Below are 114,370 nucleotides of genomic sequence, written 5' to 3' on the forward strand. Positions count from 1 at the left end.
CACCGGCTCGACGCCGTCCGGCGGCCGGGGTATCGCGGTCAGTTCCGCGACGTGACGCGGGTCTCCGACGGCGACGCCGCCGAGGCTCTGGATCCGCTCGGCCAGCGCGTCCACGATGGCCAGTTGGGCTTCCGCGTGCTTGTCCAGCATGAGGTGGAGCGAGTAGAAGGTCGCCCCTCGCATGAGCCAGTGGTGCTTCTTGTAGAGGGAGTAGAGGATCTGCGTGTCGGCGAGGACGCGGTTCAGCCGCTGGCACGCGTACATGCGGGTGTCGTGGCCGAGGCCGATCGGCAGCTGCTTGAGCGTGCCGAACGCCTGGGTCTCGGCGCCCTTCTGGTGCAGCAGCGGCTGACCGCCGCCGTGCGGGGTCGTGAGGGTGTCCATCGAGTGCTCCTGTTCGGGAGAGAGGGTGGGAAGGGTCCGGCCGCCCGGTCAGGGGTACGCGGGCGACCGGACCGGTCTGCGCGGCTCGCGCTCAGCGCTCGGCGATCGCCGGGGCGGCGGGCCGGTGCAGGAGGAGCCGGGTGAGGAGCCCGCTGCCGAGACCGGCCGCGAGCGCGAGGGCCGCCCACCACAGCGGGTACGGCGTGAGACCGAGGACCGCGTCGAGGGACCAGGCGCCCGGTCCGGTGGCGGCGAGGGCGGCGGCGGTGCCGATGAGGACGAGCGGGTACTCGTATCCGTCGTTCTGCACCCAGAGCCCGTGGCGCCATTTCACGGTGAGCGCGACCGTCATGACCCCGATGGCGCCGGTCGCGGCGAGCGGGGTCAGGAGGCCGGCGGCGAGCAGGAGGCCCGATCCGATCTGGCCACCGCCCGCCGCCAGGGCGGTGAGGGCGCCGCCGCGGAATCCGTCGGCGCGGAACTCCTCCGTGCCGCCCTCAAGGCCCCTGCCGCCCAGGTGCGAGCTGATCTTCTGCACACCGTGGCCGGCGACGAGCAGGCCCACCAGCAGACGCAGGATCAGAATGCCGGTGTCCACAGGGGTCAGCCCGCCGCGTGCGCGCCGATGACGCTCTGCGCGTACACGACGCCCAGGCCGTACGCGCCCGCGTGGGCCTTGACGATCTCCATGACCGCGCCGTACGTCTCCTGGCGGGCCCAGTCGCGCTGCAGCTCCAGGAGGACCTGGACCCAGGTCACCGGGACGGCGCCGGCGGCGATCATCCGCTGGAGCGCGTGCTCGTGGGCGGCCGGGCTGACGCCGCCGGAGGCGTCGGAGACCACGTACACCTCGTAACCCTGCTCGAGCGCCGAGAGCGCGGGCAGCACCAGGCAGACCTCGGTCCACAGCCCCGACAGGATGATCTTCTTGCGCCCGGTGGCCTTGACCGCCGCCACGAGCGCCTCGTCCTCCCAGGCGTTCATGGTCGTACGGTCGATGACCTCGTGCTTGGGGAACACCTCGGCGAGCTGGGGCAGCAGGGGCCCGGAGAACGACTCGGCGGCGACCGTGGTCAGGACCGCCGGCACGTCGAAGGCCTGCGCCGCCTTGGCGAGGCCCACGGTGCTGTTGATGATCGCGGCGCGATCGCCGCTGCCCGTGCCGAAGAACATCTGCGGCTGGTGGTCCACGAAGAGCATGACCGAGTTGTCGGGCGTGAGCAGATCCTTGCTGGGGGCGGCCTGCACCTTGGTGATGTCGAACATGAGGGGTCCTCTCGAAGCGATCGGTAGCGTGCCCGCCACCTCCGCGGCTCGGCACTTCTTCAAGCTACGAGCGACCCGACCGACCGCGTTGACCTCCTGCGCCCAGGGGTTGGCACGACAGCGCACAACCGCTGGATCGCGGGTGACCGGCCCGAGCGGCCGGGGCTGATTCCCGGCGCACTCACTCCTTCCGGTAACGGCGGCCGCCTCACCGTCACGGCACTCCCCCCAGCACGGTTACGTAGAAGCACTCATCAAGCCAGGCCCGCGACCGACGGGCCGCACGAGACAGGTGACGGACATGCGCACTGAGGCCGCCAAGCGGGTCGAGCTGGTCTTCTCCCTCTTCGACGCCAACAGCAACGGAGTCATCGACTCCGACGACTTCGACCTCATGACGGGACGCGTTCTGGAGGTGGCGGTCGCATCGGACGCCGGCGCCAAGGAGGCCATCCGGACCGCGTTCCGCCGCTGGTGGACGACGCTGGCCACCGAGCTGGACGCCAACGGTGACGGCGTGATCAGCGTCGACGAGTTCCGCCCCTTCGTGCTCGACCCCAAGCGTTTCGGCCCCACGGTGACCGAGTTCGCCGAGGCTCTCTCCGCACTCGGCGACCCGGACGGGGACGGCCTGATCGAGCGCCCGCTCTTCGTGTCGCTGATGACGGCGATCGGCTTCGAGGAGGCGAACATCCACGCGCTCTTCGACGCCTTCGCCCCGGACGCCGAGGATCGCATCACCGTGGCCACGTGGGCCGCCGGCATCGAGGACTACTACGCGCCGGACCTGGCCGGGATTCCCGGCGACCGGCTGGTGGGCGTCCCGGCCGTGTGACACGGCCGGGTCGCGAGCGCCCCGGGGCGGCGTCGGCCGCCCCGGGGCACCGTCGGTCCGAAGGACGTCATGGCCCGGGCTTGTGGGCGAAGACCCACCGGTTCCCCTCCAAGGCGTCGTTCGGCTCGGGGAGGGGGCCGCGTCCGTGTCGGCGGGTGAAGTCGAAGGGCGTGCGCATCGACGTGGACCAGCCCTTGGCCGTCAGGTGAGCCGCCGAGTCGGGGCGCGGTCCCAGGTCGAAGAGGTCGAGCAGGTCGATGCCGATCTGTTCCCGCGTGGCCGTGTAGATCGCGCTGTCGCGGTACGCCAGCAGGTCCTTCTCCAGCTTGGCCTCGAAGGCCAGGGAGCCGCCCCCGGTGGTCAGCCGGTCCACCGCGTCGATGAGGTACGTCTCGGCGCGACTCGGCAGATAGAAGAGCAGCCCCTCGGCCAGCCAGACGCTCGGGACGGCCGGGTCGAAGCCGGTGGAGATCAGCGCGGTGACCCAGTCCGCGCGCAGGTCGACCGGTACGGGGACGCGCTTCGCCCTCGGCGCGGCCGACAGGTCCGTGAGCACCTGGTGCTTGAAGGCCAGCACACCCGCCCTGTCGATCTCGTAGACCACGCAGTCGGACGGAAGGTCCAGCCGGAAGGCACGCGTGTCCAGCCCCGCGCCCAGCAGGACCACTTGACGGGCACCGTCGAGGACCGACCCGAGGACGAAGTCGTCGAGGACCCGCGTCCGCAGCCCGAAGTAGCGGGCGAACCTGCCCCACAACGGGTTGTCGTCCCCCTCCGGGACCTGTCCGATGCGTACCGGCCAGTGCGCGCACGCCGGGGCCGCGCGTACGAAGTGTTCGGCGTGGACGTCCTGGGCCAGGCTGTCGTGGCGGTGGGTCTCGATCGCCCGGGCCGCGGCGACCAGGAGGGCGGTCAGCCCCACCCCTCCGTCCACGCCGTCCGCGTCGCCCTGCCGGGTCGACGTGGCGGTCGTGTCTCCTCCGGTGGCGGAAGGGGAGGGCTCCCTGGTGGTGAAGGTTTCGCTCATCGGTCTCTTCTTTCCGGCAGCAGGACGGGTTTGACCACGCGGCCGGCGTCGCAGTCGCGTTCGGCCTCGTTGATGTCGGCCAGCGGGTAGGTGCGGATCAGCTGGTCGAAGGGGAAGCGGCCGGCCTGCCACAGGCCGGTCAGCCGGGGTATCAGCAGTCCGGGTACGGCGTCGCCTTCGCAGATGTGGCGGATGCCTCGGCCTCGGTCGAGCGTGCCGGGTGCGAGCGGTAGCGGGGTGTGGAGGCGTGCCACGAGGCCGAGGGTGCCGGTGGGGCGCAGTGCGTGGAGCGCGTCGTTGATGAGCGGGGCCGAGGCCGTGGTGTCCAGGGCGTACTGGGCTCCGCCGTCGGTCAGTCGGCGGATCCGCTCGGGCAGTCCGTGCGATCCGGCGGACAGCGGGGTCGCGCCGAACCGTTCGGCCAGGTCCAGCCGCTCGGGATGCCGGTCGACGGCCACGGTCCGCACGCCGGCGGCGGTGGCCGCCATCACGGCGGCGAGGCCCACCGCTCCCGCGCCGAGGACCGCGAGGGTGTCGCCGGGTCCTGCGGCGAAGGTGTTCAGTACGGCTCCCGCACCGGTGAGGAAGCCGCAGCCGAGGGGCCCGAGCAGTTCGAGCGGCAGGGCGGGGTCGACCCGGACGGCGTTGCGGGCCGGGACGAGCGCGTACGCGGCGAAGGAGGACTGGCCGAACCAGCGGGGAGCCAGCGCCTTTCCGGCCGCGTCGGTGAGGCGCGGTGGTTCCTCCTCGCGCCCGCCGAAGAGGTTGAGGGAGGCGAAGGAGTCGCAGTAGGCGGGGGCGGTGGCTCGGCAGTTCCGGCAGTGTCCGCAGGAGTCGAAGCTCAGCACGACGTGGTCTCCGACGCCGAGCGCGATGCCGGGGCCGCCGCCCGTCGCCACCACGACCCCGGATCCCTCGTGGCCGAGGACCGCGGGCAGCGGGCTGCGGCCGGCCGATCGCCGTACCGCGAGGTCGGTACGGCACATCCCGGCTCCCGCGATCTCGACGAGGATCTCGCTGGGGCCGGGCTCCGTACACAGGGCCACTTCCTCCACCGTGAACGGGTCCTCGTACGAGCGCAGTACGGCCGCCCGAAACCTCCTCGTCACGTTTCCTCCTCCCGCGGTCGGTGTACGACGAACGGCCTGAGGTTGCCGTAGAGGCCCCACGGTCCGCCCGCGACACCGACGCCGCTGTCCTTGACGCCCGCGAAGGGCTGGGCGAGGGAGAGTTCGGCGTGGTGGTTGATCCACGCCGTGCCGCATTCGAGCCGGTCGGCCACGGCCCCGGCCCGGTCGAGATCGGTGCCCCATACGGATCCGCCCAGTCCGAAGCCGCTGGCGTTGGCCGCGTCGACAGCCTCGTCGAGGTCCCGGTACGGCAGGACCGGCAGCACCGGTCCGAACTGTTCCTCGGTCACCACCGGGCTGTCGGGCGGGACGTCGGTGAGGATCGTGGGAGCGAAGAAGTAGCCCGCTCCGTCGAGTCGGTGGCCGCCGGCCGCGGCCCGGGCGCCGGCCGCCAGGGCCTGCCGCGTGACCCGCTCGACCCGGGCCAGCTGGGGTGCGTTGTTGACCGGACCGATCCGGGTGTCCGGGTCGAGTCCGGATCCGACCGCGACGGCCTTCGCACGCTGGGCGAGGGCTTCGACGACCTCGGTGTGGAGCCGGGCGGGGGCGTAGACGCGTTTGACCGCCATGCAGACCTGCCCGCAGTTGCGGAACGCGGCCCAGAACAGCCGGTCCGCGATCCGGTCCACGTCGATGTCGTCCAGGAGGACGGCGGCGTCGTTGCCACCGAGTTCCAGGGTGACCCGGGCGAGCGAGGCCGACGCGGCCGCGGCGACGGCCCGACCGGTGGGCACCGAGCCGGTGAAGGTGACGTGACGGATGCCGGGGTGGGCGGCGAGACGGGCACCGAGGGGTTCGCGACCGGTGACGACGCTCAGGACGTCCTCGGGCAGGACGGAGGCGAGGACGGAGCCGAGCAGACGGGTGGCGAGCGGGGTGTGCGGGGACGGTTTGAGGACCACGGTGTTGCCGGCCGCGAGCGCGGGCGCGAACTTCGCCGCCGCGAGCTGCAGCGGGAAGTTCCACGGCACGATCGCGGCGACGGGACCGACGGGCCGCCAGCGGACCTCGCTGTGCACGGGTCTTCCGTCGTCGATCCGGCGGGTCCGGGGGGCCAGGTCGGCGAAGTAGCGCAGCCGGGCCGCCGTACGGACGATCTCGGCGCACGACTCGGCCAGGGGCTTGCCCTGTTCCCGGGTGAGGAGTCGGGCGAGGTCGTCGCCGGCTGCTTCCACCGCGTCGGCAGCGGCGCGCAGGGCGGTGGTGCGGACCGCGGGGTCGGTGCGCCAGACGTGCCAGGCCCGCCGGGCCCGGGCGACCACGTCGTCCAACTCGTCCGGCCGCTGGTCGGGGGCCTCGTCGAAGGCCTTCCCGGTGGCCGGGTCGAGGACGGCGAGGCGTGCGGCACGACGCCCAGGTCCGCGGCCGGCTTCTGGTGTCGGCATCCCGGTGGTCAGTTCACGGCCGGGGTGCCGACAGCGTGCGCTCGGGCCTGCCGGTCCATCTCCGCCCGGAAGGCGGCGACCAGGTGCGGCTGGATCCTCCCGGCATTGCGGTCCCCGCCCGCGCAGACCGCTCCCCGCACGCCCACGATGTCCGTGCCGATGCGGGTCAGCGGACCGAGATCTCCCTGCTTGACGCTGCCCGCGAGGGCGGCGAGGAGACCGGAGGCGTGGGCGCGCCGGACGAACTCGGCGCAGGCGTCGGGCGGGACGTGGTCGAAGAGCCGTGTGCCGTCCTTGATCGCGGTGTCGAGCATGGCCGCGTCGGCACCGGCGCGGGCGGCGATGTCGGGCAGGGCGAGCGGGTTGACGCAGCCGATGCGGTGGGCGTCGGCGTAGCCGGAGGCGACCACGAGCGCTTCGGGGCGGTGGTCCTTCACCGCGCGGACGACCGCCCTCATGACCTCGATGCCCTGCTCGGGAGTCGTACATCCGTACAGGCCGACCTTGATGTACGTGGCGCCGGAGACGACCGCGCCGAGCGCGGCTTGCGCCACCGTGCCGGGCTTGTACGGCACGTCCCCCACGGTGGCGGACACCGGTTTGTCCGCCGGCACCGCGTCGCGGATCTCCCTGATGACCCAGGGGAAGTTGGCGCCCAGCGAGCCCTCGTCGGGCTTCTTGACATCGACGATGTCGAGGTGTTCCGCGGCCTTCGCACAGTCGAGGGCTTCCTCGACACCGTCCGGGGAGATGAGAAGCAACACCGTGAGCTCCTTCCGCCCGCATGTCCACCTGGCCGAGGACAGGGGTGCGGATCAGCTGGTTCATGTGCGGTGCGCTCATCCTTTCCGTCGCCCCAGGGGCACCGGTAGGGCGCGCGGGGCTCCCCGGAGGCTCGTGACGGCACGCGCATCACGGGATGTGCACCGGGCGCGCACCGGCGTCCGCCGCATCCTGCCAAGCGCCCCCGATGCGCACTTGCGTACTCCGGCCCCTCCGTCCGCCTCCTGTCCGGTCACCGGGCACGTGGCGTCTTCCACCAGGCCCGGCATCCGTGGCCGGAGCCGGATGGCATGCACGAGGAGGGCAGCGGCCGCTCGGCAAATTACACCGTCACAATCCTTTTTCCCGCCGCCCGACACAGGCGGCATGGCGCATGATCAACAGCCGGGGGTCCATGTCACCCTGCTCGAGCACGAAGTGGCTTGGAGCCGGAGGTACACCGCCCATGGCGGCGAACAACAACCCCACCGTCACAGGACGACGACTGGGAACGGAGCTGCGTCGACTCCGTAAGGACAGCGGCCTGACCGGCACACAGGTGGCGGCGCGACTGCTGATCTCCCAGGCCAAGGTCAGCCACATGGAGACGGGCCGTCGTCCTGTCAGCCCCCGCGACGTGCGCGACCTCTGCAGGCTCTACGGCGTCGCCGACCGGCATGTCGTCGACAGGCTGACAGCGCTCGCCAAGGAATCGAGCCGGCAGGGCTGGTGGCGTGCCTACGGCGACATCCCCCACAGCGTCTACCTCGACCTGGAGGCGGCCGCCTCGTCCATTCGCCTGTACGCGCCCCTGGTGATCCCCGGCCTGCTGCAGACCCCCGCCTATGCCGCCTCGGTCATCGAGGAAACGATCCCTCTCCTCACGGTCGACCAGGCCGCCGCGCAGCTGAGGGTGCGGCTTCGCCGTCAGTACCGGATCTACGACCCTGCCCGCCGGTTGCACCTGCGGGTCGTCCTGGACGAATCAGTCCTGCGACGTGTCATCGGCAGCCGGGAGATCATGCGCGAGCAACTGGAGCACCTGCACGCGCTCAGCACCGAGCCGCACGTCGTCGTGCGGGTCCTCCCTCACAGCGCGGGCGCTCACCCAGGCCTGTCGGGACAGTTCTCCGTCCTGGAGTTCCCCGACAGCCGCGAGGCGGTGGTGTACCTGAAGAGGTTCACCAGCGGCCTCTGCCTGGACAAGCCGTCCGACGTGCGGCAGTACGGCGTGACGCACGCCCACCTGCGCGCCCGGGCCCTCACCCCGGAGCACAGCCGGGACGTCATCGCCGACGCCATCAAGGTCTTCGCGTCATGAACACCTGAGGCGGCGCCCCAGTCGGCCCGCATCCGTCGGAAGCGGTGCGCCACGCCCACTCTGCGGGATTCCTGATTTGACCCGGTCGGCCGTACATCCGTGTCCACATCGAGTTCGGCCCCATGGACAGTTGTACGGAACCAGCTCGCGCGAGTCGAACGATCCCCACTCATCCGGTGATGTTCGGACTCAACGAGGGTAAAAGGCTGCATATTTTCATCACGCCGCGCGATGTTGAATGTGTTTATATCAATCCCCCCCTCCCCGCCAATACCCGGCATTGGTGCGTGGATTTTCCTGCGTAATATGCGGCGACAGCTAGAAGGCATCCCGGGCGATCGGTAGGGCCCGGTACGCCATGGCCCCCCCACAGAAATTGGCCTCTTGATGAAGCTGCACATCCCTCGAAGGACTCAGCGCCGCCTTCTGTCCGGCGGATTCGCCTCGACTCTCGCCGCAACGGTTGCCGGCGTCATGGTCGCCGTGACGTCGACACAGGCACTGGCCATCGCAACGCCCGTGCCTCTGGGCACGACAGCCAGCTATTCCGTTCTGGCGGGTCAGGGAGTCACCAACACCGGCAACTCGGTGCTCGACCACGACCTCGGGACGCACCCGAACGGGTCCATCACCGGATTCCCGCCCGGCCTCGTGAGCGGCGCGGTACACCCCGCGGACGACCAGGCCCGCCAGGCCAAGATCGATCTGATCGTGGCGTACAACCAAGCGGCCGGCCAATTGACGGGCCAGGCACCGGACTTCCCGCTCGCCGCAGGAATCGGCGGGGGGCAGGAACTGCTTCCTGGCGTCCACAGGGCCACGTCCGGTGTCGGGCTCACCGGCGATCTGATCCTGAACGCGGGCGGAAACCCCAACGCGGTCTGGGTGTTCCAGATCCCTGAAGCCCTGACGACGGCCACCAACAGCCGCATCCTGCTCACGAACGGCGCCTCGCCGTGCAACGTGTACTGGCAGATCGGAAGCTCGGCGACGCTCGGCACCACCTCCACCTTCGTCGGCACCATCATGGCTCTGACCTCGATCTTCGTGAACCAGGGAGCAAGCGTCGAGGGCCGGGCCCTGGCCCGTAACGGCGAGGTGACGCTCAACAACAACCGGATCTTCCTCGGCGGGTGCGCCACCGGTGGAACGACGACCGGCACGACGACCGGGACGACCACCGGAACGACCACCGGGGCGACCGCGGGAACGACGACGGGCACCACGACCGGGGCGACGACGGGCACGACACTGGGTCTGATCGGCGGCAGTCTGATCGGCGGGCCGAGCGTCGGCCTCGTGAGCGGCGGCACCTCGGGGAACATCTCCGGCAACACCTCCGGGAACACCTCGGGCAACACCGCCGGGAACACCACGGGCGGGAACACCTCGGGCATCACCGCCGGGAACACGACCGGCGGGGCCGTCACCGGCGGGCACGGCGGCAAGCCGGACCACGGCGGACCGCACCACGGCGGACCGGAGCAGGGCGGGCCTGAGCACGGCGGACCGGACCACGGCGGACCGGGTCACGGGGACCACGAGGGACCGGGCAAGCCGGGCCACGGCCACGACGGCCACGACGGCCACGACGGCCACGACGAGCAGCCGTACGGACACTTCGGCTACGGCAACAAGCCCGCGGGCCACGAGGGCTAGGCAGCGGCCAGCACGAAGCCTGTTCATCAGATGACGGCGCGCGGCGGAATCCTCACCGAATCCGCCGTGCGCCGTGCGCCGTGCGCCGTCGGTGAGATTCGCGGCGGCCTCAGGCGCGATCAACACAAATGAGAAAGCCAGGGTGGGCAGTGTCGAGCGGAATTGAATCAGCGACCGTGAGGGAACATCAGCAGTCCGATTCCGATCCGGTCTCCCCGCCACGTCATGACCGAGGCGGCGCGCCGGACAGTTCGCCCACGGGTGTCCGCGCCCTGAGGGCGGGGCTGTACACCGCCGTAACCCTGTGCCTGATGACAACCCTGGTCCATGTCGTCATGGTGTTCCTGCACGTGGCTCCCCCGAACCCCGTGTCGAAGCGGTACAGCACGCAGGTCAATGGTTGGGTCTATCCCCTCTTCGAACAGAATTGGCGGCTCTTCGCCCCGGACCCCGATTCCTTCAACCGGCAAGTCCTGGCGAGAACCGCGCACACCGACTCCAACGGATCGGTACAGGTGAGCCCCTGGTTCGACCTCACCGCCGTGGACAATTCCGCCGTCGAGCACCATGCGTTTCCGAGCCACACGGCACAGAACCTCGTGCGTCGCGCATGGAGCTCCTACGTCGAAACACATGGAGGAAGCGACACGGCACGCTCGGACCGGGCCGTGATGCTGCAGAAGTACCTGAGCAACATCGCCGCGGACCGCGTCGCCGCCCACAACGACGGCGGCACCTTCGATTTCATTCAGCTCCGGGTGATCACGCTGCCCATCGCCCCGCCCGGCACAGCCGGGAACCGCCCGCCGGTGCCCAGCGAGAACCGGCTCCTGCCCTGGTGGAAGGTGACCCCTCGTGGGAACTGAGCAGACTCCCCCATTCCCCCCGACAGCCACCGCACCACACCGCCCCGTGGACCGGGAGACCTCCCTGGTCGTCACCGTCCACCGACGGCTTCTCGGCCGGGTCGGCGCTCTGTGGACACTTCTCACCGTCCGGCCGCTGTCTCTGTACGCCGCCTCGGTGCTGCGCATCGGCTACGGACTGCTCTACCTGGTCTTTCTGCTCCGCGAGTTCCCGCACCGCGCGGAGATCTGGGGCCCCGACTCGCCCTGGACACGCTCACTGGCAGCACAGCTCTTCGATCAGACGGGCTGGAACAGCATCCTGATGCTGTCCGACAGCCGTGCCTACTTCGAGCTCTGCTACCTACTGGCTCTCGTCACGGCCGCGCTGTTCACGCTGGGTTGGCGGACCCGCGTCATGTCCGTCCTCTTCGCCGTCGTGGTGATCTCGTTCCACGCAAGAGCGATCTTCATGACGGACGGGGGCGACAACCTGGTCCTGCTGATGGCGCTGTATCTCGTTCTCACCGCATGCGGTCGGCGCTGGTCCCTGGACGCACGCCGAGACCGGCTCAGGACGGCTCGCGCGGCCCCCGCGCCGCAACCGGTGAAGAGTCTGTACGCGCAGCAACTCCACGAGGCGCGCATCACCTTGACCACGGTGGTGCACAACTGCGGCATCCTGGTCATCGCCACACAGGTGTGCTTCCTCTACGGATCGGCCGGCCTGTACAAGGTCCAGGGTTCCACCTGGGGCGGCGGCACCGCTCTCCACTACGCGCTGAACCTCGAACTGTTCCAGCCCTGGCCCGCGCTCTCCCACCTCGTGGACGGGTTCCCGATGGTGATCACGATCGTCGGCTACGTGACGGTCCTCGTGCAGGTCGCCTTCCCGTTCGTGCTCTTCGGCAGGCTCAAGTATCCCGTTCTGACCGTACTGCTCGGCATGCACCTGGGCATCGCCGTACTCATGGGGCTGCCCCTCTTCTCCGGCGCGATGATCATCGCGGACGCCGTGTTCCTCCCCGACCGCTTCTACGCCTTCCTGCCCCTTCTGTGGCGGCATGCGGCACAGCAGCTCGGACTGCGGCCCGACACGCGTCAGGCGGCAGGATCGGGATCCGTACCCGCACAGGGAAAACCAGGGGTACCCGCCGCGGAGCCTCGGGCCGTTCGGGGCGGGTAGACCCTGATGTCGTCTGCCGTGTCGCGAGCAGGATGGGCGGTGTGAGTTCGTAGCGACGGCCGTGGGTCAGTGACCGTGCGGCCCTGCCCCGGGCCGCTGTCCGGGACGATAGTGCCGGTTCGACGCCGGCGAGCGCACACCCCGTCAGCACCCTGTCCACCCCTTCCAGGAGAGCCGGCCGGTGCTCGTAGTCGTCGCCGTCGCGCGCCTAGGATCAACGGGACGAGGGACGGCGGACGAGACACAGGAGAAGCGGCGGACATGGCGGACGAGCGCGTGTACCTGGTGACCGGGGGTGGAACGGGGATCGGGGCGGCGACCGCACAGTCGCTGGCCCGGGCCGGCCACAAGGTGGCGGTGTCCGGGCGCCGCCCCGAGCCGCTGCGGCTGGTCGCCGAGGAGACCGGTGCCCTGCCCGTACCGTCGGACATCGGTGACCCCGCCGCGGTGGCCTCTCTCGTCGAGACGGTGGTCGGCACGTACGGGCGGCTGGACGGTCTGGTGCTCAACGCCGGCATCGGGCGGGGCGGCGGGGTGGGCGAGGTGACCCTCGAGGACTGGGACGAGGTCATGCGGACCAACCTCACCGGTCCGTTCCTGCTGCTGCGCGCCGCGCTCCCGCATCTGCTCGACGCGCGCGGCGCGGTGGTCGCCGTGGCCTCGGTGTCCGCCCTGCGCAACGGCGTCGGGAACACCGCCTACGCCACCTCCAAAGCAGCGCTGCTCCAGCTGTGCCGCTCACTCGCGGTCGACTACGGGGGCGCGGGACTGCGTGCCAACACGGTGTGCCCCAGCTGGGTGCGCACCGACATGGCCGACCGCCGGATGAGCCGGTTCGCCGACGAGGCGGGCCTGGACGGGAACGGTCTGGAAGCGGCGTACGAGGAGGTCACCCGGGTCCTGCCCGCCGGGCGGCCCGGGGAGCCGGAGGAAGTCGCGGAGGCCATCGCCTGGCTGCTGTCGCCCGCCGCCTCGTTCGTGAACGGTGCGACGCTCACCGTCGACGGCGGCGCGACCGCACTCGACCCCGGCACCCTCGGCTTCGAGTTCCGTATGGAGCCGAGAGCCCCGCGGGCCTGACCGACAGCCACGAACCGAACGACCGCCCGCGCCGACGTGGACCTGGAGAGGGTACGCGTTGACGCGCACTTCACGGCGGCTCGGCGGTCGACCCAGGCCCGGCGATCCGGCGATCCGGCGGCAGCGAGGAGCACAGCGACCTGTGCTCCGTACGTCACTCACATTGGCGACGCCGCATTCCTAACCGGCGCTGCGCTTGCCGGGCGGTTCTTGTGGGTCCACACCCGTCGTGGCGGACGCACCCTTCGTTCCGCTGGGCCGCTGGGAGCGGCCACGGGCGCCCAGATCGCGCATCCCCTTCTCCCCGGAGCCCTCACTCTGCTCCTCACCTCGTTCGCCATGGCTCTTGACCGGCTTGCCATGGGGGTTTCCGCCTTCTTCCTTGGACACCGTGCGTCCGGGGCCCTTGGACGGGGCGTACGTGTCCGGGTGGAAGGATCGATGAGCGCTCGGGTTGTCCTGCTGGCGGGTTTCGTCCACATCGGGGGACCAACCGTGCTGCTTGGTGCCCTCGTGGGGACTCTGTCCCTTGCCGTGCTTCGGCTGAGACGGCTTCGGCTGCTTCGTCATGGCTTGGCCTGCTGTCTGACTGGGGAAGGGTCGCGCCCGTGTACCCGCGCGTCTGCCGATGTCCTTCTCATCGTCCCACCGTCCGCTGATCCGGTCGCGCCGACCGGACGAAGAGCCGGGTCGGACGGCGGCCGTGAGACCGGCCCGGTTCAATGCCCGCTGATGGTGCTGAGGGGTTCGACATTCGACGTCCGGACATTCGCAGGTGTGTGCGGAGGAGACCGGGGCACACGGTGTTCCGGAGGTAATAAACATGGTTCCCCTGATTCTCGTCCTTCTGCTGATCCTGCTTCTCTTCGGTGCCGGATTCGCACTGAAGATTCTCTGGTGGATCGCGATCGCCCTGCTCGTCGTCTGGCTGATCGGGTTCGTCGCCCGTCCCAAGTCCGGTAGTGGCCGGTGGTATCGGTGGTAGGGATCCGTTCGACGGATCCGCGCCGGGACCCCATCCGGATGAGGCGAATGGGATCCTGAAAGCCGGGTAGGCGGAATTTCGGCGAGACGTGAAGTGCGCCGCGCACGACGTACGGAAAAGTAAAGACGGCGGGAATCTCCTCGCCGTCCTCCCTTTACCGGAGGAGTTGTTTTCGCGTGACTGAGCATGTGTGGAGTTTCAAGTCGACCTCGGGTCACCTGGCCGGTGCCGATCTCACCGGTTACAAGGTGGAGGCGACCGACGGGAGCGTAGGCAAGGTCGACAAGCACTCCGACGAGGTCGGTGACGCCTACCTGGTCGTGGACACCGGCGTGTGGATCTTCGGCAAGGAGGTCCTCCTCCCGGCGAGCACGGTGACCCGGGTCGATCCGGAGGACAAGAAGATCTACGTCGACCTGACCAAGGAACAGATCAAGGACGCCCCCGAGTTCCACCGCGAGAAGCACCTCGGCGACTCGGGGTACCGCGAGGAGCTGGGCACGTACTACGGCTTCCCGCCGTTCGGCGGCCGCCCGCTCTGATCAGCGGACATGGCGTCAGGGGTGTGGCCCGGACTCGACGAGTCCGGGCCACACCCCTGTCATGAGGCGGATCGGACCCGGCCGCCGGCCCGCACCCGCCCGGCGGTCGCGCGGCGCCCGTCGGCCCCGGTCCCTCAGACGCGTTGGGCCCGGTGGAAGAGGGCGTGCAGTCCATGCCGGCGCAGCGCCGCGCGGGCGGCGTTCGCGCCCGGCGCGCCGTGGACACCGCCGCCCGGGTGGGCGGCCGCGGAGGCCAGGTAGAGGCCCTTGACGGGGGTCTCGGGACGGCCCGTGCCGGGTGTCGGGCGGAAGATCGCCTGCTGGTGCAGGGCGGTGGTTCCGTTGTTGATGGCGCCGTTGTGCAGATTCTCGTCCAGGGCCTGGAGCGTGGCCGGGGCCAGGATGCGGCGGGCACGGACCAGCGTCCGGAAGCCGGGTGCGTAGCGTTCCACCTGGGCTTCGATGCGATCGGCCATGGCCTCCTGCTCGCCGGCGTCCCACCGGCCGGTGATGCCGTCGGGGCCCGCGTCGGCGGTGACGCGCTGGGGGACGTGGGTGTAGGCCCATGCCGATTCCGTACCGGCGGGTGAGCGACGCGGGTCGGCGGTCGTCATCTGCCCGAACAGGGCGAACGGCTCGTCGGGGACGTGCCCCACGGCGAGCTGCGCGGCGAACCGGGTCAGGCCGTCCACGCCGTCGGCCAGGTGGACCGTGCCCGCGCCGACCGCTCCCCGTGCCGACCACGGCACCGGACCGCTCAGCGCCCAGTCGACCTTGAAGGTCGCGAAGTCCCACTGGAAGCGCTCCAGATCCCGTACGAGGTGGGGCGGGAGGTGTTCCTCGCCCACGAGGTCGCGGTACAGGGACGGAGCCGAAGTGTCGGCCAGTACGGCACGGTGCGCGTCGACCGTCTCACCGCCCGCAGTCCTGACCCCGACGGCCGTGCCCCCACGCACCACGACCGACGCGACGCGCTCACCGCAGCGCAGGACGCCACCGCGGCGACGGAGGCGGCTCACCAGCGCGGCGGTCAGCGCGCTGGAACCCCCGGCGGGGACGGGGAAGCCGTGGCTCTGGCCCAGCATCGACATCAGCCAGCCGAATCCGCCGCTTCCCGCCGCCTCCGGAGCAAGGTCGGCGTGCAGGGCGTTCCCGGTCAGCAGGAGCCGCCCGCCTTCCCCCGCGAACTCCTCCTCGCCCAAGCGCCGCACGGGCAGGGTCAGGCTCCGCGCCAGTCGGAGCCCGCCCGCGGCGCGGAGTTTCGCGGCCAGGCCGAGCCCGGCGCGGACCGGCGGGAAGGGCGTGAACAGGGCCTGCACGAGGTCCGGCCCGATCCGGCGCCATGTCCGGTACATGCGCTCCCAGGCGTCGCCGTCGGCGGCCGCGAACTCCGCCAGCCCGGCGGAGGTGTCCTGCACCCGGCGTTCGAGGACCGCGCACCGGCCGTCCAGGAGGGGGTGCGCCAGTACGCGCGGGGCGTGGCTCCAGCGCAGGCCCTCGGCGGCCAGGTCGAGGCGGGCGATGACCGGGGAGGCAGCCGCGAGCGGGTAGAAGGCGCTGAAGACGTCGGAGATGTAGTCCGGGTGCACCCCGCGGTCGCTGCGCACGGCCCCTCCGGGCTCCTCCTGCGCCTCCAGGACTTCCACCGTCCACCCCGCGTCGACCAGCAGGTTCGCCGCCACCAGGCCGTTCGGCCCCGCGCCGATCACCACCGCGTCAGGCATGCCGGCTCCCCGTGCGGTCCTGCTCCACGACCCTGGCGAGGCGGGCCAGCATTCCACGGTGCCGCAGCTGGAGGGCTGCTTCGCTGACGGAGTTGTGCAGGGTCCCGCCCAGGCCTCGCAGCGGGTGCTCGTCGCAGACGACCAGGGTCTCCTCTCCCCACGGCCTGAGCTGGAGGAAGATCCTCGCCGTGCCGAGGGCCTTGAACGCCGCCTCCAGCTCCAGCTCCCGGCCGGGGACGGTGTGGCGGACCGTGGTGGTTCCGTCGGTCGACCAGGGGCCGAGGCGGACGGTGTAGCGCAGCCGGGAGCCGACCTCCGGCCAGGAAAGGTCGAGGGGCGTGGACTCGGACGGGCCCACCACCCATGCGCCGTAGCGGGTCGGGTCGGCGAGAACGGCCCACACGGCATGCGGGGGACGGTGGATCAGCTGATGACGGACGGCCATGGCGATGCTCCTCCTACCGGGGCGCTGGGGACGTGGCGAACCCGCTCGGCGGGGCCCTGGTGGGGCGAACCGGTCGGTCCCACGGTTCCTGGGGCACAGCGACCTCCCTCGACGGGTGGTGTCACGGTCATGGTGCGCGTGCCCCGATCGCGCCGCATCTCACGCGTCTCGAGCGCGCGCTTCCCTCCGGGGCCCGCGTACGTTCGCATCCGGCGCTCCTCGGGCCCACAGTCGCTCGTGACACCGAGGCCCGGAGTCCCCACGGGGACTGGGCGCGGCTCTGTCCCGCGCATCGGACGACCGAGGCCCGCGGCTCGCCCGGCCGGGCCTGGAGGGACCGCTTCCGGCCCGGCCACGGTCGGGCCGGTCATCGCACAAGGTGTCGTGCGCCTTCGAGCGAGCGCCGCGTCCGCGTGTTCGGGATGACGTGCGCCACAGCGAGCGTGGAAGGCGGGTCGGACGCTTCCGTACGCAGTGACCTCTCTGGTAGACGTGACGGCATACGTGTTCGATTCATCCCGAAGGCTCCCGCCATGAACCACGGCCCCGGCCCCCGCTCCGCCCTGATCGACTTCAGTATCGACCTCACCGTCGACGAGGCACGTCGGCGTGCCGAAGTCGTGGCAGCCCTGGGGCCCGACTGGGATCCCGTGGCCGTTCTTCGTGGGGAGGAGGCGGCGCACGCCCTGCTGTACTCGGGCCTTGACGAGGAGCAGCAGCGGGTGCACGCGATGCTGGTCGCGGCCGGCGTGCTGCCCGGAGAGGTGCCGGGCCGTGCGTCTTCCGCTTGATCCCCACGCCGACCCGGCTCGGCGGGCCTGGGTCGCGTGCCCCGGTTGTGACGACGCCCGCGACTGCGGGACCTGCCGTGAGCGCCGGAACTGCCGGAGCCACTGGCGCTATCTGATCGGGAACAACGGGCCCCGGGTCCACCTGCAGTGTCCGCACTGCACTCACATGTGGACCCTCGACACCTCCCGTGAGCGTCACGGCCGCCGGGCCTGAGCTCAGCAGATCCGCGGCAGCTGCTCTCCGAGCGGCATGTCCACGACGCGGGTGCCGCCGAGTCCGGTACGAGCCACCACCATGCCCGGATGGGTCTCGACCGCCTCGCCGATCACCGCCGCCTCGGCACCCGAGGGGTGGGCGCGCATCGCGGCCAGTACCGCGTCCGCGTGCTCTCGCGGGACGAAGGCCACGAGCTTGCCCTCGTTCGCCACGTACATGGGGTCGAGTCCGAGCACCGCGCAGGCGTTCCCGACCGCGTCGGGGACCGGAACGGCACGCTCCTGGATGACGACGCCCGTGCCCGACGCCGCCGCGATCTCGTTCAGCGAGGCGGCCAGGCCCCCTCGTGTGGGGTCGCGCAGCACGTGCAGGTCCCGTGTGACGGCGAGCATCGCCTCCACGAGGCCGCCGAGCGGTGCGCAGTCGCTGGTGATCTCGACGCCGAATTCGAGGCCTTCCCGCACGCTCATGATCGCCACGCCGTGCATGCCGATCGGACCGCTCACGATCACCACGTCCCCGGGCACCACCCGTTGCGGCCGCAGGTCGACTCCCTCGGGGATGAGACCCACCCCCGAGGTGTTGATGTAGACGCCGTCGCCGTGGCCGGCCTCCACGACCTTGGTGTCGCCGGTGACGACCTGGACGCCTGCCACGCGTGCCGCCGCGCCGAGGGCCTGGGCGACGCGGGCGACCACCTGGGTCTCGACGCCTTCCTCCAGGATGAACCCGCAGGAGAGGTAGCTCGCCCGGGCGCCGCTCATGGCGAGGTCGTTCACGGTGCCGTTGACGGCCAGGTCGCCGATGCTGCCGCCGGGGAAGAACAGGGGGCGCACCACGAAGGAGTCGGTGGAGAACGCCAGGCGGGCGCCGCCGATGCGGATCTCGGCCGCGTCGGCGGTGTGGGCGAGGGCCGGTCCGCCGTAGGCCGGCGCGAAGACGTGCTCGATCAGCTCGGCGGACAGCGCGCCGCCGCCGCCGTGGCCCATGACGATGCGTGTCTGGTCGCGCAGTGGCGCCGGGCAGGTCCAGGAGAGCATGTCGGGTGCGGGCTGCGCGGCGTCGACGGCGTCGACCGCCGGGGTGGTGCTGACGGTGTCAGGCAAGGGTGCTGCCCTCCAGAGGAGCGGTGACCGGGGACGGGGTTCCGGAGGACACGCGGGCCGCCGCGGGAGGCCGCTGTCCCGGGGTTCCGCCGTCGAGCCGCCGGTAGAGGTAGTAGGCGGCGCAGGCGCCCTCGCTGGACACCATCGTGGCGCCGAGCGGGGAGCGGGGTGTGCAGGTGGTGCCGAACGCCTCGCACTCGTTCGGTTTCAGCAGGCCCTGGAGGACTTCGCCGCTGCGGCACTCGGCGGGCTCGCGGGTGTCGATGCCCTCGACGGAGAAGCGGTACTCGGCATCGTGGTCACGGTAGCGTTCGGACAGGCGCCAGCCGCTGTCCCGGATGACGCCGATGCCGCGCCAGGCCCGGTCGGTGATCTCGAAGACATCGCTCAACATCGCCTGCGCCGCTGGATTGCCCTCGGCCGTCACGGCGCGCTGATAGGCGTTCTCGACCGTGTGCTCACCTCGCTCCAGCTGGAGCACGGTCCTGCGTACGCCTTCCAGGATGTCCAGCGGCTCGAATCCGGTGACCACGATCGGCACCTGGTGGCGTTGTGCGAGCTCGGGGTACTCGGCCGTGCCCATCACGCTGCAGACGTGGCCGGCCGCGAGGAAACCCTGGACGCGGCAGTCCGGGGACCTCATGATCGCGTCGATCGCCGGGGGGACGCGGACATGGGACACGAGCAGACTGAAGTTGCGGATGTTCCGCTTGCGCGCCTGATGGACCGTCATCGCGTTGGGCGGGGCCGTGGTCTCGAAGCCGATGCCGAAGAAGACCACCTCCCGGTCCGGGTTCTGCTCGGCGATCCGCAGTGCGTCCAGCGGGGAGTAGACCACCCTGACGTCGCCGCCCTGCCCGCGGACCTGGAACAGGTCCCGCCCCGTGCCGGGGACGCGGAGCATGTCGCCGAACGAGCAGAAGATCACCCCTGGCCGAGAAGCGATCTCCAGTGCTTTGTCGATCATCTCGAGCGGAGTGACGCAGACCGGACAGCCCGGGCCGTGGATCAGCTCGATCTCGGAGGGCAGAAGCTGGTCGATGCCGTGCCTGATGATGCTGTGGGTCTGGCCGCCGCACACCTCCATCAGGGCCCAGGGGCGGGTCACCGTCGCCCGGATCTCGTCGAGCAGCCGACGTGCCAGGTCAGGGTTCTGGAACTCGTCGATGTACTTCACGGCCGCACCTCTCCGTGGACGTCGTCCTGCGTCTGCCACTCGCTCACCGCGGCCTCGGCGGCCTCCCACGGGTCTCCGAACTCCTCCTGGAGCAGGCCGAGGGTCTCGAACAGCTCCAGCGTCCGCTTGGCCGACTCCTCGTCGAGCTTCTGGAGTGCGAAGCCGACGTGCACGATGGCGTACTCGCCGGGTTTCAGGTCCGGCAGGTACTCCAGGCACACCTCCTTGACCACTCCGCCGAAGTCGACCGTGGCCATACGTGTGCCGTCCCGGTCCTCGACGTCCAGCACTCTTCCGGGTACCGCAAGGCACATGGGTGTCTCCTCAATGCCGCGCTCGTCGCGGCGTGGCGGGGGCCGACCGGTCCGTCGTCCGGGCGGCCACGACGAGTTGGCCCAGGGCCAGACCGCCGTCGTTCGGCGGGATCAGTCGGTGGCGCAGCACGCTGAAGCCGTCTTCCCGCAGCCCCTCGGCGCAGGCCGAGGAGAGCACCGTGTTGGCGAACACTCCCCCGGTCAGGGCCACGGTCTCCACGCCGGTCCGGCCGCGGGCGGCGGCGCAGACCGTGCGCACCAGTCGGGCGACGGCATGGTGGAACCGCGCCGCGACGACGGCTGCCGGGGCCCCGTCCAGCACGTCGGCTACCACTGCCGTCAGCAGGGGTGCGGGGTCTGCGCTGAGCGGGGCGCCGGACCGCGGCGGACCGAGCCGGAAGACATAGCGCTCGTCCTCCGCCACGCCGGGTGCGCGCAGGGCCGCGGCCTCCAGCTCGATCGCGGCCTGCGCCTCGTATCCCGCGTGATGGCAGATCCCCACGAGGGAGGAGACGGCGTCGAAGAGGCGCCCCATGCTCGACGTGGGAACGCAGTTCAGCTCACGCTCCAACTGCCTTTCCAGAACGGGCAGTTCTTCGGGCGCACAGGCGCGCGCGCAGGGCAGAGCGCGGTCGACGGGAAGGCCCGCCGCCCGCAGATGGGACAGCGCCATGCGGTAGGGCCGTCGTACGGCCGCGTCGCCGCCCGGCAGGGGTACGTAGGCGAGGTGCGCGAACCGCTCGAACCCGGCGTAGTCCGCGAGCAGGAACTCACCGCCCCACACGGCGCCGTCGAGCCCGTGGCCGGTGCCGTCGAAGGCGACGCCGATCACGGGAGCCGCTCCGTCGAGGCCGTTCTCGGCCATCGCCGCCGCGACGTGCGCGTGGTGGTGCTGTACGAGGACGACGGGCCGTCCCGAGGCGTGTTCGCGGGCCCAGCGGGTGGACCGGTAGGCGGGGTGGCGGTCGGTGGCGATCAGTCCGGGGCGCACCCCCGTGACGGACTCCAGCTGCCGTTCGGCGGAGGCGAGGGCGAGCTGGGTGGCGAGGTCGTCCATGTCGCCGATGTGGGCGGAGAGCCAGGCCTGGCGTCCGTCGCCGAGGCAGAAGGTGTTCTTCAGGTCCCCTCCGACGGCGAGGGCGGGGGCGACCTCCACGGGCAGCGCGACCGGCAGCGGCGCGTAGCCCCGGGAGCGGCGCAGCGTCAGCTGCTCGCCGTCGCAGACGCGGACGACGGAGTCGTCGCAGGGGACGTGGATCGGCCGGTCGTGCAGGAGCCAGGCGTCCGCCAGACCGGCGAGTCTGGTCAGCGCCTCCTCGTCGTCCGTGACGATGGGCTCGCCCGCGAGATTGCCGCTGGTCATCACGAGGAGCCGGGGCCCTTTCCCGTCCGCCCTGCCGAGGCCGAGGAGGAGATGGTGCACCGGGGTGTACGGGAGCATGAAGCCGAGGTCCGGGCTGCCCGGCGCCACCGCCCGCGCCGGCGCGGCCCCCGGGAGCGGGCGGGCGTCGTCGCGGCGGCGCAGCAGGACGACAGGCCGGGCGCCGCCGGTGAGGAGTTCTCGTTCGAGCGCGCCGAGGTGCACGAGGGGCTCGATGTCGGCGAGGTCCGCGGCCATCATCGCGAAGGGTTTGTCACCGCGCGCCTTGCGGCGGCGCAGTTCGGCCACCGCGTCGGGGTTCGTCGCGTCGCAGGCCAGGTGGTAGCCGCCGAGGCCTTTGACGGCGAGGATCGCGCCGGAGGCGAGCATCGCGCGTGCGGCGGTGACCGGGTCGGCGCCGGGATCGCGGCCGGGGCCGGGGCCGACCCCGGCGGAGCGGGGGGCCGGATCGGAGCCGAGGGGCGTGGGGCGGCCGGGTGCCGTGACCAGCCGCAGCCGGGGGCCGCAGTGGGGGCAGGCGACGGGCTGCGCGTGGAAGCGCCGGTCCGCGGGGTCCCGGTACTCCCGGGCACAGTCCGGACACATGGGGAAGCCGGCCATGGTGGTGTGGACCCGGTCGTAGGGCAACCCCGTGACGATGGTGAACCGCGGGCCGCAGTTGGTGCAGGTGATGAAGGGGTGCAGATACCGCCGGTCGGCCGGGTCCGCGAGTTCCGCGAGGCAGTCGTCGCAGGTGGCGGTGTCCGGCGGGACGAGGGTGCGGACGGCGTCACCCTGCCTGGAGGGCACGATCGTGAATCCGTGGCCGCCGCTCGCGGTCACCTCGGCCGCCTCGACCGACTCCACCCGGGCCAGGGGCGGGGCGTCGGGCGCGAGGCGGGCGCAGAAGGACGCGACGTCCGCGGGGTCTCCCTCGACCTCCGCGACGACTCCGTCCGCCGTGTTGGTGACGTGGCCGGACAGGCGCAGTCCGGTGGCGAGGGCGTAGACGAAGGGCCGGAAGCCCACGCCCTGCACGACGCCGCGGACGACCACGCGGCTGCGCCGCGGGGCCATGGCGGGGGCGGGTCCGGGCCGCGCCGTGGTCACGCGCCGGCCTGGGCCATCACCGGGGTGTGGACACGGTCGCCCTCGGCCGTCGCGAGGGCCCGGTCGAGCAGCGTGCCCGCGCCTCGGCCGTCACGTACCGAGCTGAGAACGACCTCGACACCGGGGTTGACCTGCTGCACGTTGGCGCGGAAGGCCGTCTCGTCGAACTGCGCGGCCTCGGCCATGTCGGTCTTGGTGACGATCACCAGCTGGGCGAGACCGAACGCGGTGGGGTACTTGAGCGGCTTGTCCTCCCCCTCGGTGACCGAGGCGAGCACGACGCGGAGGGACTCCCCCAGGTCGTAGCCGGCGGGGCAGACGAGGTTGCCGACGTTCTCGACGAACAGCAGCCGGGTGGACTCCGGCAGCCAGTCGTGCAGGTACCGGGCGACCATGTCGGCCTCCAGATGGCAGAGGCCGTCGGTGAGCACCTGCTTGACGGGGACGCCCGAGCGGGCCAGGCGGCGGGCGTCGTTCTCGGTGGCGAGGTCGGCGGTGAGCGCGGCGGCGCTGACGCCCCGTTCGCCGGCGAGGCGCAGTTCGCGCTCGAGCAGGGCGGTCTTGCCGCTGCCGGGGCTGGAGAGCAGGTTGATCACGGTGGTGCCGCGGGCGTTCAGCTCGGTGCGCAGGATGTGTGCCGCGGCCTCGTTCTTGGCGAGGACTGCGCGCTGGAGATCGACGGCTCGGCACATGCTCAGCTCTCCTCGGTGATCGGTTGGCGATGTTCCTCGCGCGGCGCCTCCGGGTCGGCCCAGCGGACCTGCCGGATCTGGAGTTCGCGGCCGGAGACGAGTCCGTCGGCCGCGGCGCCGCAGCCGGGGCAGAGCAGCCGGGGCGGCATGCCGACCGCCCAGTCCTCGGCGCACGCCGCGCAGCGCGCGGTGCCCGGGACGGTACGGGTGATCAGCTCGGCGCCCTCGACGACGGTGCCGGCGCAGGCGAGTTCGAAGCAGAAGGCGAGGGCGTCGGCGACGACGCCGGCCAGTTCGCCCACGTCCAGCTCGATGCTGCGGACACCGACGGCCCCGCGGTCCTTCGCCGCGGTCTCCACCTGGTCGACGACGGCGACCGCGAGGGACATCTCGTGCATCGGTCTCCGTCCTGGGCGCCGGGGGTGGGGCTCGGGCGTCATTAGAGAACGGGGGGCGCCGGGCCGACGCCCGGCGCGCCGGGACCGGAGGGCTGTGTCGTCCGTTCGGTGCAGCCACCGCCGAGCGGGCGGGGGTCACATCCTGCTGATGCGCAGGTAGCGCCGGACGTCGGGGAGGACCCCGACGACGACGGCCGCGACGGCCAGGGCGGCGAGGGCGGCGGCTGCGGCGCCGAGGACGTTCCTGTGCATGGTGCTCTCCGTTTCGGTCTTCATACGACGGCTTCCTGGCGGACCAGTTCGGTCACCATGCGCACGGCCTCGGGAACGGCCGCGGCGACCTGCGGGCTCAGCCCGATGCCCTCGTCGAGGCAGGCCGGTTCGCAGCCGACGACGAGGATCCGCCGGGGCGGCGCGGCTCCGGTTCCCGCGCACAGGGTGTCGAGCAGGGCGAGGACGGCGTCGGGTGTCATCCGGTGGCCGTCGAGCGGCGCGGGCCCGGTACCGCCGGCTCGGTCGCCGGCCGCCGAGGCGTCGATCAGATAGAGCGTCCCCGGTGCACCGCCGCGGGCCGTGACGTCGACGAGGACGAGGGTGTCCCAGCCGTCGAGGAGTTCGTAAGCCAGGTGGACTCCCCGGACGCCGACGTCGGCCAGCTCGACGGAGGCGGGGAGTTCCTCGAGGGCGAGCCTCCGCAGGGTCTCCACGCCGAAGCCGTCGTCGCCGAGGAAGATGTTGCCCACCCCGGCCACGAGGGTGCGGGTCGTACCGGGCACTCCGGCCTCGGGCGCCGGGCCGTTCACATGTCCTCCAGGGCTTCGACCTCGTCGGGCTGGAAGTAGAGGAACCGGCCCTGCTCGCGGCGGATGTCGGCGCCCGGGTCGTCCTCCACGGTGACCGCGACATGGACTCCTCCGTCGACGTCGTGGAGGACCGCCTCGACCAGAGCGCTGCGCCCGTCGAGGAACAGGTCCTGGGCGTCCGTGCGGCGGAGCCGCGGGCGCAGGACGACCCTGCTGCCCGCGCGGACGGCGCGCCCGTCGACGAGGACGTGGTCGCTGCCCGGATCGACGCCGGTGTCGCCGCCCGGGTCCCACCAGGGCGTCTCCGGTTCGAGGATGTCTCCGCCCGGCTTCGGGGTCCCGGCGACGCTCTGGAGGCTTCGGACCGCTCCGTGCAGACGTTCGAGGACTTCGGGCGGCATGGTGTCCGCCAGTTCGATCACCGCCGCCGCGCGGGCGTCGGTGCCCCTGGCCTCACGCTTCTCCTCGTCGGTCAGGGCCGCCGTGCGCAGGGCGAGGATCTCGTCGATCTCGGTCGCGTCGTAGAGGGCGCCGGGGCTCTCGGGCGCGATGGCGGGGTGATCGTCCAGGATGATCGGCGAGGAGAGCATCAGGTCGTCGCGGCCGGGTTCGCCGGCCAGGACGGGCCAGGTGTGCAGGTTGCGGCAGGCCGCGACGGCGCCCCTGGCCCACTCCGGTGGGTCGGTCATCGACAGGAACGCACCGCCGTCGAGGCGGAGCAGGGTGTGGGTGGCGACGAGGGAGTACGGCAGTGCCGCATGGCGGTCGGTGTCCGGCTCGGCGGTCCAGGAGCTGGTGTTCTCCACCGTGAGCGAGACGCGCTCGACTCGGTACGGGCCGTCGAGTTCGGCCGCCGAGATCCGTACGGCGCCGCTGATCTCCTCGCGGCGGCGGACGAGTCGGCCGAGGACGCGTCCGTCGGCGTCGGTGACCTCCTCGGTCTCCTCGGCGGCGGGGCGGGTGAAGGGCAGAGCGATGCCGTCGCCCCGGAGTTCGGCGACGGGGACGACGAGGGTGACGCGCTCCTCGACGCCCTCGTCCCAGGCCACCAGTACCCGGTCGGGCAGGCGGAGTTCGCCGGTCGGAGCGAAGGTCCCGTCCCTGCGGAGTTCCTCGACGGTACGCCGCTGGGCGCGCAGGAACCGGACCTCGACGGCGAGTTCGGCGCCGGCCCTGGGCTCCATGAGGCACTCGGTGAGCTGGAAGTCGTGCTCCTCGGCGGCGGCGCTCCAGGACGGCGGGACCAGGACTCCGAACTGCCAGCGGAGCCGGTTCTTCGCGGCGGACGCACGGTACGGGTAGAGGACGTACCCCTCGAAGAGGACGGCGTCGGCGACGTGCCGGGCCACGGCGAACCGGGCCTCGGTGGCGGGGGTGAAGGCGACGGTGGTCATGTTGTCCTCTCCCCCGCCGCTTCGAGCAGGGACTGGACGGTGGCCTCCCACGACGGGAGGGCCCGGCGCAAGCGGTAGGCGAGCAGGGCGTCCATCGCGTCGCCCGGGAGCCGGATCCAGCCGCAGCCGGGGAAGTGCTGGTCGATCATCTCCCGCCACACCTTCACGGGCATGCGGTGGGAGACCTCCTTGTCCCAGGGAACGGGCTCGACGTGGAAGCCGCCGGCGCCGGTGAACGCGGTGCCGGAGAAGAGCAGGAGCAGCGGGACGTCACCGTCGGAGAGGGCCCGGAAGTACCTGGACGCGGCGATGTCGGTGTCGTAGGTGCACGGCACGACGAGGTCGGTCTCGACCTCGCCGGTGAAGCCGGGCACCATGACGGAGGCCTGGGCGAACTGCACCGGGTTGAGGCTGCTGCCCCACCGGGAGCGCTCGCCGAAGAGATCGCCCAGCGCTGCGGCCTCGTGGTCGTCGTAGCCGCGCCGTGCGGGTTCGATGCGGATCTGGCAGCGCAGCGCCATGGCGTGGACCCGGGTGCCGCCGGTGGCGGTGATCCGCAGCCGGAACACGAGTGTGGGTCCGGCCGCGTGGGGATCGGCACGGACGTCGGTGCAGCTGAAGGAGAACTCGGTCACGGCCGGCTCCCCTGCGGCTCGCGTGCCAGGCCGCGTACGTGCGTGAAGAGGGCGTCGAGGGCGGCCCGCGCCTCCGCACCCCCGTCGAACCCCTGCCAATGCAGTCGCATGCGGCCCACCAGTTCGTAGCAGAGGTCGATCGGTACGAGGAAGCACTCGGTGCGGCCCTCGTGGCGGCGGAGCAACAGGGCCTCCACATCGGGTTCGAGGTGAGCGGCCAGCCGGGTGGCGTCGAGGACGGACCGCCAGGCGTCCTCCTCCAGCTCGCTCTCGGTGGCGCCGGCGGGGCTCGGGTAGAGCGCCACCGGGCGGTCGAGGGCGGAGTTGCGGAAGAAGAACGCGACGGAGACCGGGATCCGCAGCGACTCCCACGCCTGGTCGTCGATCCGGTGCCCCTGGTCGCTGAGGAAGCGGCCGGGCACCGTCCGGAAGCGGCCCGGGGAGGCGGCGGAGCGGTCCATCAGCTGCGCGCACGGGCCGCATGCGCAGACCAGGGCCCGCTTGTCCGTGTCGACGAGGTGTGGGTGACGCGCCTCGGCCGCCAGTGCCGCCCCACACAGTTCACACCGTTCCTCGCGGGGTGGGCGCGGGGTGGTGAACCGGCGCAGGCCCGTGGGCCGCGAGGGCCGCACGACGCCGTTCGGCGGCCCGTTCACCGGGCCGCCGACGAGCGGCCGTCCGCGCCCGCGAGGGACGGACGGGTGCCGATCTGGAGCAGCGCCGGTTCGCGCGGAGCGCCGGTCTCCAGCTCCACCCCGGTGACCTCGGGGGCGAAGCAGGCGAGGGTGTCCACGGCCGCCTGGCGGAGGGACTCCTGGGTACCGGAGCAGCCGCAGCCGGTCGAGCCGGCGACCCGAAGCCGCAGCACGCCCGTCGCCGTGTCGAACCCGGCGTTCTCCACGGGCTGGGGCAGGGCGGACAAGGCGCGGTCGATGCGGGTCGGCGCGTCGTCCGGGTGCAGTCCGTGCAGATTCAGCAGGCTCGCGACGAGTTCGTCCGCGAGCAGCGGGTCCAGCGGGTCGGCGGGCGGACGGGCCGCGGGACTCCCGAGGAGCTCGACCACCCGGGCGATGCCGCTGCCGTAGAACTCCATGAGGACGCGTACGACTTCCTCCGCGGCCGCGCAGGCCTCGGCGTCGCCGTTGTCGGCCAGCCGGTCCAGGACCTCCTCGACGCGTCGGCCCGCCTGTTCGGCGGTGGTCGTGCTCATCCGGCCAGACCGCTCAGGCCGGTGGGCACGTGCATCTGCTTCACGGTCCTGCCGTTGCCCGTGTACATGTGGACGCCACACGGCAGGCAGGGGTCGAAGCTGCGCACGGCGCGCATGATGTCGATGCCCTTGAAGTTCTCGGGCGTGTTCTCCTCGAAGATCGGGGTGTTCTGCACCGCGTCCTCGTACGGGCCGGGGGTCCCGAACGTGTCCCGTGTGGAGGCGTTCCACGGCGTCGGCGGATAGGGGTGGTAGTTGGCGATCTTGCCGTCCCTGATGACCATGTGGTGCGAGAGGACGCCTCGTACGGCCTCGGTGAAGCCGACGCCGATGGACTCGTCCGGCACTTCGAACTTCTCCCACGTCTGCGTGCGTCCGGCGCGGACCTCCTCCAGGCCCTTCTCGGCGCAGTGCAGGGCGACGGCGGCCGCGTACGCCTGGAAGTAGGTCCGGGCGCGGTTGCGTTCCAGGGCGTTGCTCCACTTCGGGATCCGCCACTCGAACGTGGTCTCCGGCTTGGTCATCGTCCGGGGGAGGTTGATGACGACGCTGTGCCCGGTGGCCTTGATGTAGCCGATGTCGACGAGGCCCGAGAGCGCGGTGGACCACAGGCGCGCGAGCGGGCCGCCCCCGGTGTCGAGTGCCAGGTGGTCCTTGCCGTCGAACCAGCGCGGGGACATGACCCAGCTGTACTTGTCGTCGAAGTTCCGCTTCTGCGGGGCCGGGATGGTGTGCTGGTTCCACGGGTGGCGCGGGTCGACCGGGTTGCCCAGCGGATCGTGGGTGACGAACTGTTCCTGCCCCTCCCAGTCCTCGTAGTACGAGCTGCCGAGCAGGATGCGGATGCCGAGGTTGATCTCGGTGAGGTCGTTGGTCACCAGCTTGCCGTCGACGACGACACCGGGGGTGACGAACATCCGCCGGCCCCAGTCGCTCATGTTGGCGTAGGTGAAGTCGCAGTGCTCGGGGTCGTTGAGAGCGCCCCAGCAGCCGAGCAGCACACGGCGGCGCCCGACCTCCTCGTAGCCGGGCAGTGCCTCGTAGAAGAAGTCGAAGAGGTCGTCGTGGAGCGGGACGACCCGCTTCATGAACTCCACGTACCGCATGAGGCGGCTCATGTAGTCGGTGAACAGCTGCACGGACGCGACCGTGCCGACACCGCCGGGGTAGAGGGTGGAGGGGTGGACGTGCCGCCCCTCCATGAGACAGAACATCTCCCGGGTGTAGCGGCTGACCTGGAGCGCCTCGCGGTAGAACTCCCCTTCGAGGGGGTTGAGGGAGCGCATGATGTCCGCGATCGTGCGGTAGCCGTGCTCGGCGGCGTGCGGCGCCTCGGTGCGCTCGGCCAGCTCCAGGACGCCGGGGTTGGTCTCGCGGACCATCTTCTCGCAGTAGTCGACCCCGACCAGGTTCTCCTGGAAGATGTTGTGGTCGAACATGTACTCCGCGGACTCGCCGAGGTTGATGATCCACTCACCGAGATGCGGGGGCTTCACGCCGTACGCCATGTTCTGCGCGTACACGGAGCAGGTCGCGTGGTTGTCACCGCAGATGCCGCAGATGCGGCTGGTGATGAAGTGCGCGTCGCGGGGGTCCTTGCCCCGCATGAAGACGCTGTAGCCGCGGAAGACGGAGGACGTGCTGTAGCACTCCGCGACGCGCTTCTGCTTGAAATCGATCTTCGTGTGGATGCCGAGGCTGCCCACGATCCGGGTGATGGGATCCCAGGCCATCTCCACAAGGCCGGAGCCGTCACCCGTCGTCTTCGCCGGAGATGCCATGGTCGCTGCGGTGCCCTTCGTCAACTCTTCGACTTCGCGAACAGTGGGGTGGATGGGGGGTCGTGCGGGGGTGGTGCGGGGGCGTCGCGTCACCAGGGCGGCCGGTAGCCGGTGGTGATGCGCTCGCCGGTGTGCCGCCACTTCGGCTCCTTGTCCACGGTCCTGGCCGTGATGGTCCGCAGGCGGCGGATGACGGAGCCGTACACGCCGCTGGCGGTGCTGGAGACCTTGCCGCCGGGAGGTTCGTCCATGAACGGCATGAACTTGTCCGGGAACCCGGGCATGGTGCACGCGATGCAGATGCCGCCGACGTTCGGACAGCCGCCGATGCCGTTCATCCAGCCGCGCTTGGGGACGTTGCACTTGACGACCGGACCCCAGCAGCCGAGCTTGACCAGGCACTTGGGTGAGTCGTACGTCGAGGCGAACTGGCCCTGCTCGTAGTAGCCGGCCCGGTCGCAGCCCTCGTGCACGGTCGCCCCGAACAGCCAGGTCGGACGGAGCTTGTCGTCCAGCGGGATCATGGGCGCGGAGCCGACCGCCTGATAGAGCAGGTAGGTCAGCGTCTCCGCGAAGTTGTCCGGCTGGATGGGGCAGCCGGGCACGCACACGATGGGAATGCCGGCATGCGACTTCCAGTCCCAGCCGAGGTAGTCCGGGAGACCCATCGCGCCGGTCGGGTTCCCCGCCATGGCGTGGATGCCGCCGTACGTGGCACAGGTGCCGATCGCGACCACGGCGAGGGCCTTGGGTGCCAGCCGGTCGATCCACTCGCTGGTCGTGATGGGCTGACCGGTCTCCGGGTTGTCGCCGAAGCCGCTCCAGTAGCCCTCCTGCTTGATGGCCTCGTTCGGGATGGATCCCTCGACGACCAGCACGAACGGGTCGATCTCGCCCCGCTCCCCCTTGAAGAACCACTCGATGAACGTGTCGGCGCCGCCCACCGGACCGCACTCGAAGTCGATCAGCGGCCAGTGGACCGCGATCCTGGGCAGCCCGGGCAGCCCCGCGAGGGCGATCTCCTCGATGCTGGGCTGCATGGCGGCGGTCAGGGCCACCGAGTCGCCGTCGCAGCTCAGACCCGCGTTGATCCAGAGGATGTGGATCGGCTTCTCTTCGCTGCCGGGTTCGGCACCCTGGTCCTCGACCGGGGCCGGCTTTGCTGCGCTCATGCGTCGCCTCCTGAGGAGGGATGGGGCGAAGGCCTCATGTCAGGCCTAGGTCTTGCTCAACAGTCGGCCGATCCGCCCGGGCCCGCACCCGGACCGTCCCGGAGCTCCGCTCGGGGACCTCCTTCCGGACGAAGGCCCGGCGCCGTGCGTGGTAGCTCGCGGCGGGGTCGTCGAAGATCGACCGCATCCGGGAGAGCTCCTGCTCACGACAGGCCGCAAGGGGGACGACGGACTCCAGGCGCTCGTGCTCCGCCTTCTTCGCCGCGATCCGCGACTGAAGCCCGCTACGGGATGCCACACGGAGGGCCGATCGGGTGATCTCGGCCGTGAACTCCCCGGGTCCGCAGTCGACGACCCGGTCGACCAGGCCCATGTCCAGCGATGCCGCGGCGGACACCGGTCGCGCCTCTTCGGTGAGGCGTGCGGCCAGGGCCTCGCCCACCCTTCCGGGCAGGGTGCGGGTCCAGTACTCCGATCCGTACAGACCCATGCGCCGGTAGTGCGGATTGAGCACCGACCCCGAACGGCACCAGACCTCGTCGGCGGCGAGGGCGAGCATCACCCCGCCGGCGGCGGCGTTGCCCCCGATCGCGCTCACGACCAGTCGGTCGGTCGTGGTGAGAACCGCCTCGACCAGGTCGTTCATGGCATTGATGTTGGCCCAGGACTCTGCGGCAGGGTCGGCGGAGGCCTCGATGACGTTCAGGTGGATGCCGTTGGAGAAGAAGTCGCGCTGCCCGCCGAGTACCAGGACGGAGGTGGGACGCCCGCGTGCGGTCTCGTACGCGTCCAGCAGGCGGCGACACTGGTCGGTACTCATCGCCCCGCCGGGGAACGCGAAGGACAGGACGCCGACCGGTCCCTGCTCGCGGTACCGGATGTCGGACCAGGTCCTCCGGCCCGGCGCCGGGTCGGCGGGCGCCGGCAGTTCGGGGAGCTCCGGCAGCCGGCCGGCGAGGGCCAGGGTGGCGGGGAGCTTGCAGGCCCGCGGCATGCCGCGGCCGGTGCGGGCGCGGAGCTCGGGGATCCACACCGCGCCGTCCACGGTGGCGCGGCAGACCGCGCCCGCCCGGGTGGCGAGCAGGGCACCGGGCCGCCCGTGCAGACCGTCCTCCGGGTGGCCGCCGTGCAGGAACCACTCGGCGCCGAGCAGCCGGTCCGGCACACCGGGCTGCGAGTCGGCGGCCCGCAGGATGCGCAGCACGGTCTCGGTGGTGTCCTCGTCCCACGAGATCCGCCGCTCCTCCTGGCGGACCGCGGGACGGGCGCGGACCTCGCCGGTCTGGGGTCGCGGTGTCGCGCCGGCGGCGACCCTCTCGACGGCGAGCAGTACGGCGGCCACGGCGGCGTCGGACAGCTCGTTGCGGTACAGATCGCTCTTGCCGACCTCCGGGACGCGGAAGGCGGCGGTCGCCCAGACGTCGCCCGCGTCCATCTCCTCGTCGGCCTGGAGGACGGTGACGCCCCACTCCTCGACCCCGTCGTGGATGGCGTGGTCGAGCGAGGACGGGCCACGGTCGCCCACGGGCCCCGGGTGCACGATCAGGCAGCGGTGCGCCGTCCACACGTCACGGGGGACGACAGCCTTCAGCAGGGGGGCCACGACCAGGTCGGGTGCGTGGCGCGCCACGGCCTCGCGGACGGCGGCCCCGTCGGGGGTGACCTCCACGGGAACGGTGTGTCCGCGGTCGCCCAGCTCGACCAGGACGCGCTGGGTGAGGCTGTTGAAGCTGCTGGCGACGAGCAGGATGCGCATGGACGGACCCTCCGGGGTTGCAGTGGATGGAACGGCCCCGGAAGGGCCGTCCACCGACCGCCTGCGATCCTCGGACACCGCGGGCCGGGGAGGAGGGCGACGGGGCTCTCACCTCACCCGTTAGAGGTGTGTGTCCGACCGATTGGCGGCCCGTCCCGGCGGAGCGACACCCGGGTGACGCGCCACGCGGCTCGGCGAAGAGCGGAGCTCCTCCCGGCGGCACGAGGGCGATGTCCGGTGCGCCATGCGGGTGGCTTCGCTGGGGTCACCGGTCCGCTGCGAGCGAGGCCGCTTCCGCCGAGCGGGCGTACTCGGTGGGGGTCTGGCCGTAGCGCTTCTTGAAGGCTCGGGTGAAGTGACTGCCGTCCGCGAACTGCCAGTGTGCGGCGAGTTCCGAAATACTCAGGCGCCCTGACGGCGAGGCAAGGGCGAGCCGGGCCTCATGCAGTCGCCGGTGGCGGATGTAGGTGGTCACCTGCTCCCCCACCGCGGCGAATGCCCGGTGCAGCGTCCGGACGGAGACGTTGAGTTCACGCGCGAGCATCGCCGGAGAAAGTTCGGGATCAGCGAGCCGACGCTGCGCGAGGTCCTTGGCCGCCTGGGTGAGCGCGGGAGCCAGCCGGGGTTCCACGTCGTCGAACCGGCCCTTGGCCACCGCCTTGGTCAGCTCGATCAGGGTCCCTTGGGCGGCTGCCACACCGGCCGGGCCGAGGTCGGCCACGGTGTTGTGAATCATGTCTGCGAGGGTCGTCAGCAAGCGCATCTCGGCCGAGTCCGCCGGCCCGGTGACGACCCGGTTCCCGAGCAGGGGTTTGAGCTCGTCGGGGGGCAGGACGAGGAACTTCGCCGTGAGGTGCGCCGTCGTCTCGAAGGCCGTCAGGCGCCCGAGGTGCCGGACGAGGAACTGCCCTGCCGACACGGTCTGGTCGCCGTGACCGGGCGGGCCGCCCAGAGTCCACGCGCCGCGCCGCACGACGTACATGGCGACCAGATCCTGATCGCCGCCCGGGACGTCCGCGGTCCGGGTTGCCGACGCGGCGTGAAGATCGGCGATCGCCGCGCCGTGCACCTTGGCCACGTTGCCCTTGACCCGGAAGTCACCCATCGTGTCCGGGCTGAAGGCCGGCAGTTGGAAGACATCGTCGCCGACCTGTGTCTCCCACCCGCGCCGGAAGGCGTCGAGTCCCCCCGGTGCGGAGCCCGGGGTGGTCGAGTCCACCGCGAACACCCCGCGCGCGCCGTCGACCTCGGCTCCCGTACCGTGCATCCCTCGCCGACCCCCTCGTACTCGCTGCTTCACACGCCGTCCTGTGGTGATCGTGGTCCGCAGGACGCCCCCATGACTCATGTGGACGCCGTGCCAATCTTCCTATGGACGGCTCGCGTTGCAGCGGTCGAGAGGCGGAGCTGGTACTTCTGGCTCGGCGAGCGGAGCTGATCGCCCGAGTGCGCGCCGCGGAGCTCGGTTCGCCCCGGGCGGCCGCGATCGTGTCCCACCGGGCCCCATCCGTGCCGGTACCGGCTCCGGTCACCCGCAGCCTGCGCGGCTCGGCCGTCAGCGGGCGATCGAGATCGCGAAGGGGGTGAATCCGGTGGACCGGATCACGTGCGGGACGAAAAGTATCGCGGCCTCCGTGGCACGGGCGGTCCGGATCCCGCCGAGATCGGTGATCCATTCCTTGTGCCAGCCGAGGTCGACGAGCAGTTCACTGACGGTCCGCTTGGCCTGCGGGTCCTCGCCGGAGAGGAAGGCGGTCGGCGTCTGGGTGAGCGTGGCGGGCGCGGTCATCACGGGGAAGAGCATGGTGTTGAGGGTCTTGACGACGTGCGTTTCGGGGAGTGCTTCCTGGAGCTGTTCGGCGAGGCTTGAGCCGGGGTGGATGAGGTCGGCGGGCAGTCCGTCCGGTCCGTCGGTGGTGGCGTTGGAGACGTCGATGAGGATCGTGCCGCGCAGCTCGTCGCGCAGGGCGGCGAGACGTTCCAGGGAGCCGGCGCCCGGGGTGGCGTTGATGACGATCCGGGCCGTCCGGGCAGCGTCGGCGGCGGCCCCCGGCGCGCGGTCCGCGACGGTCACCTCGTGCCCGGCCCGGGTGAGGGCCGCGGCCAGGTTGCCGCCGACGCGGCCGTTTCCGAGTACTGCGATCGTGGTCATGGTGATGTGGTCCTTGCGTGGGTGCGGGGTGTGTGCGCGGGGTGTGTGCGCGGGGTCAGCGGGAGAGCGTGGCGACGGCCTCGGCGTGGACACCGGGCGCGGCGGCCAGGAAGCTGTCGCTCTGCGGGGTCCAGGGGCGGCCCTCGGCGTCCGAGATCTGTCCGCCGGCCTCGGTGACGAGCAGCGCGCCGGGCAGCAGGTCAGCTCGGGCGCCGGCGAACTGCCAGAAGGCGTCGATCCGGCCGGCGGCCACGTTCGTCAGGTGCAGGGTCGCGGGCACGGCGGTGCGGACGACGAGCGCGTCGAAGAGCATCGCGGTGATCGAGGAGCCGACGCGCCGCACGACCTTCTCGTCCTCGTCCGGCCGGGCCTGGCTGGTGGCCACGATGCTCAGGCCGAGGTCCGCGGTACCGGAGACGCGCAGCGGCCGGCCGTCGAGGTGGGCCCCGGCGCCGGTGAGCGCGGTGTAGGTCTCGCCGGTCAACGGCAGGTGGACCACGGTGAGTACCGGCTTGTTCTCCCGTACGAGGGTTGCGGTCACCGCCCAGTCCGGCAGCGCGTGCAGGTGGTTGACGTTGCCTTCGGCCGGGTCCACGACCCACCACTCGCCGGGCGGCAGCGCCCCGCCGTCCAGCTCGTCCTCCACCCAGCCGGCCGCCGGGCGCAAGCTCGTCAGACGAGGGCGCAGGATGTCGAGTGCCGTGCTGTCGTTGACGGCGAGCGCTTGCACCAGCTCTTCGCGGGTCTCGAAGCGGACCACATCGCCGAAGCGCTCGCGCAGCGCCGCACCGGCGGCGCGCACGGCGATCACGGTGCGGTCGAGCAGGTCGGCGTCGGAGGTGGCGGTGTCAGTGGTCTGAAGCGTTTCGGACATGGTGGTGCTCCTGTCTGAGGGGGTGATGGGGTCGTTCGGGGCCGAACCGCGCGTTCTTCTCACGCTCTCGTCTCGAAGGGCTTGCACGTCACCGCCCGCGCGGTGAGCCCTCGAAGGGCTTGCACGTCACCGCCCCACGGTGAGCCGGAGACTGGGCCGCGTGCGGCGCACGACGAGGGGATGAGGCTCTCTTCAGATCGGCCCTGTGCCTCGCTCGGGCGTCTCCGGGCCCGGCGCGCAGAAGGCGTGGAACCGGCTGATCAGCAGCGAGCGGGCTCCAGTGGAGCAGGACTGCCCGGAGGCAGGCTGCGCGCGCTGCCGGTGCTGACGGGCACCGTGGTGGCCCGGTGGCGAACGATCACCTTGATCCGGCGGGACCGGGCGCGCCCGGTCCGGCCACTGCCGATCACCCTGTCGGGGATGCCCATGTCGGTGCCGGTACCTGCGGTGGCGGCCATGCGGCTGGACTGCTCCTGCTTCACGCGCTTCTCGTCCTTGGTGTGTACCCGTCCAGGAACAGCCCTGGTTTCCCTTCTGCCGTCGAATCCTAGGAATCCCGACACCGCACGCTCTTGAACCTCCGCGACGTTCGTTCGGAACCTCAGCGCCATACGAGCGGCCGGACGGTCGGCGTCACACAGCACGGGGTCAGGCCGCTGGTACGCGCCGGGCGGCCGCCGACAGACCGCGGGCGACCGGAAAGGGGTGTCCACTATGTGGAACGGCGTCTGGGACGATTCCACCCGGTGCTAGCGTGCACCTCATGCAGCACACCGCCACCCTCGCCATGATGCGAATGATGCCCCCGCCCCCGGAGGCGCTTCGCTAGCGAAGCCGTGTGCGCGCAGGACGCGACGGACCCTCCGGAGACGGAGGGTCCGTTTTTTGTCGTCCCAGCCCGCCACCGAGCCCGTCGGATCTGCGCCTCGCACCCCACCCACCCCGTGTCCTCCCTCGACAGAAGGGCGAAGTACCGCCATGCCCCTTCCCCCGGTCGTCTCCCTCACCGACTGCGCCGACCCCAACGCGCTCGCCCGCCAGTCCACCCGGATCGCCGCCCTCTTCGGCTCCACGCCGACCGTCCTGCCGCTCGGCGGGCCGGACCCGGAGGGCGCCGCCGCCCTCACCCTGCTCGACCTCCTCCGCTCCACGGACCTGATCGGCGGCCCGAGCCGACCGGTCGTGGTCCTCGTCAACATCGCGCCGAGGGACGGGCACTGGCCCAACGGTGTGCCCTTCTGTTCCTTCCGTCACGGGAACCATCTGGTCGTCAGCACGCTGAACCAGCGGGTCCTCGCCCCGCTCGCGACCTACCTGGGTCTGACGGAGGTCCAGGTCACCGATGTCCGCGAGGCGCTGGAAGCCGCCGCCGCCGACTGGGCCGAGCTGACGCCGGCCGAGATCGAGGAGATGGTGCGCACCCAGTTCCGGAGCCTCTGGTACGCGCCCCTGCTGGCCCGCTGGCTGGTGGACGGCCACCCCGTTCCCGCGCGGCCGACGGCGGTGCGCCCGTCCGTCGCCGATGACGTGCGGATCGCCGTCGTCGACAACTTCGGCAACTGCAAGCTGGACCGCCCGGCCGCCGAACTGCCCGGCTACGGAACCGCCGAGAGCCTTCTCGTACGCAACCGGCTCGACGGCCGCGACATCCGGGTGCGCTGTTACGACCGACTCCCCGACGTTCCCCTCGGCGAGCCCGGAATCACCGTCGGAAGTTCCGGGGTCGGATTCGCCGAACTCGTGGTCCGCGGCGGTTCCGCGGCGGAGGCATTCGGACTGCGCCAAGGCGACCGGGTATTCCATCTCACCAGCTGACATGTTATCAACGCGTTACCCAGGCAACGGTGTTCCCGATTGACGCCGGTCTCCGTGAACCGGAATGCTGAAAAGCATGTCCGGAACTCTCCTGCTGGTACGCCGCCGCCACGTGGACAACGTGCGCTGTGCAGCCGATCTGTGTCGCTGAGCACACCGCACCGGCCCTCTTTCCCGTACCTTTCCCGGACTTCTCCCTAAGGACCTCCGATGTCCCGTACCCGCATATCCCTGACGGCCTCCGCCGCCGCCCTCGTCGCGCTGGCTGCGGCCGGCTGCGCGCCGCAGCCGCAGAACACCCCCGGAGCGGCCGGCTCCAAGGACGCCGCCGTGTGCACGACGGACAGCCCGAGCCTCCACAAGCGCGGCCGGCTCACGGTCGCGACCGACTCCCCGGCCTATGAACCGTGGTTCGACAGCAACACCCCGTCGAACGGAAAGGGCTTCGAAAGCGCCGTGGCCTATGCGGTGGCCGAAAAGCTGGGTTTCGAACGCGACCAGGTGAAATGGGTCGTCGAGCCTTTCGCCCATTCGTACGCCCCCGGACCCAAGGCCTTCGACTTCGACATCAACCAGATCTCCATCACGCCGCAGCGCGCGAAGGCCGTCGATTTCTCCACCAGTTACTACACGGCGAATCAGGCCATCCTGGCGCTCGACGGATCCGCGCTCGCGAAGGCCACGTCCCTGAGCGCCTTCAAGGACGCCAGGATCGGCGTGCAGGTCGCGACCACCAGCTACCAGGCCGTGCTCGACCAGATCAAGCCCTCGAAGCAGCCGAGCGTCTTCAGCACCACCAAGGACGAGGTCACCGCGCTGCGGAACGGTCAGATCGACGCGATCGTCACCGACCTGCCCACCGTCTTCTACCTGGCCGGGGCGGAGCTGGACAACGGCGAGATCGTCGGCCAGTTCGGCTACGCCGGCGGCACCCCCGAGAAGTTCGGTCTGCTGCTGCCGAAGAACAGCGGGTACACCTCCTGCGTCAACCGGGCACTCGACAAGCTCAGGGCCGACGGCACGCTCGCCAGGCTCACCACGCAGTGGCTCTCCGCCTCGGCGAACGTCCCCGAGCTGAAGCGATAACGGGCCGGCTGTGGACATCAGCAAGACGGCCGCACCGGACCGGGCGGCCACCTCTCCGGGCACGCCCGACACCGGCTACCGGCCCAGCGACCACGAACGGGAGCGTCAGCGGTACCGCCGCTCCCGCAAGCGCCGCCACACCTGGGTCTCCGCCCTCTGCACCCTGCTCGGCCTGGTGGCGGTGGGCGCGGCCGCGGTGGCCTCACCGGGCTGGGAGCGCGTCGACAGTCTGTTCCTGGACGGCGCCGAGCTCCGCTCCGCCTTCCCCGACCTCCTCCGGGGCTTCTGGCTCAACATCCAGATGTTCCTCGTCGCCGAGGTGCTGATCCTCGTCCTGGGGCTGCTGATCGCCCTGGTACGGGTGACCCGCGCACCGGGTCTCCAGCCGCTGCGGCTCGCCGCCACGGTCTACGTGGACGTCTTCCGCGGCGTACCGACCCTGCTGCTGGTCTTCCTCGTCGGCTTCGGACTGCCGGCGCTGCAACTGCAGGGCACGCCCTCCGAGCCCTGGCTCCTCGGCGTGATCGCCCTCACCCTCTCCTACACCGCGTACGTCGCCGAGGTGTTCCGCGCGGGGCTGAACTCGGTCCACCCGGCCCAGCGGAACGCCGCCCGGGCCCTGGGCCTCAACGAGCGGCAGACCCTGCGGCACGTCGTCCTGCCGCAGGCCGTGCGCAACGTGCTGCCGCCCCTGCTGAACGACTTCATCGCCCTGCAGAAGGACACGGCACTGGTCGCCGTCCTCGGTCCGCTCGAAGCGCTGCGGGCCGCGCAGATCAAGGCGGACTACGACTTCAACTACACCCCGTACCTGGGAGCGGCCCTCTTGTTCATCGCGGTGACCATCCCGCTGACCCGTTTCGCCGACCGGCTCCAGCGGCGGGCGGCCCAGCGCACCTGGGCGGGGGCGGTCCGATGAGCGAGCCGCTGCTGCGCATCCGCGGCCTCCGCAAGCAGTACGGGGAGCGCGTGGTGCTGCGCTCGATCGACCTGGACGTCGCCGAGCACCAGGTCGTCTGTCTGATCGGCGGCTCGGGTTCGGGCAAGTCGACCCTGCTGCGCTGTGTGGACCTGCTGGAGGTCGTCGACGACGGGACCGTCCACCTGAGCGAGACCGAGCTGACCGATCCCCGTCTCGACCCCGACGTCGCCCGCCGTCGGATCGGCATCGTCTTCCAGGCGTACAACCTCTTCCCGCATCTGAGCGTGCTGGACAACATCACGCTCGCGCCCCGCCAGGTCCACGGCGTCCCACGCAGGAAGGCCGAGGCCTCGGCCCGCGAGCTGCTCGACCGCCTCGGACTCGCGGACAAGGCGCACGAACATCCCGACCGGCTCTCCGGCGGACAGCAGCAGCGGGCGGCGATCGCCCGCGCCCTGGCCACCGAGCCGGAGGTGCTGCTCTTCGACGAGATCACCTCGGCCCTCGACCCCGAACTGGTCGGCGAGGTCCTGGACGTCGTCGCCGACCTGAAGCGGCGCGGCCTGACCATCCTGATGGCCACCCACGAGATGGACTTCGCGCGGAGGGTCGCGGACCGGGTCTGCTTCCTGGAGGGCGGCGTGATCGTGGAGCAGGGCACCGCGGAGCAGGTGCTCACCGCTCCGCGGGAGCAGGCCACGCGGCGCTTCCTCGCCCGCGCGCTCGACCGTTCCTAGCGCCGTCTCCCGAGGATCGCGGAAGCCGGTCCCTCCCCCTGCCGCGGGGAGGGACCGGCTTCCTCCGTCCGGTGGAGCGCCGGCTCCAGCCCCCGTCAGGTGTGCGGTACGACCGCGACAGGACAGGAGGCGTGGTGGATGACGGCGTGGGTGACCGATCCGATGTGGGCGCCCCTGGCTGCCCTTCGCCGGCCGAGGACCACGAGGCGGGCGTCCGACGCGGCCTCGATGAGGTGCTCGGCTGCCCGTCCGTGAGCGGACACCTCGACCACCTCCGTCTCCGGAAACCTGTCCCGGAACGGCCGAATCGCGTCGGCGAGCGCTGCCGCCCTCTCGTCCTTCGCGGCAGCCCCGGGGTGGTGGACGAACGATTCGTGCCACGTGTGCACCACTTCCAGCGGGACGCGGTGCCGCCCGGCGAAATCGAACGCGAAGTTCAGGAGCTCGTCCTTGACCTCGTTCACATCCAGGCCGAGGACCACTTTCCGGCGGCTGTCGCTCCCGGACGCAGTGGAGCCTTCCTTCTCGTATCCGGGGCGAACGAGAACCACAGGGCGCCGTGCTTCCGCGACGACCTCCTGTCCCACCGAACCGACGATGAACCCGCGGACGCTACCCAGCCCATGGGAGCCCACGACGAGCATCTCCGCTTCGGCGGCGGCGCCGAGCAGCACGCTGACGGGCGCGTCCTCCACCTCGTCAGCGGTCAGGGCGAGGTCCGGCTGCCGGGATCCTCAGAGCCGTCCACTCCCACAGTGACAGGTCGGGACACGCTGCTCTCCTCGTCTCGGGCCATCGTCGACAGGCCCTCGCCGGGCGCCGATGGGCATCCGTGTGCGAGGGCACTTGGTCGGGAAGCTACCGAGTCGGTGAAGCAATGGTGTGTACGGCGTTCGGCGACGCTGCCGAAGTACTCCGTCCGGCGGAGGCCGCCGGGACGCCCGCTCTTTCGCGGTACGGGGGACCCGCTCGTTCAGGGAACTTCCGCCCAGCCGCTTCGGACGGCGTGGGCTCCGAGCTGCATCCGGGTCCTGACTCCGGCCAGGTCCATGAGGTGACGCAGGCGCCGGTGCAGCGTACGCGGCGACAGACCGAGTTGTGTCGCCGCGGTGAGGTCCGTCAGGCCGGCCAGGAGCAGGGCGAGAATCCTTCGGTCGAGGTCGGTGGGACCCTCCGTACCGACCTCGACGGTCGGATCGGTCTCTCCGCCGTTGCCCAGTTCGAGGGGGCGGGCTGTGCGCCACACCGTCTCGAAGAGCGCGTCCAACGCGTCCAGGAGACCACTGCGGTGCAGCAGCACGGCACCGGGTTCTCCCGCCGCCGTGACCGCGAGCGGGACGAGTCCGAGGTCGGCGTCGGCCAGGACGAGTTTCATCGGCAGTTCGTCGGCGACCCTCAGGTGCACGCCCTTCCCCAGGGAATCGATCGCGTCGTCGACGATGCCGGGTTCCGCCAGTACGGCCCGGTCCAGCACGGCGCGGAAGTGCACACCCCGGCCGATGGCCACGGGTTCGGCCGTGTTCTCGTCGGGTGGCAGGGCGACGAACGGCGCGGTGATGAAGGAGCGGACCTGCGTGCGGGCCGCCTGCTGTACCTGGAGGAATCGATGCCGGATGGCGTCGACGCCTGTGACGACCTCGATCAGGTCGCTGATGCTGCTCCCGGTCATCGCCGCCCGGTGTTCCTCGGCGAAGGCCGCCAAGGCGTGCTCGGCCATGCGCAGGCCGTCCCGGCGCTGGCTGATGAGGGCGCCGAGGGCCATGGCCGGCGGCGCGGCGGTGAACCGCTCGTCCGCCGACCTGGTCGCCAGTCCCCACTCGACGAGGCGCGACAACGCCTTGTCCACGTGGGCCTGCGACAGGACGGTGAGGTCGGCGAGGAGGACCGCGGTGGAGTCCGGCCGTCCGAGCAGTGCCCGGTAGACCCGCTCGTCGTCGGGATCGAGGCCAAGAACATCCAGCATCGGCGGTCGACTCTCCTCCGCTTGTCGCAGCGGTGAGAGTATGCGCCAAGGCGGCAGACCTTGAACAGTCCCTGCTGGGAGCGGGTCCGAGGGGAGGGGCCCCGGGGAGTCGCCGCCCCGGGGCCCGACGGTGCGGTTCATCGCAGACCGTACGCCCGGATGATCTCGTTGCTGACGCCGAAGCCGCTGTCCGTCCCGGCGCTCGCGCGGAGCGAGACGAAGCCGCCGGGCTTCCTGGCCGTCCTGAACGAACCCGTCCAGGTGCCGTCGGCCCGCTTGGCCAAGGTCACCTTCTGCCAGTCGGCGCCGTCGTCGTACGAGACGTCCAGCCTCACCTTGGTGACGGTGCCCGGCACGGTGCCGAGGTCCATGGACACCGGCTTGAGCGTGATCTTCTGGGTCGTGCCGGCCTTGACGTCGCCGTGCAGGTCCGTCTCCAGCCTGTAGTCCAGGTTCAGCACCGAGAACGGCTCGAAGAAGTCCGAGTCGACGGTGTCGGACAGGAAGGTCCACTCGGTGTGGGTGCGCGTCGACAGCCGGAAGGCGTCAGCGGGCCGTTCCACGTCGAGGACCGCGCGGTAGGGGCGGTTGCCCGCCGGTACCTCCACCCACTGCATGTCCCCGCTGACGGGGTTGTCGTGGATCAGGGTGTCGCCCTGGAAGATCCGCAGATGGGACGGCGTCTCGCCCCACGGGAGGTAGCCGCCGAGACGCATGGTGTCGCTGGCCGAGGCCCACGCCTGCACGTTCCAGGTCATGTAGTTCTGCCAGCGGGAGTTGTACACGCCGAAGGACTCGCTCTGGGCGGGCCGGACCGCCGGGGCGAACCAGTCCAGTCGCGTGGTGCTGCCCTTGGCGTAGGTGTTGTCGCCCGACACCATCGACCACGGCAGCGGTCCGTCGACGCCCTGCGTGTGGAACTCCCTCCAGACCTGGCCCGGAGTCACCCATTCCGTGCGGGTGCCCGGGTGCCGCTCGAGCTCGGGCATGTTGAACGACGGGCTGAGGGTGAAGTCGGACCGGTACCCTTCCGCGAGCCGTCCGCCGGCCGCCGCGTAGTAGCGGGCGTCGATCCTGGCGAGGTCACCCTTGCTCGGCTTGTAGACCAGGGCACGGTCCGGCACCTGGCCGGGGTAGTTCCGGGTCAGGTCGTAGACGAACGGCGTGTGCTCGGTCTGCGTCACGGTCAGCTTGAGGACGCCTGTCCTGGCCATCGCCACAAGGCCCTTGCCCGCGTCGCGGTGCACGGTGGCGACGGGAATGGCCGACTCACCGACGTACTCCATCAGGCCACCGACACCGTCGTTGACCACGATCAGCGCCTTGGCGCCGGCCGCGACCGCGGCCTCGGTTCGTTCCTGCGGCGTGACCTCGTCGCTCCGCTCGACGACGACGATCCGGCCCTTGGCCGTGACCTTCTCGTACGCGTCGGCCGCTCCGTTGCCCGCGTAGACGGCCGGCAGCGTGTCCGTGCCCGTGCCCAGCGCGCTGCCCGCCTGAACCCGCGCCTCGAACGGGAGTCGGCCGCCCGACGCGCTCAGGCCGAGCTGCGGCTCGCCCTTGCGCCAGCGGGTGACCAGCATGAACTCGCCCTGCTTCATCGGCTCCGTCGGCGCGACGTAGACGTCGTCGTACGTCGGCGGCAGCACGTACGCGCTGCGGTAGTCCGTGTACGGGTCGAGGCCCGCGTAGTGGACGTTGAAGTCGACCTTGCGCTGACGGTCCTCGGTGCGCTCCGGGGCCTCGGTCTGGAGGAGACGTGCCTTGCTCGCGTCCAGCACGACGTCCGCGGAGCCGTCCTTGAGTACGGTCTCCGGGTCGACGAGCACGGCCAGACCCGAGCGGTCCGCCTTCTCGCCCGCCACGTCGAGGTACCCCGCGACGGTGTACAGGCCGGGTGCCATGCGCATGGTGGTCGAGCCGTCGACGTAGACCTGCCACGGCCAGAAGTCGCCGGCCAGGTTGATCGTGACCCAGCCGGCGCCGGGCTTGCCGTCCCGTCCGACCAGCTTGATGTTCAGGTCGTAGCGCTCCTCCTCCTTGAGCAGCGCCACGGACGTGCGGGTCACCGGCTGCCCGGTGGCGGCGTCGGTGGCTGTCACGTAGCCGACGTGCCGGCCTGCCGAGACGGCTCGCGGGTCACCGGTCACCGGGACGGCGGCGGTGCCGCCCGCGGGGACGGTGAGCGTGGTGGCTCCCAGCGTGAACGGGCCGCCGTCGTCGGACAGCGCCAGGTTCAGCGTGGCGTCGGCGGAGCCGGTGTTGGTGAAGGTCAGGTCTTCGGTGACGGCGCCGTCGCTGGTCTCGTGCGGCCAGGTGTAGTTGCCGAAGAAGAGCGATCCGGTGGCGCGGACCGTGGTGCGCACGGCGGCGGCGACGTCGAGACGGCCGGTGCCGACCTCGTACGGCGAGTACCCGCCGTCCAGGCCCTTGGCGGTGCTCATCAGGTGTTCCTTGAGCTGCGCGCCGGTCCAGTCCGGGTGCCGCTGGGCCAGGATCGCCGCCGCGCCGACCACGTGCGGGGTGGCCATCGAGGTGCCGCTGATGGTGCGGTACAGGCCCTCGCCGCCGCCGGTCATCTCCTGGGAGCGGACCGCGGTGATGTCCACGCCGGGCGCCGCGATGTCCGGCTTCATGCCGCCGGAGTAGGCCAGCGGGCCGGTACTCGAGAAGGACGCGAGTCGGTCCTGCTTGTCCGTGGCCGCCACGGTCAGCGCCGAGGCGGCCGCGCCCGGGGCGGAGATGCTCTCCGGGCCGGAGTTGCCGGCGGCTATGACGAACAGCGTGCCGTACTGCGCGGAGAGCGCGTCGACCGTCTGCGACATCGGGTCGCTGCCGTCGGTCGGGTAGGAGTCGCCGAGGCTCATGTTGACGACGTCCGCGCCGGATTCGGCGGCCCACTGCATGCCGGCCATGACCCAGGAGTCCTGGCCGTATCCCTCGGCGCCGCCGAGCACCTTGCCGACGAACAGGTCGGCGCCAGGGGCGACGCCCTTGTTGTCACCCCCGGAGGCGGCGCCCGAACCGACGATCGTGCCGGCGACATGCGAGCCGTGCCCGTTGACGTCGGTGACGGCCTCTCCCGGCACGAAGCTCGCCGTGCCGTCGATCAGGCCGGCGAAGTCGGGGTGGTTGACGTCGATGCCGGTGTCGAGCACGGCGACCTTGACGCCCTTGCCGTCGTAGCCGGCCGCCCAGGCCTCGGGCGCGCCGATCAGCGGCACGCTCTCCTTCAGACTGGCCTTCACGCGGCCGTCGAGCCACAGCTTCGCCACACCCGCGCCCAGCGACGGGCTGCCCTGCCGCGCGACGGCGTTCCAGAAGGTGCGGGTCTGCCGCTTCTCGGTGCTGAGCGCGGCGCCTCGGATTCCCTTGAGCTTCCGGGTCAGCTTGCTGCCCCGGGGGGCAGTGGGTTCGACGGCCGCGCGGGACTTCGGCTGGGTGTACGTCGCGATCAGCGGGACCGCGGCCGCCTTCGCGTCGTCGTACCCCATCTCGATCAGGTCGGTGACGTTGAACAGCCGGCGGTCCAGCGTGTCCGCACCCAGAAGCGGCGCCGCTTCGTCCGGGATGACGAAGAGGTCACCCATGATCTCCTGGAGCTTCACGCCGCCGACGGCGCTGTCGGGCCGGTCGACTTCGGCGATCTGCTTGCCGTCGGCCGTCGTGGTGACCGTGACGACGTCGCCGGTGACCAGGGTGACCTTGTGGGTCGCCGAGGGCTTGGCGGGGACGGTGGGCCTGGCCGGAGCCGCCTGCGCGTGTGCCTGCAGCGCTAGGAGCCCCGAGGCCAGCAGGGGCACCACCGTGGCCGCCGCGATCAGCTGCCGGCGTCCGCGCCGGAAGGCAGAGGGATGAGAAGGGGAGTTCATGGCATGGGTCTATCGACCGGTGCACACCGTCGTGAAGGCCTGATGGCGGCAAGTCCTCGCCATGGCAAAGGCTTGTCACCGTGAACCGCGCGATTCCGGGCGGAAAGACGTGGCAGGTCGCGGGTACCGACATGCGGCGGACGACGACGGGGGTCAGATTGGAGATATCCGACCCGCCGGACGGAGACGCCCCGGCGGGCAGACGACATGGAGGAGCTTGTCAGGCCATGGCGCGCGAGGAAGCGACAGGTGAGTCGCCGCGGCTGGTTCTCGTCGTCGGCGTGGCCGGGTCGGGCAAGTCGACGGTGGGGCGTCTTCTCGCCGAGCGGCTGGGCTGGGCGTACCGGGACGCGGACGCGTTCCATTCCGACAGCAACCGCGCCAGGATGGCCGCCGGCCATGCCCTCACGGACAGCGACCGGGAGCCGTGGCTGGAGGCGATCGGGGCGTGGATGGACCGGGCGACCGCGGCCGGTCAGCGGGCCGTCGTCGCCTGTTCGGCGCTCAAGCGTCACTACCGGGACACGCTGCTGGCAGGGCGTCCCGGCACGGTCCTCGTGTACCTGCACGGCTCGCGCGAGCTCCTGGAGTCGCGGCTCGGGGCGCGCCACGGTCACTTCTTCCCGGCGGGCCTGCTGGACAGCCAGCTCGCGGTCCTCCAGGAGCCGGAGCCCGACGAACACCCGTTGGTGGTGGAGATCGACCGGCCTCCGGAGGCCGTCGTCACGGCCGTGCTGTCGCTGATGCGCCGGGAACCCCCTGCCGGGGCACCGGGGGAAGGGCCGGGCACGGAGCGGCCCGTCCGCACCGCCGCGCGCGACGGCTCTTCCGCGTCCCCCAGCCCCACAGGAGGGTCGTGGCGGTTGGTCCGGGGCGAGCAGAGCGCGGAAGTGGTCCAGCTGGGCGGGGCCCTGCGCGCGTACGTCGTGAACGGCCGACCTGTGCTGGACGGGTTCTCCACGGGGTCCACCATCACGGGCGGGCGCGGGCAACTGCTCGTCCCCTGGCCGAACCGCGTGGGCGGCGGACGCTACCGCTTCGACGGCAGAGATCTCCAACTCCCCCTGACCGAGGTGGAGAAGGACAACGCGATCCACGGACTGCTGCGCTGGACCCTGTGGGAGCCACTCGCCCGCACCGATGACTCGCTGATGCTCGGCACCACGCTCTGTCCCCAGCCCGGATATCCGTTCCTCCTCGACGTCCGTGTCGAGTACCGGCTGAGGGCCGAAGGGCTCAGGGCCACGGTCCGGGCCACCAACAGCGGTACCGAACCCGCGCCGTACGGTGTGGGCCAGCATCCCTATCTCACGGTCGGCACCGATCTCGTCGACAGCGTCGTGCTGACGCTTCCCGCGCGGACCCTGCTGCGTACCGACGACAGGGGCCTGCCCATCGGCCAGGCGCCCGTCGACGGCACCGCGTACGACTTCCGCACTCCCCGCCCCATCGGCGACCTGCGGCTGGACACCGCGTTCACCGGGCTCGAGCGCGATCATGACGGGCGGGCGGTCGTGCGGCTGGCGCACCCCTCCGGACTGCGAGGCGTCGATCTCTGGCTGGGCGACGGCACCCGCTGGGTGCAGGTGTACACGGGCGACACCCTGGCCGAACCCGAGCGCCGGCGACGGGGAGTCGCCGTGGAGCCCATGTCCTGTCCGCCGGACGCCTTCCGGAGCGGCGCGGACCTCACCGTCCTGCAACCGGGCGCGACCCACGTGCTCCGCTGGGGCCTGAGCCCCTGGGGATACTCGTGACCCCGTCCGTGGAACCGTCGAGGACGGGCGACATGACCGCGCACGATTTCCGGGCGCTCCACGAACGGCTCCGGAACCAGGCGGCGCCTCCGGCGGTGGACGGCCGGTGCGGGACGCTCCGCCATCTGACACCTGAGCGGGTGGCGTCGGCGGCCTCCGAGGTCCGTATCGGACGCACCGTGTCGATGGCGGCTCCCATCGAGACCGTACCGGCCCCCGACGACCCTGTGCCCGCCGTGCACCGCATGACGAGCCCGGGCCCGCGCGAGCTCGGCTCCGACGGACTCCACTTCGCCACCGACCGCTTCGCCATGAACGTGCACGGTGACGCGGACAGTCATCTCGACGCCCTGTGTCATGTGGTGTTCGACGGAGAGCTCTACGGCGGGGTGCCCGCGAGCACCGTGACGGCCGAGGGTGCCCGTCGGCTCTCCGTCGACCTGCTCGGGAACGGCATCGTCGGCCGCGGTGTCCTGCTGGACATCCCGCGGCTGCGCGGCGTGCCCTGGCTGGACCCGGGCGACCATGTGACCTCGGGCGACCTGACGGCCGCCGAGGCCGCGCAGGGGGTCCGTGTCGGACCGGGCGACCTCCTGTTCGTCAGAGTGGGGCATCGTCTTCGGCGCGACGAACTCGGGCCGTGGGACTCGGCCGCGGCACGGGTGGGTCTTCACCCGACCGCCGTGGAGTTCCTGGCCGAGCGCGAGGTCTCCGTTCTGGGCGGAGACGGCAACAACGACACCGCACCCAGCGTCGTGGAGGGCGTCGCCTTCCCCGTGCACGTCCTTGCCATCCACGCCCTGGGGGTCCCTCTCATGGACTACCTGCGGTTCGAGGACCTCGTCCCGGTCTGCGCGCAGGCCGGGCGCTGGAGTTTCCTCTGCGCGGTCGCCCCCTTGCGGCTGACCGGTGCCACGGGGTCGCCCGTGAACCCCATCGCGGTGCTGTGAACAGGCCCGGCGGCGCCTGGGACCGCCGCGGTGCTGCGAGGAAGGCCCCCGCCTGCCAGGGCCCCGCTCCGGTCGCCGTCCACGAGGAGGGCGGCTACTTTCGAGGGAGGTGGGCCGGCCGGACCCCCGCCCGCGGGGTGCCAGGTGCCTGACATCAGGTCGGGGCCATGATTCCAAGGACGGTGGTCGCCGTGGGCGACGCCACTCACTTCGACGTCATCATCATCGGCACCGGCGCCGGCGGAGGCACCCTCGCCCATCGGCTCGCGCCGTCCGGCAAGCGCGTCCTCCTTGTCGAACGCGGCGGCCACCTTCCGCGTGAGCGGGACAACTGGGACTCGACGGCCGTGTTCGTCAGGGGCAAGTACCGCGCGCCGGAGTTCTGGCTGGACCGGAACGGCGACGAGTTCCCGCCCGAGGTCAACTACTACGTCGGCGGCAACACCAAGTTCTACGGGGCCGCCCTCTTCAGGCTGCGTCCGGAGGACTTCGGCGAGATCCGTCATCACGGCGGCATCTCGCCCGCCTGGCCGATCCGCTACGAGGATCTGGAGCCGTACTACACGCGGGCCGAGCACCTCTACCTCGTCCACGGTCGGCACGGCGAGGATCCCGGCGAAGGTCCGGTGAGCGCGCAGTACGCCCATCCGCCGGTGGAGCACGAGCCGCGCATCCAGCAGTTGAGCGACGATCTCGAGCGGCGCGGCCTGCACCCGTTCCACCTGCCGATCGGCGTCGATCTGAGCCAGGAGAACGGCGGGCGGGCCACCCACTCCAGCGTCTGCATCCGGTGCGACCGGGTCGACGGCTTTCCGTGTCTGGTGCGCGGGAAGTCCGACGCCGAGGTGATCTGTGTGGAACCGGCCCTGGAGCACCCGAACGTCGAGATGGTCACGCACACCCAGGTGGTCCGTCTGGAGACGGATGCCCGGGGACGCAGGGTCAGCGCGGTCGTCGGCCGGCTGCCGGACGGTTCGGAGGTCCGGTACACGGCGGACATCGTGGTCGTCTCCTGCGGGGCGGTCAACTCCGCGGCGCTGCTGCTGGCCTCGGCGAACGACCACCACCCCCGTGGCCTCGCCAACAGCTCGGACGTGGTCGGCCGCTTCTACATGCGGCACAACAACCTCGCTCTGATGGCGGTGTCGAAGGAACCCAATGACACCCGGTTCCAGAAGACCCTCGCCGTCAACGACTGGTACCTCGGCGCGGACGACTGGGACTTCCCGCTGGGCGGCATCCAGATGCTGGGCAAGTCGGACGCCGAGCAGATCCACGGCGAAGCCCCCCGATGGGCCGGTGCGGTGACACCCGACATGCCGTTCGAGGTGCTGGCGCGTCACGCCGTCGACTTCTGGCTGTGCGGTGAGGATCTTCCCCTCGCCGACAACCGGGTCACTCTCGACGGCGACGCCCGCATCCGTCTCACGCTCGACGAGAAGAACAACATCGAGGGCCTGAAGCGGTTGAGGCACAAGCTGCAGGGAATGCTGGGCCACCTCGGCATGCACGAGCATCACCTGCTGTCGCGCAGCATCTATCTGCACAAGGGCATGCCGATCGGTGCGACGGCGCACCAGGCGGGCACCGTTCGTTTCGGCACCGACCCCGCCGCCTCCGCGCTGGACGTGAACTGCAAGGCGCACGACCTCGACAACCTGTACGTCGTCGACACGAGTTTCTTCCCGAGCATCGGCGCGGTCAACCCGTCCTTGACGGCCATCGCCAATGCCCTGCGCGTCGGGGACCACCTCGCGGCCCGGCTGGGCTGAGACCGGCGCGGCCCGGCCTGGGGTGGTCCGTCCGGACGAAGATGCTGGGCTCAACGGCCCAAAGGCGATGCGGAGGAGATGCCGACCGCCTCATCGGGTGATTGCGTGAGATGCCCGGCCGCGCCGGAGCCGGGCCCGGGGCGACCGCCCAGCGAGGAGGCAGGGAATGGATTCCACTGTGGGGGCACCGCGGGATGTGATCCCGGCGCGTCTGCTGCACGGCCAGAAGGCTCTGGTCACCGGCGCCAATTCGGGCATCGGGAAGGCCACGGCCATCGGTCTGGGCCGAGCCGGTGCCGACGTGGTCGTGAACTACGTGGCGGGGCGTGAGGCCGCCGAGGAGGTGGCCGCGGAGATCGCCTCGTTCGGGGTGCGCGCCGCGGCGTACGAGGCCGACGTGTCCCAGGAGGACCAGGTCGTCGCCATGATGGACCGGATGGTCCAGGAGTTCGGCACCATCGACGTTCTCGTGGCCAACGCGGGACTGCAGCGGGACGCCCGGCTCACGGAGATGACGCTGGCTCAGTGGCAGAAGGTCATCGACGTCAATCTCACCGGTCAGTTCCTGTGCGCCCGGGAGGCGGCCAAGGAGTTCCGGCGCCGGGGCGTGGTCCCCGAGGTCTCCCGCTCCGCCGGGAAGATCATCTGCATGAGTTCGGTGCACCAGGTCATCCCGTGGTCGGGGCACGTCAACTACGCGTCCTCCAAGGGCGGGGTGCAGATGATGATGCAGACCCTGGCCCAGGAGCTGGCACCCGAGAAGATCCGGGTGAACGCGGTCGCCCCGGGGGCGATCAGGACGCCGATCAACCGCGCGGCCTGGGAGACGCCGGAAGCGCGTGAGGACCTCCTGCGGCTCATCCCGTACGACCGCATCGGCGATCCCGAGGACATCGCGAACGCCGTCGTCGCGCTCGCCTCCGACCTCATGGACTACGTGGTGGGAACCACCCTGTACGTCGACGGCGGCATGACCCTCTTCCCGGGCTTCGCCACGGGCGGATGACCGTCTCCCGGCCCGTCACGTCCACGAACAGCGAAGGCTTGCATGTCCACGTCGCTCCACCTGCTGGCGGACGCCCCTGCCCAACTCCTGCCGGCCCGGGAACTCATGGCCTTCACCCTGGCCTCTCACATCATCCTGGTACCCCTCGGCGTCGCCTTCCCCTTCATCACCCTGGTCATGCACTACCGCGGGCTGCGCCGCCAGGACGCCACGGCGCTGCTGCTGGCGCGGCGCTGGTCGGCCGTCATGGCGGTGCAGTTCGCGCTCGGCATCGTCACCGGCACGGTGCTGTCCTTCGAGTTCGGTCTGCTCTGGCCCGGCCTGATGGGACGGTGGGGTGATGTCTTCGGCATCGGATTCGGCGTCGAGGCCTGGGCCTTCTTCCTGGAGGCCGTACTCATCGCCATCTACCTCTACGGATGGCGGCGGCTGAAGCCGCGGACGCACTTCCTCCTCGGGCTGCCCCTGCCGTTCGCCGCACTGCTCGGAGCGTTCGGCATCCTGGCCGCAAACTCCTGGATGAACACGCCACAGGGCTTCTCGCTCGACTCCGGGGGCAACCCGGTCGACGTGAACGTCTGGAAGGCGATCTTCACACCGATGTTCGGCCCGCAGTACTGGCACTTCGTGGTGGCGATGATCATCACCGCGGGCTTCATGGTGGCCGGTGTCTACGCGACGGGCTGGCTGCGCGGCCGCCGGGACCACTACCACCGGCTCGGCTTCGCCGTTCCGTTCACCATCGCCGCGGTCGCCGCCCCGGTCCAGTTCGTCCTCGGCGACTCCATCGCCCGGTCGGTGTTCCACAAGCAGCCGGTGAAGTTCGCCGCCCTGGAGATCGTCTGGAAGACCGACACCAGGGTGCCGGAGTACCTCTTCGGGCGTCTGCACGAGGACGGCACCGTCTCCGGCGGCATCAAGATCCCCCTGCTCGACTCGGTACTGGCCGGGTTCAGTCCGGACACCGAGGTGGTGGGGCTGACCTCCGTCCCGGCGGACCAGCGCCCCACCGCGACGCAGGCGACCATCGCCCACTGGGCCTTCGACATCATGGTCCTGATCGGATCCGTGCTGGTGCTGCTCGCCCTCTGGTACGGCTTCGTGTGGTTGCGGCACCGCCGGCTGCCCGCCTCGGCGTGGTTCTACCGATCGGCGGCCTGTGCGGGCGTGGCCTCCGTGGTCGCCGTCGAGTGCGGCTGGATCGCCACCGAGGTCGGACGCCAGCCCTGGATCGTGTACCAGAACATGCGGGTCGCCGAGGCGGTGACGTCGACGCGCTCCACCACCCTGTGGATCATGCTCGCTGTGGTGATGGTGGTGTACCTGTTCCTCTTCGGCTCGTTCCTCGTGGTCCTGCTGAAGATGCGCACGCGATGGCGCCTCGCCGACCGGCAACAGGCCGCGGCGGGTACGGGCCTTCCGCCGGAGGACGACCTCCCCTACGGGCCGCGAGCCCCCCTTCCCGTGGGAGACGCACCTCCCGCCGGAGGCGGGGCCGGCCGGCACGGAGGTGACCGCTTGTGACGGCCGACCTCATCGCCGTGGTCCTGCTCCTGGCCGTGACCGCGTACGCCTGCGCCGGTGGCACGGACTACGGGGCCGGCTTCTGGGATCTGACCGCCGGAGGGACGGAACGCGGTCGGCGCCCCCGGTGGCTCATCGACCACGCCATGGCTCCCGTGTGGGAGGTCAACAACGTCTGGCTGATCTTCGTCCTCGTCATCATGTGGACGGGCTTCCCCGTCCTGTTCCAGACCGTGTTCTCCGCGATGTGGCTCCCGCTGGCCCTGGCCGTCGTGGGCATGGTGCTGCGGGGTGCCGGATTCGCGCTCCGCAAGGCCTCACGCCGGCTCGCGGGCAGGCGTCTCTACGGCGCCGTGTTCGCCGTGGCCTCGCTCGTCACGCCGTTCTTCCTCGGTGCCGCCGTCGGCGGGGTCGCGTCGGAACGCGTGGCTCCCGGCACCGAGGCCTCGGCCGACGTCTGGACCAGCCCCACCTCCCTCGTGTTCGGACTCGTCGCCGTCGCGACCACGGCCTTCCTCGGCGCGGTGTTCCTGACCGGGGACGCCCGCAGGTTCGACGCGCCCGACCTGGTCGGCTACTTCAGGCGGCGGGCGCTGTGCAGTCTCGCCGTGCTCACCGCGCTCGCGGTGGTCACCGGCTTCGTCACCCACGAGGACGCCCCCTATGTGTGGCGCGGACTCACCCACGGCCTGGGGTTGCTCTTCGTCGTCGTGGCCGGAGCAGCCGCCCTCGCCACGGCGGTGCTGCTCCTGCGGCCCCCGAGCACCTGGACGCGTGTCACGGCGACCGGCGTCGTCGCGTCGGCCGTCATCGCCTGGGGCATGGCCCAGCGCCCCTATCTGCTCCCCACCTCGCTGACCGTGGCCGACGCCGCGGGCTCGCCCGCCACGCTGACGTGGCTGGCGATCGTCACCCTGGTGGCCCTGGTACTCATCGTGCCGGCCGTGGTCCTCCTGTACTGGCTGGACACCCACGGCGAGCTGGAGGAGCTCACCGACGCCGAGCTGCGCGGGGAGAGGAAGCCGCTGTGACCGACGACGAGATCCTTCTCGGACTCGCCCTGACGGTGGTGCTCGCCACCGGATCGCAGATCCTGGCGAGCAAGCTGCGCGTCCCCGCCCTCATCATCCTGCTTCCCGTCGGGTTCGCCGCCGGCGCGATGACCGACGTCATCCACCCCGACAGACTGCTGGGGCCGGACTTCTCCGCGATCGTGTCGCTGTCCGTCGCGGTGATCCTCTACGACGCCGGCCTGGGACTCGACCTGCGCAAGCTGGCCCGCCACACCCGAGGGATCGTGGGCAGGCTGCTCGTGTACGGCGTGCTGCTCACGTTCCTCGTCACCGGGGCGGTGGCACCGGCGATGTTCGACATGCCCCTACGGGTGGCCGCGATGCTCGGGATGATCCTCGTCGTCTCCGGGCCCACCGTCGTCGGGCCGATCCTCGACTTCGTGCGGCCGAGCGACAAGGTGCGGCGCATCCTGATCTGGGAGGGAACGCTGACCGACCCGATCGGCGCCATCCTCGGCGCGCTCACCTTCCACGCGGTCGCCTCGTCGCACCAGATCGACATCGGCCGGGGCTACCAGCTGGGCCAGTTCCTGCTCAGCCTCGCCGTCGGGCTCGCGGGCGGGGCCGTGGGGACCGCTCTCCTGTGGTTCACGCTGCGCACCCTGCGACTCGGCGAGACCCTGGGAACACTGGCACAGCTCGCCATCGTGATCGGCGTATCGGCGGGTTGCGACATCGTGCGGGACGACACGGGACTCATCGCCGCGATCGTCGCGGGCCTCGCCGTCTCCAACATCCGCGGCTTCGACATGCCCGCCCGCCGCCCTTTCCTGGAGACCCTGGTCCAGCTGATCATCGGGCTGCTGTTCGTCTCCATCTCCTCCACCGTCACCCCGTCGTCCCTGGTGCCGGTGCTCCTTCCCGCGCTCGGTCTGGTCGCGATCCTCGTCCTGGTGGTCCGCCCGGTCGTGGCCTTCGGCGCCGCGGCACACACGGACCTCTCACGCGGCGAGCGCGCCTTCGTCGGATGGATGGACCCACGCGGCATCGTCGCGGCGGCGACGGCGTCGGCCTTCTCCGCCGGCCTGGTGGAACGGGGCGTGCCCGGGGCCGCGAAGGTCCTCCCCGTCACCTTCCTGGTGATCGTGGGGACCGTTCTGCTCTACGCCCTGACGGCGGCACCGGTGGCCAGACGGCTGGGAGTCGTCAAGGCGGAGGGCACCCGCGTCCTCCTGGTGGGCGGCGAGCCATGGGTGGTCGACCTGGGCAGGACCCTGCGGTCCGCGGGCCTCGACGTGCTGATGTGGGCGGGACTCGACGAGGAGAGAGAACACATCAAGCAGGCGGGGCTGGAGCTGGCCAAGGGCGATCTGCTGGCCACGGCCATCAATCCGGGAGCTCGGCTGGAGGGCGTGACGGCCGTCTTCCTGGCCACCGACGACGACGACTTCAACGCGCTCGCCTCGATCGTGATGCAGGACAACGTCGAGGGTCCCGTCTACCGGGTGGGGCCACCGCACGACAGCCACGGCGTGGTCGCTCCGTACACCGGCGGCGACATCCTCTTCGGCCACTCCCTGGTCCGGCACGTCCTCGCGGAGCGCTACGGACGGGGTGCCCGGTTCACGGTGCAGCCGGCCGCCGCCCCGCTGCCGCCGGAGTACGACACCCTCTTCGTGGTACGGGCCGACCAACGGCTGGAGCCCGTCACGGAAAGGCGGAAGAGCGTGCCTGAGGACGGTGACACCGTCGTCCTCCTCGGACCCGCGCCGGGCACGACGACCACTCCCCCGCCCTGAGAACTCACTCCCAGAACCCGCTCCGCGGCTCCGCGGGCTACGTACCGCCCGGCCGGTTGCCCTGGAGCATCGAGTCCAGGGTGATGGCGGCGTCGATCAAGGCCAGATGGGTGAAGGCCTGGGGGAAGTTGCCCAGCTGCCGTCCCGTCAGATCGATCTCCTCGGAGTACAGCCCCAGGTGGTTGGCGTAGGTGAGCATCTTCTCCAGCACCAGCCTGGCCTGGTCGAGGCGCCCGGCCCGGGCCAGCGCGTCGACGTACATGAACGTGCACAGCGAGAAGGTTCCCTCGGAGCCGCGCAGCCCATCGGGGGACGCCTCGGGGTTGTAGCGATAGACCAGGCTGTCGCTCACCAGCTCCCGCTCCATCGCGTCCAGGGAGGACTGCCACATCGGGTCGTCCGGGGTGATGAAGCCGACCGTCGGCATGCGCAGCAGCGCCGAGTCGAGCACGTCGTCGCCGTAGTGCTGCACGAAGGCCTGCTTCCCCGGGTCCCAGCCGCGGTCGTACACCTGCGCGTAGACCTCGTCCCGTGCGTCGACCCACCGTCCGCCGGCCGCGGGTCGGCCGTCGTCGTAGGCGATCCGCACGGCACGGTCGAAGGCCACCCAGGACATCACGCGACCGTAGGTGAAGTCCTTCCGGCCCCCGCGCGTCTCCCAGAGTCCCTCGCCGGGCTGGTCCCAGTGGTCGACCAGCCAGTCGAGCAGGGTGTGCAGGGCCTTCCAGCCACCGCGGTCGAGATGCATGCCGTGCTCGTGCGCGAAGTAGATGCTGTCGAGCGCCTCGCCGTAGATGTCCAGCTGGAGCTGGGTCGCCGCTCCGTTGCCGATGCGGACCGGGGCGGAGCCGCGGTATCCCTCCCAGTGGCCGAGGGTCTCCTCGACCAGGTCGGCCGAGCCGTCGACCCGGTACATGATGTTCAGCGGGCCCGAACCGTTCTCATGACCGGCCTCCTGCTTGACCCGGTCGTGCAGCCAGTTGATGAACGCGGACGCCTCTTCCTTGAATCCGAGGCCCAGCAGGGCGTACACGGAGAAGGACGCGTCACGGATCCAGGTGAACCGGTAGTCCCAGTTGCGCTCCCCGCCCAGTTGCTCGGGGAGCCCGGCCGTAGGTGCGGCGACCAGGGCGCCGGTCGGTGCGTAGGTCATGAGCTTGAGCGTCACGGCCGAACGCTCCACCGCCTCCCGCCAACGGCCGGAGTACGTGGACTGTCCCAGCCAGGAGCGCCAGAAGCGGACCGTCTGGTCGAAGAGGCGCTCGAACTCCTCCAGGCGGACCTCGCGCGGAGGCCCGTCGGGGGCGGATTCCATGACCAGGCCGCGCTGCTCGCCTGCCCTCAGGCTCAAGGAGAAGCGCAGGTCTTCGTCGTCCCCCGGGAGGATGCTCATCAGCCGCTCGTCCTGCGGCTCACGGACGGCGTGTACGGCCAGGTCCAGGTGCTCCGAGGTGAACAGGGCGCCGTGCTCGGAGATGTGGAGCTCGTGCGACGCGCGGCCGTAGTCGAAACGTGGCGCGATCTCCCCTTCGAACGTCATGCTGCCGCGCACGCAGCGCAGGAGGCGGACGATGCGGTGCCGGTCCGTCGCCGTGGTTCCGGTCACCGGCATGAAGTCCACGACCTCCCCGGCCCCGGCCTCCGTCATGAAGCGCGTCACCAGGACAGCCGTGTCAGGGTGGTAGAGCTGTCTGGTCGTGTACGTCTCGGCGACCGGCCGCACGGTGAAGTGGCCGCCCTTCCGCCGGTCGAGCAGCGCGCCGAAGACGCTGGGCGAATCGAACCGAGGGCAACAGAACCAGTCGATCGTCGCATCGGTCGTCACGAGCGCCGCGGTCTGCAGATCACCGATCAGGCCGTGGTCCTCGATCAGGGGATAGTGCTCCATCGCGGGCCCCTTTCAGCCCCGGCCGACCACGTGCGGGCGCGCCTGCGCGCCGGGGTGAGGTGGACCGGACGGCACCCGTTCAGCTTAGGCCGACGGTGTCGCTCCGTCCTGGCGAGAGAGTGACGCGGGGTGAAGACGCCGCCGCTGCGGCGCCGGTCCGGGTATCGCCCTAGCGTGAGGAGGTGGAGCAGATCCTCCGAAGGAACCCGCCATCACCTCGTGCCTCACGCGTACCTGATTCCTCCCGCGAAGGAGCGTGGCATGGGTGTCATGACGTCCTGGGCGGACAGGTTCAGGCTGCGACAGTACGTCAAGGCCAGCCTGTGGATCGTGCCGATGATCGGTCTCGCCCTCGGCGCCCTTCTCGCCGAGGCGGCGCTCGCCGCCGACAGCGCGGACCGGCCGCCGAGCGGCTGGCACTATTCCGCCACGACCGCGAGCGGCGTGCTCACCGCCATCGTGGGCGCGATGGTGGCGCTCCTCGGGTTCGTCGTCACGATCGGCGTGCTGGTGGTGCAGCAGGCGACGGGAACCCTCTCCCCCCGGTACATGCGCCTGTGGTACCGGGACCGGCTGCAGAAGGCGGTTCTGGCGACCTTCACGGGGACGTTCGCGTTCGCCTTCTCCCTGCTGCGGAGCGTCGAATCCGCATCGGTCCCCGATCTCGGGGTGACCCTGGCCGGCGCGGCGGTGGCCGTGAGCCTGGTACTCCTGCTCGTCTACCTCAACCGGTTCACCCACAGCCTCCGGCCGGTGGCCATCGCGGAGTTGGTCGCCCGCTTGGGAGAGACCGTCTTCACCGACGGCGCCGCGGCGATCCGGGGCGCCGCGCCCCAGGGAGACGGGGCCGTACCGTCAGACGGTTCGGTGCTGCGGATCCGTACCGTGCGCGGCGGAGCGATTCAGGCCTTCAACGTGCCCGGTCTGATCGCGGAGGCGGCCCGCCACGATTGCGTCTTCGTGGTGACCCGGCTGATCGGGGACTTCGTACCGCCCGGGACCGTGCTGGTGGAGGTCCGTGGGGGCACGTCCAGGCCCGACCCGGAGCGGGTGAACAGTCTGATCGCCCTCGGGTCCGAGCGTACGATCGAACAGGATCCCGCCTTCGCGCTGAGAGTTCTCGTCGACATCGCGATCAGGGCCCTCTCCCCCGCGGTGAACGACCCCACGACCGCGGTGCAGGTCATCAACTACATCGAGTGGTTCCTGCACACGGTCGGAAACACGCGGCTGCCCGGACATTACGTCCTGGCCGATCGCGGCGGGAACGCGCGGCTGGTGCTCCCGGGCCGGGACTGGGACAACTACCTCGAGCTCGCCGTCTGCGAGATCCGTGACTACGGCGGTTCATCCGTGCAGATCTGCCGCAGGCTCCGGGCCATGCTCGACGGCCTGCTCGACGCCCTGCCGGCATCCCAGCACGCCGCCGTGCACACACAGGTGCTCCTCCTGGGGGAGGCCGTCGAGCGCGAGTTCACCGACCCGGCCCGCCGGGCCATCGCGGCACAGCCCGACCACCAGGGCATCGGCGGGCGCCACCCCTCCGCACCCGCCGATCGGAACGCGTCCGGACCCTCCGTCGGGACCTCGCGAGGGACCTACCGCGGTCGGCTTGCGGGGTGGCGGCGACGGTCGCATAGTCCGAGGTATGGACGCGCGTGAGGCGGCGCTCCGACAGGCGTACGGCCATGCTGTCCGGTGGCTGGCGAGCCTGCCCGACCGCCGGGTTCCGGCGCGCGCCTCGGTCGACGAGATCGTGAGCGCGCTCGGTGCCGAGCTGCCTGCCGGTCCCAGCCCGCCCGCCGACGTCGTCGACCTGCTGGCCACGGCCTGTGAGCCGGGGCTCACGGCGTTCCCCAGCGGCCGCTTCTACGGGTTCGTGGTGGGCGGCACCGAGCCGGCCGCGCTGGCTGCCGACTGGCTGGTCAGCGCCTGGGACCAGAACTGTGTGATGCGCACCGTCTCGCCCGCGTACACGGCGGCGGAGGAGATCGCCGGCGCGTGGTCGCTCGATCTGCTCGGCCTGCCGAAGGACAGCTCCGTGGGCTTCACCACGGGTGCGACGATGGCGAACTTCACGTGCCTCGCCGCGGCGCGGGACACCGTGCTGCGGCGCGCCGGCTGGAACGTCGCCCGCGACGGCCTCACCGGCGGCCCGCCCGTGCGAGTCGTCGTCGGCGAGTCCCGGCACATGGCCATCGACCTGGCCCTGCGCTACCTCGGGCTCGGCCGGCCCGAGCTGGTGGTGGCCGACGATCAGGGACGTATCGAACCCGAGGCCCTGCGGACGGCGCTGACGGCCGGCGGGCAGGGCCCCACGATCGTGATCCTCCAGGCCGGCGACATCCATTCCGGCGCCTTCGACCCCTTCGCCGCGAGCATCGGTGCGGCGCGCGAGGCAGACGCCTGGGTCCACGTCGACGGCGCGTTCGGACTGTGGGCTGCCGCCTCGCCGCGCCGCGCCCACCTGACGGCGGGCTGCGCGGACGCGGACTCCTGGGCGACGGACGCCCACAAGACGCTGAACGTTCCCTACGACTGCGGGCTCGCGATCGTGCGCGACGCGTCCGCGGTCCGGTCGGCGATGGGCCAGCGTGGCGACTACCTCATCCAGCACGAGCACGGCGACCCCATCGACAAGGTGCCCGAACTCTCGCGGCGCGGCCGGGCGTTCACCGTGTGGGCCGCCCTCAGGTCCCTCGGCCGGTCAGGCGTCTCCGACCTCGTCGAGCGGCTGTGCCGGCACGCGTCCGCGTTCGCCGCCGACATCGCCGAGGTCGACGGCGCGACCGTTCTCAACGAGGTCGCGTTCACGCAGGTCTGCGCCGAGTTCGGCAGCGACGGACGTACCGACCGGGTACTCGCCCGGCTGCTCGACGACGGCACGGCGTGGATCAGCGGCTCCACCTGGCACGGCAGACGCGTCATGCGGATCTCGGTGAGCAACTGGTCGACCACCGACGACGACGTGACGCGCACGCTCGACGCGATCCGGCGCGCGGCCGCCGGGGCCTGACGACTGCGCGCGCCAGGGCGGTTGCGAGGAGTTCCCGATGTGCCCGTCGATCAGGGGCGGGCGTCCGAGGGAAGGGTGAGCATGCTCGCCGTCGCCGGGGTCGGTGAGATGCCCAACTCCTGTCTGAGCACCTGTCGGCATGTGGCGTAGGCGCGCCGGGCTTCCCCGATGTTTCCTTCGGCGAGGTGGATGCGGATCACCGAGCGGTGGGCGCTCTCACGGAGGACATCCAGGCGCAGCGTGGCGAGAGCGACCTCCAGGGCGAGTCCGAAGCGGCCCTCGGACGTCAGCCGTTCCGCCAGGGACTCCTGCAGATGCAGTTGCAGTTGGCGCAGTCGCTCCCGTTCGCCGCTGAGCCACTCCTCCTCCCAGTCCGGCAGCAGCTCGCGGGCGTCCCCGAGCATGTACCTGGCCCCCTGGCACTCACGGCGACCCGGCTCCATCCCCGCCCCGGGGCGCCCTCGCCGCACGACAGCTCCGTCGGCGGCCCGCTGCTCCTGCCCGCCGACGAGCCGTGGCCGCACTGCGAGGGACCGCACCGGTGGGGTCGGTGGAATGAGATCCTCTCGCCGGAGGACGTGCGGCAGCGGCGGAGCATCCGGGCAGCGGTGGCGAAGCGGCCGGGCGGCGATCCCCCGCTCACCCGGTACGCGCCCGAGGAGCTGGCGCGATCGAGGAGCGGATCAAGGCCGACCGGCCGTGGCCGGAAGGCCCGATCGCCATGCTGCCCGTGGCCCAGTTGTACGTCCGTGACGTCCCGTTGCTGCGTCCGCCCGGCCAGTCGGAGACCGATCTGCTCCCGACCGCCGTCCAGTTCTCCGCCTACGTGCCGGAGGGGAACTCCAGCGTCAACCGGAGGACTGGAGCGGGTGGCAGGCGGCCGGAGCGGCGGTGCCCAGCTCCGACGAGGTGGCCCCGCAGGATTTCTACGGGGACACGTTGTCACTCGCCCCCGGCTGGAAGGCCGGTGGCTGGACCCGCTGGGGCCTCACCGATCCCATGCCTCGCATCTGCTCCGTATGCGGCACCGAGGCGGACCCGCTGTTCACCTTCGCCACCACCGAATGGGACAGCGGCGGCAGCTGGATCCCGGAGGAGGACCGGGCGCACCCCCCCGCCCCGCCCCGGCACTCCTCCGGGGAACTCCACCGAGGTCGAGGTCGCCAGTGGCTACGACCCGCAACTCCACGTCTGCCCGGCATCCCAGGATCAGCCGCACATCGAACTGATCCAGTGAGCCATCGCTCAGACCTCGCCCGTCACTCGTACCGGTACTTCAGCGAGTCCGCCTCCGCCTGCTCGATGTCGGAGATCGTCAACTCCGGCATCCGCAGCTGGGCCAGTGTCACCTCGGCCGAGGTCGGCTGGGCGTCCGTCGGCAGCCACTGCTCCGGCTTCCAGGCCCCGCCGCGCAGAAGCGACTTGGGGCAGTGCGGGTAGACCTCCTCGACCCCCACCACCAGGGCACTGGCCGGCGGCTTGCCCACCGCGGTCAACTGCGAGAGCAGATCCGGGCGGGTGGAGACACAGGCCCGGCCGTTCACCCTGAGCGTCGTGGTGCGCCCCGGGATGACGAACAGCAGCCCGGCTCGGCCCGTGGCGATGACGTTCTGCAGGGTGTCCAGACGCTTGTTGCCCGTCGCGTCCGGTATCGCCACCGTCCGCGCGTCCAGGACGGCGACGAACCCGGCGGGGCCCCCACGCGGGGAGACGTCACAGTTGCCCTCGGCGTCCGCGCTGGCGACCAGGACCAACGACGAGCATCCGATCAGCCGTCGGGTCTGCTCGGTGAGTTCGGTCATCTGCTTCCGCAGGGCCGTCTCCTTGGGGAGCTCGTAGACCTCGCGCAACGCCTGCTGGTCGTGCACGGCGTCGAGGAGGAGCGAGTCGAAGGCAGTGTCGGTGAAGGGTGTGGTCATACCCCGAACCTAGTGGGCTTCTCCAGGCGTCCGTCCCGCTGTCACCATGTGCCGTATGACGCACATGATCAAGGGTGCGAACGCGCCCGTCCCCGCCGCCCCGCTGCGTGTTGCCGTGGGCCGGCAGTCGGTGCCAGGTACGCCGACCGTGTCAGCCGCGGCCCTTCTGCTCGACGCGGCCGGAGCGGTGCGCGGCGATGCCGACATCGTCTTCCACGACCGGCCCGTCCACCCCTCGGGCGCCGTTCGTCACGTCGGCACGGGAGAGGGCGCCGGACAGCTCGCCGAATGGCTGGAGTTGGACCTGCTCCGCGTCGAACCCGATGTCCAGCGGGTACTGATAGTCGGATCGTGCGCGGACGGGACCTTCGGACAGGTCCGCGGTCTCTACGCCCAGTTGAGCACGCTCGACGGAACCATCGTCGCGCGGTACGCGGTCACGGAAGCCACCGTCGAGACCGCGTTCGTGCTGGGTGAGCTGTACCGGCGCCATGGGGCATGGCGGTTCCGCGCGGTGGGGCAGGGCTACGAGGACGGGCTCACGGGCCTGACGCAGGACGTAGGGGGCGCGGGGACGGTGACGGCGGTGTCACCGCCGGCACCGGTGGTCCCCTCGCCGTCGCCGGCTGAGCCCTCCGCGTCCGGCCCGGTGCCGCTCGCCGGGGTGGGCAAGACGGGCTCCGGCGTGGTGGCTCCCGGGGCGCCGTCGCAGCCGGGGCCGGTTGTGTACGGGGCGGACCAGGCGTCGTCCGGGCCCGGCCCGTTGAGCGGTTCCGCGACGTACCCCACGTCACCCATGGCACCTGTCACGGCGCCCGCCGGGCCCGCGTACGCCACCGTGACGCCCTCCGTCGGCGCATCCTCCGGGCCCGCGACCTGGGCGGCCGGCTTCTTCGCTTTCGAGCCGCGCGTCCATCGCGGCAAGGGTACGAAGACGATCACCGTGGACCTGCCGTTTCCGCCCAACGGGGAGCCGGTGATCCTGGAGGCACGGACGGAGGAGTACAACTACATCTCCGTCAAGATTCCCGGCCGCGAGGACGATGTCTTCCTGTCCGACCTGCCCGATCACTACGGCCGAACCCTGATGGTGCCCAACCGCAAGGGCGGGCCGCTCACGCTGAAGGTGCGCAACTCCGGGGCGTGGCAGCTCACGGTCCTGCCCCTGTCGGCGGCCCTGCCGCTGGACTTCGGCACCGTCGCGGGCAGCGGCCGGGAAGTCTTCGTCCACACCGGCCCCGCGGCCGAGTTGAAGGTGCGGGCGGAGGACCCTCACAAGGGCTGGTTCCAGATGCACTACCACTGGGGTGACTCCCCCAGTGACCTGAGGCACCCTGCCAAGCGGCTCGTGTACGAGTGGAACGGTCGCCGGGTCCGGGAGAAGGTGACCCTGCCCGGCGGGCCCATCCTGGTCACCATCGACAAGAGCAGGCACCGGTGGGAACTCACCCTCGATCCGGCTGACCCGAGCGAGCCGTCCCGAGGGGCGCGAAGGGTATGGCGCCGCTAGGTCTTGGAGGTTCCGAAGTGCGGGAGCCGACCGGCCTGCCGCCGCCGCCTCGGTACTGTGGCTTCGCATGACCGAGATCGACACCGAGATCGACACCGACACCGACACCGACACCGAGATCACCGCGGATCTGGTCCGCGACCTGCTGCACGAGCAACACCCCGACCTTGCCGGGCTGACCATCCGCGAGGTGGCGGGCGGCTGGGGCAACCAGATGTGGCGCCTCGGGGACGAGTTGGCCGTTCGCATGCAGCGCATGGACCCCACCCCGGATCATCAGCTCAAGGAGCGGCGGTGGCTGCCCGTGCTGGCCCCTCGCCTGCCACTCCCGGTGCCGACCCCGGTGCGATACGGCGAACCGTCCGAGCGCTTCCCCAAGCACTGGACCGTGATGACATGGGTTCCGGGCGAGCCACTGGACCACGGGTCGATCAGCCGCGGCACCCACGCGGCTGAGACGCTGGCGGGCTTCCTCCGGGCGCTCCATGTGGAGGCGCCCGCCGGGGCTCCGACTGCTACGGACCGCGGCGCCCATCCCCGGAACTGCACGGAGGGCTTCGAGAACTACTTCCAGGCCGTTGCCCTCGACGACATCGCTGCAGACGTCCGGGCCGTCTGGGACGACGCCGTCGCGGCGCAGGCGTGGGAGGGCCCGCCGGTGTGGGTACACGGCGACCTCCATCCCGCGAATGTCGTCGTCTCGGACGGAACGCTCTCGGGCGTCGTCGACTTCGGTGACATGTTCGCCGGCGACCCGGCGTGGGACCTCGCTGCCGCGTGGGTACTGCTGCCCGCGGGCACGGCCTCCCGCTTCTTCGACATGTACGCGAACGCAGACGACGCTGCGATCCGGCGTGCCCGAGGACTGGCCGCTGTGAAGTGCCTCTTCCTGATGCTCATGGGGCAGAGCGGGGATCGGGGCCTTCCCGGCGGCAAGTCGCACTGGGGACCTGTGGGCCGGGCGGCACTCGATCGTGTTCTGAAGGGCGTGTGACGCACACTTCATCAGTCCTCGCCCGGTGGGGAACGGCCTCGCAGGTTCCCGCGAGCCCCTACGGACTCGCCCCCTGCCGAACACCGTGAGCGCGTGCACCACCAGGAGCATGTGGCCTGCCTCAGCAGCACCTCCACGTGATCGCGAGCCGCTGCCGCTGAGGCATGCCCTGACCGGCACGCCTCAGCGCTGGCGGCGACGCGGCCTGGCGCCACTCCAACCAGCGGGTGCCCGGCCGGCCGGGGGCGCAGCCAGGCTTTCGGCGTAAAATAGGCACAATGAGTCCACTCAGATACGAGCTGGTGTTCTCCGAGGACACGGGTTCGGCCCAGGACGTCGTGATCGTCGAGCGCACCTCTGCCAAGGGGCCCGGCGGCCATCCGGTCTACGCCGACCGCACCGGCATCATCCGGGCGGAGATCAGCGACCGGGACGAGGTGCGCGTCCTCGCCTCGGGCGGGCACCAGGCTCCGGCCCAGCACGTCCTGGCCCGCCGTCTCGCCGACCCCGATCCGAAGGATGCCGCCGGCCCTTCCACCTCAGCGGGCTGACCGGTACACGACCCGGCCTCGATGACGTCGAGGCCGGGTACGGACGAACGGCGCAACGCCTGTTCTCCAGGGATGCCTCTGCATCAGTACGTCATTTTGCCCTGACCGGCCGACGTGTCACCGCGCAGGAGCTGACTGAGGCGCTGGGTATCGGGACATGACCCCTTGCTGAAGGAGGCCGGGCGGCTCTCCTCGGTCGCCGGGGTGCCACCGGCGCCGTCGCACGACGCCGCTCGTGGGCGATCTGCGCGCCGTGCGGCCGTTGTCCGAGACGACTCTCGTCGTCTCGACCGCCGAGAGCGACGAGGAGTGGGGCAGGGCCGGTACCGGCTGGTCGACACGACGGGAACGCACGGTCCCCGCCACGCCCCCGGAAGGCACCTCAGCCCACAGCGGCAGGGCCGTTCGCGGACCGGGTGCGACGTCATCCTCGTCCGGTCGAACCGGCCGTCAGTGCCGCGGGAACGCCGGTGTCGTCGGAGTGGGCCCCAGCGTCGTCGTGCCAGGGGGCGACCGGTGGCCCAGGCCCGTGCGGTACGCGTCCAGCGCGGCCTCGGTACGACCGCCGCGGCGTAGAAGGTCGCCCAGCAGGCGGCACAGATCGGCGAGGTCGCCGCTCGCGCCGCTGCGCTCCAGCAGCCCCAGGGCCATGACGTAGTGCTCCTCGGCGGTCTCGCTGTCCCCGCGCTCCTCGGCGATCAGCCCGAGCAGCCTGTGCGCACCCCCCGCGTGCACCGCGCCGTGCCGGTCACCCGGTTCGAGGAACGCGGAGAGCAGATCCGACGCCTCGTCGTGCCGTCCGAGCCGCCGGAGGACATCGGCGAGTTCCACCTCCACGTGCGCGGTGAACAGCGCCGCGCGTCTGGCGTTCAGCATGTCCCGGGCGGCACGCAACTCCGTCTCGGCCGACTCCAGTTCTCCGTTCTGCGCCTGGACGTAGCCGCGCATCCAGTGGCAGTGCGCGAGATCGGTACGCAGGCTCAGCTGTTGGTAGATCGCCTGGGCCTTGGCCAGTGATGCGTCCGCGTCGGCCGTGCGCCCCTCGGCGAGGAAGGTGCGGGCCACCTGCCGGTGCATGCCCGCCACCAGCGCCGGGTCGTCGACCTGTGGAGCCAGTGCCAGGGCGAGCTCGGCGGCGTGCGCGGCGCGGGCGTGGGCGCCCATGTCCATGTACGGGCCGATCACGGCGGCGTACAGGACGACCAGCGCCTCGGGGTCGGCCAGGCCGCTCGCTCCGAGCTCGTCGATGGCGGATTCGAGGAGGTAGCAGGCGTAGCGCAGCTCCCCGGCCAGGAGGTGTGCGACGGCACGGCCCCGGATCGCGCGTACGCGGCGGGTCAGCGGCTCCTCGGCGAGGAGCCGTTCGGCGGCCTGGAAGTGGTCTCCCGCGTCGGCCAGTTCACCGGTCTCCAGGGCACAGTCGCCGAGCCCGAGCAGCGCCTCGGCCCGCTCGGGCACGAGTCCGAGGTGCTCCGCGTCGGCGAGCAGACGCCGGTAGCGTACGGCGGCCTCCTCCGCTGTCCCGGTGGCCAGCTGCCGGCGCGCCTCGACGAGAGCGAGCCGCAGCTCCGTGGCGAGGTGCGCGGGCCGGCCGGTGGCCAGTTCCTCGTACGACGTACCGAGGCGCTCGGCGAGGAAGCGCAGCGCGGTCTCCGAGGGCCGGACCTTGCCCGACTCCAGCGTCGACACATACGCGGGGGTGTACGAGGGCTCGGCCAACTGCCGCTGGGTCAGCCCGCGTTGGGCGCGCAGTCGCTGCACTCGGTGGCCGATCGTGGCCGGATCGTCCATGTGGACCCCCTGGTTCGTGAACTGCCCAGTATCCAGAAGCAGTAGGCATTGCGCACGCCCTCACCTTCCCCCTAGGTTAAGCGACTCGTTCAGCACATTTATCGATGCACTTAACTTCCCTGGCAGGGGGCTGATTTCATGCGTTCAGCACGACGAGGAGCCATGGCGGTCGGAGTGACCGTCGCCCTCACGGCCGTACTCGCCGCGGCACCCGGCAGCGCCGCCGCGGACCCGACGGCACCCGCCACGGCACGAGTCGAGGTCGAGATACCCGGGCCGGAGAACGGGACGCTCGCCGGATCCGGACACACGCATGTGCCGACGGAGGGCCGGAACCGGACGGCCTCCCGTCTGACGGCGACCGAGGTGGCCGCCGACGGCGAGGTGGCCAAGATGGTCGACAACGGCCCCGCCGCCGACCGGCTCGACATCGTCGTCGTCGGAGACGGCTACACCGTCGCCGAACTCCCCCGCTTCCACGCCGACGCCCAGCGGAAATGGGCCGAGCTGACGGCCGTCGAGCCGTACTCCACCTACCGCAACCTCTTCAACGTCTGGACCGTCGACGCCGTGTCGAACCAGTCCGGCGTCTCCGGCGACCCCGCTCCGGACACCCTCCGGGACACGGCCCTCGGCTCGTACTTCTGGTGCGACAGCATCGAGCGGCTGCTCTGCGTCGACCAGGACAAGGTCGACGGATACGTCGCGAAGGCGCCGGAGGCCGACCTGGTGCTCGTCCTCGCCAACAGCACCAAGTACGGCGGCGCGGGCTACAACGAGCCCAGCGAGACCCTCGGCTACGAGGGCATATCGACGGCCTCGGCGGGCAACGAGAAGTCCGGCCAGGTGGCGATCCACGAGACCGGTCACTCCCTGGGCAAGCTCGCCGACGAGTACTTCTACGCCGACTACCCCGGCTACGAGCGGTACCTGGGCCCCGAGCCCGCCGACTCCAACATCACCACCCTCACCGCCGACGACCTGGCCGACCGGGGCGCCAAGTGGCACCGCTGGCTCGGTGAGCAGTCTCCCGACGGCGGCACCGTCGGCGCGTACGAGGGCGGCGGTTACTACGTCACCGGGCTGCGGCGCCCCACCGAGGACTCACTGATGCGCTCCCTCGGCAAGCCCTTCAACCTGCCCGGAGTGGAGGCGATGATCGCCGGCTTCTACCGCGAGGCGCGGATCGCCTCCCCCGTCACGGCCACCGATCGCACCCTGCGCACGGGCGACACCGCCAAAGCCCTCGTACCCCGGCTGACGGGGGCGGACGGGCGTCAGCTCACCATCCGCTGGTATCTGGACGGGCGGGAGATGAAGTCGCTCGCGGGCCGCACCCAGGTACGGGTGTCCGACGTGGCCCTGCGGCTGCTCGACCTCCGGAAGCACACACTGTCCCTCACGGCCGAGGACCGTACGCCCTCGGTACGGGACCGCGGCATCGCCCGGACGATGAGGTCGACGGTCGGCTGGACGGTCCGGCTCTGACGGTCTCCGGCGGGCACGCGCCGCGGTTCGTGGCGCGGGCCCGCTCGATGATGGCGGCGTCGGCGACCACTCGGTTTCCGGCGCCGGACGGTGCGGGCGGTGTGGCGAGGAGGCGGTGTCAGGTCCGGTCGATCCGCGCGGCGGCCTCCTCCAGGTCGGCGACGGTCCCCGACATGATCGTCCGTACGTGACGGGTGATGTGCCGCACGGGCCAGTCCCACCACGCCACGGCGAGGAGCCGGGCGATGTCCGCGTCGTCGTAGCGGGTGCGGACGAGCCGGGCGGGGTTGCCGCCGACGATGCCGTAGTCGGGGACGTCGCCGGTGACCACGGCGCCGGCGGCGATGATCGCGCCGTGACCGATGCGTACGCCGGGCATGACCGTGGCACCGTGGCCGAACCACACGTCGTTGCCGACGACCGTGTCGCCGCGGCCGGGGAGGTCGGTGATCAGGTCGAAGTGCTCCGCCCAGGAGCCCCCCATGGTGGGGAACGGGAAGGTGGAAGGGCCGTCCATGCGGTGGTTGGCGCCGTTCATGATGAAGCGGGTGCCCGTCCCCAGCGCGCAGTACTTGCCGATGACGAGCCGCTCGGGGCCGTAGTGATACAGGACGTTGCGCGTCTCGAAGGCGGTCGGGTCGTCGGGGTCGTCGTAGTACGAGAAGTCACCGACGTCGATCAGCGGTGACTTCACCAGCTGTTTGAGCAGCACCACGCGCGGGTGCTCGGGCATCGGGTGGAGCACGGTGGGGTCAGCGGGAAGGGACGGCATCGTGGGGGCGGTTCCTCTCTATTCGGGGCGTGACCCGGATACGGCAGAAGCGGGCTGCGGGACGACCTCGGTCCGGTTCGGGCTGTTCGCGGACGTCTCGTTCGAGGTGGTGGCCGCGTCCGGATCGGTGGAACGTCGCGGCGCCGCGGCGCCTTCCGCGGGCTTGGACCTCGCCAGCCACAGGCCGGTGAACACGGCGGTGGCCAGCGTGACGGCGCCGGCGGCGAGGAAGGCGCCGTCGAGGCCGGTCTCGAAGGAGGCGCCGCCGGATTGCCGGGTGCGGACGACGGCTCCGAGCACCGCCACGCCGAGCACCGCGCCGATCTGCCGGGTGGTGCCGCTGATGCCTGACGCGAGGCCGCCTTCCTGCGGGCTGACTGCTTGGATGGCGGCTCCTGTCAGGGGGGACATCGTCAGGGCGAAACCGATGCCGACGAGTCCGAGCCGCCACCACACGTTCCCGTAGCCGGTGTCGGCGTGCACCAGACCGAGCGCCAACAGGCCAAGGCCGGCGAGGGCCAGACCGAGGGTAACGACGATGCGGAAGCCGTACCGGGCGGCGAGCCGGCCCGCGTAAGGGCTGACGATCACCATGGCGAGGGAGACCGGCAGGGTCTGCAGGCCGGCGCGCAGGATCGAGCTGCCCTGGACGTACACGAAGAACTGGGAGAAGAAGAACGACGAACCCATGAGCGCGAACCCCACCACGACCATGGCGGTGTTGGACACGGTGAAAAGGCGCTGCCGGAACAGCCGCAGCGGCAGCATCGGGGCAGGTCGGCGCGCTTCCACGGCGATGAAGGCGGCGAGGAGGATCGCCGCGGCGGCGAAGCTGCCCAGGATGACCGGTGAGGTCCAGCCGCGGGCACCGCCCTCGATCAGCCCGTAGGTGAGCGCCCCCACCGCCGGAACGGACAGCACCGTGCCCGGGATGTCGATCGCGGGGGCGCTCGGATTGCGGGACTCGCCGAGGTGACGCAGGCCGACCAGGAGCAGGACCACGCCGATGGGCAGATTGACCAGGAAGATGGCCGGCCAGCCGAAGGCTTCGGTCAGCGCGCCGCCGGCCACGGGGCCTGCGGCCAGACCGATTCCGCTGATCCCGGCCCACAGCCCGATCGCCTTGACTCGTTCCTGCGGCACGGGATGGGCGGCGGCGAGCAGGGCGAGCGAGGCAGGGCTCAGCGCCGCGGCCCCGACGCCCTGCAGCACCCGGCCGGCGAGCAGCCAGCCGACCGAGGGCGCGAGGCTGCACAGCAGCGACGCGGCGGTGAACACCGCCACGCCGGTCAGGTAGACCCGCTTGCGGCCGAACCGGTCGGCGAAGACGCCGCCGGACAGCAGCAGCATGGCGACCAGCAGTACGTACGCGTCGACGATCCATTGCAGACCGGTCAGTTGAGCGTGCAGCCGGTGCTGCATATCGGGCAGCGCCGCTCCGACGATCGTGTTGTCGAGCAGGACCATGAACTGGCCCAGACAGGTCACCGCAAGCAGCCAGGCTCGGCTTGATCGACTACCTGCGGTCACATGTGGTGCAGCGATGGGGTCCCCCTCGATGGATAGGCGCGCCCGGTGTCGGTCCACGTGGTGGCGGTACACCTGCGCGCTTTAAGGCAGTCAACGACTGCGTTAGGCGACTGTAAGAGGGCCCTTTCATAAACGCAAGTGTGAGCTGCGTTAAGGTGAGGGGCATGAACGAGAGTCAGCGAGCCCGGCGGCCCGGTGGGCGCAGCGCCCGCGTCGGCACGCAGGTGCACCGGGCCGTCACCGACCTGATCAGCGAGCGCGGCTACGGCAACTTCACCGTCGGCGACGTCGCAGCCCGTGCGGGCGTGGCCGACAGCAGCATCTACCGCCGGTGGGGCAGCCTGGACGCCCTGCTCACCGATGTGGCGCTCACCCGCCTCAACACGCAGTCGCCGATGCCCGACACCGGGAGCCTGGCCGGCGACCTGCGCACCTACGCGGCCAACGTGGCCCGTGAGATCACCGGACCCGACGGGCCGGCGGTGCTGCACCTGGCCGTCGCTCTGTCGAGCAACGGTCAGCAGGGCCTGCGGGCCGGTGACGACCTCCGCGCCGAACGCATCCGGCAGCTGCAGTCCATGCTCGACCGCTCCCGCGAACGCGGCGAGCCCGCACCCGACGCGCTCGACGTGCTGGACCACGTCCTGGCCCCGATGTACATCCGCGTCCTGTTCGGCATGGAGATCACACCGGGCTACGTCGACGGGCTGGTCGACCGCATGCTGTGACCCGGCAGCGAACACCACCGCGGCCGCCGGCGCGACCGCGTCCCGCGCCGGCTGTGGATCGATCGGCCTCTCCGTCGACCTGGCGTTCGATCCACGGCGGGGCGGACGGGGTACCGCTTGCCTTGCTCGGGCCGCGGACCATACTGGTCGGGCCCTGATCGCCCACCGAACGGTTCCATGGCCAAGAACAGCATTTCATCGACCACCGTCCCCGACACCGCCTGGCTCGGGCGTGGGCGTCACCTCGGGCCCGAACCCGAGCGGGACGTCCGGCGCAACCTGCTCGCTCTCAAGGCGGCGCGGGTGATCGACGACTTCCTGGACCTCGACCCCGTCGAGGCGGCGCGTTCCACCGACCTGTATCCCCGGGACGCGTCCGCCGATCCCGGCCCGTCGGCCCGCCGGCTCTTCGAGGCCCGCTGGCGCGTGGCCGACGGCGTCACGGTGCGCGCGCAGCTGACGACGTACGACCCCGAGTCCCGCCGCACGAAGGGCGAGGGTGTCACCTGGGTCCTCGCCGCCGAGGCCGAGCGGGCGTGGGAAGCGAGCTGGCCCTCACCGGCCACCGTGTTCTGGCCCGACAGCGACCAGGTCGCCTGGGACCACGAGATGGTGCCGGACGTGCGCCTGCGGTCGGCGAACCGCCTGCCGAAGGACGACGACGAGTTGCGCCGCCTGCTGCGGGCCTGCACCCGGCAGAGCTGGTTCATCCATGTCGTGGTGCACGAGGCGATGACGCCGGACGCGCTGGGACGCCGACCGGTCACGGCGTTCCTGCCGCCGAGCCTGCGGCACCGGGTGGTCGAGCACCGGGCCACGCCGGACCAGGCGCTGATCGCCGACTTCGTGATGAAGCGTGAGCTGGGTGTGGGGATACCGCGCGGCGGCGCCGTGATCCTGCCCCCCACACCGCAGGCCTTCCCGTACGACGCGGAGCTCTTCACGATCCGCGATGTCTTCCTGGACGGCACGGAACCCACCGAACTCCTGGCCAGGATCCAGGAGTTCACCTCACTGCCCCAGCCTCTGCCGGCCGACGCCGAACAGGCCCTGACACGGCTGCGCACAGGCTGGCACCTGCTCACCCCCGACGAGGAACTGGCCCACGCACGGGCCATGGTCACCAGGTACGCCAAGGCACTCGAAGCCATGACCGCTTCCTGCGACCTGTACCGGGAGGCCGCCGAGTCGGCGCTCGACGCACTCGCCGAGGCGAACAGCGGCGGCGGCGCCCCGAGGACGGCATCGCCGGCGACGGCCAAGGACGACGCCTCACCGTGGAAGAACCTCACGAAGACACTCAGCCGCTTCCGGGGCCCGAACCCCCAAGCGCCGGACACGGAGGCCCAGCGGGGTCCGCACGGCCAGTGAGACGTAGGGGAGAACGGACCGATCCGACGCCGGCCTCCCCGGAGCCGCCTCCGGCAGGGTCGCAGGATGACGGCAGCGCTGACGGTGACGTCGGCGTTGCCGTCGCGGACATGCGGTGTGGGCGAATCCGGCGGCTACGGCTACGCGCCCGCAGCCGATGGATCTTGGGCGCGTAGGCTGAACGGGTGCCTGATCAATCCCGTGTCCAGAACGACGACAGGCGTGCGAGCCCGTACGCGACGGGCGGCGGAGGAACCGTCCTCGAACACCGCTACGGGGCGCTGCTGCTGAGCCATCTGCTCACAGCCGATCCCCTGGCCGAGCTCGGGGACGACGTCACCCCGGGCGCGCTCGTCTTCCAGGCGAGTGCCTCCAGCGCCGTCGACGACCTGCTGCTGAGCGGGCGTTCGGCCGACGGCGCTCGGCGGCGGGTCTCGATCGGTGTGCGGCGGGACCCGTCGTTCGTGCCCAGCAACCGTGCGACGGTCGAGCTGATGGGCTCGTACCTCCGTGTGGTTCAGGAACACGGACAGGAGGTCGCCGAGGGCAGCTGGCGGCTCGCCCTGGTCGTGGCGAGCCCCAACCCGCACGTACGGGAGCTCCGGGAACTGGCCGGGATCGCCCGCGACACCGAGAGTGCGGACCAGTTCCGTTCCGAGGTCTCCCGCCCCGGGCGGACGCATCGGCAGGTACGGGAGCGGCTGCGGCATCTCGACGCCGTCATCGCCCTCGCCGCGGCGGGCGAGGGGATCGACACGACCGACGTCTCCGCGTCCGAGCTGACCTGGCGCGTGCTCGGGGCGTTGCGGCTTCGAGAAGTGCGGCTCGAGGGTGTCGACGAGACGGACCGCACGATGGCGGTGGGTCGTCTCCGGGGCGTCGTCGAGGCCGGCACCGCGGACGCCGCGGACCGCTTGTTCAGCCGGCTCTGCGAACTCGTCGGCCGATACGCGCCGGCGGCCGCGACGAAGTCGGTCGATTCCCTGCGACGCGACCTGATCGGCTTTCCTCTCGCCGGGAGTCCGTCGAAGGACGAGAGAATTCAGGACGAGAGGATTCAGGACGAGGGGATTGACGCCACGAACGATCCGGCGCCGCACGTCCCCGCGGTGCGTTCCGCCTACTTGTCGCAGGTCCGGCGGATCGCGCCGGAGCGTCTGCGGTCGCGGGAAGGCGAACGGGACGCGTTGGCGCGCTTCTGCACCGACCCCGAGCCGGGACCGCCGTACATGTGGTGGCGCGCCGAGGCGTGGGCCGGCAAGTCGGCGCTGCTGTCGACCTTCGTGCTGAATCCGCCTCCCGGGGTGCGGGTGTTGTCCTTCTTCATCACCGCCCGCTGGGCAGGGCAGGCGGACAGCAAGGCGTTCACCGAGGTGGTTCTCGAACAGGCCTGGGAGCTCCTGGGCGAGCCCATGCCGATGCTGCTCACCGACGCCACCCGCGAGGCGCATCTGCTGGGGGCGTTCGAGCGTGCGGCGGATCTGTGCCGGCGGAGGGGCGAGCGCTTGGTCCTCGTGGTGGACGGCCTGGACGAGGACCGTGGGGTGACCACCGGTCCGGACGCGCACAGCATCGCGGCGATCCTGCCGGCCGATCCGCCGGCCGGCATGCGCGTGATCGTCGCCGGGCGGCCGAATCCTCCGATCCCCGTCGACGTCCCCGACGACCATCCGCTGCGCCGGCCTGAGATCGTGCGGACGCTGGCCGCCTCCCCGCACGCGGAGGTGGTCCGGCAGGACGCGGAGCGCGAACTCCGGAGGCTCGTACACGGAACCACGATCGAGAAGGATCTGCTCGGTCTGCTGGCGGCGGCCGGCGGAGGACTTTCGGAAGCGGACCTGGCGCAGCTCACCGGCCTTTCGGAGGGAGAGGTCGAGAGCCAGCTCGGGGCGGTCTCCGGTCGTACGTTCGCCTCCCGGGCCGGACGGTGGCGATCGCATGTGGCGATCTACGTCCTGTGCCATGAGGAGATCCAGCGACAGGCCGTGCGATTTCTCGGGGAGTCCCGCCTGGCTGGGTACCGGGAACGGATCCACTCATGGGCCGAGGGGTTCCGCGCCGCGAAGTGGCCGATCGGTTCGCCCGAGTATCTCCTTCACGGCTACTTCAAGCTGCTTCACAGCACGGGTGACGTCCGCCGCATGGTGGCGTGCGCCACGGATCCCTACCGGCACCACCGCATGCTGGACACCATCGGCGGCGACAGCGTCGCGCTCGCGGAGATCGCCACCGCACAGGAGCTCCTGACCGGCTCTCCGACGCCGGACCTCGTCGCGCTGAGCCGGCTGGCCGTCCACCGGGCCAAGCTCACCCAGCGAAACGATCACATTCCTACGTATCTGCCTGTGGTCTGGGCGCAACTGGACAGACACAGCCGTGCCGAGGCCCTGGCCCGTTCGATCACCACGCCGGCACGACAAGTCCGGGCGCTCGCTTCGGTTTCACGCCACATGGCGGCCGCCGGGGACGTCGAGCGCGCGCGGAAGGCGGCCGAGGAGGCCGAGCGGTGCGTCCTTGCCGTGACGGAGGTCGGCGGGCAGGCTCACGCGTACGCGGTGACCGCCCGCGCCCTCGCCCGCGCCGGGGACCCGGATCGTGCGCGCCTGCTGGTCACCCGCGCGGAAGAGCTGGCCGACTCGATGACGAGCGGAGTGCAGCGGTCACAAGTCCTGTGCACCGTCGCACGTGCCGCCGCGGCCGGCGGAGACGTGAAGCGTGGCCTCGCGCTCGCGAAGTCCCTGCCCCACGCGTCCGAGCGTGCCCATGCCCTCTGCGCCGTGGTGATGGAGGTGGCTGACGCCGGTGACTGGCGCCGGGCCCGGGACATCGCCCGCTCGGTGCGCCCACCGTCCCATCGGGCGCAGGCGCTCGCCGTGGTCGCGCGGGCGGCGCACGCGGCCGGCGCCGAGCGGGTCGCCGCAGACCTCGCGGGACGAGCCGAATCCCTCGCGTCGTCCCTTCGGAACCCGGGACGCCGGGCCTGGATTCTCGCGGCAGTCGCACGGGAGATGGCGGAAGCCGGCCTGGAGAGCAAGGCGATCACGCTCCTTCATCAGGCAGAGACGGCAGCTCACGCGGTGACCCGAAGAGCCGAAAGGTTCGACTGCCTGGCCACCGTCGCCCGGGTCATGGCGTTCGCGGGTGCCTCTGATCGCGCCGTGACCCTCGCGCGCGGCGTCGACTCCCCCGGCCGGCGGGCGACAGTGCTGGCCGTCGTGGCGTCGGGCCTGGCCGCGAACGGTGAAGCGCGGCTCGCCGAGGACATCGCCACGGAGGCGGAGGCGAAGGCGCGATCCATGAACGGCCGCAATCACGTCGGAAGAGACCAGGCCCTTCTCGCTCAGGCCACGGCCTCGACCGGTGATCTGTACCAGGCCGAGGGGATCGCCCGCGCCATTTCCGACGTGGCGCAGAGGGACCGTTCTCTGACCGTCGTCGCGGAGGCCATCGCTCTGGCCGGTGACCTCGGACGAGCGGAAGGCGTCGCCGCCACCATTGTCGACGTGGCACAGCGGTCGACGGCGCTGCTGCTGATCGTCAAGGCGGGCGTGACCCGTGCCGATCGAGAACGGGTGGCCAGGGTCGCCCGTTCGATCGAGGATCCGGAGTGCAGGCGCAAGGCCCTCTCCGCGCTGTCGCGGGAAGCCCCCACGCCCCCTGGCGGACAGAAGAGGCCGCCCCAGCGGCCTCGCCCTTCCGTCCGACCCGGGAACCCGAGCCCCTCGGGGACGAGCGGGCACCGCCCGTGGCCGTCCTTCCCCGTCAACGCGCCCCAGCGACAGGCCCATGGCCTGGTCAACCATGCCCGTACGGCGGTGGAGAACGGTGACGCACGGAGGGCCGCAGAGGCGGTGGAGTCCATCGCCTCCCCCGTACTCCGGGTCGAGGCACTCGTCTCCCTCGCGGCGAAGGCCGCGGCGGCGGGAGACCCGCGGACGTCCGAGGAGTTCATCGAACGCGCCCTCGTCGCGGCCGACGCGCTGCCCAACGTGAAGAGCCGGGCCCGGTGCATCACCGTGATCGCGAAGGAGTTGGCCCTGGCAGGCGACCCGGACCGAGCGGAGCGGCTCATCGGTTCGATCACCAGCCCGCCACTCCTCCAGAAGGCCATGGGTGTCGCCGTCTCGGCCGCGGCGCACGCAGGTCACCTCGTCCAGGCGGAGCGCATCGCCCACACCATCTCCGACGGGTCACGGAGGGCGAAGGCTCTCGCGGCCGTCGCGCGTTCCATGGTGGGGTCCGGCGCCCTCGACGAGGCGGAGCGCGTCTCGCGGTCGATCACCGAACCGCTCCAACGAGCACGCACCCTCAGCGAGATCGCCCGGATTCACGCGGAACACGGCGACACCGCACGTGCCGCGGAGATCGCCGCCGGCATTCCCGAGCCGGCCGAGCGGTCCAGGGCCCTGACGACGATCGCGCTCGATTGCGCTGCCGACCGTGCGACAGCGCTGGTGGCACAGGCCCTCTGCGCCGGCCACTGGAGCATCTGCCTGCCGGCGCTGGTGCGTCTCGCCCCCGAGGTCGTGACCGCGATCGGTGTGGAATCCCTTCGCGTGCACGACCACGAGGACCTGGCCGCCGCGGTTCCCCCCTCACCGATCGCGAGGGACGCCGACACCTGACCGCTGTCGGTCGGCCCGGTCCTTCTCGTCGGCGGCGAGCACGGAGATCCGTCGGGCCGTCGGAGCAGGCGCTGCGCGAGGAACCGCGCCGTCTCGTGGTGGCCGCGGATCGCCCGGGTCGGTGGCTGGTGGAGGGGATACGCCGACGACCGTTGTCTCTCCCCTCGTTGCCCTCGCGAAGTGCTCCGAGCTGCACGGACGTGATAGGACTGCTGGATTGACTGACCATCATCTGACGGGGGAATCGAGGTCATGGCTGTCACGGTGCCTGACTGGGCGGACACACTGCTGGATCTCGTGGGGGTCAACTGGCCCAACGTCGACGAGGACGCCTATCGCGAGATGGCTGACGCGCTGCGGGAGTTCGCGGACGATCTCGCGGACGACGGCCAGCTCGCCAACAACCACATGGAGCGCCTGCTGTCGTCGGGGCACGGCGAGGCGATGGACGCGCTCAACGAGCACTGGGGCAAGGTCAAGGGCAAACACCTCAAGGACATGGTGTCCGCGGCCCGCACGATCGCGGAGGCGCTCGACCTCGCGGCCGGCGCGATCGAGGCGATGAAGTGGAAGGCCGTCGCGGAGCTGGGGATCCTGGCCGGACAGACCGGTCTGGCCATGGCGCTGATCCCGGTCACCGGTGGCCTGTCCGCGCTGCTCGGCGCCGGCGCGATCGCGTTGACGAAGAAGCAGCTCCTGAAGCTCATCACGGATGCGATGCAGGAGGCGGTCGGTCACATCGTCTCGGTGATGACCGAACCGGTCGTGGCCTCACTGGAGAACATGGCGGCGGACCTCGTCGTCCAGGTGAGCATGGACGCGCTCGGCGTCCAGAACGGCGTGAACCTCGACCAGACGAAGCAGGCCGGCAAGGACGGCTTCGACGAGGGCGTGCAGGGCGCCAAGCAGGGCCTGAACCTGGCCTCCGCCGGGAGCGGCGGAGGCGGAGGCGGCAAGGGCAAGGGCTTCCACATCGAGCACGACGAGCACGAGCAGGCCGGCACGCGGTTGAACGGGGTGAGCGCCGGCATCCACGGCAAGACGGCGGGCAAGCTGACCAAGGCCAAGGGGCACCAGCGACGCAACAAGGGCCGGGACGACATCGCCGACGCCCTCGACCCGGTCATCGAGAAGGCCATGGGCGCCCTCGTGAAGTCCGCCAAGACCATGGGCGACCACATCGGCGAGACGCTGCCCAGGGCCGTCAAGCAGATCTCCAAGGACCACAAGCGCAACGACGACGACATCCGCGACCGCCTCGCCCGCCAGCGCAAGGGTGACCACGACGACACCGGCAAGGGCGACTCCCGGTCGCCGGACCGCAGGAAGTCCGGCGACGACACCCGGACGAGGCCCAACGGGCTGCGCGAAGTCCGTGACGACGCGCGCCGTCACTCGATCCCGCTGGACCGCAAGACGTGCAAGTCCGACCCGGTGGACATCGCGACGGGGGAGATGACCCTGCCGCAGGTCGATCTCTCCCTGCCCGGAGTGCTCCCCCTCGTCGTGGACCGCACGCACCTGTCGGCGTACCGCTACGGTCACTGGTTCGGCCGCAGTTGGTCCTCGCTGTTCGACGAGCGTCTGGAGGCCGACCCCGTGGGGCCGGGTCTCGTCTGGGCCCGCAGCGACGGGTCGTGCCTCGTCTACCCCCGGCTCCCGCAGCCCGGCGAGGACCGCGTCTGGCCCACCGAGGGGCCGCGGATCGCACTCGCCCACGGCGGCGTGTACGAGAACGAGACCACCTACACCCTGTCCGAACCCGCGGGGGTCACCCGCTCGTTCACCGGGAGCCCCTACCTCACGTCACCGGCCTACTGGCTCACGGAGATCAGGGACCGGCACGACAACACCGTCGTGTTCACCCGCCGCCCGGACGGCGCGCCTTCCATGGTGTCCCACAGTGGCGGTTACCGGGTCCAGGTGGACGTGGCCGACGGCCGGATCACCACCCTGCGTCTGCGCACCCCGCAGGGGCCCGTCACCGTCACGTCGTACGGATACGACGAGGACGGCAATCTCGACGCGGTCACCAACTCCTCCGGCACGGCGACGCGCTTCGCCTATGACACCGTCGGGCGCATCACCTCTTGGACCGACCGCAACAGGTCCACCTACCTGTACGTCTACGACGCCGCCGGCCGCGTGGTCCAGACCGTGGGCCCCGACGGCTTCCTGTCCTCCTCCTTCTCCTATGACAGTGAGGAGGGCATCACCCGCTACACCGACTCCACCGGCGCCACCAGCGTCTTCCATCTCAACCACCGCCTCCAGGTCGTCGCCGAGACGGACCCCCTGGGCAACACGATCAGCCAGATCTGGGACCGCCACGACCGGCTCCAGAGCCGTACGGACAGCCAGGGCCGCACCGTCACCTACACCTGGGACGAGGACGGCAACCCCACGTCCGTACGCGAGCCGGACGGCTCCCTCGCCACCACGCGGTACGACGGTCGGGGCCTGCCCACCGTCGTGACCGCCGCCGACGGAAGCGTGTGGCACCGCGCCTACGACGACCGCGGCAACAACATCTCCCTGACCACGCCGGACGGGGCCACCACCCACTACGCGTACGACCCGAACGGCGCGCTCGCCGCTGTCACCGACCCGCTGGGCGTCCGGCAGACCTACGGATCGGACGACGCCGGCATGGTCCTGGCCCACACCGACGCCCAGGGCAGGACGACCACCCTGGTCCGCGACGCGTTCGGCCGGCCCGTCACCGTCACGGACCCCGACGGCGCCGCCACCACCTGCACGTGGACCGTCGAAGGACATCTCGCCTCCCACACCCGCCCCGACGGCGCCACCCAGCGGTGGACCTACGACGGGGAGGGGAACTGCCTCACCGAGACCGACGCCAACGGCGGCATCACCCGGTACGAGTACACCCACTTCGACCAGCCGATCTCCCGCACCACCCCCGACGGCGCCCGCTACGACTTCCGTTACGACACCGAGCTTCGTCTCGTCGAGGTGCGCAACGCCGCCGGACTGACCTGGAGCTACGCGTACGACGCCGTGGGGCGCCTGGTCTCCGAGACCGACTTCGACGGCCGCACCCTGCGCTACGGATACGACCCCGCGGGCCGCGCGCGCAGCCGCACCAACCCGGTGGGCCAGACCGTCACGACCCACCTGGACGACGCCGGCCGCGTCACCGCCCGCGACGTCGAGGGCGCCGTCACCACGTACGCCTACGACCGGTCCGGCCGCCTCATCGAGGCGCACTCCCCCGACTCCTTCCTGGCGCTGGAGTGGGACGCCATGGGGCGCACCGTCGCGGAGACGATCGACCGGCGCACCACCCGGTACGGCTACGACGCGCTCTCGCGCCGGACCCTGCGGGTCACGCCCGGCGGGTCCACCACCCGCGCCACCCACGACGAGGCGGGCAACCGCACACACGTATCCCTCGACGGCAACGGCATCGTCTTCTCCCACGACGCCACCGGCCGAGAGGTGTCCCGGTCCTTCGGCAGCCCCGAGCGACCCGTGGTCCTCGGCACCGCCTACGACGCGGTGGGCCGGGTCAGGGAACACCACCTCACCACCCTGGACCGGACCCTCAGCCGCCGCCTCTACGCGTACCGCGCCGACGACCGTCTGGAGACCGTCACCGACGCGCTGACCGGCAACCGCAGGCACTACGAACTCGACCCGGCGGGGCGGCCCCTGCGCATCGAGGCGCACGGCTGGACCGAGACCTACGCCTACGACAGCGAGGGCAACCAGACCTCCGCCCAGTGGCCCGACAAGGCCCCGCACCCCGAGTCCCGCGGCGGTCGTACGTACAGCGGCAACCTGCTGCGGTCGGCCGGTGCCCTGCACTACACCTACGACGCGGCCGGCCGCGTCGTGGAACGGCGCAAGAAGCGGGTTTCCCGCAAGCCGGACATCTGGCGCTACGAGTGGGACGCGGCCGACCGGCTGACCGCCTGCACCACACCCGACGGCACCCGATGGACCTACCGCTACGACCCGCTCGGCCGCCGCATCGCCAAGCGCCGGCACGGCGACGACGGCACCGTCGTCGCCGAGACCCTCTTCAGCTGGGACGGCAACCGTCTGGCGGAGCAGACCGACTCCGCCACCGGCACCACCGTGACCTGGGAGTACGACGGTCTCCGCCCGATCGCCCAGGCCGAGCGCCGTACGACACGGAACCGGGGCGGCGACCAGGACGCCGTCGACGCCCGCTTCTTCGCGATCGTCACCGACCTCGTCGGCACGCCCACGGAACTCGTCGACCACACGGGCGCCACCGCCTGGTACAGCCGCGCCACCGAGTGGGGCGCCACCGCCTGGAACCGGGACGCCGCCGCACACACCCCGCTGCGCTTCCCGGGCCAGTACGCCGACCCCGAGACCGGCCTGCACTACAACTTCTTCCGCCACTACGACCCCGAGGCCGGCCGCTACGTCAGCCCCGACCCGCTCGGCCTCGACCCCGCCCCCAACCCCGCCGGCTACGTCACCAACCCCGCCACCGAGGCGGACCCCCTCGGCCTGGCGCCGTGCATGCAGGGGCTGGAGGACATGGCACACAAGATCTCCCAGGTCCTGCCCAACAAGCGGCAACGGGAAGGGCAGACGGTCGCGATCATCGCCACCCGTCACAAGGGCAACGACGTCCTCATCGTCGCCGGAACCAGCAAGAGCAAACTGACGCCCGCCCAGCGGAAGCTGGCCGAGGAGATGGGCCTCTACCCGCTGCCGAACGACCAGTACCTTCCCCCGACACCGCCCAAGGTCCCAGGCGGGCATGCGGAGCAGAACATCCTCCACTACCTCAGCCGCCTGCACAGCAAGGGCTCGGACGACTGGCTCCCCACCCATGGCGCGGCCCAGCGCAGTGTCTGCCCGGACTTCTGCGCCCCCATCATCCGCATCGAGGGCATGCTCGCAGGGCCGACGTATGGTGACGACAAACCCACCCACCGGCGGCAGTTCTACTGGCCCAGCCGCTACACCCCGGACACGGACTAGGAAGAGCACATGAACCACCCCCGCGTACCCGCACGGCTCCTCGCCCGCGAGTCCCTGCCCGGTATCACCGAGGCACTGGGGAGCATGGACGGCTGGCTCCTGCGCGACGGCGCGCACTGGCTCGTGACCCGGCACGAGGGCGCGATCACCCTCAACAGGGTCAGCACCGATCGTGCTCAGGTGGTCGCCGCCCGCGCCACGTGGGCCGACCCGGCCGCGGACGGCACCGACAGCTACTGCTCGCCCCTGCCGGACGGCGCCGTGGCCATCAGCACCCGGGAAGCCGTCACCGTCCACGAACCCGACGGCACCGTCCGCTGGGAACACCGGCACCGGGACTGGCAGCATTCGCCCGAGGCCTCCGGCGCGTGCACGCCGGACCCGGCCGGCCGGGTCCTCCTGGCGACCATGGCCGGACCCCTCGGGGAGGACGGGCTTTCCAAGGGCGACATCTGCCGCGCCCTCGACCTGGCGACCGGCGAGGTGCTCGCCGAGCACGTCCTGCCGTCCTTCTCGGCGACGTACGCCTTCCAGCAGTTCCCGGACGAGCGCCCCGAGGTTCTGCTCACCGCTTCCATGGGCCAGGACGGCACGCGCTGTCTCCTGGTCACCCGCACCGCCGCCGGGCTCGACGTCCGCGCGGCGGGCACCGCCGAGGAACCCTACGTCGGCCTCGGCGCGGACGAGGTGCTGATCGGCCAGGACGTCGGCGGAGGCTACCTCTGCCGCACGCAGGAGGGCGTCGACGACGTCATCGTCGAGGCCGGCGAGGTCCTGCCGGAGGACTGGGTGTTCGTCGGCTACACCCCGGGGTTCGTCGACGACGAGCGGGTTCTGGTCGTGGCGGCCGAGGAGCAGTGGGCCGAGGAGGGCACCCACCTCCTGCTCGACGCCCGCACCCTCAGGCCCGTCGCCGAACTCACCTACCCGCAGGCGCCGGGAGTCTCCGCGGTGCCGCTCGGCGACGGCACGTGGCTCACCCACGACGAGGACACGGTGCGGCGCTGGACCACGGCCTGACCCGGGTTCACCCGGCGGGCCAGGCCCCTCCGGCTCGGTTCACTCGGTTGCCGAGGGATCGATACCCGGCGGCTCGTCGGGCGCACCGCGGGGGCGCGGTGATCACCACGGGGTGAGGGTGGCATCACGGTGGAGAGCGCGGAGATGGTGACTGCGGGCGGTCTGGCGGTGGCGGTCATCGCCGCGGCGTCCGCGCGGTGAGCCATGACCCCAGCGGACCACGCCCGCACCGCGCAGAAGCGTCACGCGCACGGTGGACGGGGCGTCGGCTGTCCGACGGCCACCCCGCCGTACGTCGCGGTGACGCCCGTGTGGGCGCGAGTCCGTTGAACCCGCGGGGTGCCGGGGCGTCGGGAGGGCGAGTCCGGCGTGGGCACCGGCATCGGCATCGAGGGCGATCTGTCTGATACCGGTCGCATGCCGCCGGCGAACCGTTTCCATACCTGCGGGTCCTAGCGTCTGGCACGGCCGTGAGGACTGTCCACCACCACCCCGCCGGGAGATTCCGTGCTCGAAGGCTTCGGCGAAGCGCTCGCGGACCGGGAGTACTACCTGCCGCCGGCCAGCGTGGCCGACCCCGGGCCGCGCTTCGCTCCCCGCGAGGTGCCGCCGGGCCTGCGCGGCGCCGCCCGGGGCATCTGGACGGTCTGGGGCGGTCCGCGGACCGGGCTCGCCGAGCAGGGCTGGAAGATCCATGTGTCGGCGCGGCTGGACCGGGCGCAGCACGTGCTCGACGCGGTCGCCGGAATCTGCTTCTCCGAAGGCGTGCCGTTCAAGCACCTGAGCGCCCGGCTGTTCTTCCTGTTCCTCCATCACAAACACGCCTCGCGGGCCCAGGCAGGCAAGTTCTGCGCCGTCTATCCGCCGGACACGGCGACCGCCCGCCGGCTCCTCGAACGCCTGCGCGAGGCGCTCGACGGGGAGGAGGGACCGTACGTCCTCACCGACCGGCGTTTCCGCGACTCGCGGACGGTCCACTACCGCTACGGCTCCTTCGGTGCCCGCAGCCGGCTGCGCGCCGACGGCACCCGCGAGGGGCTGGTCCGCGACGGTTCCGGCCGCGAGGTCGTGGACCTGCGGCTGCCCGTCTTCCACCTGCCGGCGGGGATCGCGGACCCCTTCGTGGAGCAGGAGGAACGGTCGCACGAGGGCCCGATCCTGATCCGCGACTACGAGGTGACCCGCGCGGTGCGCCTGAGCAACGCCGGCGGCACGTACCAGGCCCGGGACCGGCGGACCGGCCGTACCGTCTTCGTCAAGGAGGCTCGCGCCCACAACGGCCTTGTCTTCGACGGGACCGACGCGCAGCGGCGGCTGCGGCACGAGTACGGCGTGCTGCGCGCGCTGCACGCGGCCGCCCCCGGGGTGGGCCCGGAGCCGCTGGAGCACTTCACGGAGTGGGAGCACGACTTCCTCGTCACCGAGTACGTCGCCGGGCAGCCGCTGTCGGGCTGGCTGAGCCGGTCCTCCCCGCTGGCCCGCGCCGACCGCACGCCCGAGTCCGTCGCGGCGTACTACGAGGCGTGCCGGCACCTGCTGGCCGGACTCGACGCCTCGCTCGAGCGGCTGCACGCCGCCGGCTACCGGTTCGGTGACCTCAGCCTCGGCAATGTCATGGTGACGCCGTCGGGCGGGGTCCGGCTGGTGGACTTCGAGGCGGCCTCGGCCCTGTCCTCGGCACCCTCCGGGATCGGCACCCCGGGGTTCACGCCGCCGCCCGGCCTGCTCCGGGCCGACTCCGATCCGCTGCTGCAGGACCGGTACGGCATGTCGGCGGTCGCGTTCGCCTGCCTGGCGCCGTGCAACGAGATCGCCGAACACGCGCCCGCCAACCTCGTACTGCTGCGCCGCGACCTCGCGGACGTGGCTCCGCCACAGGACCTGTGGCGGCGGGCCACCGCCTTCCATCTGACGGAGGACCAGGCGCGGGACCAGGACGGTCCCGGCCGCCTGCCCTCCCCCGCCGAGCTGGACACCGATCCGCGCGGCGTCCTCACCCGGCTGGCCGAGGAGGTGGCCGCGGGTCTCCTCGAGACGGCTGACGCCGACCGGCCGGAGTGGGCCTTCCCGCCCTCTCCCGAGGCGTTCCGGACCAACACCGTGTGCCTGGCCCACGGCACGGCCGGGGTGGTGCACGCTCTGCACCGTGCCGGGGCCGCCGTGCCGGAGGAGATCCTCGAACGGCTGCGCCGCGACACGCTGGCGCAGCGCGACGCGCTGCCCCCCGGGCTGCTCGTCGGCTCGGCCGGCATCGCCCGGGTACTGGCCGGCCTCGGCCTTCTGGACGAGGCCGGCGACCTGCTCCGGGACGCCGACGAGCACCCGCTCACCGCCTCCTGCGGCACCCTGGCCGGCGGACGGGCCGGGGTCGGCCTGGGCTGGCTCGCCCTGCACCGGCTGACCGGGGAGAGCAGTCACCTGGAGCGGGCCGCCGCGGCCGGGGAGCGCCTGCTGCGCGCTCCCGACCTTGCGGCCACCCTCGGCGAACACGACGCCCGCGGCCTGCTGCACGGCCGCTCGGGACTCGCCCTCTTCCTCCACCGCCTGGCCCGCGACACCGGCGAGGCCCGCTACCTGGAGGCGGGCCTGAGGCTGCTCCACGAGGAGCTGGACCGGACCTTCCCGCTGGAGGACGGCGCCCTGTCCGTCTCCGACGACACGCGGTTCACCCGGGCCATGCCGTACCTGGCCACGGGCGCGGCCGGCGTCGCGGCGGTGCTCACCCGCTACGTGGCGACCGCGCCGGACGGACGCTGCGCGGCGGCGCTGCCCCGGCTGGTGGCCGGCATCCGGGTCTCCTGCGCCACGAAGGAGGCGGGCCTGTACCGGGGGCTGGCCGGACTGACCTGGTTCCTGACCGAGCACGCCGAGCTCACCGGCACGGACGCCGCCCGCGGGGACGCCGTGCGTGCGGCGACCGGCTTGCTGAAGTACGCCGTCCCGTACCGGCGGGGTGTCCGCTTCCTCGGAGCGGGGTCGCAGCGGTTCACCGCGGACCTGTCCAGCGGGGGAGCCGGTGTCCTGCTGGTGCTCCACCGTCTGCTGTCCGGACCGCTCCTGACGGAGCCCCACCACGCGCGCCCCGGATCCCCGCGGCTCCCTGACGGCACCGGGCGTGCGTCCCATGAACGCCTGGGCACGGCGGCAAGCGGCTCCGTGCCCGGGTACGCGGTTACCGACCGATCCGGTCCCGAGAAGACCGAACGATCCCGAGAAGACGGAGAGCATCCATGAACCAGATCCTCGCGCTCCAGGCCCTGGACACCGAGCCTGAGGCCCATTCCCTCCCCCCGTGCTTCAGCGTCGCCTGGAGCATCAGCGACATCTTCCCCGAGCCGATGTGACGAGCCGGCCCGCGGGAAGGGCCGGGACCGGTGGGCCTGCCACCGGTCCCGGCCCGGTCCCGCGCCTGCGCGCGGCGTCGGGGCTCTGTCCCGTCATTCCGGCCCGGCGGTGTCCAGGGTGAGGATCAGGAGGGTGACATCGTCCTGGATCTTGGGGGCGAAGCGGCTCAGGTCGGCCCAGATCTCGTCGGGCAGCTGGTCCAGGCCGACATCGGTCATCCGGGCCAGTCGCTCGACGAAGGGATAGAAGGCGCCAGAGGCGTCCCGTGTCTCCAGGACACCGTCCGACGCCAGGAGCAGCCTGTCCCCGGGCAGCAGCGACACCGTGGCGGCGGTTCCGGGCATGGCGTCGGCGAGGCCCAGTCCCAGGGGCGGCCCGGGGTCGAGTTCCAGGGTGCTCACGGTTCCACCGCGCAGCAGGACGGGTGGCGGGTGGCCGCAGGCCAGGACACGGACCTCCCGCCCGTGCGGCGCGAAGTCCAGGAGGACGGCCGTCGCGAAGAGTTCCGCGTGCTCCGTCCGTGCCGAGTCGACCACGAGCCTGCGGTCGAGCCGCGCCGCGATCGCCTCCGCGTCCACGTCGTCCAGCACGGCCTCGCGGAACGCCCCCAGGACGGAGGCGACCGTCGCGATGGCCGACAGGCCGTGCCCCTGCACGTCGCCGAGGACCGCCCGCACCCCGTGGGGGCCGGGCCGGACGTCGAAGAAGTCGCCGCCGACCAGCGTGCCGCGCTCGGCGGCGCGGTACAGGCTCGCGCAGCGCACGGGCCCGACCCGCCGCCGTACGTTCGGGACGATGGCCCGCTGGGCCGTCTCGGCGACGGTACGTTCCAGGTCGAGTTGCTCGTCCCGGCGCCCGCGGACGAAGGAGACGAAGACGCTCAGGGTCGCGACGAAGCCGAGGGTGACGAGATCGGTGTTGCCGGGCCGGTTCAGCTGGAAGACGGGAATGGTCAGCAGCCCGATCGTCGCGGCGCCGAGGAGCGCCGTGGCCAACGGTCCGTAGGCAAGGACGGCCAGCGGAGGCACCGCGCCGAGCAGGAAGCCGATGTCCAGTGGAAAGGAGTCGGTGAGGGAGGCCGCTCCGACCGCGACGAGCAGCAGCACGGGCAGGACCCGCACCCAGCGGGGCGGCGGGGCCCCGCGCAGCCAGCTCCGCCGGTACACGCCGGTCGCCGCCTTCCTTGCCTTCACCACACCACCAGGCTCCTACGCCGGAGTGCGCCGCGCACTCCACGGCCCCCGCGGTCCGCTCACTCCGGGGGTGTCGGGTCCGGGTCCTTCGGGGTGACGCGGTCGCCCGGGTGGCGGATGGCGCACAGGAAGCCGAGAGCGAGGGCGACGGCCATGCCGTAGAAGACCCATTGGTTGGCCTGGGCGAAGTCCATCTGGATGGACGACATGGCGTCCCGGGTGGCTTCGGCGACCTGGCCGGTGCCGGTCGGCGGGGTGGCGTCGCCGTGGCCGGAGACGGAGTCGGTGATGCCGCGCGCGACCTGGTCCGCGACGGCGGGTTGGACGCCCCGCGCCCGGAGGGTGTCCGTCACATTCTCCGTCATGGCCCGGGACAGCAAGGTGCCGAAGACCGCCAGGCCGATGCTCGCCGCGTAGTTGCGGACGGTCTGTGTGATGCCGGTGACCTCGCCGTACGAGGTGCCGATGGCCCGGTTGACCGCGTCCGTCGACGCCGGGGCCAGGATGAAGCCGATACCCGCGCCGGCCAGGGCGACGTAGGGCCACTGGTCGTGCATGGACAGGTTCGTCAGTTCGTTGGCCCACAGGGCGAAGCCGACCGCGCCCAGGATCGTTCCCGCTTTCAGCGCGGGCCGCGCACCCCGTTTGTCGAGGATCCGGCCGCCCCACTGGGAGGCGAGGGCGAAGCCGACGAAGAAGTACAGCAGGAAGAGGGCCGCCTGGTTGGGAGAGGCGCTGAGGGACACCTGAGCGTAGACGGAGGAGAAGAAGAACACCGGCACGAAGGCGAGCATCGCGAAGAACAGCACGGCCGCGTCGACCGTGAACGCCTTGTCCTGGAAGACCCGCAGGTCGATCAGCGGGTGGCGGACGCCGCGCTCGTACCGTACGAACACGTACAGGATCGCGAGGCCGCCGACCACGCACAGCCAGGTCGCCCAGCTCCCCCATCCCCAGGACCACGCCTGCTGGAAGCCGAGGACGCTCAGGCCCATGCCGGCGGCGACGAGGGCCGCGCCGGGCACGTCGAGAGTTCCGGGGCGCGGACGGTCCTCGATGTGCGCGAGGGCGGTGAGGATGAGGGCGACGATCGCGACCGGCACGTTCACCCAGAAGACGGCGCGCCAGGTCCACGAGGACGTGAGCCAGCCGCCGAGCAGCGGGCCGACGGCGGTCAGCGCTCCGGAGATCCCGAAGAACAGGGCGAGGGCCCTGCCCCGCCGTTCGACGGGGAACACCGCCACGACCACGGCCAGTGCGGCCGGGAAGAGCAGCGCCGCACCGAGACCCTGCACGGCCCGGAAGGTGATGAGCCAGGCCTGGGCGTAGTCGCCGGAAGGGACGCAACCGCAGAGGACCGACGCGATGACGAAGACGAGGGTGCCGATGACGACGATGCGCCGTGGCCCGTACAGGTCGGCCAGGCGGCCGCCGAGGGCGAAGAACGCGGCGAGGGCGAGGAGATAGGCGTTGACCACCCATTGCATGCCCGCGCTGGAGAGTCCCAGCTCGCGCACGATGTCGGGGGCGGCGATGGAGACGATGGTCTGGTCGATGAAGGTCATCGCCACCGCGAACATCATCGCCGCTAGTGCCACTGTCTGGTTCGGGAGCCGCCCGCCCTTCTGCTGCGCGGGGTACGGCTGCCTCTCAGGCTCTGTCCGGCTGCTCACTCTGTCCAGTCTGAGCCCGACCGCGACGTCGCGCACGCCGCGGCGTCAGAAGGGGTGCGTGGCGCACTCCTCGCCGTCGGGCAGTGGTCTGCGTGGGGGCGCATCCGGGGCCCGTACGTGTCGTCGCGGAACAGGGACGTGTACGAACCGGGGTCACGCTCGACGAGGCCGGCGGTATCGGCCAGGTGGACGTCGAAGCCGGGGCACATCAGTCCGACGAAGGGCAGGTCGTCCATGACGAGGGCGATGAGGCGTCCTAGGGACGTTCGAAAGCCTGCAGTACTCCCCCGAGCGCGAAGCACAGCGCACCGCACAACGTCCCCCAGTTGGCGATGTCGGTGTTGACCAGGCTCTGGGTCGTGGGCCGGGTGAAGGCGGCCAGCGCGGAGACCATGAAGAGCACCGACCCGAACTGGTTCACCGCGACCACCCACCAGCCGAGGCTGCGCGAGCGGACGCAGGGCCGGGAGCGATGGCAGATCTCGGCGAACGCGAGATGACCCGAGACCAGGAACAGCACGCACCCGATCACGTCGGGAGTCCAGATCAGCCTGTTGGTCTGCTGGACCGTGAGCCCCTGCAGGAAGGAGTCCAGCAGGTTGACTCCGAACACCAGCGTCCCGGCGAACAGCACGAACGTGCTGAGCCAGTCCAGACGCATCGGCTCGTACCCCCACCACCGCCAGCCGGTCGTCGCCAGTGCGCCGCCGCCCGCCGGCGAGTGGCGCGGCGCGTTCAGCACCTGCAAGAGCGAGGTGTAGCCCCCGAAGGTGAAGAACAGCCCGCCCGCGAAGTAGATCGAGGCACTCTCGACCGGGTCGCCCGAGCCGAACTGGGCGACCGCGGCGCCGAGAGCGAAGAGCATGCCGCCGAGGAAGAACGCACCCGACGCGACGGAATTGAGCCTCCGAAGACGAACGAGGGCCCCGGCATCGGCCGTCGGGGACACCGCGACCGCGCCCCCGGGGTCGCGGACGGACAGCGCCCCTCGCTTGCGCGCGAGCCGCGACTCCCACACCACCGTCCCTCCTTCGGGGCGGTGCCAGGTGAGCCGGGTGGTGAACGGTCCCGCGCCTTCGGCGCGGTGCTCGGGCTGTTCCACGGCACGACCCTAGATCCAGTCGCCGAGTCACGGGTGGGCGCGGCGTTCGGCGGCTCCGCCGAAGTACCCCGTCCGGCGGAGGACGCGGGGGTGCGCGAGGCACCCGGGGGTGCGCGAGGCGCCGGAAGTGCGCGAGGCCCGGCTTCGACCCGCGGCCCCCGCCGTGACCCGCCGGTCAGACCCTAGAAGAGGCCCCCTCGTTCCCCTGCCCTGCGGCCACGTTCATCGGGGGATGCCACGGGGGCGTCGCCGTAGGTGTAGGCGGTTCGGACGTGCCCGTCGCGGGCATGGACGACGACCTGTGCCGGGGTGTGCTCCTTGGCGTGCCGGCGTGCGGAGTCGATCGCGTCTCGCTGGGTCCGGTGCGGCTCGTGCAGCAGCCTGCGGCCTTCCCTGCCCTCGACCTGCCACTTCACGCCCGCGGCCGCCGCCCGCTCGCCGGACGGTGCGACGTGGTAGACGGTCCGTTTCGCTGCCATGATCCTTCTCCTCGCCATCGAGCTGACCTCCGGCGCCGGAACGTCGCCGCCTCCCACGAAGCCGGCTTCGTGCCCGGGGCCTTCCTCGCGCCCGCCTCCTTCGTCATCGTCGGTTCGGCGTCTCAGGCTCGGGAGCCGTGGGTGATACCCGCGCAGTGGGTGACCACCGAGGCGAGACTGCCGTAGGTGCTCAGGAGCTCGCGCTGGACGCGGGCCCCGTTGCCCCGTTCCAGCAGACCGGCGATGCCCTCGCGGACCCGCTCGTCGTCACCGCTCTCGACCAGGGCCTCCTGGACATGGGCGTAGAGTGCCCGGACGACCTCCGCCGCCGACGCCTCCCGCATGGTCTCGGGGTGGAGGAGAGGGCCGTCCAGGCCCGACCGGCCGGCCCGCCACGCCGCCAGCCGAAGCAGGCTCGTGCTGACGCGGGAGGGCGGTTCTCCGGCCCGCCAGGCCCGGGCGGCGGTCTCGACCAGGCCGCGCACCAGTGCGGCGAGGAGTACCGGCGTCGACGCTTCGAGGCACACGTCCGCCACCCTGACCTCCACGGTCGGGTAGGTGGCCGACAGCCGGACGTCGAAGTAGATCATTCCCTCGTCGCGCAGGACGCCGGTGTCGAGCAACGCGCGGACCTGCTGGTGGTAGCGATCGGCGGACCCGAAGACGTCCATGGGGCCGGCCGAAGGCAGCCGGTTCCACACTCTGCTCCGATAGCTCGCGTACTTGCTGTCCTGTCCTTGCCAGAAGGGCGAGTTCGCGCTCAGCGCGATCAGAACGGCGAGCCAGGGCCGGATCCTGTCCAGTACGGCGACGCCTTCCTCGTCCGACTCGACCGAGACGTGGACATGGCAGCCGCAGGTGAGCTGCTCCTGCGCGGTCAGGCCGAACTGTTCGCCCAGCCACGCGTATCGCTTGCCCGGGTTGAGCGAGGGCTGGGCGGGCAGCGGCGAGGTGGCGAGGGCCGCGACGAGGGCGCCCGCCGAGGCGGCGTGGCGGCGGGCCTCGGAGCGGCATCGGACGATCTCGTCCTGGAGTTCCCCCATCTCCGTCACCGGTTTGGTGGCGAACTCCACCTGCTCCTTCTGCAGTTCCTTCTCGAAGGCGTGCTCCGGCTCACCCCCGTCGTCCGCCTGCCGGCCGGCGGACCGGTCCGCGGCCGCGAGGACAGCACCGGCCAGAGCGAGCGGCTCTCCACTGCGTGCACGCACCAGCAACAGCTCTTCCTCCACGCCCACGCTTCTCATTCAGCCACCGCCGTTCGCCCCTTTTCACGAGCGTCTTTCCGTTCCGTCCGTCGGGCAGCGTCGCGGGGTTCCCCAGGTTCGCCGGTCGAGATGCCGGTGGCCGACGCGTCGGCGAACGGGCTGTCGCCGAGGCGGGCCAGCAGATCGGTCGGATCGCGGTACACGGCGGCGGCACCGGCCTCTTCCAGGTCGGCCCGGGGGATTCCGCCGCAGAGGAGGCCGACGGCGGGCACACGCGCGCGGGCGGCCGCCCGCATGTCCCACACGGTGTCGCCGACGAACACGGCCCGCTCGGGTGGCACCTGGACCAGTCGGAGGGCGTGCAGTACGGGCTCCGGCGCGGGTTTGCCCTTCTCCACGTCATCAGAAGTGCTGGTTGCGGCGATGGCGTCGTCGGCGTCGATGGCCCGGCGCAGGGCCGAGAGTTCGCTGTCCTTCGCCGACGTCACGAGGACGACCGTCCAGCCGCCGTCGGCGAGGGCGCGCAGAAGGTCGGCGGCCGATGCCAGGGCGGGCAGACGGTCGAACCATGTGGCGTACAGGGTGTCGTGCGCGGCGCTCAGGCGGTCGTCCTGGGCGTGGTCGCGGTCGCCTCCCAGGAGGTGGTCGAGCAGGTCCTCGCCGGGCAGGCCGATCGCCCGGTGGACGGAGTGCATCGGCACCTCGTGCCCGGCCTGGCGCAGTGCCTCCCACCACGCCACCACGTGAAGGTGGTTGGTGTCGGTCAGGGTCCCGTCGACATCGAAGAGCGCGGCGCGTTCCATGGTTTCCCTCCTCACAGTTCCCGCAGGGCGGGGAGCGGCTCCCACTGCGCCCAGCGGAGCGGCTCCCGGCGGGGCTCCGTCGCGATCACCAGGTCCCCGGACCGGGCGGCGATGCCACAGGAGTGTTCCCCGGACATGGCGACGCAGATCGGAGGGGGCTCCTCGGGGAGATCCCGGAGTCTGGCGTTGTCGACGTCGAAGTGAGCGCCACGATCACTGACCGTGTCCCCCGCCGGCAAGGAACGGATGATGCCGACGGCCTCTTCGCGCATCTCCGGAGGCACCGGGGCCCCGGGCCGGCCGGCGCCCACGACGTGCTCGTCGAGGTTCTCGCCCGCGCCGAGGCCGAGCCGGAATCCCCCGGACAGGAGGTGCATGGTCGCGGCCTTCTGGGCGGTCACTGCCGGGTGGCCCGCCCTCTCGGCGCCCACCGCGTGGGCGCCGAGAGGGCGGGGCCCGGCTTGCTCGGTCATCATCGTGTACCCGAAAAGCGCCATATACACCAGATTGCTCCCTCTTTCTCGCTCGCACGAGCCGACAGCGGTGCCCGGTCCTTGAGCGCCTCCCCTCGGCGCCCACCGCCCACCGCCCGTCGAGGCCGACGCGCGGCCCTGTGACGGGGGACGCGGACGCACCACCCAGCGGACGACGTGGCTGCGCGCCACAATGGAGCGGTGTTCTGACACGAAGGAGGCCCCTCCCACGTCATCGACGGCGTTTCCCGGACCCACGGCCCCAGAGATCCGGAGGCTCATGGTGCCCACGACGGCTCTGAGATTCGGCACGCTTCCCCTGCGCTCCGGGATGTCCGGTCCGCCGGCCACCTCCACGACCGCCCCGCCGGCCCGCTCCGCGACCGCCCCGATCCCCTCGCGTTCCGCCCGCCGGATCGCCGTGGCCCCGCGGGGCCCGATCGTGATCGAGGGCCCGGTGGAACTCGTGCCGGCCGACGGGACCCTCGCCCGGTCCGACCGGTTCATGGTCGCGGTCTGTACGTGCCGACGCAGCCGTACGTATCCCTGGCGCGACACCAGCCACCGGTCCCACGAGCGATCCGCGCCACCCACCGAGCACGGGAGTCCCCGATGACCCCTCCCAGCCCGAGCGCCCCGGAGACCACCGCCGGCCCCCGCCTCGTCGCGGCGCGGGGCGACCTGTCGAGCGCCGTGGAGAGGGCCCTGCGGACCGACCGGCCACCCGCCTACACCGAAGCCAGCATCCGAAGAGCGGCTCCCTGGGGAGAAGACCTCCAGCTCGCGCTGTACCTGCTGTACGAACTCCACTACCGGGGCTTCGAGGGCGTCGACGACGATCGCGAATGGGACCCGGACCTGCTGCGCCTGCGGCGGGAGTTGGAAACCCTGTTCCTCCACGCGCTGCACGTCGCACTCCCCGATGCGCCCCGGTCCGCCGAGGAGGCCTTCGCCCCGCTGCTCGTCGAACGGGTGGATCCGGCCGGCAGCGTCAGCCACCTCCTGGAGACCGAGGGCGAGCTGTGGCAGCTGCGCGAATACGCCGCCCTGCGCTCCCTCTACCACCTCAAGGAGGCGGACCCGCACGTCTGGGTCGTCCCGCGGCTGACCGGCCGGGCCAAGGCCGCGATGGTGGCCGTCGAGTACGACGAGTTCGGCGCCGGTCGCCCCGAACGCGTTCACGCGCGGCTCTTCGCGGACCTCATGACCGACCTCGACCTGGATCCGGCCTACGGCCACTACCTGGACCACTGCCCCGCCCCGCTGCTCGCCACCGTCAATCTCATGTCCCTCTTCGGACTCCACCGGGCCCTGCGCGGAGCCCTGGTCGGCCACTTCGCCTGTGTCGAGGTCACCTCTCCGCCCGGCTCCCGAAGGCTCGCCAAGGCGATGCGGCGCTGCGGCGCGGGGCCGGCCGCCGAGCGCTTCTACGCGGAGCACGAGGAAGCGGACGCCGTCCACGAGCAGGTCGTACGGCGTGAGGTCATCGGAGGTCTCATCGCCGACGAACCCGCGCTGGAGCCGGACATCGCCTTCGGGTGCGCGGCGACCGTCCTGCTGGAGGACAGACTCGGCGCCCACGTGCTCGAAGCCTGGGCGTCGGGGCGCTCAGCGCTCCGCGCTCCCCTGCCGCCCGCGGACCCGAGCAGCGAACCGTGACCGGCCTCGACGGCTTCACAGGCGGGTGGCCGGACTGCGGCTGGGGTGAGCGGGGGGCTTGCCACCGTTCGCGGAACACGGCCTCGACGTCGCCGACGACCGGGCCGCGAAGGGCGAGCCGCTCATCGCGCCACGGCGGGTGCGGGCCGTAGGCCGAGGCCAGGGGCAGGGACTGACGGTCGCCGGACTGGCCTGCGTCGGCAGGCGGGACTCAGGAATCCTCGTCCATGCCGATGGCCTCCTCCAGCGAGTCGAACACCTCCCCGGTGGTACGTCGGCGTTCGTCCAGGAGCGCCCGCGCGATCGCGTCGAGCTTGCGCTGCACAGCACGCTCCGCCCGCCGCTCGGCATTCTTGAGGAGGGCCAGAAGCAGCAGGGTCACTGACACCATGGTGTCCCCGACCACAAGCTGCCAGCCGGCGGGCAGACCCGCTACGTGGACCCCGATGAAGGCTCCGACGAGCAGCAGACAGAACGAGAAGAACAAAGGGGAGCTCGTCAGATTCGACGCTCGCTCCGCGAGGCGCTCGAACGGGCCTCGCCCTTTGCTTCCCCGTTCGGAAGGGTGCTGCAGGGTCATACTCCGTGAGTACCGCAGCGGGATCTCGACCGCACCTCGCCAGATCTCGTCGGGGTGGCTTCCGGCCTCCAGCCTCCGGCCTCCAGCTTCCCGCTTCCCGCTTCCCGCTTCCCGCTTCCCGCTTCGGGGGGATCCCCGCCAAGACACCCCCTAGGATGCCTGGGTTCGAACGTGCGGGACATCGGGGGTGCGTGGCATGAGCGGTTACGGCAATGGTGGGTACGGAGACCCGGCGGGCAGCAGCGGCGCGAACCTGCCGCAGGGACACCCCCACGCTCCTCCGGTGCCCCCGCAGGGACACCCGAACCCCGCACCCGGTCCGCCGCAGGGGTACCCGTACGCGCGGTCCGGCCCTCCGCCCGCCTACCCGTATCCGCAGTCCGGTCCTCCGCCGGGGTACTCGTACCCGCCGTTCTACGCACCGGTCCCGCCTCCGCGCCCACAGCCCTCGCGGGCCCGGAACATCCTGCGCGGCCTCTACAACCCCCTGTACGCCGCCCAGCGGACCTTCCGTCCCTCACGCCCCGGGATCGTCAACGACCCGGAGGTCCGCAAGCTGCAGTTGTGGCGGACCGGTCTGGGACTCGTCGCCTGGGTGGGTCTGATGGTCACCTACAACGCCATCGCGAGCGCGGACGACGTCCAGGGCGTGGCGGGCGAACGCCTCGACCAGAGCTGGTCCAGTGTCCTGGTTCTCGTCTGCACCTTCCCCGTGGTGGTCGGCGCCTTCGTGGCTGCGGCACGGGACGGCCTGCGCCGGGTGTACCTCCGACGGACTCTGCGTCCCCTCGGCTCGGTACTGGCCATCATGGCGTCCATGGGCACCTCCGCCCTCGCCATGGCCCCGGAGTTGGCGGGCCTGCGGGACGCCGTGGGGCTCCCCGGCAGGATCCTCATCGTCGTGCTGTTCCTCTGGTCGCTCGGCTTCGCGCTCTATGGCATCGGGCTGTCGCTGGTGCACGTGTTCCGCACCGCCGACATCCACGAGGTGCTGCCGCCGATCCTCGCCGGCGTCCTGGTGTGGGAGATGGCCCTCCTCGATGTGATCACCGGTGCCTACGATCAGGTCCCGACGGGGGCCCGGGTGATCTTCATCCTCGGCGCGCCCGTCACCGTGACGGCCCTGTCGTGCTGGGAGCTGTACCGGCTGCGGCGCAACCACGGACTCACGCTCCGGACGGCTCTGCGCCGCTGACCCGGCCGGGTGGCGTGCCGGGCGGGAAGTCACCTGGCCGGAAGGGCTCGTCCGGCCGCCGGGCGGAGTAGGCTGGATTTACCGGGAGTAACTCGAACACCCGCTCCCACGCGGACGTCGTTTCCGGCGATCACAGCACTGGGCCGCCCTGCAGGGCGGCCCGGAGACGGGTCCGCGATCATGTCCACCACCCTCGCACCCACACTTTCGGCGCGCCTTTCGCTGACACCGAAGAGCGCCCTCTCCGGCGTCCTGGACGGCGCCTGGTGGCCTCGTTCACGCGACCTCACCGCCGAGATTCCGGCCCTGGTCGAGGCGCTCGAGGGGCCCTACGGACGCATCACACGCGTCACGGTGAACCCCACCCGCTGGCCCGTCGTCCCGCACAAGGTCGCCGTCACCGGGCACACCGTTCACGTCGGCTGGTTCACCGAGCAGGATCCCGACAAGATGATCCTGCTCTCCTACTCCGTCGGCCGCTGCGACCTGCTGGTCATCCCGCCCGACACCGAACCCGCCGCGGCCGCCCGGCTCATGACCGCGGCCGCCCTCCCCGGCAGCGTGCTGGCCGCCGGTGACTTGATGTCCGACGAGGCCGCGACCGGCCGCCGCACGCGCGACGCCCGCAGCAGCGAGAACAACTGGGAGACCGACGGCGGTGCCGCCGCGCTCTCGCCGCCGCGACACCCGGTCGCCGGCTCGCGGATGATCCCGCTGCCGACGAACCCGCGGAGGTGACGTCATGGAGACGTTGATCGCCCTCGCGGCAGTCACCCTGCTCATCGCGCTCGGCGCGCGCCTGATCCACCGACTCAACGCCCAGCACGACGCACGCATCGCAGCCCATACCTTCGGCGCCCCCTTCCCGGCCATTCGTCGGCCCCCCGGCCACGGCCACCACACGCCGACGGAGCCCACCGCCCCGACGGGGCAAGCCGCCCGCCGCCGGCTCATGGGGACCTGGCCCTGACCACCCCGTGACCCCCAGACCACTCCTCCGGCCGAAGGCCGCGGGTGGGGCACCCGACACCCGGGACAACCCACCCGCCCGGCCTCTCGCCCACCCGTGAAGGGACCACTCACCGTGTATCCCATCGACGCCGCGTCTCCCCTCGACACCGCGCTCCTGCCCTCGGCCGCACACGCCGAGATCCGCATCGTCGCCGCCACGCCCGAAGCCGCCCGGGCGGTCGCCGAAGTGATCCGTCGTTCCTTCGCCGGTTCGGAACAGCGCAGTTACCCCGTACCCGAAGGTGGCACGCGGCTCCACCTCACCGTCGACACCGGATCCGCCGCGGAACCCTCCCACTCCTGGCTCGCCGCCAGCAGACCGTCCGCCCGCACCGGCACGCACGTCGACGAGGTGTGAGAAGCACCGACCTCTTCCGACGCCGTGCGCGCGTGCGTCAAGAGCGCTCCCCCGGCGTCAGCCGGGGGAGCGCTCTTGACGCCCCCCGGCAGGCGCGGCGACACCAGGTCTCCGGCCGCGGCGCTCAGCCCGCCGCTTCGAGCCGGCTGCGGCAGGCGACGGCGACGGCTTCGGCGACACCGAGCATGTCGGGCCGCCAGGTGGGATTGCAGTTCACCTCGCACACGGTGAAGGAACCATCGGCTTCGAAGAGGAGATCGACGCCGGCGACGCCGAGGCCGATGGCGTCCGCCGCCCGGACGGCCAGCGCCTCCGCGTCCGGATACCGGCCGGTGCAGACGGTGTGGCTCCCGCCCTGCGCCAGGTTGGAGACGAGGCGGTCGTCAGCCGCCGTGCGCACGGCGGCGGCCACGGCCCGCCGGTCGACCACGATGACGCGCAGGTCCCGGCCGTGGGAGTGGGCGACGTACCGCTGGAGGAGATAGGGGTGCCGGTCGTCCAGACTGCCCGCCACAGCGCGCAGGACCTTGTCCTCAGCGGCGAGGAAGACCCGTCGGCCACGGTGGCCACGCACGGCTTTCACCACGCACGGCTGCGGTACACCGACATCGAGCACGTGCTCCAGGGGCGCGTCGGTGTGGGTGCGGGTGTCGGGGACGGGGATGCCCGCGGCGGCGAGCTGTTGCAGCTGCCAGAACTTGTTCACCGCCGTGAGGACCGCCTCGGCGGGGTTGATCAGCCGCGTGCCCATCGCGGCCAGGTGCCGTAGCAGGGTGACTTCCCTGTCGGCTGACAGCCGAGGCGTCGACAGGCGGGCGTAGGCCACGGCGGGTGCGGGGACGGGCCGCCCGCTGGTGTCGGCGAGTGTGAGACGTCCGCCTTCCACGCCGAGCACCAGCCGACTGCTGTGGACGACCATGGCCTGGTGCCCGAGCTCTGCGTCGAAGGAGGCCATGAGCGACGACGTGACGGGGCCCGGGTTTCCGCCGGCGGCCTCCTCGGCATCTCGGCCGAGGCCAGGGCACAGCAGCAGCCAGGCACGTGCTCCGCTCACTTCGAACACCGTGACATGCCGGTCCCTTCGTTCGCGGGTGCCCTCCGCCGGTCCCGACCGATCATAGGGCGGGCGTCCGCCGGGGGTGTTCACGGTGGTCATCATGGTCCAGCGTCGCGAACTACCCGCCAACAACGGTTACTTGTGGGTACAGAGTCTTGTCAGCCGACCTTTGTTTACGCGAACATACTGCGGCACGGCTCCCACCCGTCCCCCACCGAAGGCCGTCATGAAGAAGTCACTGCTGGGAGTCGCGCTCGCCGCGGCCCTCATCGCCGCCGGGACACCGGCCACCGCCGCAACGGCCCGCGCGAGCGCACCCGCGCAAGCGCCCGCACCCGCGCTCTCGCCCGCGCCCTCGCCCGCCGGCTCCCTGCTCGCCGAGAGCTGGCAGCCGCCGCTCAGCACCCGCGGCCGCTACGTCGTGGACGCCCACGGCGACCGCTTCAAGCTCAAGTCCGTGAACTGGCACGGCGCCCAGGGCTCGTACAACGGCTCAGGAGACGTGAACGACCCCGCGAGCCACCACGACGCCGAGAAGTCCGACCAGGTGCCCCTGGGCCTCGACCGCGCCCCGCTCGCCACCATCCTCGCCGACTTCCACCGGCTCGGCGCCAACAGCATCCGGCTGCCCTTCTCCAACGAGATGCTGCACGACCAGCGGGCCGTGCCGGACGCCGCCGTCGCGGCCAACCCGGCCCTCAAGGGCAAGACCCCGCTCCAGGTCTTCGACTCGGTGATCGCTGCGACCACCGCCGAGGGTTTCGCGGTCGTCCTCAACAACCACACCAACACCTCCCGTTGGTGCTGCGGACTGGACGGCAACGAGCGCTGGAACACCAGCCGGTCCACCGCGCAGTGGGAGGCCGACTGGCTCTTCCTCGCCAAGCGCTACAAGGACGACAAGCGCGTCGTCGGCGCCGACCTCTACAACGAGGTCCGCCGCACGGTCACCGACGACGCCAACTGGGGCTGGGGCAACGACCACGACTGGTGGGCCGCCTCCCAGCGGGTCGGCGACCGGCTGCTCACCGAGGCCAACCCCGACCTCCTCGTGATCGTCGAGGGGATCAACTGGCAGGGCATACCCACCGATCTCACCCCGCACGGACGGCCCACCCTCGAACCCGCCCGCGAGCTGTCCCACACTCTGGTCGCCTCGAACAAGCTCGTCTACTCGGCCCACTTCTACGGCTACACCGGTCCCCACCACACCGGCGCGACCGGCATGGGCGAGACCAGCGACTGGCGCTATCAGGAACTCCCCCGGGAGGAACTCTTCCAGACCCTGCAGCGCCAGGCCCTCTTCGTCGCCGACGACACCCGGCGTCACTACACCGCGCCCGTCTGGATCAGCGAGTTCGGCATCGGCGCCGACGAGACCAACCCGCAGGGCCGGACCTGGTTCGCGAACTTCGTCGACCACCTCATCGAGCAGGACGCCGATTTCGCCTACTGGCCGGCGGTGGGCTTCACCGGCCACGGACGGTGGAAGCTGCTGGACTACGACAGCCAGGGCCGGCGCTCCGGAATCCTCGACGGCGACGACTGGCGCACCCCGCACTGGCAGCGGCTCGTCGACGCCCCCGGCAGGGCCGATGCCGTCCCCGTCACCGACACCTGGGACATGCTCACCACGGACCACGCCGACTTCGTCCAGTCCCTCCGCGCCCGCGCGAGGGGCGACTGGGACCACGGCGCCCGTAAGGCGGCCTGCCCCGACGGCCAGCGGATCGTCGGGCTCTCCCACGACGGCGGTCGCGGTCTGTGCACCGACACCGGCGCCCGTGGACTCGCCGCGCCCGTCGGCGCGTTCACCGTGGTGACCGACGAACGGCACGTCACCGACGGCGACTGGGCCGGCGGGTACACCAAGTTCCAGTGCCCCGCCCACCAGTTCATGGTCGGCTACAGCCTCCGCGGCCGGGCCGTGTCCGCCGTGCTGTGCGCCGAGGCCGCCCGGGCCCTGCCGAAGAACGGCCGCACGCTCTGGTTCGACCGCGGCGACAACCGGCCCGCCGGCGCGCCCGGCGGCGAGTTCGCCCTCGGCAACTACAAGGGCCAGTGCGGCAGCGACGAGTACGCGGCCGGTGTCGCGCACAGCGGTGCCTGGGCGAGGGGCGACAAGCCCGCCGCCCTCCTCTGCCGGGCCCTCTGAGGTCCGGTCGGTATCCGTCCGGTCCCACCCGGACGGCGGTGGCTCGGCGGCGGCGGACTCCGGACGAACACGTCCGGGGTCCGCCGTCCTCCGTGTCAGCGCAGGCCCCTCCGCTCGTCCTCGGTCACCGTCGGGGCGACCGGGGGAACGACGACCCGGCGGCGGCGCAGGATGCTCGTGTACACAGCGGTGCCGATGATGCCGACGGTCATGAGGATCAGCCCCACCAGGTCGAGGTCGACCCCCTTGAGCTCCCAGTCGGACGCGAAGGTGAGTATGGCTCCGACGGCGATCAGGATGATGCAGATTCCCAGACCCATGTTTCCTCCCTTGTCGGGTCGGATGTTCCTCGCGTACCCCGGTCCGTGACTCTCACCCCCACGGCGACGACGGGCCGGCCCGGAGTCGGCACCGGCCGTGGGCCGCTCCCCGCGCACGCGGCCGCCCAGATCGCGGCGGATGTTTGGCGTGCTCCCCGGCGGTGAGGCGTACGGCACGAGCCTGTTCGACTCATCCACTGGGGAGGGAGCACATGGAGACCGTGGTTCGCCTGGCGATCTCCGTCGGCGGATCGGCGCTGGCGGCCTTCGCCGTCTGCCGTGCGGCGGACCTGCTGGCACGGTTCGCCGACGCGCGGCATCCGGAGACCCCGTTGTGGGGGCTGCTGCGCCGCTGCCGCACACCGCTGTACGTCGTCGTGCTGGCCGCCCTGCTCAGATGGACCTACCCCGTGGCGGCGCCCGATCAGGGGCCGCTCGCGGAGCACGCGGAGGCGGTGAGCCGCGTCCTGCTGCTGTGCCTGATCGGTGGCGGAGCCTGGCTGACGGTGCGTACGGTCGCGGCCGTCGTCGAGTCCTCGTACGCGCGGTACGCCGGACGTTCACGCGACGCCGCCCGCCTCCGCCGGGTCCGTACCCAGGTCACGCTGATCATGCGGGTGGTGTCCGTCGCCGTCGGGGTGATCGCCGCCGCCGCGGCGCTCGTGACCTTCCCCTCCTTCCGTACCCTCGGCACGTCCCTGCTCGCGTCGGCCGGCATCATCGGCATCGTGGCCGGCGTGGCCGCCCAGTCGACGCTGAGCAACCTCTTCGCCGGTTTCCAGATCGCGTTCGGCGACATGGTCCGCATCGGTGACACCGTCGTCGTGGACGGCGAGTGGGGTGTCGTGGAGGAGGTGACCCTCACCTTCCTCACGGTCCGGACCTGGGACGAGCGTCGTGTCACGCTCCCCGTCTCGTACTTCACCTCGCGGCCGTTCGAGAACTGGTCGCGGGGCGGCGCGGAGATGACGGGGTCGGTGTTCGTCCACTGCGACCACACGACACCGGTCGCGCTCGTACGGGCGCACCTCCAGAAGTTCCTCACCACGTGCGACACCTGGGACGGGCGGGGCTGGGACCTCGCCGTCACCGACACCTCGCCGACGGGCATCACCGTGCGGGCGATCGTGACCGCCAAGGACGCCGACGACCTGTGGACGACCCGTTGTGCCGTACGGGAGGAACTCGTCGACTGGCTCGCGCGGGAGCACCCGGGCGCCCTCCCCAAGGTCGTCACCGCTCCCGCCGCCGACGCCTTCGACCAGGCGCGGCCTGACCGGCAAGACGCCCCCTAGAGGCGCGCGGGCGGCGGGGCGGTGCTCTGCCCGACGACGAGGCTCGTCGCGAGTTCCATGCGGGTCACCGAGGCTCCCCGGCGCGCGGGCGGAGCAGCGTCCGCACCGCTTCCTCGCCCATCTCCCGCAGCGGCTGGTGGATCGTGGTGAGCGGCGGGCTCGACCAGCGCGCGATCATCACGTCGTCGTAGCCGACGACGGACAGGTCCTCGGGCACCCGCGGGCCGCACACCCGGGCCGCCTCCATGACACCGAGCGCCCGCAGATCGCCGCCGGCGAAGGCGGCGGTGGGTCGGTCCGGCAGCCGCAGCAGCTCCATGGCCCGCGGTCGCACAGTCCGGGCGGCCACCACGCTGCTAAGCTCCCCTCTCTGCTTGATCGTTTACAGGTCGTCTGCCGGGGGAACGACACTCAACCCCCGCCACGGCGCAGGGAATTCGGGGGCCCATTACATGAGAATCGGCACGACGGGGACGTCCATACTGCTGACGGGTGCGCTGCTGTGCGGCCTGTCCGCCTGCTCCTCGGACAGCGGCGCGGGCGGGAGCGGCGCGGCGAACGGAAGCGGCGCCGGGGGGACGAACAGCGCTCCGCTGTCGAGCGCGATCGCCGCCCCCTCCGCGTTCGACGCGAGCACGGGCTGGGAGGTCGAGGCCGAGTGGCTCCCCCAGGGGCAGCCCCTGCCCTACGCGGTCTCGCGGAAGGCCGGCACCGTCGCCCATCTCGACAAGACCGGGCAGGGCTACGTCCTGACCGTGCGCGAAGCGGCGTCCGGCAAGGTGCTGTCGACGAGCAAGCCGTGGCAGGGACCCGAGCCCACCGAGGAGCAGGCCGACGAGACGTCCGGCGCACTGGCCGTCCCGCAGATCGCCCTGATCTCCGGCCGGGACCGCGAGTACTTCGCTGTGTGGGCCCGGGGCGAGGGCCGCAAGGACGAGCTCCACGAGGACAAGGAGGTCGTCTCCGTCGCGTTCTACCCGGCCGGCGCCTCGGGCAAGGACATGACCCCGGTCGGCGCGGGGATCGCGGAGGCCCCTGACGGCGAGTTCGACCGGCCCAGCGTGCTGCCCGGGCCGGGGGGCCTGGTCGTCACCTCGTACGGCGGCGACAGCATCCTGGTGTCCGTCGACGGCAAGGTCCACGACACCAGCGACGCGAAGGTCCGCCTGAACGGCGAGTCGGTGGACCCCGACTTCCTGATGTCGTTCCCGAACACCACGGGTCTGGTGACGAACGGCGACGACGTCTTCGGCGGCGACGGCGGTTTCGGCGCCGACGGCGGCTGGCACAGCACGCGTGTGGCTCCGCCCGGCGTGGAAGCCGTCCGCACGGAGGAGAGCGTGGGCTCGGGCAGGACGAAGACACCCAACGGCCGTATCGTCGGTGCCGCCGGCGGCTACGTGATCGCCAACTGGCTCACCGAGGGCGACGGCGTCTCCGCCGTCCACGACCTGTCGACGGGCGCCGTCCGGGCCACCGCCCCCTGCCGGACCGCTGACACCGAGTACGCGATCCGCATCCCGGGCTCCGGCGCCGGAGTGAAGCCGGCCCTCTCCCCCGACGACCACTTCCTGGTCACGGGCGGCAATGTCTTCGACCTGCGGACCGGCAAGGGCACCTGCGCCGACAAGGGCCAGGACGCCAAGAAGATCACCCTCAGGGCCGTCGGGGACGACGGCACCGCCTACGGGACCGCGGGTGAGGAACCTCCCCTGACGCCGGTCTCCGTCTCCGCCACCACCGGCGCCGCCACTTCCCTGCCGGAGGCGACCGTCCTGCCCGACGCCATGGCCACCGGCGCAGGCCTGTTCGTGACGTACGCCGGCACGGACACCATGCGTCTGATCGCCCTCAGCCTGAAGAAGTAGAACGGCACACCGCCGAGTCCTTCCCGGCCTGCCCGGACACGGCATTCCGCGACGCGCTTCACGGCTGGGGCCCGGCGTCGAGCCCCAGCCCTCGCGCGTCCCGCTCCGGGCGGATGGCCGTGAGGGCGCAGGCGCCGGCCGTGACCATCACCGCGCCGGCGACGAGGAAGGCGCTGGTGTAGCCGGCGGCCGGGGTGTCGGCCGTGTCGATCAGGTGGCCGGTCAGGAACGGCGCCACGAGGCCCGGCAGGGTGCCGACGCCGGCGACGATGCCGAAGACAGCGCCCCGCTGGGCGGGAGGAACGACCTGCGCGGTCGTCATGTAGTGGAGGGGGATGGCGATCGCGGTGCCGCCGAAGGCCAGCGCGATCAGCCCGAGCCGCGCACCGGACGCCTCGACGAACGGGAACGCCGCCATCGCGCATCCGGCCACGCACACGGCGATGCTCTGCGCCGCCCCGCTGGACCAACGGCTGCTCACACCACGGGATTTCAGCGCGTCCACGAACGGGGAGACCGCGAGCAGCAGCACGAGACCGAAGCCGGAGATGACGCTGATGGCGGTCGCGGAGGCCGCCGCCGACATGTCCAGCTGCGTCCTGAGATAGGCGGGCAGCCAGGCATGGCTGAGGGACAGCGCCCACGCCGCTCCGAAGGCGCTGGCGATGCTGCCGAGCACGGTGCCGGTCAGCAGGATCCTGCGGTAGGGCAGCCGGAGCCCGCCGGATCCGGTGGCCGTGCGCTGGTGGTCGTACGGTCCGTCGTGGCCCACGCGCCACCACAGCAGCGCCCAGCAGGCGCTGACGACCGCGAGGACGGCGTAGGCCGAGCGCCAGCCGAAGCCGTCGATCAGCCAGGTGACCAGGGGTGCCGCGATGAGCGTGCCCAGCGCGGCCCCACCGATCTGGAGGGCAGAGGGCAGGGCGCGGCGTTCCGGCGGGAACCACTTGTAGAGGGCGTGCATCGACATGGACGCCGCCGGTCCCTCGGCGGCACCGAGCAGAACGCGGCCGGCCATCAGGGTCGGGACCGAGGCCACCACGAGGACCGGGAGCTGGGCCACGGCCCACACCACGGTCATCACGAACAGCAGGACCCGGCTGGAGATCCGGGTGGAGAGGAATCCGACGAGCAGTCCCGAGACGCTGAACAGGAAGGAGAAGGAGCTGGAGATGAGGCCGTAGGTGCTGTTGCTGAGGTCGAGTTCCTCCATGATCGGAACGGCGGCGAGACCGAGGACCGACTTGTCGGCGAAGTTGATGACCATGAAGGCCACGATCATCGCCATGATCAGCCAGGCTCTGCGACCGTCGGGGGCCGAGGCGGTGATGTGCCGGGGCTGCGTGGCGGTACGGGATGCCATGGGGCGACTCCTGCGGGTGCGGGTGGAGCAGGGGGTCGTACGGGTGGGCGGTCGTCCCCCGTCGCCGCGGGCCCACTCGCCGAAGCGGGGGCCCGCGGCACCGCCCTGGGCGCCAAGGGGTGAGTCAGATCAGGGCCTTGGCGATGGCGTTCTTGTGGATCTCGGTGGTTCCGGTGACGATCCGGAACATCCGCAGGCTGCGGAAGATCTGCTCGACCTCATTGCCTCGGGTCAGGCCGGCCTTGCCGTGGATCTGTACGGCCTGGTCGGCGACGCGGAAGGCCGCCTCGGAGGTGAAGAGCTTGCACATGTTGGCCTCGACGGAGACGTTGTCTCCCCGGTCGGCCTTCGTGGCGGTGGCCATCACCATCGCGCGGGCGGCGTAGATCTCGGTGGCCATCTCGGCGATCTTGTGGTGGACGGCCTGATGGGCGAGGAGCGGTTGTCCGAAGACCACGCGGTTCATGGCGTACGCCACCGACAGGTCCCAGGCGCGGCGGGCGGCGCCGATGAGGGACGGGCAGTGCAGCAGGCGGTTGAGGGTGATGCGGCCGATGCCGATGCGCAGGCCCTGGCCGATCTCGCCGAGGAGGTTCGCGGCAGGGATCCGGCAGTCGTCGAAGACGAGGTCGCCCTCCATCTGCTGCCCGGACATGGGGACTTCGCCGTCGAGGACGCGGCAGCCGGGGGTGTCAAGGTCGACGAGGAACGCACTGTACGCCTCCTCGACTCCGGCCATGCGGGCGACGACGATCGCGAAGTCCGCGAAGGGGGCGGCGGAGCTGAACACCTTCTTGCCGGTGAGGACGTAGGTGTCCCCGTCCGGGGTGGCGGTGGTCGTCATGCGGCGCACGTCGGAGCCCGCGTCCTCCTCCGTGATGGAGAAGCAGCACGCCCGCTCGCCCCGGACGACGGGCATGAGGTAGCGCTCCCGCTGCTCCTCGGTGGCGTACTTCACGATCGCGCCGACGCGCAGCGGACCGCCCATGTCGCCGAGCACCGAGTGGGAGAGAGCGGCACCGGAGGCGGTCAACTCCTCTTTCAAGGCACACAGTTCGGAGAAGCTCAGGCCCTGGCCGCCGAGCTCGGGGGGCAGGCTGATGCCGTAGAAACCGAGTTCCGCGCTGCGCTTCCAGACGTGTTCGAGGGTGGTGCGGTCGAGCTTCGTCTCCGCGGTGATGCCGTGCTCGCGCTCGTACGGAACGAGTTCGTCGGCCAGGTAGGCGCGCAGGCGTACGACGAGGTCCTGGAGGCGCGGGTTGTCGTCGTAGGAGGGTTCGAGGGTGAAGGGCATGCCGGGGGTCCTGTTCAGTTGACGCGGCGCTCGGCGCCCGCCCAGTAGCGGTCGCGGAGGGCACGGCGGTCGATCTTGCCGTTGGGGTTGTGGGGCAGGGCGGCGACGAAGTCGACCGAGCGGGGCTTCTTCATCCGGGCCAGGTGCTCGGCGCAGAAGTCGACGAGGCCCGCCTCCGTGAGGGTGGCGTCGTCGCGCGTGACGACGACCGCCTTGACGGCCTCGCCCCACTGTTCGTCGGGGACGCCGACGACGGCGGCCTCATAGACGTCGGGGTGCTGGTGCAGGACCGCCTCGACCTCGACGGCGTAGATGTTGAACCCGCCGGAGACGATCATGTCCTTCTTGCGGTCGACGATGAAGACGTAGCCGTCGGAGCGCCGGCGGGCGAGGTCGCCGGTGAGGAACCAGCCTTCTCGGAAGGTCTCCGCGGTGAGGTTCGGCTCGTTGTGGTAGCCGGGGACGACATCGGGACCGCGGACGGCGATCTCCCCGATCTCTCCGTCGGCGACGGGCTGTCCGCCGTCGTCGACGATGGAGACCTCTGCCTCGGCGAGCGGCCGGCCGCAGGACAGCAGCAGCTCCTCGTCCTGGCCCTCGATCGCCCGCCGGTGGTCCTCCGTGGAGAGGAACAGCACGCCGGAGGTGGTCTCGCCGCATCCGTATCCCTGGGAGAGGACGGGTCCGAACAGCTCCCAGGCGGCCCTGATCCGGGTCGGAGACATCGGCGCGGCGCCGTAGATCAGCTGGCGCAGGGTGGAGAGGTCGTAGTCGCGGGCGTTCGGCAGCGCCAGGACGGTGTTGACCATCGTCGGCACGACGAAGGCGTGGGTGGCTCGTTCACGCTGGACGGTGGCGAGGAACTCCTCGGCGTCCCAGCGGGGCAGCACGACCGCGCAGCCGCCGGCGAAGAAGATGCCCATCAGCGGCATGCCCGAGGCGTGGGTGACCGGCCCGGCCAGGATCTGCCGGTCACCGGGGCCCACCCGGGTGTCGGCGCTCATCACGGACTTGCGCATCAGCGCGAGCCTGTTGCCGTAGGTCTGGACCGCCGCCTTGAGTTTGCCGGTGGAGCCCGAGGTGAAGTGCAGTACGGCGATGTCTCCCTCGTCGCACTCCGTCTCGACGGGTTCCGGCGCGGTGCCCGCGAGGGTCTCGGCGTAGCCCGGGCCGAGATCGCTCGGGCCGTCGTAGCCGAGGACGGTCTTCACCCCCGTGCCGGGCAGGGCGGCGCGCGCGATGTCCAGGTGGGCCGCGTCCGTCAGCAGCACCCGCGCGTCGGACTCCGCGAGCAGGTGGGCCACCTCGGCGGTGCCGAGCCGGGCGTTGATCGGTGCCCGGGCCAGGCCGGCCTTGTACAGCGCCACTTCCGTGACGACGAGTTCCGCGCGGTTGCCGGCGAGGGTCGCCACGCGGTCTCCCCGGTCCAGGCCGAGAGCGCGCAGGGCCGTCGCGAGCCGGTCGCTGTGGTCGTCGAGTTCCGCGTACGTCAGCCGCACGGGCCCGCAGACCACGGCCTCGGCATCGGGTTGGTGGCCGGCAGTCCGGCGTACGTACCGCCCGAAGTTCATCGCACCTCCAGAGTTTCCGAACAATGTGTCCAGTAGCAAGCTTGGTGTGCGGCAACGTAAAGGCAGCGTTAGGGTCAGGTCAACGGTCCGGACGAGAAGGAAACGAAGTGGACATGAAGCCCGCGGGAGATCGCCGCGTCCGCAGGACACGGGCCGCACTGCGCCAGGCCCTCGTCGAACTGGTCCTGGAGAAGGGGTTCCACGCGATCACGGTCGAGGAGATCACCGAACACGCCGACGTCGGCCGGGCCACCTTCTACGCGCACTACCGCGACAAGGAAGACCTGCTGGTGGGCATCGTCCGTGACCTCGCCGAGGACCGCGAACGCCTCCTGCCGGCGGTCAGGCAGGCGCACGCGAAGGGGTTCACCGGGCTGCCGGTGAAGTACATCTTCGAACACGCCGAGCAGGAGAAGCCTGTCTACCAGGTCGTCCTGCGGGGCGAGGGCGACGGCCGGGCCCTACGCGAATTCACGGACCTCATCCGCACCCACGCCGAGGCCGCCTTCCGCGCGCGGACCGAGCAGCTCGGGGTGACACCGCGCATCCCCCTCGATGTCGTCGCCCGGGCCTGGACCGGGGAACTCATCGGCCTGCTCACCTGGTGGGTGGAGAACGACACCGGCTACAGCGCCGCCGAGATCACCGCACACCTGCGGGACCTGTCGGTCTACGGCCGCGTGTGGGCCACCGGACTCGCCCCCTCGGACGCCCCCGGAGCCCTCGACCTGACCCCCTGAACCGCGCCGGACCACGCCGAACCGCCCCTGAACCAGGCCCGAACGACGCGGCTCCCTCACCCCTTGCCCGGCACACCTGGGCGAGATACCAGACACCATGTACGGTATCGAGCCACAGAGACGCACGACGGTGGAGCGGAGCGAACGCATGACGGGCATACCCTCATTGGCTGATCTCGTCTGGGCGCGGGGATACACGGATCCGACCTGGGCTCGGCGGCACACGACCTCGGGTCGGGAACTCGTTCCGAGCCGCCGTGTCTGGCGGGGCTCCGGCGGCCCGTCCGCGTTGCCGACCGCGCCGCCCGGCGCCCTCGACGGACTCTCGTTCACGGGACCGCACGGTGGATCCCTCACGCTCACGGAGCTGCTCTCCCGGGCCGAGACCGACGCCCTGCTCGTCATGCACCGCGGCCTGCTCGTGCACGAGGAGTACCTCCACGGGTACGAGCCCCATGTCCCGCACTTCAACGCCTCGGCCGCCAAGTCCTACCTCGGCCTCGTCGCCGCGGTCCTCGCCCACGAGGGGCAGCTCGACCGGGGCGCGCGGGTCGCCACGATCGTCCCCGAGCTCGCCGGCACCGCCTTCGGAGACGCCCAGGTCGACCACCTCCTCCACATGGGCACGCGGATGAGCTACGCGGGCCGCCCGTACGACAAGGCGCTCGAAGCGCAGCGCTACTTCGCCGTCCTCGCCCCCCAGTTGCGCCCCCACGGCTACACCGGGCCGGCCACGATCCGCGAACACCTCGCCACCGCCCGGGCCACCGGCGAGCCGGGCGTCGACTTCCGCTACGAGAACGGCAACGTCGAGGCCCTCGCCGAGATTCTGCGCCGCGTCACCGGCACCACCACGTCAGCCCTGTTGTCCGAGATGATCTGGTCCCGCCTCGGCGCGGAGGAGGACGCGTACTACCTCCTCGACTCCGAAGGCGCCGAAGCCGCCTGCGGCGGATTCAGCGCCACCGCGCGCGACCTGGCCCGGCTCGGCGAGATGATCCGTTGCGGCGGCGCGATCGGCGACCGCCAGATCGTCCCGGAGGCCGTCGCCTCCACCATCGTCTCCGGCATACCGGACGGATACCCCCGCCGCGTCCGCTTCCCGGCCGCACCTCCCGAGGCGCCCGCCACGCTCTCGTACCACGACCTCTGGTGGATCCCCAACGACCCCTACGGTTCCTTCATGGCCAGCGGCATCCACGGCCAGCGGCTCTTCGTCTCCCCCGCCCTCGACCTGGTGATCGTCCACTACGCCTCCCAGATCGTCTCCCCGGCCGTCCCTCAGGTCCCCCTGCTCCAGGCGTTCCTGAGGATCGGCACGCACCTCCGCGGCTGAGGGGTGTGCACGCGCACGCGGCGCGGGCGACCTGACGGACTCCGCGAGCGCCGATCGTTCCGACGTTGCCGTTCGCGTCAACATCCGGCCGATTCCATTCGAAAACCCTCGTACAGCAGCGGTGTCGCAGGGTGCCGTTCACATGGGCGCATTACCCTTCATTGACCCAACCTTGGGCTTGCTTTGGCGAACTCTGATGATGGTGCGACCAGAGGGAGGAGCGTTCTCGTTGATCTCAGTCCGCACCTCCGCGGTCCTGCGCGCGACCCTCCTTCTCGTCCTCGCCCTCGTCTGCGGCACCTTCGTCCTGCCCACCCCCGCCGGCCCCTCGCCCCAGCTCGAACAACCCCGCGTCCAGCAGGCCGAGTCGGCCGTGGCGTACGAGTCCGCGCACGCCGGGGGCGGCGAGGCCGACGCCTCCAGGAGCTCCGTCCTCCACCGCGACCGGCGGCGGACCGGCACAACGGCCGCGGGCCCTCCCGGCCCGCCGCCGCTCGTCACCCGCACCGCACCGCTCACGGACCCGCCGGCCGGCCCCGCCGGCGGCCCGGACACCCGGCCGAGACCGTTCGCCGCCCACGACTCCTCCGCCCTCCAGGTGTTCCTCTGCTGACAGACGGCATCGCCCTGCGCCGACCTGTCAGCCCGACGCGCCCCCGCGGCGCGCCAGGAGGAAACCTTCATGCAGCCCCTCATCGACCACGCACGCCGATTCGGACAGCGCCCTGAGGAGTTCGCCCCGCACGCCGCGGGTCAGTCCCCGGCCGTCCTGTTCGTCACCTGCTCCGACTCCAGGGTCGTACCCGCCCTGATCACCGGTGCCCGGCCGGGCCAGCTCTTCGAACTGCGCACGGCGGGCGGCATCGTGCCCCCGTACGGCACCGGCAGCCCCAGCGGGGAGGCGGCCACGATCGAGTACGCCGTCGAGGTCCTCGGCGTCGAGGACGTCGTCGTCTGCGGCCACTCCCACTGCGGCGCGGTGGGCGCCCTCGTCCGGGGGGAGGACCTGAGCGCCGTGCCCGCCGTACGCGACTGGCTCGCCCACGCGGCTCCCGACGGGGCCCCCGGCCGGCCCGACGACCCGGCCGTCACCGACGCCGTCCACGGGCACGTCCTCGCCCAACTGCTGCGTCTGCGCTCCTATCCGTGCGTCGGACGGAGGCTGGCGGACGGCCTCCTGCGCCTGCACGGCTGGTACTACGAGGTGCACACCGGCGCCGTCATGGAGTACCGCCCCGGGACCGACGCCTTCGAGGCGCTGTGACGGGGGAATTCCGGATGCCGCGCTCCTTCCCTTTCCTGCGGCAGGACTTCGCCGCCTCCCTCGTCGTCTTCCTCGTCGCCCTCCCCCTCTGCATCGGCGTCGCCGTCGCCTCCGGCGTCCCCGCCGAACTGGGTCTCATCACCGGCATCGTCGGCGGCGTCGTCACCGGCCTGATGCGGGGCAGCAGCCTCCAGGTCTCCGGCCCGGCCGCCGGCCTCACCGTGCTCGTCCTGGAGGCGGTCCGCGCCTTCGGCCTCCCCGCGCTCGGAGTCATCGTCCTCGCGGCCGGCCTGCTGCAGATCGCCATGGGGCTCCTCCGCTGGGGACGCTGGTTCCGCGCGATCTCCCTCTCCGTCGTCGAGGGCATGCTCGCGGGCATCGGCCTGGTCATCATCGCCGGGCAGCTCTACGCCGCGGCGGGCATCCCCGCCCCCGACTCCGGTCTCGCCAAGCTCACCGGCCTGCCGGGCGCCCTCGTCGACGCCCTGGGCAGCCGCCCGGCCCTCGTGTCGCTCGCCGTCGGGGCCGGCACCGTCGTCCTCATCGTCGGCTGGCGGCGGATGCCCCGCCGGGCCCGTGCGGTGCCCGGCGCCCTCGTGGCGGTCCTCCTGGCCGCCCTCGCGACCGCCGTGCTCGACCTCCCGGTGCGGACCGTGCGGGTGAGCGGCGTCCTGGAGGCCGTCCACCTGCCGGACTCCGAAGCCCTCTCCTCACTCGCCGACCCGGCCCTCCTCGGCACGGTCCTCGCGTTCGCCCTGATCGCCTCCGCCGAGTCGCTGTTCAGCGCGGCAGCGGTCGACCGGCTGCACACGGGACCACGCACGGACTACGACAAGGAGCTCGTCGCACAGGGCGCGGGCAACACCCTCTGCGGTCTGCTCGGCGCCCTGCCGCTCACCGCGGTCATCGTGCGCAGTTCGGCCAACGTCGAGGCGGGCGCCCGGACGAAGGCGTCCCGGGTCCTCCACGGGGTCTGGCTGCTGCTCTTCGTCGCCCTGCTGCCCGCCGTCCTCGCGTACATCCCGCTGGCCGCGCTGGCCGGGATCCTCGTGCACGCCGGCTGGAAGCTCATCCCGTTCAAGGGCGTCGTGACGCTCTGGCGCCG

At 71.5% G+C, this 114,370-nt stretch carries 97 protein-coding genes and 2 pseudogenes (2 of these 99 only partly in view); 47 read left to right on the forward strand and 52 right to left on the reverse strand.

Annotated elements, in window-relative coordinates:
• The 3 genes from ACIP8Z_RS07210 to ACIP8Z_RS07220 form a co-directional block, all read right to left on the reverse strand.
• Nucleotides 1-384, reverse strand: the 5' portion of a protein-coding gene (locus tag ACIP8Z_RS07210) for a Dps family protein (protein WP_402079824.1). The gene continues 195 nt to the left of window position 1, outside the view; 384 of the gene's 579 nt are visible here — the first part of the coding sequence; its start codon is at nucleotides 382-384; the stop codon falls past the left edge of the window.
• A gap of 91 nt (nucleotides 385-475) precedes the next feature.
• On the reverse strand, nucleotides 476-982 hold the full coding sequence (locus ACIP8Z_RS07215) for a DoxX family membrane protein (RefSeq protein ID WP_402079827.1): 507 nt from the start codon (nucleotides 980-982) through the stop codon (nucleotides 476-478).
• A 5-nt stretch (nucleotides 983-987) separates the two neighbouring features.
• On the reverse strand, nucleotides 988-1,650 hold the full coding sequence (locus ACIP8Z_RS07220; RefSeq protein WP_386299162.1) for a hydrolase: 663 nt from the start codon (nucleotides 1,648-1,650) through the stop codon (nucleotides 988-990).
• A 301-nt stretch (nucleotides 1,651-1,951) separates the two neighbouring features.
• Between ACIP8Z_RS07220 and ACIP8Z_RS07225 the strand changes: the two genes are divergently transcribed.
• Nucleotides 1,952-2,485 carry an EF-hand domain-containing protein gene (locus tag ACIP8Z_RS07225; RefSeq protein ID WP_402079829.1) on the forward strand — a complete coding sequence of 178 codons (534 nt, stop codon included), beginning with the start codon at nucleotides 1,952-1,954 and terminating at the stop codon, nucleotides 2,483-2,485.
• 67 nt (nucleotides 2,486-2,552) lie between these two features.
• On the opposite strand, the gene ACIP8Z_RS07230 is transcribed toward ACIP8Z_RS07225, so the two are convergent.
• From ACIP8Z_RS07230 to ACIP8Z_RS07245, 4 genes are read right to left on the reverse strand one after another with little or no spacing between them, the layout of a single operon-like run.
• On the reverse strand, nucleotides 2,553-3,512 hold the full coding sequence (locus ACIP8Z_RS07230; protein ID WP_402079831.1) for an SAM-dependent methyltransferase: 960 nt from the start codon (nucleotides 3,510-3,512) through the stop codon (nucleotides 2,553-2,555).
• A complete protein-coding gene (locus ACIP8Z_RS07235) occupies nucleotides 3,509-4,621 on the reverse strand; it encodes an NAD(P)-dependent alcohol dehydrogenase (RefSeq protein WP_402079834.1) in 1,113 nt (370 codons plus the stop codon). Before ACIP8Z_RS07235 ends, ACIP8Z_RS07230 begins: the two co-directional genes overlap by 4 nt.
• Complete coding sequence (locus tag ACIP8Z_RS07240; protein WP_402079836.1) at nucleotides 4,618-6,027, reverse strand: aldehyde dehydrogenase family protein; 1,410 nt, start codon at nucleotides 6,025-6,027, stop codon at nucleotides 4,618-4,620. The genes ACIP8Z_RS07235 and ACIP8Z_RS07240 overlap by 4 nt, the downstream gene beginning before the upstream one ends.
• An 8-nt stretch (nucleotides 6,028-6,035) precedes the next feature.
• Nucleotides 6,036-6,791 (reverse strand): (5-formylfuran-3-yl)methyl phosphate synthase, encoded by a 756-nt coding sequence (locus ACIP8Z_RS07245; RefSeq protein WP_402079839.1) that lies wholly within the window; start codon nucleotides 6,789-6,791, stop codon nucleotides 6,036-6,038.
• A 464-nt stretch (nucleotides 6,792-7,255) separates the two neighbouring features.
• Between ACIP8Z_RS07245 and ACIP8Z_RS07250 the strand changes: the two genes are divergently transcribed.
• From ACIP8Z_RS07250 to ACIP8Z_RS07270, 5 genes are all read left to right on the forward strand, one after another.
• Nucleotides 7,256-8,110, forward strand: coding sequence for a helix-turn-helix domain-containing protein (locus ACIP8Z_RS07250; RefSeq protein WP_402079842.1), 855 nt, complete (start codon nucleotides 7,256-7,258; stop codon nucleotides 8,108-8,110).
• A 387-nt stretch (nucleotides 8,111-8,497) separates the two neighbouring features.
• A complete protein-coding gene (locus ACIP8Z_RS07255; protein WP_402079845.1) occupies nucleotides 8,498-9,769 on the forward strand; it encodes an ice-binding family protein in 1,272 nt (423 codons plus the stop codon).
• Between the two features lie 128 nt (nucleotides 9,770-9,897).
• A complete protein-coding gene (locus tag ACIP8Z_RS07260) occupies nucleotides 9,898-10,635 on the forward strand; it encodes a DUF5819 family protein (RefSeq protein ID WP_402079848.1) in 738 nt (245 codons plus the stop codon).
• A 46-nt stretch (nucleotides 10,636-10,681) separates the two neighbouring features.
• Nucleotides 10,682-11,800: an HTTM domain-containing protein gene (locus ACIP8Z_RS07265; RefSeq protein WP_402079851.1), complete on the forward strand. Its 1,119-nt coding sequence runs from the start codon at nucleotides 10,682-10,684 to the stop codon at nucleotides 11,798-11,800.
• A gap of 261 nt (nucleotides 11,801-12,061) precedes the next feature.
• Complete coding sequence (locus ACIP8Z_RS07270) at nucleotides 12,062-12,880, forward strand: SDR family NAD(P)-dependent oxidoreductase (RefSeq protein WP_402079854.1); 819 nt, start codon at nucleotides 12,062-12,064, stop codon at nucleotides 12,878-12,880.
• Between the two features lie 180 nt (nucleotides 12,881-13,060).
• Here ACIP8Z_RS07270 and ACIP8Z_RS07275 read toward each other — a convergent pair whose 3' ends face one another.
• Complete coding sequence (locus tag ACIP8Z_RS07275) at nucleotides 13,061-13,450, reverse strand: hypothetical protein (protein ID WP_402079857.1); 390 nt, start codon at nucleotides 13,448-13,450, stop codon at nucleotides 13,061-13,063.
• A 253-nt stretch (nucleotides 13,451-13,703) separates the two neighbouring features.
• Between ACIP8Z_RS07275 and ACIP8Z_RS07280 the strand changes: the two genes are divergently transcribed.
• Complete coding sequence (locus tag ACIP8Z_RS07280; RefSeq protein ID WP_319316935.1) at nucleotides 13,704-13,865, forward strand: hydrophobic protein; 162 nt, start codon at nucleotides 13,704-13,706, stop codon at nucleotides 13,863-13,865.
• A 176-nt stretch (nucleotides 13,866-14,041) separates the two neighbouring features.
• On the forward strand, nucleotides 14,042-14,407 hold the full coding sequence (locus ACIP8Z_RS07285; RefSeq protein WP_402079860.1) for a PRC-barrel domain-containing protein: 366 nt from the start codon (nucleotides 14,042-14,044) through the stop codon (nucleotides 14,405-14,407).
• Nucleotides 14,408-14,541: 134 nt separating this feature from the next.
• Here the strand turns inward: ACIP8Z_RS07285 and ACIP8Z_RS07290 are convergent, their stop codons facing one another.
• A complete protein-coding gene (locus ACIP8Z_RS07290; protein ID WP_402079863.1) occupies nucleotides 14,542-16,131 on the reverse strand; it encodes a phytoene desaturase family protein in 1,590 nt (529 codons plus the stop codon).
• Nucleotides 16,124-16,576, reverse strand: a complete 453-nt coding sequence (locus tag ACIP8Z_RS07295; protein WP_402079865.1) for an SRPBCC family protein — start codon at nucleotides 16,574-16,576, stop codon at nucleotides 16,124-16,126. The genes ACIP8Z_RS07290 and ACIP8Z_RS07295 overlap by 8 nt, the downstream gene beginning before the upstream one ends.
• 533 nt (nucleotides 16,577-17,109) lie before the next feature.
• Here ACIP8Z_RS07295 and ACIP8Z_RS07300 point away from each other — a divergent pair.
• On the forward strand, nucleotides 17,110-17,367 hold the full coding sequence (locus ACIP8Z_RS07300) for a DUF6400 family protein (protein ID WP_402079868.1): 258 nt from the start codon (nucleotides 17,110-17,112) through the stop codon (nucleotides 17,365-17,367).
• Complete coding sequence (locus tag ACIP8Z_RS07305) at nucleotides 17,351-17,581, forward strand: hypothetical protein (RefSeq protein WP_402079871.1); 231 nt, start codon at nucleotides 17,351-17,353, stop codon at nucleotides 17,579-17,581. Before ACIP8Z_RS07300 ends, ACIP8Z_RS07305 begins: the two co-directional genes overlap by 17 nt.
• A gap of 2 nt (nucleotides 17,582-17,583) precedes the next feature.
• Here the strand turns inward: ACIP8Z_RS07305 and hypE are convergent, their stop codons facing one another.
• The 19 genes from hypE to ACIP8Z_RS07400 all read right to left on the reverse strand — a co-directional run bounded on the left by hypE (nucleotide 17,584) and on the right by ACIP8Z_RS07400 (nucleotide 36,000).
• Entirely contained in the window at nucleotides 17,584-18,624 is a 1,041-nt protein-coding gene (gene hypE, locus ACIP8Z_RS07310) for a hydrogenase expression/formation protein HypE (protein ID WP_402080805.1), read from the reverse strand.
• Between the two features lie 58 nt (nucleotides 18,625-18,682).
• Nucleotides 18,683-19,867, reverse strand: a complete 1,185-nt coding sequence (gene hypD / locus ACIP8Z_RS07315) for a hydrogenase formation protein HypD (protein ID WP_402079874.1) — start codon at nucleotides 19,865-19,867, stop codon at nucleotides 18,683-18,685.
• Nucleotides 19,864-20,181, reverse strand: coding sequence for a HypC/HybG/HupF family hydrogenase formation chaperone (locus tag ACIP8Z_RS07320; protein ID WP_266976137.1), 318 nt, complete (start codon nucleotides 20,179-20,181; stop codon nucleotides 19,864-19,866). Before ACIP8Z_RS07320 ends, hypD begins: the two co-directional genes overlap by 4 nt.
• Before the next feature lie 10 nt (nucleotides 20,182-20,191).
• Nucleotides 20,192-22,618 carry a carbamoyltransferase HypF gene (gene hypF / locus ACIP8Z_RS07325; protein WP_402080807.1) on the reverse strand — a complete coding sequence of 809 codons (2,427 nt, stop codon included), beginning with the start codon at nucleotides 22,616-22,618 and terminating at the stop codon, nucleotides 20,192-20,194.
• Between the two features lie 29 nt (nucleotides 22,619-22,647).
• On the reverse strand, nucleotides 22,648-23,343 hold the full coding sequence (gene hypB, locus ACIP8Z_RS07330; RefSeq protein WP_402079876.1) for a hydrogenase nickel incorporation protein HypB: 696 nt from the start codon (nucleotides 23,341-23,343) through the stop codon (nucleotides 22,648-22,650).
• Nucleotides 23,344-23,345: 2 nt separating this feature from the next.
• The gene (locus tag ACIP8Z_RS07335; protein WP_402079879.1) at nucleotides 23,346-23,741 is read right to left on the reverse strand and encodes a hydrogenase maturation nickel metallochaperone HypA; all 396 of its coding nucleotides are present in this window, start codon (nucleotides 23,739-23,741) and stop codon (nucleotides 23,346-23,348) included.
• Nucleotides 23,742-23,876: 135 nt separating this feature from the next.
• A complete protein-coding gene (locus ACIP8Z_RS07340; protein ID WP_402079881.1) occupies nucleotides 23,877-24,017 on the reverse strand; it encodes a DUF6893 family small protein in 141 nt (46 codons plus the stop codon).
• A complete protein-coding gene (locus ACIP8Z_RS07345) occupies nucleotides 24,014-24,544 on the reverse strand; it encodes a hydrogenase maturation protease (RefSeq protein WP_402079883.1) in 531 nt (176 codons plus the stop codon). Before ACIP8Z_RS07345 ends, ACIP8Z_RS07340 begins: the two co-directional genes overlap by 4 nt.
• Nucleotides 24,541-25,938, reverse strand: coding sequence for a hypothetical protein (locus ACIP8Z_RS07350; RefSeq protein ID WP_402079886.1), 1,398 nt, complete (start codon nucleotides 25,936-25,938; stop codon nucleotides 24,541-24,543). Before ACIP8Z_RS07350 ends, ACIP8Z_RS07345 begins: the two co-directional genes overlap by 4 nt.
• The gene (locus ACIP8Z_RS07355; protein ID WP_402079888.1) at nucleotides 25,935-26,573 is read right to left on the reverse strand and encodes a DUF6084 family protein; all 639 of its coding nucleotides are present in this window, start codon (nucleotides 26,571-26,573) and stop codon (nucleotides 25,935-25,937) included. Before ACIP8Z_RS07355 ends, ACIP8Z_RS07350 begins: the two co-directional genes overlap by 4 nt.
• Nucleotides 26,570-27,229, reverse strand: a complete 660-nt coding sequence (locus tag ACIP8Z_RS07360; RefSeq protein WP_402079891.1) for a DUF5947 family protein — start codon at nucleotides 27,227-27,229, stop codon at nucleotides 26,570-26,572. Before ACIP8Z_RS07360 ends, ACIP8Z_RS07355 begins: the two co-directional genes overlap by 4 nt.
• A complete protein-coding gene (locus ACIP8Z_RS07365) occupies nucleotides 27,226-27,783 on the reverse strand; it encodes a hypothetical protein (protein ID WP_402079893.1) in 558 nt (185 codons plus the stop codon). Before ACIP8Z_RS07365 ends, ACIP8Z_RS07360 begins: the two co-directional genes overlap by 4 nt.
• Entirely contained in the window at nucleotides 27,780-29,564 is a 1,785-nt protein-coding gene (locus ACIP8Z_RS07370) for a nickel-dependent hydrogenase large subunit (protein WP_402079896.1), read from the reverse strand. The genes ACIP8Z_RS07365 and ACIP8Z_RS07370 overlap by 4 nt, the downstream gene beginning before the upstream one ends.
• 89 nt (nucleotides 29,565-29,653) lie before the next feature.
• Nucleotides 29,654-30,736 (reverse strand): hydrogenase expression protein HypE, encoded by a 1,083-nt coding sequence (locus ACIP8Z_RS07375; RefSeq protein ID WP_402079898.1) that lies wholly within the window; start codon nucleotides 30,734-30,736, stop codon nucleotides 29,654-29,656.
• A gap of 34 nt (nucleotides 30,737-30,770) precedes the next feature.
• Entirely contained in the window at nucleotides 30,771-32,492 is a 1,722-nt protein-coding gene (locus ACIP8Z_RS07380) for a hydrogenase maturation protein (protein ID WP_402079901.1), read from the reverse strand.
• 265 nt (nucleotides 32,493-32,757) lie between these two features.
• Complete coding sequence (locus ACIP8Z_RS07385; RefSeq protein ID WP_402079903.1) at nucleotides 32,758-33,759, reverse strand: helix-turn-helix domain-containing protein; 1,002 nt, start codon at nucleotides 33,757-33,759, stop codon at nucleotides 32,758-32,760.
• 288 nt (nucleotides 33,760-34,047) lie between these two features.
• Complete coding sequence (locus tag ACIP8Z_RS07390) at nucleotides 34,048-34,644, reverse strand: NADPH-dependent F420 reductase (RefSeq protein WP_402079905.1); 597 nt, start codon at nucleotides 34,642-34,644, stop codon at nucleotides 34,048-34,050.
• Nucleotides 34,645-34,699: 55 nt separating this feature from the next.
• Entirely contained in the window at nucleotides 34,700-35,518 is an 819-nt protein-coding gene (locus ACIP8Z_RS07395) for an inositol monophosphatase family protein (protein ID WP_402079907.1), read from the reverse strand.
• A gap of 260 nt (nucleotides 35,519-35,778) precedes the next feature.
• Nucleotides 35,779-36,000: a hypothetical protein gene (locus ACIP8Z_RS07400; protein ID WP_402079910.1), complete on the reverse strand. Its 222-nt coding sequence runs from the start codon at nucleotides 35,998-36,000 to the stop codon at nucleotides 35,779-35,781.
• Between the two features lie 496 nt (nucleotides 36,001-36,496).
• Here ACIP8Z_RS07400 and ACIP8Z_RS07405 point away from each other — a divergent pair, with 496 nt between their 5' ends.
• From ACIP8Z_RS07405 to ACIP8Z_RS07420, 4 genes are all read left to right on the forward strand, one after another.
• Complete coding sequence (locus ACIP8Z_RS07405) at nucleotides 36,497-37,333, forward strand: SAM hydroxide adenosyltransferase (protein WP_402079913.1); 837 nt, start codon at nucleotides 36,497-36,499, stop codon at nucleotides 37,331-37,333.
• Nucleotides 37,334-37,543: 210 nt separating this feature from the next.
• Nucleotides 37,544-38,419: an ABC transporter substrate-binding protein gene (locus ACIP8Z_RS07410; RefSeq protein WP_402079915.1), complete on the forward strand. Its 876-nt coding sequence runs from the start codon at nucleotides 37,544-37,546 to the stop codon at nucleotides 38,417-38,419.
• A gap of 10 nt (nucleotides 38,420-38,429) precedes the next feature.
• Nucleotides 38,430-39,338, forward strand: a complete 909-nt coding sequence (locus ACIP8Z_RS07415) for an amino acid ABC transporter permease (RefSeq protein WP_402079918.1) — start codon at nucleotides 38,430-38,432, stop codon at nucleotides 39,336-39,338.
• Nucleotides 39,335-40,078 carry an amino acid ABC transporter ATP-binding protein gene (locus tag ACIP8Z_RS07420; protein WP_402079920.1) on the forward strand — a complete coding sequence of 248 codons (744 nt, stop codon included), beginning with the start codon at nucleotides 39,335-39,337 and terminating at the stop codon, nucleotides 40,076-40,078. The genes ACIP8Z_RS07415 and ACIP8Z_RS07420 overlap by 4 nt, the downstream gene beginning before the upstream one ends.
• Before the next feature lie 95 nt (nucleotides 40,079-40,173).
• On the opposite strand, the gene ACIP8Z_RS07425 is transcribed toward ACIP8Z_RS07420, so the two are convergent.
• The 3 genes from ACIP8Z_RS07425 to ACIP8Z_RS07435 all read right to left on the reverse strand — a co-directional run bounded on the left by ACIP8Z_RS07425 (nucleotide 40,174) and on the right by ACIP8Z_RS07435 (nucleotide 45,913).
• Nucleotides 40,174-40,788 (reverse strand): universal stress protein, encoded by a 615-nt coding sequence (locus ACIP8Z_RS07425; RefSeq protein ID WP_402080809.1) that lies wholly within the window; start codon nucleotides 40,786-40,788, stop codon nucleotides 40,174-40,176.
• A gap of 263 nt (nucleotides 40,789-41,051) precedes the next feature.
• Complete coding sequence (locus ACIP8Z_RS07430) at nucleotides 41,052-42,041, reverse strand: transcriptional regulator TrmB (RefSeq protein ID WP_402079922.1); 990 nt, start codon at nucleotides 42,039-42,041, stop codon at nucleotides 41,052-41,054.
• Between the two features lie 137 nt (nucleotides 42,042-42,178).
• On the reverse strand, nucleotides 42,179-45,913 hold the full coding sequence (locus ACIP8Z_RS07435; protein ID WP_402079924.1) for a S8 family peptidase: 3,735 nt from the start codon (nucleotides 45,911-45,913) through the stop codon (nucleotides 42,179-42,181).
• A gap of 227 nt (nucleotides 45,914-46,140) precedes the next feature.
• On the opposite strand from ACIP8Z_RS07435, the gene ACIP8Z_RS07440 reads away from it, so the two are divergent.
• The 7 genes from ACIP8Z_RS07440 (at nucleotide 46,141) to ACIP8Z_RS07470 (ending at nucleotide 55,734) form a co-directional block, all read left to right on the forward strand.
• Nucleotides 46,141-47,670 carry a gluconokinase, GntK/IdnK-type gene (locus tag ACIP8Z_RS07440; protein WP_402079927.1) on the forward strand — a complete coding sequence of 510 codons (1,530 nt, stop codon included), beginning with the start codon at nucleotides 46,141-46,143 and terminating at the stop codon, nucleotides 47,668-47,670.
• Nucleotides 47,671-47,702: 32 nt separating this feature from the next.
• Nucleotides 47,703-48,620 (forward strand): cyclase family protein, encoded by a 918-nt coding sequence (locus tag ACIP8Z_RS07445; RefSeq protein WP_402079930.1) that lies wholly within the window; start codon nucleotides 47,703-47,705, stop codon nucleotides 48,618-48,620.
• A 167-nt stretch (nucleotides 48,621-48,787) separates the two neighbouring features.
• Nucleotides 48,788-50,392: a GMC oxidoreductase gene (locus tag ACIP8Z_RS07450; protein WP_402079932.1), complete on the forward strand. Its 1,605-nt coding sequence runs from the start codon at nucleotides 48,788-48,790 to the stop codon at nucleotides 50,390-50,392.
• Between the two features lie 166 nt (nucleotides 50,393-50,558).
• Nucleotides 50,559-51,398 carry an SDR family oxidoreductase gene (locus ACIP8Z_RS07455; protein WP_402079935.1) on the forward strand — a complete coding sequence of 280 codons (840 nt, stop codon included), beginning with the start codon at nucleotides 50,559-50,561 and terminating at the stop codon, nucleotides 51,396-51,398.
• Between the two features lie 42 nt (nucleotides 51,399-51,440).
• Nucleotides 51,441-52,922: a cytochrome ubiquinol oxidase subunit I gene (locus ACIP8Z_RS07460; RefSeq protein WP_402079937.1), complete on the forward strand. Its 1,482-nt coding sequence runs from the start codon at nucleotides 51,441-51,443 to the stop codon at nucleotides 52,920-52,922.
• Entirely contained in the window at nucleotides 52,919-53,953 is a 1,035-nt protein-coding gene (locus tag ACIP8Z_RS07465; RefSeq protein ID WP_402079940.1) for a cytochrome d ubiquinol oxidase subunit II, read from the forward strand. The genes ACIP8Z_RS07460 and ACIP8Z_RS07465 overlap by 4 nt, the downstream gene beginning before the upstream one ends.
• Nucleotides 53,950-55,734, forward strand: a complete 1,785-nt coding sequence (locus ACIP8Z_RS07470) for a cation:proton antiporter (RefSeq protein WP_402079943.1) — start codon at nucleotides 53,950-53,952, stop codon at nucleotides 55,732-55,734. Before ACIP8Z_RS07465 ends, ACIP8Z_RS07470 begins: the two co-directional genes overlap by 4 nt.
• A gap of 37 nt (nucleotides 55,735-55,771) precedes the next feature.
• Here the strand turns inward: ACIP8Z_RS07470 and ACIP8Z_RS07475 are convergent, their stop codons facing one another.
• Entirely contained in the window at nucleotides 55,772-57,622 is a 1,851-nt protein-coding gene (locus ACIP8Z_RS07475) for a glycoside hydrolase family 15 protein (protein ID WP_402079946.1), read from the reverse strand.
• Between the two features lie 261 nt (nucleotides 57,623-57,883).
• On the opposite strand from ACIP8Z_RS07475, the gene ACIP8Z_RS07480 reads away from it, so the two are divergent.
• Both ACIP8Z_RS07480 and ACIP8Z_RS07485 read left to right on the forward strand, forming a co-directional pair.
• Nucleotides 57,884-59,284 (forward strand): DUF2254 domain-containing protein, encoded by a 1,401-nt coding sequence (locus ACIP8Z_RS07480; RefSeq protein WP_402079949.1) that lies wholly within the window; start codon nucleotides 57,884-57,886, stop codon nucleotides 59,282-59,284.
• Complete coding sequence (locus tag ACIP8Z_RS07485; RefSeq protein ID WP_402079952.1) at nucleotides 59,271-60,638, forward strand: pyridoxal phosphate-dependent decarboxylase family protein; 1,368 nt, start codon at nucleotides 59,271-59,273, stop codon at nucleotides 60,636-60,638. The genes ACIP8Z_RS07480 and ACIP8Z_RS07485 overlap by 14 nt, the downstream gene beginning before the upstream one ends.
• Nucleotides 60,639-60,688: 50 nt before the next feature.
• Here the strand turns inward: ACIP8Z_RS07485 and ACIP8Z_RS07490 are convergent, their stop codons facing one another.
• Complete coding sequence (locus ACIP8Z_RS07490; protein WP_402079955.1) at nucleotides 60,689-61,042, reverse strand: BTAD domain-containing putative transcriptional regulator; 354 nt, start codon at nucleotides 61,040-61,042, stop codon at nucleotides 60,689-60,691.
• Between the two features lie 855 nt (nucleotides 61,043-61,897).
• Entirely contained in the window at nucleotides 61,898-62,557 is a 660-nt protein-coding gene (locus ACIP8Z_RS07495) for an MSMEG_1061 family FMN-dependent PPOX-type flavoprotein (RefSeq protein WP_402079957.1), read from the reverse strand.
• Nucleotides 62,558-62,612: 55 nt separating this feature from the next.
• Here ACIP8Z_RS07495 and ACIP8Z_RS07500 point away from each other — a divergent pair, with 55 nt between their 5' ends.
• The 3 genes from ACIP8Z_RS07500 (at nucleotide 62,613) to ACIP8Z_RS07510 (ending at nucleotide 65,612) form a co-directional block, all read left to right on the forward strand.
• The gene (locus ACIP8Z_RS07500; RefSeq protein ID WP_402079959.1) at nucleotides 62,613-64,067 is read left to right on the forward strand and encodes a TerD family protein; all 1,455 of its coding nucleotides are present in this window, start codon (nucleotides 62,613-62,615) and stop codon (nucleotides 64,065-64,067) included.
• A gap of 67 nt (nucleotides 64,068-64,134) precedes the next feature.
• Nucleotides 64,135-65,061: an aminoglycoside phosphotransferase family protein gene (locus ACIP8Z_RS07505; RefSeq protein ID WP_402079961.1), complete on the forward strand. Its 927-nt coding sequence runs from the start codon at nucleotides 64,135-64,137 to the stop codon at nucleotides 65,059-65,061.
• A gap of 278 nt (nucleotides 65,062-65,339) precedes the next feature.
• The gene (locus tag ACIP8Z_RS07510) at nucleotides 65,340-65,612 is read left to right on the forward strand and encodes a DUF6296 family protein (protein WP_402079964.1); all 273 of its coding nucleotides are present in this window, start codon (nucleotides 65,340-65,342) and stop codon (nucleotides 65,610-65,612) included.
• A gap of 450 nt (nucleotides 65,613-66,062) precedes the next feature.
• Here the strand turns inward: ACIP8Z_RS07510 and ACIP8Z_RS07515 are convergent, their stop codons facing one another.
• A complete protein-coding gene (locus tag ACIP8Z_RS07515; RefSeq protein WP_402079966.1) occupies nucleotides 66,063-67,403 on the reverse strand; it encodes a helix-turn-helix domain-containing protein in 1,341 nt (446 codons plus the stop codon).
• Between the two features lie 162 nt (nucleotides 67,404-67,565).
• Between ACIP8Z_RS07515 and ACIP8Z_RS07520 the strand changes: the two genes are divergently transcribed.
• Complete coding sequence (locus tag ACIP8Z_RS07520) at nucleotides 67,566-68,891, forward strand: M64 family metallopeptidase (protein ID WP_402079969.1); 1,326 nt, start codon at nucleotides 67,566-67,568, stop codon at nucleotides 68,889-68,891.
• 118 nt (nucleotides 68,892-69,009) lie between these two features.
• Here ACIP8Z_RS07520 and ACIP8Z_RS07525 read toward each other — a convergent pair whose 3' ends face one another.
• Together ACIP8Z_RS07525 and ACIP8Z_RS07530 are read right to left on the reverse strand one after the other, a co-directional pair.
• Nucleotides 69,010-69,663, reverse strand: a complete 654-nt coding sequence (locus tag ACIP8Z_RS07525) for a CatB-related O-acetyltransferase (protein WP_402079972.1) — start codon at nucleotides 69,661-69,663, stop codon at nucleotides 69,010-69,012.
• An 18-nt stretch (nucleotides 69,664-69,681) separates the two neighbouring features.
• Nucleotides 69,682-71,208, reverse strand: coding sequence for an MFS transporter (locus tag ACIP8Z_RS07530; RefSeq protein WP_402080812.1), 1,527 nt, complete (start codon nucleotides 71,206-71,208; stop codon nucleotides 69,682-69,684).
• A 149-nt stretch (nucleotides 71,209-71,357) separates the two neighbouring features.
• Here ACIP8Z_RS07530 and ACIP8Z_RS07535 point away from each other — a divergent pair, with 149 nt between their 5' ends.
• The 6 genes from ACIP8Z_RS07535 to lanKC all read left to right on the forward strand — a co-directional run bounded on the left by ACIP8Z_RS07535 (nucleotide 71,358) and on the right by lanKC (nucleotide 87,160).
• A complete protein-coding gene (locus tag ACIP8Z_RS07535; protein WP_402079974.1) occupies nucleotides 71,358-71,921 on the forward strand; it encodes a TetR/AcrR family transcriptional regulator in 564 nt (187 codons plus the stop codon).
• Between the two features lie 177 nt (nucleotides 71,922-72,098).
• Nucleotides 72,099-73,292: a hypothetical protein gene (locus ACIP8Z_RS07540; RefSeq protein ID WP_402079977.1), complete on the forward strand. Its 1,194-nt coding sequence runs from the start codon at nucleotides 72,099-72,101 to the stop codon at nucleotides 73,290-73,292.
• 185 nt (nucleotides 73,293-73,477) lie between these two features.
• Nucleotides 73,478-77,917, forward strand: a complete 4,440-nt coding sequence (locus ACIP8Z_RS07545; protein ID WP_402079979.1) for a hypothetical protein — start codon at nucleotides 73,478-73,480, stop codon at nucleotides 77,915-77,917.
• Between the two features lie 252 nt (nucleotides 77,918-78,169).
• The gene (locus ACIP8Z_RS07550) at nucleotides 78,170-82,906 is read left to right on the forward strand and encodes a DUF6531 domain-containing protein (protein WP_402079982.1); all 4,737 of its coding nucleotides are present in this window, start codon (nucleotides 78,170-78,172) and stop codon (nucleotides 82,904-82,906) included.
• A gap of 9 nt (nucleotides 82,907-82,915) precedes the next feature.
• Nucleotides 82,916-83,926: a hypothetical protein gene (locus ACIP8Z_RS07555; protein ID WP_402079984.1), complete on the forward strand. Its 1,011-nt coding sequence runs from the start codon at nucleotides 82,916-82,918 to the stop codon at nucleotides 83,924-83,926.
• Nucleotides 83,927-84,433: 507 nt separating this feature from the next.
• On the forward strand, nucleotides 84,434-87,160 hold the full coding sequence (lanKC, locus tag ACIP8Z_RS07560; RefSeq protein ID WP_402079987.1) for a class III lanthionine synthetase LanKC: 2,727 nt from the start codon (nucleotides 84,434-84,436) through the stop codon (nucleotides 87,158-87,160).
• 203 nt (nucleotides 87,161-87,363) lie between these two features.
• On the opposite strand, the gene ACIP8Z_RS07565 is transcribed toward lanKC, so the two are convergent.
• The 7 genes and pseudogenes from ACIP8Z_RS07565 to ACIP8Z_RS07595 form a co-directional block, all read right to left on the reverse strand.
• A complete protein-coding gene (locus ACIP8Z_RS07565) occupies nucleotides 87,364-88,467 on the reverse strand; it encodes a PP2C family protein-serine/threonine phosphatase (RefSeq protein WP_402079990.1) in 1,104 nt (367 codons plus the stop codon).
• Between the two features lie 56 nt (nucleotides 88,468-88,523).
• Nucleotides 88,524-90,047: an MFS transporter gene (locus ACIP8Z_RS07570; RefSeq protein WP_402080815.1), complete on the reverse strand. Its 1,524-nt coding sequence runs from the start codon at nucleotides 90,045-90,047 to the stop codon at nucleotides 88,524-88,526.
• 346 nt (nucleotides 90,048-90,393) lie between these two features.
• Entirely contained in the window at nucleotides 90,394-91,239 is an 846-nt protein-coding gene (locus ACIP8Z_RS07575) for a hypothetical protein (protein WP_402079993.1), read from the reverse strand.
• Nucleotides 91,240-91,421: 182 nt separating this feature from the next.
• The gene (locus ACIP8Z_RS07580) at nucleotides 91,422-91,718 is read right to left on the reverse strand and encodes a DUF2188 domain-containing protein (RefSeq protein WP_402079996.1); all 297 of its coding nucleotides are present in this window, start codon (nucleotides 91,716-91,718) and stop codon (nucleotides 91,422-91,424) included.
• A 122-nt stretch (nucleotides 91,719-91,840) separates the two neighbouring features.
• Nucleotides 91,841-92,962 (reverse strand): glutamate--cysteine ligase, encoded by a 1,122-nt coding sequence (locus ACIP8Z_RS07585; RefSeq protein ID WP_402079999.1) that lies wholly within the window; start codon nucleotides 92,960-92,962, stop codon nucleotides 91,841-91,843.
• The gene (locus ACIP8Z_RS07590) at nucleotides 92,959-93,726 is read right to left on the reverse strand and encodes an HAD family hydrolase (protein ID WP_402080002.1); all 768 of its coding nucleotides are present in this window, start codon (nucleotides 93,724-93,726) and stop codon (nucleotides 92,959-92,961) included. The genes ACIP8Z_RS07585 and ACIP8Z_RS07590 overlap by 4 nt, the downstream gene beginning before the upstream one ends.
• A gap of 62 nt (nucleotides 93,727-93,788) precedes the next feature.
• A pseudogene (locus tag ACIP8Z_RS07595) lies at nucleotides 93,789-94,223 on the reverse strand (LLM class flavin-dependent oxidoreductase); the annotation flags it as partial.
• Nucleotides 94,224-94,530: 307 nt separating this feature from the next.
• Between ACIP8Z_RS07595 and ACIP8Z_RS07600 the strand changes: the two are divergent.
• Nucleotides 94,531-94,815 carry a CDGSH iron-sulfur domain-containing protein gene (locus tag ACIP8Z_RS07600; protein WP_402080817.1) on the forward strand — a complete coding sequence of 95 codons (285 nt, stop codon included), beginning with the start codon at nucleotides 94,531-94,533 and terminating at the stop codon, nucleotides 94,813-94,815.
• On the forward strand, nucleotides 94,812-95,858 hold the full coding sequence (locus tag ACIP8Z_RS07605) for an iron-containing redox enzyme family protein (protein ID WP_402080005.1): 1,047 nt from the start codon (nucleotides 94,812-94,814) through the stop codon (nucleotides 95,856-95,858). Before ACIP8Z_RS07600 ends, ACIP8Z_RS07605 begins: the two co-directional genes overlap by 4 nt.
• A gap of 211 nt (nucleotides 95,859-96,069) precedes the next feature.
• Here the strand turns inward: ACIP8Z_RS07605 and ACIP8Z_RS07610 are convergent, their stop codons facing one another.
• Complete coding sequence (locus tag ACIP8Z_RS07610) at nucleotides 96,070-96,438, reverse strand: low affinity iron permease family protein (RefSeq protein WP_402080008.1); 369 nt, start codon at nucleotides 96,436-96,438, stop codon at nucleotides 96,070-96,072.
• A gap of 283 nt (nucleotides 96,439-96,721) precedes the next feature.
• Here ACIP8Z_RS07610 and ACIP8Z_RS07615 point away from each other — a divergent pair, with 283 nt between their 5' ends.
• From ACIP8Z_RS07615 to ACIP8Z_RS07630, 4 genes are all read left to right on the forward strand, one after another.
• Nucleotides 96,722-97,633 carry a hypothetical protein gene (locus ACIP8Z_RS07615; RefSeq protein WP_402080010.1) on the forward strand — a complete coding sequence of 304 codons (912 nt, stop codon included), beginning with the start codon at nucleotides 96,722-96,724 and terminating at the stop codon, nucleotides 97,631-97,633.
• 180 nt (nucleotides 97,634-97,813) lie between these two features.
• Complete coding sequence (locus ACIP8Z_RS07620; protein ID WP_402080012.1) at nucleotides 97,814-98,371, forward strand: DUF5994 family protein; 558 nt, start codon at nucleotides 97,814-97,816, stop codon at nucleotides 98,369-98,371.
• Between the two features lie 4 nt (nucleotides 98,372-98,375).
• Nucleotides 98,376-98,603 (forward strand): hypothetical protein, encoded by a 228-nt coding sequence (locus tag ACIP8Z_RS07625; RefSeq protein WP_402080015.1) that lies wholly within the window; start codon nucleotides 98,376-98,378, stop codon nucleotides 98,601-98,603.
• Between the two features lie 114 nt (nucleotides 98,604-98,717).
• Nucleotides 98,718-99,002, forward strand: a complete 285-nt coding sequence (locus ACIP8Z_RS07630) for a hypothetical protein (protein ID WP_402080017.1) — start codon at nucleotides 98,718-98,720, stop codon at nucleotides 99,000-99,002.
• A gap of 124 nt (nucleotides 99,003-99,126) precedes the next feature.
• Here the strand turns inward: ACIP8Z_RS07630 and ACIP8Z_RS07635 are convergent, their stop codons facing one another.
• Nucleotides 99,127-100,056 carry a RimK family alpha-L-glutamate ligase gene (locus ACIP8Z_RS07635; protein ID WP_402080019.1) on the reverse strand — a complete coding sequence of 310 codons (930 nt, stop codon included), beginning with the start codon at nucleotides 100,054-100,056 and terminating at the stop codon, nucleotides 99,127-99,129.
• 229 nt (nucleotides 100,057-100,285) lie between these two features.
• Between ACIP8Z_RS07635 and ACIP8Z_RS07640 the strand changes: the two genes are divergently transcribed.
• Nucleotides 100,286-102,214, forward strand: coding sequence for a glycoside hydrolase family 5 protein (locus ACIP8Z_RS07640; RefSeq protein ID WP_402080021.1), 1,929 nt, complete (start codon nucleotides 100,286-100,288; stop codon nucleotides 102,212-102,214).
• Between the two features lie 95 nt (nucleotides 102,215-102,309).
• Here the strand turns inward: ACIP8Z_RS07640 and ACIP8Z_RS07645 are convergent, their stop codons facing one another.
• The gene (locus ACIP8Z_RS07645; protein WP_402080023.1) at nucleotides 102,310-102,534 is read right to left on the reverse strand and encodes a DUF6458 family protein; all 225 of its coding nucleotides are present in this window, start codon (nucleotides 102,532-102,534) and stop codon (nucleotides 102,310-102,312) included.
• A gap of 212 nt (nucleotides 102,535-102,746) precedes the next feature.
• Here ACIP8Z_RS07645 and ACIP8Z_RS07650 point away from each other — a divergent pair, with 212 nt between their 5' ends.
• Nucleotides 102,747-103,829 (forward strand): mechanosensitive ion channel family protein, encoded by a 1,083-nt coding sequence (locus ACIP8Z_RS07650; RefSeq protein WP_402080025.1) that lies wholly within the window; start codon nucleotides 102,747-102,749, stop codon nucleotides 103,827-103,829.
• Here ACIP8Z_RS07650 and ACIP8Z_RS07655 read toward each other — a convergent pair.
• A pseudogene (locus ACIP8Z_RS07655) lies at nucleotides 103,826-104,151 on the reverse strand (substrate-binding domain-containing protein); the annotation flags it as partial. The gene ACIP8Z_RS07650 and the pseudogene ACIP8Z_RS07655 sit on opposite strands and share 4 nt — an antisense overlap.
• A gap of 130 nt (nucleotides 104,152-104,281) precedes the next feature.
• Here ACIP8Z_RS07655 and ACIP8Z_RS07660 point away from each other — a divergent pair.
• On the forward strand, nucleotides 104,282-105,697 hold the full coding sequence (locus tag ACIP8Z_RS07660) for a hypothetical protein (RefSeq protein ID WP_402080027.1): 1,416 nt from the start codon (nucleotides 104,282-104,284) through the stop codon (nucleotides 105,695-105,697).
• A gap of 58 nt (nucleotides 105,698-105,755) precedes the next feature.
• On the opposite strand, the gene ACIP8Z_RS07665 is transcribed toward ACIP8Z_RS07660, so the two are convergent.
• From ACIP8Z_RS07665 to ACIP8Z_RS07675, 3 genes are all read right to left on the reverse strand, one after another.
• Complete coding sequence (locus ACIP8Z_RS07665) at nucleotides 105,756-107,060, reverse strand: MFS transporter (RefSeq protein WP_402080029.1); 1,305 nt, start codon at nucleotides 107,058-107,060, stop codon at nucleotides 105,756-105,758.
• Between the two features lie 124 nt (nucleotides 107,061-107,184).
• Nucleotides 107,185-108,354, reverse strand: coding sequence for an acyl-CoA dehydrogenase family protein (locus ACIP8Z_RS07670; protein ID WP_402080031.1), 1,170 nt, complete (start codon nucleotides 108,352-108,354; stop codon nucleotides 107,185-107,187).
• 14 nt (nucleotides 108,355-108,368) lie between these two features.
• A complete protein-coding gene (locus tag ACIP8Z_RS07675) occupies nucleotides 108,369-109,925 on the reverse strand; it encodes a long-chain fatty acid--CoA ligase (RefSeq protein ID WP_402080033.1) in 1,557 nt (518 codons plus the stop codon).
• Nucleotides 109,926-110,038: 113 nt separating this feature from the next.
• On the opposite strand from ACIP8Z_RS07675, the gene ACIP8Z_RS07680 reads away from it, so the two are divergent.
• The 5 genes from ACIP8Z_RS07680 to ACIP8Z_RS07700 all read left to right on the forward strand — a co-directional run.
• Entirely contained in the window at nucleotides 110,039-110,665 is a 627-nt protein-coding gene (locus tag ACIP8Z_RS07680) for a TetR/AcrR family transcriptional regulator (RefSeq protein ID WP_402080819.1), read from the forward strand.
• A 148-nt stretch (nucleotides 110,666-110,813) separates the two neighbouring features.
• Nucleotides 110,814-112,001, forward strand: coding sequence for a serine hydrolase domain-containing protein (locus ACIP8Z_RS07685; RefSeq protein WP_402080036.1), 1,188 nt, complete (start codon nucleotides 110,814-110,816; stop codon nucleotides 111,999-112,001).
• 229 nt (nucleotides 112,002-112,230) lie between these two features.
• Nucleotides 112,231-112,614: a hypothetical protein gene (locus ACIP8Z_RS07690; RefSeq protein WP_402080038.1), complete on the forward strand. Its 384-nt coding sequence runs from the start codon at nucleotides 112,231-112,233 to the stop codon at nucleotides 112,612-112,614.
• A 69-nt stretch (nucleotides 112,615-112,683) separates the two neighbouring features.
• Nucleotides 112,684-113,265, forward strand: coding sequence for a carbonic anhydrase (locus tag ACIP8Z_RS07695; RefSeq protein WP_402080040.1), 582 nt, complete (start codon nucleotides 112,684-112,686; stop codon nucleotides 113,263-113,265).
• Nucleotides 113,266-113,279: 14 nt separating this feature from the next.
• Nucleotides 113,280-114,370 carry the 5' portion of a SulP family inorganic anion transporter gene (locus ACIP8Z_RS07700; protein ID WP_402080042.1) on the forward strand. The gene runs 415 nt beyond the window's last position, so only the first 1,091 of its 1,506 coding nucleotides appear in the window; the start codon lies at nucleotides 113,280-113,282; its stop codon lies off the right edge, out of view.

Source organism: Streptomyces sp. NPDC088553 (assembly GCF_044752965.1).
Taxonomy (GTDB): domain Bacteria; phylum Actinomycetota; class Actinomycetes; order Streptomycetales; family Streptomycetaceae; genus Streptomyces.

Coding starts and splice junctions, on each gene's coding strand:
- ACIP8Z_RS07255 (WP_402079845.1), top strand. CDS start 8,498: ATGAAGCTGCACATCCCTCGAAGGACTCAGCGCCGCCTTCTGTCCGGC.
- ACIP8Z_RS07295 (WP_402079865.1), bottom strand. CDS start 16,576: ATGGCCGTCCGTCATCAGCTGATCCACCGTCCCCCGCATGCCGTGTGG.
- ACIP8Z_RS07685 (WP_402080036.1), top strand. CDS start 110,814: ATGACGGGCATACCCTCATTGGCTGATCTCGTCTGGGCGCGGGGATAC.
- ACIP8Z_RS07220 (WP_386299162.1), bottom strand. CDS start 1,650: ATGTTCGACATCACCAAGGTGCAGGCCGCCCCCAGCAAGGATCTGCTC.
- ACIP8Z_RS07500 (WP_402079959.1), top strand. CDS start 62,613: ATGACGCACATGATCAAGGGTGCGAACGCGCCCGTCCCCGCCGCCCCG.
- ACIP8Z_RS07555 (WP_402079984.1), top strand. CDS start 82,916: ATGAACCACCCCCGCGTACCCGCACGGCTCCTCGCCCGCGAGTCCCTG.
- ACIP8Z_RS07375 (WP_402079898.1), bottom strand. CDS start 30,736: ATGAGCGCAGCAAAGCCGGCCCCGGTCGAGGACCAGGGTGCCGAACCC.
- ACIP8Z_RS07380 (WP_402079901.1), bottom strand. CDS start 32,492: ATGCGCATCCTGCTCGTCGCCAGCAGCTTCAACAGCCTCACCCAGCGC.
- ACIP8Z_RS07445 (WP_402079930.1), top strand. CDS start 47,703: ATGACCGCGCACGATTTCCGGGCGCTCCACGAACGGCTCCGGAACCAG.
- ACIP8Z_RS07605 (WP_402080005.1), top strand. CDS start 94,812: ATGACCCCTCCCAGCCCGAGCGCCCCGGAGACCACCGCCGGCCCCCGC.
- ACIP8Z_RS07450 (WP_402079932.1), top strand. CDS start 48,788: ATGATTCCAAGGACGGTGGTCGCCGTGGGCGACGCCACTCACTTCGAC.
- ACIP8Z_RS07640 (WP_402080021.1), top strand. CDS start 100,286: ATGAAGAAGTCACTGCTGGGAGTCGCGCTCGCCGCGGCCCTCATCGCC.
- ACIP8Z_RS07300 (WP_402079868.1), top strand. CDS start 17,110: ATGAACCACGGCCCCGGCCCCCGCTCCGCCCTGATCGACTTCAGTATC.
- ACIP8Z_RS07435 (WP_402079924.1), bottom strand. CDS start 45,913: ATGAACTCCCCTTCTCATCCCTCTGCCTTCCGGCGCGGACGCCGGCAG.
- ACIP8Z_RS07335 (WP_402079879.1), bottom strand. CDS start 23,741: ATGCACGAGATGTCCCTCGCGGTCGCCGTCGTCGACCAGGTGGAGACC.
- ACIP8Z_RS07430 (WP_402079922.1), bottom strand. CDS start 42,041: ATGCTGGATGTTCTTGGCCTCGATCCCGACGACGAGCGGGTCTACCGG.
- ACIP8Z_RS07350 (WP_402079886.1), bottom strand. CDS start 25,938: ATGACCACCGTCGCCTTCACCCCCGCCACCGAGGCCCGGTTCGCCGTG.
- ACIP8Z_RS07645 (WP_402080023.1), bottom strand. CDS start 102,534: ATGGGTCTGGGAATCTGCATCATCCTGATCGCCGTCGGAGCCATACTC.
- ACIP8Z_RS07590 (WP_402080002.1), bottom strand. CDS start 93,726: ATGGAACGCGCCGCGCTCTTCGATGTCGACGGGACCCTGACCGACACC.
- ACIP8Z_RS07370 (WP_402079896.1), bottom strand. CDS start 29,564: ATGGCATCTCCGGCGAAGACGACGGGTGACGGCTCCGGCCTTGTGGAG.
- hypF (WP_402080807.1), bottom strand. CDS start 22,618: ATGGCCCCGCGGCGCAGCCGCGTGGTCGTCCGCGGCGTCGTGCAGGGC.
- ACIP8Z_RS07540 (WP_402079977.1), top strand. CDS start 72,099: ATGGCCAAGAACAGCATTTCATCGACCACCGTCCCCGACACCGCCTGG.
- ACIP8Z_RS07405 (WP_402079913.1), top strand. CDS start 36,497: ATGCCCCTTCCCCCGGTCGTCTCCCTCACCGACTGCGCCGACCCCAAC.
- ACIP8Z_RS07535 (WP_402079974.1), top strand. CDS start 71,358: ATGAACGAGAGTCAGCGAGCCCGGCGGCCCGGTGGGCGCAGCGCCCGC.
- ACIP8Z_RS07240 (WP_402079836.1), bottom strand. CDS start 6,027: ATGCCGACACCAGAAGCCGGCCGCGGACCTGGGCGTCGTGCCGCACGC.
- ACIP8Z_RS07675 (WP_402080033.1), bottom strand. CDS start 109,925: ATGAACTTCGGGCGGTACGTACGCCGGACTGCCGGCCACCAACCCGAT.
- ACIP8Z_RS07480 (WP_402079949.1), top strand. CDS start 57,884: ATGGGTGTCATGACGTCCTGGGCGGACAGGTTCAGGCTGCGACAGTAC.
- ACIP8Z_RS07320 (WP_266976137.1), bottom strand. CDS start 20,181: ATGTGCCTTGCGGTACCCGGAAGAGTGCTGGACGTCGAGGACCGGGAC.
- ACIP8Z_RS07570 (WP_402080815.1), bottom strand. CDS start 90,047: ATGATGTTCGCGGTGGCGATGACCTTCATCGACCAGACCATCGTCTCC.
- ACIP8Z_RS07395 (WP_402079907.1), bottom strand. CDS start 35,518: ATGTCCGAAACGCTTCAGACCACTGACACCGCCACCTCCGACGCCGAC.
- ACIP8Z_RS07695 (WP_402080040.1), top strand. CDS start 112,684: ATGCAGCCCCTCATCGACCACGCACGCCGATTCGGACAGCGCCCTGAG.
- ACIP8Z_RS07680 (WP_402080819.1), top strand. CDS start 110,039: ATGAAGCCCGCGGGAGATCGCCGCGTCCGCAGGACACGGGCCGCACTG.
- hypE (WP_402080805.1), bottom strand. CDS start 18,624: ATGCTCTCCTGGACCTGCCCGGCGCCACTGCGCGACCAGACACGCATC.
- ACIP8Z_RS07495 (WP_402079957.1), bottom strand. CDS start 62,557: ATGACCACACCCTTCACCGACACTGCCTTCGACTCGCTCCTCCTCGAC.
- ACIP8Z_RS07485 (WP_402079952.1), top strand. CDS start 59,271: ATGGACGCGCGTGAGGCGGCGCTCCGACAGGCGTACGGCCATGCTGTC.
- ACIP8Z_RS07275 (WP_402079857.1), bottom strand. CDS start 13,450: ATGACGAAGCAGCCGAAGCCGTCTCAGCCGAAGCACGGCAAGGGACAG.
- ACIP8Z_RS07365 (WP_402079893.1), bottom strand. CDS start 27,783: ATGAGCACGACCACCGCCGAACAGGCGGGCCGACGCGTCGAGGAGGTC.
- ACIP8Z_RS07650 (WP_402080025.1), top strand. CDS start 102,747: ATGGAGACCGTGGTTCGCCTGGCGATCTCCGTCGGCGGATCGGCGCTG.
- ACIP8Z_RS07620 (WP_402080012.1), top strand. CDS start 97,814: ATGTCCACCACCCTCGCACCCACACTTTCGGCGCGCCTTTCGCTGACA.
- ACIP8Z_RS07475 (WP_402079946.1), bottom strand. CDS start 57,622: ATGGAGCACTATCCCCTGATCGAGGACCACGGCCTGATCGGTGATCTG.
- ACIP8Z_RS07580 (WP_402079996.1), bottom strand. CDS start 91,718: ATGGCAGCGAAACGGACCGTCTACCACGTCGCACCGTCCGGCGAGCGG.
- ACIP8Z_RS07260 (WP_402079848.1), top strand. CDS start 9,898: ATGAGAAAGCCAGGGTGGGCAGTGTCGAGCGGAATTGAATCAGCGACC.
- ACIP8Z_RS07505 (WP_402079961.1), top strand. CDS start 64,135: ATGACCGAGATCGACACCGAGATCGACACCGACACCGACACCGACACC.
- ACIP8Z_RS07460 (WP_402079937.1), top strand. CDS start 51,441: ATGTCCACGTCGCTCCACCTGCTGGCGGACGCCCCTGCCCAACTCCTG.
- ACIP8Z_RS07660 (WP_402080027.1), top strand. CDS start 104,282: ATGAGAATCGGCACGACGGGGACGTCCATACTGCTGACGGGTGCGCTG.
- ACIP8Z_RS07610 (WP_402080008.1), bottom strand. CDS start 96,438: ATGACCCTGCAGCACCCTTCCGAACGGGGAAGCAAAGGGCGAGGCCCG.
- ACIP8Z_RS07550 (WP_402079982.1), top strand. CDS start 78,170: ATGGCTGTCACGGTGCCTGACTGGGCGGACACACTGCTGGATCTCGTG.
- ACIP8Z_RS07670 (WP_402080031.1), bottom strand. CDS start 108,354: ATGCCCTTCACCCTCGAACCCTCCTACGACGACAACCCGCGCCTCCAG.
- ACIP8Z_RS07490 (WP_402079955.1), bottom strand. CDS start 61,042: ATGCTCGGGGACGCCCGCGAGCTGCTGCCGGACTGGGAGGAGGAGTGG.
- ACIP8Z_RS07290 (WP_402079863.1), bottom strand. CDS start 16,131: ATGCCTGACGCGGTGGTGATCGGCGCGGGGCCGAACGGCCTGGTGGCG.
- ACIP8Z_RS07515 (WP_402079966.1), bottom strand. CDS start 67,403: ATGGACGATCCGGCCACGATCGGCCACCGAGTGCAGCGACTGCGCGCC.
- ACIP8Z_RS07280 (WP_319316935.1), top strand. CDS start 13,704: ATGGTTCCCCTGATTCTCGTCCTTCTGCTGATCCTGCTTCTCTTCGGT.
- ACIP8Z_RS07410 (WP_402079915.1), top strand. CDS start 37,544: ATGTCCCGTACCCGCATATCCCTGACGGCCTCCGCCGCCGCCCTCGTC.
- ACIP8Z_RS07625 (WP_402080015.1), top strand. CDS start 98,376: ATGGAGACGTTGATCGCCCTCGCGGCAGTCACCCTGCTCATCGCGCTC.
- ACIP8Z_RS07665 (WP_402080029.1), bottom strand. CDS start 107,060: ATGGCATCCCGTACCGCCACGCAGCCCCGGCACATCACCGCCTCGGCC.
- ACIP8Z_RS07225 (WP_402079829.1), top strand. CDS start 1,952: ATGCGCACTGAGGCCGCCAAGCGGGTCGAGCTGGTCTTCTCCCTCTTC.
- ACIP8Z_RS07510 (WP_402079964.1), top strand. CDS start 65,340: ATGAGTCCACTCAGATACGAGCTGGTGTTCTCCGAGGACACGGGTTCG.
- ACIP8Z_RS07440 (WP_402079927.1), top strand. CDS start 46,141: ATGGCGCGCGAGGAAGCGACAGGTGAGTCGCCGCGGCTGGTTCTCGTC.
- ACIP8Z_RS07525 (WP_402079972.1), bottom strand. CDS start 69,663: ATGCCGTCCCTTCCCGCTGACCCCACCGTGCTCCACCCGATGCCCGAG.
- ACIP8Z_RS07585 (WP_402079999.1), bottom strand. CDS start 92,962: ATGAGAAGCGTGGGCGTGGAGGAAGAGCTGTTGCTGGTGCGTGCACGC.
- ACIP8Z_RS07340 (WP_402079881.1), bottom strand. CDS start 24,017: ATGAAGACCGAAACGGAGAGCACCATGCACAGGAACGTCCTCGGCGCC.
- ACIP8Z_RS07600 (WP_402080817.1), top strand. CDS start 94,531: ATGTCCGGTCCGCCGGCCACCTCCACGACCGCCCCGCCGGCCCGCTCC.
- ACIP8Z_RS07250 (WP_402079842.1), top strand. CDS start 7,256: ATGGCGGCGAACAACAACCCCACCGTCACAGGACGACGACTGGGAACG.
- ACIP8Z_RS07230 (WP_402079831.1), bottom strand. CDS start 3,512: ATGAGCGAAACCTTCACCACCAGGGAGCCCTCCCCTTCCGCCACCGGA.
- ACIP8Z_RS07520 (WP_402079969.1), top strand. CDS start 67,566: ATGGCGGTCGGAGTGACCGTCGCCCTCACGGCCGTACTCGCCGCGGCA.
- ACIP8Z_RS07385 (WP_402079903.1), bottom strand. CDS start 33,759: ATGCACGGTACGGGAGCCGAGGTCGACGGCGCGCGCGGGGTGTTCGCG.
- hypB (WP_402079876.1), bottom strand. CDS start 23,343: ATGTGCCGAGCCGTCGATCTCCAGCGCGCAGTCCTCGCCAAGAACGAG.
- ACIP8Z_RS07390 (WP_402079905.1), bottom strand. CDS start 34,644: ATGACCACGATCGCAGTACTCGGAAACGGCCGCGTCGGCGGCAACCTG.
- ACIP8Z_RS07420 (WP_402079920.1), top strand. CDS start 39,335: ATGAGCGAGCCGCTGCTGCGCATCCGCGGCCTCCGCAAGCAGTACGGG.
- ACIP8Z_RS07455 (WP_402079935.1), top strand. CDS start 50,559: ATGGATTCCACTGTGGGGGCACCGCGGGATGTGATCCCGGCGCGTCTG.
- ACIP8Z_RS07270 (WP_402079854.1), top strand. CDS start 12,062: ATGGCGGACGAGCGCGTGTACCTGGTGACCGGGGGTGGAACGGGGATC.